Raw genomic sequence first — 114,650 nt, forward strand, 5'->3', positions numbered from 1 at the left:
TCCCAGAGGACGATCCACCGCCATCCGGATGTGACAGACCGCAATGACCCCAAGCCCACTTGACCCCCAGTCGCCCGGCGATAGCCATCGCTGCACGTCAGCCGGTAGACAACCCGCGCTGTCCGCTCGCCGGAAGATGCCTCCGGGACGGCCGTGTTGGAACGTGTGCTCCCTGGCGAGTCCCCTGGCTGGTTGCCTGTCAGACCCAGCCTCCCCGGCCCTCGGGGTAGGCGGCCTGCTCTCCCACGCCGCGAGCAGCCGGGCGACCTGCTGGACGAAGAACGGGTTGCCGCCGGTCCGGCGGTGCACCAGGGCGGCGGTCTCGGCCGCCGCCGGCGGCCCGTACCGGGCCAGCAGCGTTCCGACGTCCGTCACGTCCAGACCGCCGAGCACCACCACCTCGGCATCCGGCAGCGGGTGGCCGTCGGACAGTTCGACGTCCCGGTAGGTGCCGATGAGCAGCAGCGGCTCGTGCCGGGCACGCCCGGCCAGGCACCCGAACAGCAGCAGGGCGGCGGCGTCGACCCACTGCAGGTCGTCCGGCGCCACAAGCAGTCGGCGACCGTCCCCGTAGCAGCGCCCCCGCGCTGCGGTCGAACTGAGCGAGCCGGGAGTCCGCACTGCTCGTCCGGGCAGCCGCGACTTCCGTGAACGGTCGTCAGTCGGATGTGCGTGCGCCCCGGTTCACGAGAGGGCGCGCCAGGCGGTGTTCAGGGACTCGCGGAAGCGGTCGGCCTCCTCGGCGGTGAGTCCGGCGACCATGCGCGCCTCCAGTTCCCGGGTCGAGGCGGCGTACTCGGCGAGCAGGTGGCGGCCCGGCTCGGCGAGCAGCACGAGGCGTTCGCGGCGGTTGCCGGGGTTGGGCTCGCGACGGATCAGGCCGCGTCCCTCCAGGGTGCGGATCATGTCGGCCATCGACTGGGCGGTGACGAAGGAGTCGCGGGCCAGCTGGGCGGCCGAGATGCCGTCGTGCCGCTCCAGCACCGTGAGCGCCGTGTACTGCAGCGCGGTGATGCCGGCGGGCTTGAGCAGCTCGTCGAGCCGTGCGCGCACCGCCAGCTCCGTCCTCTTGACCAGGTACAGCAGCGAGGTGCCGGTCACTGCGGGTCGGTCCATCTCGTTCCCTTCGCGAGCGCCGTCCGGTGCGGCGGCGTGGCCAAGCCTAAGGCATTGACAGGAATCCTGATGATTGACGAGACTGCCGTTCATCAGGATTCCTGTCGATCCTGGCGCCATCCCCTCCCATCACTCCCACGAGAGGTGCACCCTCATGGATCTCCAGGGCAAGGTCGCCGTCGTCACCGGCAGCGGCCGCGGTCTCGGACTCGCGTACGCACAGGCCCTCGCCGCGGCCGGCGCGGCCGTCGTCGTCAACGATGTCGACCGGGCAACCGTGGATGCCGCCGTCGCCGCCATCACCGCCGCCGGCGGCCGCGCCACCGGCGCCGTCGCCGCGGTCGGGGACAGCGAGGCCGCCCAGCTGCTGGTCGACACCGCCGTGACGGAGTTCGGCAGCCTGGACGTGCTGGTCACCAACGCCGGTATCCTGCGCGACCGGGTGCTGTGGAAGATGACCGACGAGGACTTCGACGATGTCGTCCGCGTTCATCTGCGCGGCACCTTCACCTGCGCCCGCGCCGCCGCGATCCGCATGCGCGAGCAGGGCACCGGCGGCCGGCTCGTCCTGATCTCCTCGCCGGCCGGCCAGCGCGGCAACTTCGGCCAGACCAACTACGCCGCCGCCAAGGCCGGCATCGTCGCGATGGCCCGCACCTGGGCGATGGAACTCTCCCGCGCCGACATCACCGTCAACGCCGTCGTCCCGGTCGCCGCCACCGAGATGACCAGGACCATCCCGGCCTTCGCCCCGGTGATCGAGGAGGCCGAGCGCACCGGCAACCCGCTGCCCGACTGGCTGCGAAAGGAGGAGGGACTCGGCACCGTCGAGGACGTCGCCGCCCTGATCACCTTCCTCGCCTCCGACGACTCCAAGGACGTCACCGGCCAGGCCATCGGCATCGGCGGCGACCGCCTCGCCCTGTGGGCGCACCCCCGGGAGAAGGCTGTCGCCCTCGCCGACGGCGGCTGGAGCGCCGACGCCATCGCCGCGCAGTGGCAGGGCGGCGTCGGCGCCGAACCCGAGACCTACGGCATCCCCGCGCCCAAGGCCCCGGAGGCCTGACATGGTCGACCTCGCACACGACCTCGCACTCGACCTCGACCGGCTCACCGCCATCGACGTGCACACCCACGCCGAGATCTCCAAGGACGGCCACGGCGCACTGAGCCCCGAGCTGTTCGGGGCCTCCGAGGCGTACTTCAAGGCGCACGGCCACCGGCAGCCCACCATCGACGAGATGGCCGAGCACTACCGCGAACGCCGGATGGCCGCCGTGGTCTTCACCGTCGACGCCGAACACGCCACCGGCCATCCGCGGATCTCCAACGAGGAGATCGCGGAGAGCTGCGCCGCCCACCCCGACGCGCTGATCCCGTTCGCGAGCATCGACCCGCACAAGGGCCGTGCGGGGGTGCGGGGGGCCCGGCGCCTGGTCACGGACTACGGCGTCCGCGGCTTCAAGTTCCACCCCAGCATCCAGGCGTTCTCCCCGAACGACCGGCTGGCCTACCCGCTGTACGAGGCGATCGAGGAGCTCGGCGTGCCCGCCCTGTTCCACACCGGCCAGACCGGCATCGGCGCCGGCGTCCCGGGCGGCGGCGGCATCCGGCTGAAGTACTCGAACCCGATGCTGGTCGACGACGTCGCGGTGGACTTCCCGGAGCTGCGGATCGTCCTCGCCCACCCGTCCTTCCCCTGGCAGGACGAGGCGCTGGCGGTGGCCACCCACAAGCCGCACGTGTACATCGACCTGTCCGGCTGGTCGCCCAGGTACTTCCCGCCGCAGCTGGTGCGCTACGCCAACACGCTGCTCAAGGACAAGGTCCTGTTCGGCTCCGACTACCCCGTCATCACCCCCGACCGGTGGCTGGCGGACTTCGCCCGACTCGACATCACGCCCGAGGTCCGGCCGAAGATCCTCAAGGAGAACGCGGCCCGACTGCTCGGGCTGCGCACGGACTGAAGGAGCACCCGTGCTGAACCAAGGCATCGGCTCGTGGCCCGCCCGTCGGGCCCGCAAGACGCCCGACCGGGTCGCGGTCGTCCACGAGGGCAGCAACCGGACCTACCGTGAGCTGCACCAGCGCGTCCTGCAACTCGCCCACGGCCTGCGGGTGTCGGGCGTGGAGCGGGGCGACCGGATCGCGTACCTGGGGCCCAACCACCCGGCCTTCCTGGAGACCCTGTTCGCCGCCGGAGTCCTGGGTGCCGTCTTCGTCCCGCTCAACACCCGCCTCGCCGCCCCGGAACTGGCGTACAACCTGGCCGACTCGGGCAGCACCGTCCTCGTCCACGCGCCGGAGCAGGCCGGGGCCGCCCGGGCCGCGGCCGAGGAGGCCGGAGTCCGGCACCGGATCGCGCTCGACGGACCCGGCCAGGACGTCTCCGGCTACGAGGAGCTGATCGCCGGCGTCTCCGGTGAGCCGCTGGATCTCGCCGTCGCCCCGGACGACCCCTGCATGATCATGTACACCTCGGGGACCACCGGCCGTCCGAAGGGCGCGGTGCTCTCGCACGGGAACATCACCTGGAACAGCGTCAACGTCCTCGTCGACACCGACCTGGCCGGCGACGAGGTGACCCTGGTCGTGGCGCCGCTGTTCCACACCGGGGGCCTCAACATGTCCTGTCTGCCCACCCTGCTCAAGGGTGGCCGGGTGGTCCTGCACCGGGCCTTCGACCCCGAGCGGGTGCTGGAGACGATCGAGCTGCTGCGCGTCACCTACATGTTCGGCGTCCCGACGATGTACGACGCGATGGCCGCCCGGCCCCGCTGGGCCACCACCGACCTCTCCAGCCTGCGTACTCTCAACTGCGGCGGCGCACCGGTGCCGACCCGCACCATTGCCGCCTACCTCGACCGCGGCCTGGCCTTCAGCCAGGGCTACGGCATGACCGAGGCGTCGCCCGGCGTCCTCTTCCTGGACGAGGAGCAGGCCTCTGCCAAGGCCGGCTCCACCGGGGTGCCGCACTTCTTCACCGACACGCGTGTCGTCCGGCCCGACGGCAGCGACGCCGGGCCGGGGGAGCGCGGCGAGGTCCTGGTCCAGGGCGCCAACGTGATGACCGGCTACTGGGGCCGGCCGGAGGAGACCGCGGCCGCGTTCACCGACGGCGACTGGCTGCGGACGGGCGACGTCGCCCGCACCGACGCGGACGGCTACGCCTACATCGTCGACCGGGTGAAGGACATGTTCGTGTCGGGGGCGAGAACGTCTACCCGGCCGAGGTCGAGGACGCGATCCTCGCCCACCCCGCCGTCGAGGAGTGCGCCGTCATCGGCGTGCCCGACCCGGTCTGGGGCGAGGTCGGCCGCGCCGTCGTGGTCCTGTGGGCCGGCGCTCGCGCCAACGAGCACGACATCCTCGGCCACCTGCGGGGCCGGCTCGCCAAGTACAAGATCCCCAAGTCGGTGGTGCTCGCGCAGACCCTGCCCCGCACGACCACCGGAAAGATCGTCAAGGCCGCCGTCCGCGAGCTGCATGCGTCCGGGGACCCCTCCGCGTCCTGACAGACGCACCGTCACACCACGTGTCCACAACGGAAAAGGACTTTCCATGCCCACCACCGCCCACGGCATCGACGGGCTCAAGGCCCTCGGCGGCGCCGACCTCGGCCGCACCGAGTGGCGCGAGATCACCCAGGACCGGGTGAACACCTTCGCCGACGCCACCGACGACCACCAGTGGATCCACACCGACCCGGAGAAGGCCAAGGACGGCCCGTTCGGCGGCCCGATCGCCCACGGCTACCTCACCCTCTCGCTCATCATCCCGCTCTTCGGCGAGCTGCTGGACATCACCGGCATCTCCATGAGCGTCAACTACGGCCTGGAGAAGGTCCGTTTCCCCAGCCCCGTCCCGGTCGGCGCGGAGATCCGGCTGCACGGAGCCGTGGGCGCGGTGGAGGAGCTCAAGGGCAACGGCGTGCAGATGCCGCTGACCTTCACCGTCGAGGTCCAGGGCAGCGAGAAGCCGGCCTGCGTGGCCCAGGCCGTCTACCGCCACTACGCCTGACCGGTCCCCTGGCACGAAGGCCCTTCGGCCCGGGACGGACCACGGAGTCCGTCCCGGGCCGAAGGGCCCTTTCGTCATTCCTTCCTCACCGGCTACCACCGGATCGCCCGCTGATCCGCGATGGCCGGTCCTATCAGGTCGCGTCGGCTGCGGCAGACCACACCGGCCGCCGGAGGGTGACGCCGATGCTCGGGGCGCACCTGGTCCGCCATGACGCACGCCCGGGCCGGAAGGGAGGCTGCCGGTCGCGCCATTGCGGCCGGGAGGTGCCGCGGCGCCCCCGACCGCCCGAATCTCCCGGCGTGCGCGGTGTCCGCCCCGGCCGGAACCGAGGAGGCTTCAGCCGAAGTCCCGGACGGCCCGCATGCCCTTGGCCCGCGCGGTCGCCCACAGCTCCTCGGCCTCGAACAGGTCGAGCACCCCGGCCGCTCGGACCGGTTCGGTTGACGCGGCCAGCACGCCCCCGCTGAAGGTCGTGCTGATCGCGGTGTCGCCGGGCAGCGGCCCGACCACGACCACGCCGGGCAGATCCATCAGCTCACTGTGCTGCTGGAAGGCCAGCTCGACCCCGCCGGAGGCGAGCAGGCTGCCGGCCGGGACCCCCGGAGGCGCCTGGACGAGCCGCGGTGCGAGCTCCGCGGCGAGACCCAGCCGGGCCGTCAGCTCGACCAGCGCCGTACCGCTGGGGCCGGTGGAGTACGCGATCCGCCGTGCGGCCAGCAGGGCTGCCCGCAGGTCGGACTCCGAGGCGAGGGCGGGCAGCGGCGACCCCTCGGGCACAGCGGCGACCACCTGCGAGACCCACAACGGACGCAGCGTGCCGCCGACCAGCAGCCCCGCCCCCTCCAGCCCCGCCATCGCGTCCTCGGCGAGCACCAGCAGGTCGCCCTCGGCTCCTTCGCGCACCCGCCGTGCGACCTCGACCCCGCCGGCCGACTCGAACCGCACCTGTGCGCCGTAGGAGTGTCGGAGATGGTCGGACAGCTCGGCCAGGAGCTGCCTGGTCGCCATCGAGGACAGACCGGTGATCTCTCGGGACACGTCGTTCTCCTTGTGGGCGGCCGCTGCCACGGCGGGTGAACGGGCGGCTCAATGCCTGTCTGAGACACTGACCGCGTGAGCGCAACCCGGAGCACGGCGGCTGGAAAAGTTCTCGAAGTCCTCTCGACGTTCGGCCGCGACTGCCGGTCGCAGACCCTGTCGGAGATCGCACAGCGTACGGGCCTCGCCCTGAGCACCGCCCACCGGGTTGTCGCCGAGCTGGCTGCCTGGGGCGCCCTGGAGCGCGGCGAGGACGGCTCCTGGCACGTCGGGCTGCGGCTCTGGGAGATCGCCTCGGGCTGCCCGCGCAGCCAGATTCTGCGCGACGTGGCGCTGCCGTTCATGCAGGACCTGTACGAGGCGACGCACGAGAACATCCAGCTCGCGGTGCGCGAGGGCACCGAGCTGGTCTTCGTCGAGCGGATCGCCGGGCACCGCTCGGTGGAGCTGGTGACCATGGTCGGCTCGCGTTTCCCGACCGGCTCCACCGGGATGGGCCGGGTGCTGCTGGCGCACGCGCCGGGCGACATCCAGGAGGCCGTGCTGGGCGCGCCGCTGCGGGCCTGGACCCCGCACACCGTCACCGACCCGAAGACTCTGCGCGCCCAGCTGGACCGGATCCGTCGCGAGCAGGTCTTCGTGAGCGACCGCCAGCTCTCGGAGAGCACCGTCGCGGTGGCCGCACCCGTGCGGATCGGCCGGACCGGCCCGGTCGGCGCCGCGCTCGGGATCGTCATCGCGGCGAGCAGCGCGAGCCGCGCCCGCGGCCTGCGGGAGCCGCTGCTGCGGGCCGTGCACGGCATCTCCGACGAACTCGGCCGACGGGCCCGCGCGACGGTCTGAGTCGGCGATTCCAGAGAGGACTTCCGCCTGGCGGAAGTGGTGCTGACCGGCGGAGGTCGCGGATGCCAGCGTTCGGGGTGTTCCGAACCCGCGCAGCCGCTCAGGAGATCCCATGGCCGAGGCCACCGCCGACACCGTCACCTCGGTACCCGTCGCCGTCGTCGGAGCCGGTCCGGCCGGCCTCATGCTGGCCCACCTGCTCGGCCGCGCCGGGGTCGACACGGTCGTCGTCGACACCCGCACCCGGCAGGAGATCGCCACCACCCATCGGGCCGGCATCCTCGAGGCCGACGTCGCCCGGGACCTGGTCGAGACCGGCGTGTCCGACCGCGTCGTGCGCGAGGGCCACGAGCACGAGGGCATCGAACTGCGCTTCGGCGGACGGCCGCACCGCATCGACTTCAAGGAGCTGGTGGGCGCGTCCACCTGGCTCTACCCGCAGACCGACGTGTTCACCGACCTGGCCGACGCCCGGGAGCGCGACGGCGGCACGGTCCTGTTCGGGATCGAGGACACCGAGGTCCTCGACATCACCACCGACGCCCCCCGGGTCCGCTGCACCCTGCCCGACGGGAGCCGGCGCGAGATCCGGGCCCGGTACGTGGTCGGCGCCGACGGTTCGCGCAGCATGTGCCGCGACCTGGTGCCCGAGGACCGGCGGGTGCGCCACGGCAAGGAATACCCGTTCGCCTGGTTCGGCATCATGGCCGAGGCCCCGACGAGCGCGCCCGAGCTGGTCTACGCCCACTCCGAGCACGGCTTCGCGCTGATCAGCCAACGCACCGAGACGGTGCAGCGGATGTACTTCCAGTGCGCCCCCGACGAGTTGGTCGACGCCTGGAGCGACGACCGGATCTGGGAGACCCTCCAGGCCCGGGTGGCCGGGCAGGACGACTTCCGCCTCACCGAGGGGCCGGTGCTGGAGAAGACGGTGCTGCGGTTCCGCTCCTTCGTCCAGGAGCCGATGCGCTGGGGCTCGCTGACCCTCGCCGGCGACGCCGCGCACACCGTGCCGCCGACCGGCGCCCGCGGACTCAACCTCGCGCTGCACGACGTGAAGGTCCTCGCCGACGTCCTGCTGCGGGCCCTCGGCGGCGAGGGCGACACCGCGCTCGACGACTACCAGCCGCGCGCCCTCCAGCGGATCTGGCGGGCCCAGAACTTCTCCTCCTGGATGACCCGGCTGCTGCACACCGAGCCCGGCGACACCTCCTTCGACCTGCGCCGCCGACTCGGCGAGCTCGACAACGTGGCGGGCACCCGGGCCGGCCGCAGGTACCTCGCCGAGCAGTACACCGGCTGGCCCACCGGCACCCGGGCCTGACCCGACCCACGACCCCGCACGACCACCAGGAGGCCCCCGTGATCATCGACTGCCACGGCCACTTCACCACCGCCCCAACGCAGTTGGCCGCCTGGCGGGACCGGCAGGCGGCGGCGGCCGGCACCCCCGGCGACGCGCCCGACCCCGACGAGCTGGTCATCACCGACGACGACCTGCGCGGCGCGATCGAGGGCAACCAGTTGCGGCTGATGGACGAGCGCGGCATCGACCTGACCGTCTTCTCCCCGCGGGCCAGCTTCATGGCCCACCACATCGGCGACTTCGAGGTCTCCTCGGTGTGGGCGCGGATCTGCAACGACCTGGTCCACCGGGTCAGCCGGCTCTACCCCGACCGCTTCGCGATGGGCGCGATGCTGCCGCAGTCGCCGGGCGTCGACCCCGCCACCTGCCTGCCCGAGCTGCGCCGCGCGGTCGAGGAACTCGGCGCGGTCAGCGTCAACCTCAACCCCGACCCCTCGGGCGGGCACTGGACCGCGCCGCCGCTGACCGACCGCAGCTGGTACCCGCTCTACGAGGCGATGGTCGAGTACGACGTCCCCGCCATGATCCACGTCAGCACCTCGTGCAACCCGGCCTTCCACACCACCGGCGCCCACTACCTCAACGCCGACACCACGGCGTTCATGCAGCTGGTCCAGGGCGACCTGTTCGCCGACTTCCCGACGCTGCGGTTCGTCGTCCCGCACGGCGGCGGCGCGGTGCCGTACCACTGGGGCCGGTTCCGGGGCCTGGCGATGGCGCTCGGCCGGCCGGACCCGGAGGAGCTGCTGGACAACGTCCTCTTCGACACCTGCGTCTACCACCAGCCGGGCATCGACCTGCTCACCCGGGTGATCCCCAGCCGGGCGGTCCTCTTCGCCAGCGAGATGATCGGCGCCGTCCGCGGCGTCGACCCGGACACCGGGCACCACTTCGACGACACCCGGAGGTACGTCGACGCCACCCCGTACCTCTCCGGCGAGGAGCGGACCGCGGTCCGCTCCGGCAATGCCCTGCGCGTCCACCCCCGGCTCGCCGCCCGCCTCGCCGCGGCCGGCCGCCTCGCCGCCGCCGATCGCTGACCCCAGGAGAAGAACCATGGAACACACCGAGATCGGGGTCGTCCGCACGTCGATCACCCGCGCAGACCCCGAGGCCGTCGCCGCGCTGTCGGCGTTCGGCGTGGCGACGATCCACGAGGCGATGGGCCGGGTCGGGCTGATGCGCCCCTACCTGCGCCCGGTCTACCCGAGCGCCCGCCTGTGCGGGACGGCGGTGACCGTGCTGCTGCAGCCCGGCGACAACTGGATGCTGCACGTCGCCGCCGAACAGATCCGCGAGGGCGACGTCGTGGTCGCCGCCTGCACCACCGAGAGCGAGGACGGCTTCTTCGGCGAGCTGCTCGCCACCTCCTTCCGCGCCCGGGGAGCCCGCGGCCTGGTCATCGACGGCGGCGTGCGCGACACGGCCGACCTGGAGCGGATGGACTTCCCCGTCTTCGCCCGGGCCGTCAACGCCAAGGGCACGGTGAAGGCCACCCTCGGCTCGGTCAACGTGCCGGTGATCTGCGCCAACGCCCTGGTGCGGCCCGGCGACGTCGTGGTGGCCGACGGCGACGGCGTCGTCGTGGTGCCGCGCGAGCGGGCAGCCGAGGTCGCCGAGGCCTCGGCGACGCGGGAGGCCGCCGAGGAGGGCAAGCGCGCCCGGTTCCGGACCGGCGAACTCGGCCTGGACATCTATGGCATGCGCGGCCCGCTGGCCGAGCTCGGACTGCGATACGAGGATCGATGACCACACCCTTCGAGAAGACCCCCGGCTGGCTGGACTGGTACGCCGACCCGAGCCGCCCGCGGTTCGAACTGCCCGCGGGCGCCGTCGATACCCACTGCCACGTCTTCGGCCCCGGCGCCGAGTTCCCGTACGCCCCCGAGCGCAAGTACACTCCCTGCGACGCATCCAAAGACCAACTCTTCGCACTGCGCGACCAGTTGGGATTCACCCGGAACGTCGTGGTGCAGGCGACCTGCCACGGTGCCGACAACCGGGCCATGGTCGACGCCCTGCGCGCCTCCGGCGGCCTGGCCCGGGGAGTGGCCACCGTGCGGCCCGGAATCCCGGACGCGGAACTGCGCGAGCTGCACGAGGCCGGCGTCCGCGGTGTCCGGTTCAACTTCGTCAAGCGACTCGTCGACGCGGCGCCGCGGCAGGACCTGCTCGACGTCGTCGAACGGATCGCACCGTACGGCTGGCACGTCGTCGTCTACTTCGAGGCCGCCGACCTCGCCGAGCTGCGCGACTTCCTGCTCTCCGTCCCGGTGCCGCTGGTCGTCGACCACATGGGCCGCCCCGACGTCACCGCGGACCCGCACGGCCCCGACTTCGAGGCCTTCCTCGACCTCCTGCGCGCCCGACCCGACATCTGGTGCAAGGTCACCTGCCCGGAACGGCTGTCGGCGGACGGCCCGCCCGCCCTCGACGGCGAACAGCGGGCGTACCGCGACGTCGTCCCGTTCGCCCGCCGCGTGGTCGAGGAGTTCCCCGACCGGGTGCTGTGGGGCACCGACTGGCCACACCCCAACCTCACCGACCACATGCCCGACGACGGCCTGCTCGTCGACTTCGTCCCGCACATCGCGCCCACGCCGGCGCTGCGGCACAAGCTCCTGGTCGCCAACCCGATGCGCCTCTACTGGCCGGACGCCGACTGACCGAATGACCCGCACCGCACGATTGGAGACCGGCATGGCGCTGGACAAGACCTACAAGCTGGTCCCGGGGACGACCGTCTTCGACGCCGAGCAGTCCGCCAAGGGGTACCACCTCAACCAGTTCTGCATGTCGCTGATGACCGCGGAGAACCGCGCGAGCTACCTCGCCGACGAACGCGCCTACCTCGATGCGTGGCCGCTGCGCGAGGAGCAGAAGCAGGCCCTGCTCGACCGTGACCTCAACGCCGCGATGCGTGAGGGCGGCAACATCTACTTCCTCGCCAAGTGGGGTGCCACGCTGGGGCTTTCGTTCCAGCAGATGGCGGGCTCGATGACCGGCATGACCGAGCAGGAGTACCGCGACATGATGGTCGGCGGCGGCCGCTCCGTCGAGGGCAACCGGATCGACCACGCCGTCCTCGAAGCGGCGTACGCCGACTCGGCGCCACCGGCCGAGCACGCCGTCGTCACAGGCGCGGTCTTCACCTCGCACGTGCCGGCGATCGGCGCGGCGATGGACCACCACAAGACCGAAGAGCCCTACTGGAAGCCGGTCTTCGACGGCTACGAGTACTCCAGGCGGTGGCAGCGGGAGAACCTCCCCGACGTGATCTTCCTGGTCTACAACGACCACGCCAGCGCCTTCGACCTGTCGCTGATCCCGACCTTCGTGCTCGGCACCGGCGCGGCCTACGCCACCGCCGACGAGGGCTACGGCCCCCGGCCCGTCCCCGGCATCGAGGGCGACCCCGACCTGGCCGCGCACATCGCGCACTCGCTCATCCGGGACGACTTCGACCTCACCCTGGTCAACGAGATGACCGTCGATCACGGCCTGACCGTCCCGCTGTCGCTGATGTTCGGCGACGTCGAACAGTGGCCGTGCAAGGTGATCCCGTTCCACGTCAACGTGGTGCAGTACCCCGTGCCCTCGGGCGCCCGGTGCTTCGAGCTCGGCCGGGCACTGCGCCGGGCCGTCGAGTCCTACGACCGGCCGCTGACGGTCCAGGTGTGGGGAACCGGCGGCATGAGCCACCAACTGCAGGGCCCCCGCGCGGGCCTGATCAACCGCGACTGGGACAACGCCTTCCTCGACCGCCTGGTCGACGACCCGGCCGGCCTCGCGCAACTGCCGCACCTGGACTACGTCGAACAGGCCGGCTCGGAAGGCATCGAGCTCGTCATGTGGCTGATCGCCCGCGGGGCGATGAGCGACATCGACGGTGGCGGAACGGTCGAGACCAAGCACCGCTTCTACCACGTGCCGGCGTCCAACACCGCCGTCGGCCACCTGATCCTGGAGAACCACCCGCGGGCCGAAACGCCCGGCACGGAGGAATGACATGACCGACCAGCAGACCGTCCGGATCGCCCTCGCCGGAGGCGGCGCCTTCGGCGCCAAGCACGCCGCCGCGCTGCGGCGGATCGACGGCGTCGAAGTGACCGCCGTCGTCAGCAGCAGCCTCGACAGCGCCCGGAAGTTCGCCGCCGAGCAGGGCATCGGCCGCGCCGCCGCAAGCCTGGACGAGGTACTGGCGATGGACGACGTCGACGCCGTCATCCTGGCCACGCCCACCCCGATGCACGCCGCCCAGACCCTCGCCTGCCTGGAGGCGGGCAAGCACGTCCAGGTCGAGATCCCGCTCGCCGACGCGCTGCCCGACGCCGAGGCGTGCCTGGCCGCACAGCAGCGCACCGGACTGGTCACGATGGTGGGCCACACCCGGCGCTTCAACCCCAGCCACCAGTGGATCCGGCAGCGGATCCAGGCCGGCGAGTACCGCATCCAGCAGATGGACGTTCAGACGTACTTCTTCCGCCGCACCAACCTCAACGCCCTCGGCCAGGCCCGCTCCTGGACCGACCACCTGCTGTGGCACCACGCCGCGCACACCGTCGACCTGTTCGCGTACCAGACCGGGTCGCCGATCGTGCAGGCCAACGCCATCCAGGGACCGGTCCACCCCGGCCTCGGCATCGCGATGGACATGTCGATCCAGCTGCGCGCGGCGAACGGCGCCATCTGCACCCTGTCGCTGTCGTTCAACAACGACGGGCCGCTCGGCACCTTCTTCCGCTACATCGGCGACACCGGCACCTACCTCGCCCGCTACGACGACCTGCTCACGGGCAAGGACGAGCCGATCGACGTCAGCGGCGTCGACGTCTCCACCGACGGCATCGAACTGCAGGACCGCGAGTTCGTCGCCGCCATCCGCGAGGGCCGCGAACCGAACTCCTCCGTCGCCCAGGTGCTGAACTGCTACCGGACACTGGCCGACCTCGAGCGGCAGCTCGACGCCGCCCGGACCTCGTGACCGTGTCGACGACGGCGGGCCCGGGCCGGACACTGCGCCGGATCGGGCCCTTCGAGGTCCCGGCGATCGGCCTGGGCTGCATGAACCTCAGCCACGCCTACGGCGTCCCGCCCACACCGGAGGCGGCCGAACACCTGCTCCGTACGGCCCTGGACGAGGGCGTCACCCTCTTCGACACCGCCGCCCTCTACGGCTTCGGTGCCAACGAGGAACTCCTCGGCCGCGTCCTCGCCGACCACCGTGACCGCATCGTGCTCGCCAGCAAGTGCGGCATGACCGGCGTCGACGGCCGACGCGTCATCGACGGCCGTCCCGACACCGTCCGCCGCACCGCCGACCAGGCGCTGGCCCGGCTGCGCACCGACACCATCGACCTCTACTACCTCCACCGGGTCGACCGGCAGGTCCCCGTCGAAGAGAGCATCGGCGCGATGGCCGATTTGGTCACGGCAGGGAAGGTACGGGCCCTCGGACTCTCCGAGGTGTCCGTCGCCACGCTGCGCCGGGCCCACGCCGTCCACCCGATCGCCGCCCTGCAGAACGAATACAGCCTCTGGTCGCGCAACCCCGAACAGGGCACCCTGGCGGCGACGAGGGAGCTGGGCGTCGCCCTGGTCGCCTTCAGCCCGCTCGCCCGCGGCTTCCTCACCGCTGCGCCGCCCGACCCGGCGGGGCTCCCCGCCGGCGACATCCGCCGAGCCATGCCCCGCTTCGACGCCCGCCACTACCCGGCCAATCTGACACTCCGACGCCGGCTCGACGAGATCGCCCGGGACGCCGGACGCACCCTCTCGCAGCTGGCACTCGCCTGGGTCCTGTCGCGGGCACCGCACGTGGTTGCCATCCCCGGGACACGGTCCGTCGCCCACCTGCGGGAGAACCTGGCGGTGCTCGACCTCCGGGTGGCGGGCGAGGCACTGGACGCGGCGGGCGCGGTGCTCAACTCCGCGACCGTCCACGGCCCGCGCTACAACGAGGCCACCCTCGCCGAGATCGACACGGAACCCTGCGGCCCGGCCGGCTGACGTGTCGGGCCCGGAAAGTCATCGCCGCAGGTGGCAGCGATAGAGCGACCTCGGCTGGCACCATGTCCGCGTGATCGTTTCGCTGGTGTACAAGGTGGCCCGCAAGCTGTTGTCCGTACCCGGGGTGCTGCTGCGCCGCGACACCGCCAAAGACGCGGAGCTGCTCGTGCTCCGGCACGAGAACGCTGTGCTGCGCCGCCAGATATCCGGCCCGCTCCGCTACGAGTCCGCGGATCGGTTCTGGCTGGCAGCGCTCTCCAGCCTGATACCCCGTCACCGTTGGCGGGCAGTCTTCCCGGTCACCCCCGGCACGCTGCTGTCTTGGCACCGCCGACTCATCGCGGCGAAGTCGGACGACAGCACGCGGCGCGCCCGCACCGGGCGACCGCCGACCAGAGCCGCGCTCAAGAACCTTGTGCTACGACTGGCTCGGGAGAACGCGAGGTGGGGCCACAAGCGGATCCAGGGCGAGCTGGCCCGTCTCGGGCACCCGATCGCCTCCTCCACGGTGTGGGAGATCCTCCATGCCCCCGGCATCGACCCAGCCCCGCGTCGCACCGGCCCGACCTGGCGCGAGTTCCTCACGAACCAGGCCGAGGGCATCCTCGCGGCGGACTTCCTCCATCTGGACACCGTGCGCGGCCAGCGGCTGTACGCGCTGGCGTTCCTCGAACACGGCACCCGACGCCTGCACATCACCGGCGTCACCGCCCACCCAACCCGAGACTGGGCAGCACAGCGGGCCCGGAACCTGGCAGCCGACCTCGGCTCCCACGCGGAGTCCCTACGCTTCCTGCTGCGCGACCGGGACGGCAAGTACGGCCAGTCCTTCGACGCCGTTTTTGAGGCCGAGGAGATGGAGATCCTCAAGAGTGCGCCGCGAACTCCCCAGATGAACGCCCACTGCGAGCGAGTGATCGGGAGCATCCGGCGCGAGGCCCTCGATCATGTCCTCATCATGAACGAGGCCCACGCCCGGCAGGTCCTGACCGCCGACCAGCAGCACTACAACGCACCCCGCCCCCACCGGGCACGCAACCAGCTACCGCCCGGCGCCCACGAGCAGCCCACCGCACACGACCTCGAGGGCCGAAAACTCCTGCGTACCCGCATCCTCGGCGGCGTCATCAACGAGTACCGATACGCGGCTTGACCAGCAGCGATGACTTTCCGAGCCCCACAGGCTGCGGGTGAGCTGCAAGTCGGCATACCTCACGCTTGCCACATTCGGCCGCGCGGCCTGCGACGGGTCTGCGCCGTCGGGCGGTTGGTGCGCGTAGGCCAACGCCCCGACCAACCCGCCCTGCTTCCCCGAGTAGTACGGTGCCTCCTCCGCATGCCATCCTGCGGTGGCCAGGGCCACCTTCGAAGATGGCGAAGGCTCACTGATCCGAGCTGCTCAGCCAGCCGGTCCGGTCGCCACGAGCGACCGTACCGCCGGTTCGAGCAGCGACAAACTCCGCTGCTGCGCATCGAGGGCGACGCGGATGCCGACCGGCATCGGCAGATTCGGGCCGGCGTGTCCGAACTCGACGTTGCCCAGGACCGGGATGTCACGGTCGCCGAGGACGTCGAGCACGATCTCGGGCAGGGTCGGGGACGCGTCGGACGAGTCGAGCCCGCCGATCTCGCGCGGAATGCCCACGACCATGCCGGAGATCCGATCGAGGATGCCGCAGTGCCGCAGCACCTGTAGATAGCTCCACACATGCGATGCGTGGCCACCCATCTCCTCCCAGAACAGCACCGCGCCGTCGAACCAGTCGAGCGGCAGCGCAAAACGCGTCGCCTGCGCCAGCACGATGCGATTGATCACCCCGCCGATCAGCCGGCCTTCGGCGAGACCGGGACGCCAGCACTCCCAGGACGGGGTGGCCGGGAGCGCACCGATCGCCTCGGTACCGGTCAGCAACTTGCCGTAGAGCGTGGCGAGTTCCGCTTGGCGTAGTGCGGGCGCGGTCTGCCAGTGCCCGCCGAGTCCAGGGGTGGCCAAGTCGGCATGGAACCCGACCAGACCCGTGCGCGCATAGAGCACCAGATGCAGCAGCGAGATGTCGCTGTAGCCGAGGATCGGCTTGGGGTCGGCCGCGATCGCCTCGACGTCGATCAGGTCGAGGTAACCGAGCACCGTCTGGCCGCCGTCATGCGCAATGATCGCGCGCACCTCGGGATCACGTAGCAGAGCGTTGAACTCCCCGGCGATCTCCGCCGGCGCGGCCGCGCTCCACCAGTGGTGCCGCCCTGCTTCGAGTAACGGTGCCCGACGCACGCGGAATCCCATCCGCTCGAGCACAACCACCGCCTGCTCGAGGTCGCGCTCGTAAACGGCATGGAGCGGACCGGACAGCGATGCGATAACGACGAGATCTCCGGGCCTCAGGGCACCAGGTCGAAGCAGTTGAGGCAGTGCAGAACCGGTCACCGACGCAGTATCCCGACACCCGCATCAACACGCGACACATTTACCGATCGACCGTCCGGCAGGCCTGGCCTGCACGCCCCCGGCTGGTCCCACTACGTGAGCCAGCCCCGGGGGGAATTACGTGAGCGCCCACCGAAGTCAGCCGATGACGGATGATCAAGATCGCAGACTCTTGCCTACGACCAGCGCGACCACCCCGACCGAGCGCAACGCCAGCGCCTCCGACCAGCACATTCGAAGATGGCGAAGGCTCATCGAACACGGCACCCGGCGGGTACACATCGCCGGCGTCACCCGCAACGTCACCTCCGAATGGGCGACCCAGCAGGCCCGCAACCTCCTGATGACCCTGGACGACACGCTCACAGCCGCCATCCGGTACCTGATCCGGGACAACGCCGGCTACTTCACCGAGGCCTTCGACGCGGTCTTCAACGCCATCGGCGCCCAAGTGGTGCCAATCCTGCCCGGCGTGCCCCGGATGAACGCGATCGCCGAACGTTGGGTCGGATCCTGCAGGCGCGAGGCCACCGGCCGCGTCCTGATCACCGGCGAACGGCACCTGCGCCTCGTCGTCGACGAGTACGCGGCCCACCACAACGAACACCGGCCGCACCGATCACTCGGACAACGCTGCCCCGACGCTGTCGGCACGCCTGAACCGCCCGCCGCCGATGACCAATCGCGTGTCATCCGGCGCGACCGCCTCGGCGGTCTCATCCACGAATACGCGCAGGTCGCATAGGGCGACAGGGTTTTCGGCACGGACACCACCAGGAAGATCCGCGCGGTCTGCGCTGCCCCCTCGGCTCCCACATTCGGCGTGCCAACCCCCGCGACTCCCTGACGGCGAACTCGTCGACCCGAGCATCCACCGCGCCCTGCACCGAGCCGCCACCTACGGCCCGGAGCTCCCCGAAGGGGAGCTGGAGGACAACGGGGCCGACCGCGGCATCGTGTTCATCTTCATGGGCACCGACCTCGCACGGCAGTACGAGGTCATCACGTCCCAGTGGATCAACGACGGCAACTTCACCGGCCTCGGCACCGAAAAAGATCCACTGGTGGGAGCCAACGACGGGACCGGGGTGTTCACCATCCCGCAGCACCCCGTCCGTCGACGACTGCAGCAGCCACCCCGCTTCGTGATCACCAAAGGCGGCGAGTACCTCTTCCTGCCCGGCATCCGGGCACTGAACTGGCTGGCCGAACTCGACGACTGAGCGCGGGCGGGTCGGGCCCGACCCGCGACACCAGGTACTGCCAACGGCGCTGCCCCCCGCCGCAAACGGCGCCCCATGCCGAAGTCGAGCGGTCCTCACCATCGCAGCGACCTGCGTCCACCCCCAGATGATCGACGCGATCGCGTGGGAGTTCCAGGCCGGCTTCGGTTTCAGCCGCCGGGGGCTCTGTTCGGGCCAGTTATGCAGAATCGTGGTTCCTGGACCGCCCGCTGGGACGATTCTGTTGGTGCTGCCCCGAGTGGCAGCACGGCCATGGGAGATGACACGCCCGGCCGAGATGCCGCTTGAAGAGTTCGCACAGGCGGAAGGGGCATCAATGCGGCGCGGAGCTCATGAGCTCCTGCTGAGGCGCTGGCGGGAGCCGGCGTCGAAGCCCTTAGGGCACCTGCACCGGCTCCGACGAGCCGCGACGACTGACGAACGAACCATACCGACGGTCACCGGCGACGTACGCCTGCCCCTGAACCCGCTGCGGGGCCCGCTTGAACCTCTGCCACCGCACTGACCCAGCACCTGCCAGCGTCGAGCCTCAACTGCGCGTCTTCTGCCCGCATCGTGTGAAGCGCCGAAGTAGGGAGTCCTGACCGTGCCGTCCTTGCTGAACTACGCCATCCTCACCGATCCGACCTCGCTCTTGGCGTCGCAGCCCGGGGCACCGTCCGTGGGAACGGTGTACGTGATCGTCTCCAACACCCACCAGTCCGAGGTGCGGTGGGATTTCATCGATGTGGAGATACCGGTCGGCAGCGGCCCCCACGACCTGACGGGTACCCCCACGGCAATCAGCGCGAGCATCGAAAAGGACTACAAGGTCAACCGGGAGCCGGAGCCGACCTTCGACTGGGACGGTACGCTCGGCCGCTTCCGGGTGCATGACCCCTCCGGGGGGAGACTGACCCTGCCTGAGGAGGAGTCGCTGGTCCTGAAACTGGAGAACATACCGGTTTCCGACATGGCGGGGCTGGTCCGCCTGAAGATCCACGAGCGCTCCGGCGGCGGCGACAACAACATCCCCATTCGGCGGGCGAACTTCACCACCACTCTCGGGCTGGTGAAGCAGGCTCCGAAGATCCCACGCAACTTCCGCCCGGAGAAGAACTCCCTGGTGGACGTGGACGCGAGCCAGAACGTCGTGCTGACGTGGGAGGGGCCGGACAACCTCGACTACTGGATCCGCGATCCGCAGGGGAACGAGGTGCTCGTCCAGCCGGCGGCCCAAGCACCGCGGGTGACCCAGCAGCCCTACACCTGGTCACCCCCCTCCGCGCCGAGGCGAGGCACCACCTACACCCTCATCGCCGGGACGACCACCGCCGCACAGCAGCACCAGGGGTACTTCCTCACCACCACGGTCCACGCACTCGTCCCCGAGTTCGACAGCGGGACGCGCACTCCGTGGGTCGAGCAGGCGCCGAGCAGGAGCCGTGTCACCTTCTCCGCGGCCGGGGTGGAGATCCACAACGGGACCGGCGCCCTGGGAGCCATCCTGGCCGACAGGGTCGACGCGGAACGCGTGAACACCAGGACGGTGCACGGCAGCAACTCCAGCGACGGATGGATCGACTTCCCGCAATCAGGAGTGGCGGTCCATCAGGGCGGCTCGACGCAGCTGGGCACCCTCTCGGCCGACAAGGCCGAGGTGGACCGCGTGAACACCAGGTCAGTGCACGGCAGCAACCCCAGCGACGGATGGATCGACTTCCCACAAGCCGGAGTGGACGTGCACAAGGAGGGCAAGCAGGACCGGGGGACCGTCTCGGCCGACAGGGCTGACGTGAACGGTGTGAAGACCGCATGGGTGCAGGGGCCGAGCGACAGCGACGGGTGGATCGAGTTCCCGCAGTCCGGACTGAACGTGTTCCACGGCCAGGGAAGGGCCTGGGGAACCGTCTGGGCCGACAGGGCCGACCTGAACAGCGTGACCACACATTGGGCAGAGGGACCGGACGGGAAGAAGAGCCGCATCGCCTTCACCGAAACGGGCGTGAAGATCACCGACCCCGAGAAGAAGAGGGGCACTGTGGTCGCCGGCGAGACCAACGTTCGCAGCGTGGTCACCCCCTGGGTGTCGGGGCCCCAGGCCGGAGCGGGATGGATCTCCTTCCCGAACGAGGGGGTGGACGTGCACCGGGACGGAGAGGTTTCCTTCGGAAGGATTCGATATGCCTCGTATAAGGAATCGCAAACGGTGAACGAACGCCCCGTGCACCGCAGGCTGCCCCCTTACGAGTGGCCGCCGCGGTCCGGGAACTAGGGAGCGTATTTGGTCGCGATCAAGGGGTGATCCTGTTGAGGTCTTTGATCCAGACCATCGCGCCGCGGAGATGGAGGCCGGCGAGGTAGCTGGCGGACGTCTTGTCGTAGCGGGTGGCGATGCCTCGCCAGGCCTTCAGCTTGTCGATCAGGCGTTCGACAGTGTTGCGCTCTTTGTAGAGGTCGGCGTCGTGGCTGACGGGCCGGCCGCCACGGCTGCCCTTCCTCGCCCGGTTGACGGCCTGGTCCTTCTTCTCCGGGATGACAGCCTTGACCTTGCGCCGTCGCAGGTGGGCGCGGTTGCCGCGGGACGAGTAGGCCTTGTCCCCGACGACCGCGTCGGGCCGGGTACGGGGACGACCGACCGGCCCGCGGACCCGTAATTTCTTGAGCACGGGGATGAACTGCGGGCTGTCAACGGCCTGCCCCTCGGTCATCATCAACACCAGCGGTCGGCACTTCCGCTCACCGGCGACATGGATCTTGCTGGTCCGCCCGCCTCTGAAGCGTCCGAGCAGTGCGGCCTTCAAGCAGAGCTCGCGCCGCCGCCGGGCACGTCGTCGTTCTTCGCGTTCTGGGTCATCTGCGGTGTCCTGTCCGTCTTGTTCTTCCGGACCTCCCCTTTTTGCCGGGCCTTCTCCGCCTCGTCGGCGGCCTTCTCCAGGGCCAGGGCGTCGGAGCCCAGGTGCATCCCGGCGGCATCGTGGTGGGCCCGAACGGTGGTGGAATCCACGCTGACCAGGGACAAGTCCACCTCGCCCCGCCTCGCGGCCTCCGCGATCGCGCCCTCCAACAGGGCTTCGAAGACGCCCGCGTCACGCCATTGCCGGAACCGATTGGAGACGGTCGACCACGCGCCGAACTCCGCCGGCATCTCCCGCCACTACCCTCCGGTCTTCAACCGCCAGATCACGCCCTCGAACTGCTGCCGCAGTCACTCCGGGTACGGGCCGTACTCGCCGATCGGCAGGTACGGCTCGATGAACTCCCATTCCGCATCCGTCAGTTGCACTCGCGTCACGCGACATGATCTACCCGATCAGGCCTCACCGTGAGGGCGATTCCCACAGATTGATCGCGACCCGACACCCGCCCTAGGGTACGCCGTCTGCGCTCGGCGTTGGCACTGCCGACTCCTGTCCGAAGCGCGGCGAGGGCCCGGCGAGCGAAGTTCGTCATCAGGTCACTGGTTTCCGTGGTGAGCAGGCGTCGCACAGCACGTCGGCGGGGAACGGCAGCCGGAAGTGCTCCTCGCATGCGCACTCCGAGCACGCGAAGCAGGGACGGCATGACCGGCCGGGGTCGCCCAGGGACAACGGCTTCACGTGCACGCGCACCGATGGCTGCGAGGCGCCGTGGTGGGTGAAGCGGCTGACGATGCCGTAGTCGAGGAGCTCGTCCATCAGGGGTGCCAAGCCGTCGCCGGTGGCCAGGCCGACGAGCTCCGCCACGTCCGTCATCAGGTCGGGCTCGGGGGCATCGTGTTTGAAGGAGTTCGGTGCTTTCGCCGCCAGTACGGCGTACAGCAGGCGCGCACGCGGCGAGAGGTTGGGGTTAAGCATCGCCTCTTCGTTGGTGATGACGATCGTCGTCTCCTTCGGACGGTGGGATGGTCGCCTGGCCCCGGGGCCGTGCCGAGCGTACCGAGCACCGTGGCGGGCCGGCCGGGGTTCCGCTGAACTCCTCGCGTGGCCAACAGGTACGGCCGAACGGCCCGGGGCCGGCGTGCGCCCGCCGGCTCCGGGACGACCCGCCGCTGACGAGAACGCGTCGAGCAGCGGCCGGCCGGAGCCGGAGCCGTCCGTGGTTACCTGGGCCGGCAGACTGCAGGTGCGCGACCAGGTTCGGCTCGCCGAACGATTCCAGGTGAGGCAGGGCGTTGTCGACGGCCGCCAGGTAGGTATGGAGCGGGGTGAACCCGGGGTTCCCGGAGCTACGGGCGTTGGGCAGCAGGGCGAGCGCGTAGGAGAGGCCGGTCTCGGCCTGCTCCGGGGAGCACAGGGGCTTGAGTCGCATGCTCGGCATCCTGGCAGGCCCCAGCCCGTCGGCGACAGGCCTTGGCCGGCCCCCCTCGTGTCCAGCAGCTACCCGAAGACCGCGAAGCTCCGCACCGGGCGCTGGAAGAACCAGGGCCCGCTCGACGAGCCGCCGCGCACTTAGCCGGAGATCGGCGTGGCGATGGAGGAGTGAACGAATCCGAACCCCGCTACCGCAACGGTGACGTCCTGGAGGACACAGCTCAGCCGGGTACCCACCTGCACGTCCTCGCCGTCGGTGCGGAGAGCTACTTCGTGCGCCGCCTGAACCGGCAACCCGGCCGAGCCTGCGGAGACCGCGCGCTGCGAGACGGCCACTCGGGCTCGTTGAGCGTTGAGGGGCCGCCGCAACCGGGTCACTGCAACTACCCGTCACAGCACTGGCCAGCAGTTCAGCACCTGAAGTCACTCGACGGCAGAAGCGACCTGATCGCCGGCCCGAAGCCGAACTTGTCGCCGGGATTCAGGCGATGCTTGCTGCCCTCGTAGTCCGGCTTGGTCCACAAGCACCAGTACTCACTCGTACGATTCCACGCCGACCAGCCACCCTTGGGGAGCTTCTGCAGCGCGGTGTCGTGGGTGCCCTTCGTGTAGGAGGCCATGGCTCCCTCCTGCTCGCCGCGCTCGTACAGACAGAAGTGCTCGATGGCGCAGGGCTCGGCAGCGCCGCGATCCGAAACGGCGGCCGCGGCAGGAGCGGCGAGGAGCACGAGGGCTGCCGCCAGGACGGCACCCCGACGCATCACGGACGTGGCAGGCACAACATCTCCCAGAGTTCGACTGCGATCTTTCCAGGCATCGTTCCGGATCAGGCCAGGCGCCGCCCATCCCCCCGAGGAGTGAAGGGCGCATCTGATGTTTGACCACTTCGAACACATGTACGACCCTATGGAGAGTATCGACCTACCAGCCCCACCGCCCCGCGCCACCCGGCGCCATCGGGCACTGGCAGGACGCCCGCCGCGCAACACCGGCCGATGTCGAGACTCCGCCGCCGACCGCGAGCGCACCGTCTGGCTGCTCGCCGAAATCCGCATGGGCAACCACTGGGTACCCGCGATCGTCACAGCCTGGCGCCCCCTTCCAGCAGATGTCTTCCCTATTGGATCAGCGTGTTGAAGCCAATCCGACAGGGGTGTTGAGTGCCAGGCTGGCGTACGTTCTGGGTGCCCAGGAACCGGATGGTGGTGACCGACCGAGTTCCTGTCCTGGAGGGCTGGGAGGACCTGGCCGAGCGGGAAGAGCGGTCAGGGATTCACCCAGGAGACCCGATTCTGTTGTCGCCGGACTACCGGATCGACGAGGTTCTGAGCCTGTACCTGTGCCGTTCTTCGTTCGCGCGTCTTGAGCCCGAGACCAAGCGGAACTACGCGAACGACTACTGCGTGTTCTTCGACTTTCTATGGGCACGCGGCAAGAACTGGAGCATGGCGACGGCCGATGACCTGTGGGATTTCGAGGACTGGCGGACCCGGTCGCCCAGGAACCCCCGACGGGTGGGCGGCGCCCGCTGGAACCGGGGGCTTGCGGCTCTGACCCGGCTCTACGGCTGGGCTGCCGACCGCGGGTTCATCGTGGTGAACCCGATCGCGATGCGGCCCGCGCTGAACAGGTACGGCGAGCTCGTGTCGGTGCCGGAGGCCCGGGCCAAGCACGCGAAGACGAGCAACGTTCGACGGCTGACGCCGCGAGCGTTCCGCCTGTGGGTGAACGTCGGACTTCGCAGGCGCACGGCGGAGGGGCGGCCGCATCCGCAGTGGGTGGGACGTCTTGAGGACCGCAACGCCGCGTTTGCCGACCTGCTGTTGTCGTCGGGCATGCGGCTGACGGAGGCGGCCTCGCTGCTGACGTTCGAGGTCCCCAGCACCAGGCTGGACGGCGGACGCTACTACTGCGGCCGGCTGGCCCGGGTGGTGACCAAGTCGAAGAAGGCCCGCACGTTCTACGCCTCCGCCGTGGTGGTGGGCGACGTCGAGGGCTACGTGGAGTCCTCGCGAGCGGAGGCGGTGCGGCGAGCCCAGGCCCGGGGCCGCTACGAGTTGCTGTCCGAGTGGAGGATGATCACGCATCGGAGCGGGCGGTTGCGGCCGATGCTGCACTGGTGCGACCAGGACGGCGTCGTTGGCCAGACGCCGTTGGGCGAGGCCACCGTCGCCGAGCGGATGACCTACTTCATTCTGGCCCGGGCGGAAGCGGTCGCGCTGGCCGTGCTGCTGGTGCTCGACCACGGGCTGAACTCCGTCACCGTTGCCGAGCTGCCCGTCCCGCGGGCCACCCCCGACTCGGGAGAGGGCTCGGCCCCGGTCTATCGGATCGAGCTGGAGAAGCGCCGCCGGGGAGATGAACTTCGCCTCCTCACCTACATGTTGATCAATCATTCGGTGCCCGACAGCTACCTGGTTGGGCGGCGTCCCTCCTGGCGCACGCGCCAGAGCGCCAGGGCCATCTACGGGACCTTCCGCACCTGGGCGGACTTCTCCAACTGGGCGGAGAAGCAAGGGATCTCCTCGCTCGCTGCCTGCTCGCCGGCCTTGTTCCGCAACTACAGCGACTACCTCATCGGCGAGCGCGGCCTTGCCCGCAACACCGTCCAGCATCATCTGATCGCCCTGACCCGGCTCTGGATCTTCGACGGGATCAGCTCCCGTCCGCTTGGCATCTGCGAACCGCCCTGGAGCAGTGAAGGCATCGACGACTACCTCCCGGCTGCGGCCGCGGGCGGCGAGAACGTCACCGAGCCGATCAGCCCTGACACCATGGGACCGCTGCTGATCTGGGCTCTTCGCGTCGTCGACGACTTCGCCCCCGACATCCTCGCCGCCTGGGAACACAACCGCCGGCTCCATGCCCGCGCCCGGCAGGCTGTCGGCACGCCCGCAACCCTCGCGGCCTTGCACGACTACCTCGCAGGCCTCGTCGCCCGAGGAGAACCGCTGCCCACGAAACGGCTGGCCGGCCAGCCGGCGGTCGCGAGCTACTACATCGCCGGACTCACCGGCGCTTCGCCGATGCAGATCTCCAACCAGTGCCAACTCCCAAAGTGGAGGCGCTACCGCGACCAGAACCCGGGGCCCTGCCCGCTGCCCACGCCGATTCGCGGGCGCATCGACGGCCGCCCCTGGACCGAGGCGATCGACTACCACGAAGCGACCGGCCTGATGCGGCACCTCGGCACCGCCTGCTTCATCGTCCTGTCCTATCTCACCGGGCAGCGGCCCGGAGAGACGCTCGGCCTGCGAACGGGCTGCTGCCCGGACCCGGGCGACGGGCGTCCGCTGATCTATGGCCACACCTTCAAGACCGCCCGCGACGAGGAGGGCAACCACCTGTCCCAGGGGCAGATGCGCGGGGTTCCCTGGGTCGCGATCCCACCGGCCAGGAATGCCATCCAGGTCCTGGAGCAGGTGGTGCCAGCGGACAGCCTGCTGTTCGGCGCGACCGCCCATGACTACCCCGCGCACCGGCCACTCAAAGGCGCCCTGACCCGGTCGACGATGTTCGACCGGGTTGAGGCCTTCGCCGCCTGGGCGTCCGACCTGGCCATCCGGACTGGACGGCCAGAGGAGGTGGTCCCGGACGATCCGCACGGGGCGATCGGCACCGAACGGTTCCGCCGGGCATTGGCCTGGCACATCGCTCGCCGTCCGGGCGGGCTTGTTGCGCTCGCGGTTCAGTACGGCCACATGCGCACCGCCATCAGTGGCAACTACGCCTCCCGAAGCCGCGACGGCATCCATGACCTCCTCGACATCGAGACGGCCCGGGCCACCGCCGACACGTTCGTCACCCTGCACGACGATCTCGGCGCGGGCGTGGGCCTCTCCGGTCCGGCCGCGCGACGGGCGATTCACGCCGCTGCCCAGGCGCCCGCCTTCCCCGGTTCCATTCGCACGGCTCGCCAGGCCGAAGCCATCCTCCACAACCGATCTCTATCGGTTCATGACAATCCACATGCATACCTGATGTGTGTCTACAACCCGGACAAGGCCCTCTGCCATCGGCTCGGCCTCGGGGACACCCCCACCCTGAACCGGTGCGTTCCCACCTGCACGAACATCGCGCGCACCGATCACCATGCCGAGCAACTCACCACGCAGGCCGACGGCCTGGAGAAGAATGCCGCCTCCGAGCTCACGCCGGAACCGCTCCGCGACAGGCTCCGGGGGCGCGCGGCGACCCTGCGCGACCTCGCCGAACAGCACTACCGCACCCGCCTCACCAGCCAGGAGACCAGCTCATGAGCCCGGCACCAGACGAGCGCGAGCGCATCCGCGCCGCGACGGAGCGCATCCTTAACGGGACGCCAGAGCGCTCGAACGGCGCACTGACCATCGTCGCCCTCGCAGCCGAGGCCGAAGTTCCCCGAAACGCCCTGACGCAACGGCACCTCGACCTCAAGAACGAGTTCTATGACCGAGTCCGCGCACGCGGCGAAATGCCCGACTCCGAGAAACGCCTGCGAGCCCAGCTCGTCAAGGTCAAGGAGCTGCGGGCCGCGACCGAGCAGGAGAACAAGCAGCTGCGAGCGGACAGCGAGGCGCTGGTCAGGGCCCTGCACCTCTCTCAGAGTGAAAACCACCAGCTTCGCAGGCAACTCGCCGACGCGACCACCCCGCGGCTACGGCTGCTACCCAACCAGCCCACCCCGCCTTTACTGACTTCGGCTCGTCAGGGTGTGTGGGATCTGCGAATGGGGGCGGGCTGACCGCCACTGGACGGCTGCGCCGGGAGACGGCACGAATGCGGGCGGCCGAGCTGTTTGAGCAGGACGTCAAGCCGGCGGAAGTGGCCCCGAACGCCTGATGCCGCAACGGTAGAAGCAGCCGGAAGCGGACAACGCATCAGGTCGCGGGGCTGCCTGGCGCTGCCCGTGGCAGCGCCAGGATCGTCCTCAGGCCATCACCAGGGCCCGCTCTAGCCGTTGAGGATCGTCACGCTGTACACGGTCTCAGAGGAGTTGAAGTTGACCGCGTTAGTCCGCGTACCGGTCGGCCCGATGCTGATGGGGCCGACGCTGGTGTCGAAGGTCCCGTGATTCCAGTCGGCCGAGATCCTGTAGACGCCGGTCAGGTTGACGTTATACACCGTTCCGGGGGTGCCCGCGTAGCAGAAGTTGCCGGAAAAGGTCCAGACTTCCAGGCCGTGGCTCATGGGGCCGTTAGCGTTCTGGGTGGGGCACGCGACGCCGCCGATGGCGCTGGCTGGCGTGGCGATCGCCACGCCGCTGGCCAGGATGCCGCCGGCGAGGGCTACGGCCGAGAGTTTCCTGCGAACTGTCAAGATCATCTCCTGTGCCTTGCGGTGGCCGCGATCCCATGCCGGTGATCGCGGTGGTCCGAGTCGCGCCGTGCTGCCCTGGCCCGCCCTCCAGCCCTGGTTCCTAGGTAAGTCCGGCGCCAGTTCGAGGGGTTCTCCGATGCCGAGAGCATGTCGAGGTTAGCCATCAGCCCCAGGTCTTGTCAGGCACTTCTCGATCCCACCCTCACGCCACAACTGGTGCCGCTGGAAGCCGACGTCAGACTCACCCGCAGGCGCCGCGCGACCTGGTGAGGGTGTCACTTTCCCTGTCAAGTTCAGCGTGTTGAGCTTTTGGCCTCTTTGGTGTGCCGGCCGGAACCGGGGCCGATCACGTTCATCCTGCTCTTCACCGGTTTCAACACCACCATCAATGCGATCGGCAACGGCATTTCAGTGGGCCGGCAGCGCGGCTCGGGCCGGTCAGGTGCGGTCAGGAGCGGGTCGTAGCGACAGCGCGCGGACCTGCCCCGCGGGCCGGGCAGGGCTTCCCGCAGCTGGAGGTTCTCCAGAGTCGACTGGTTGAGGGCCTGGACAAGGCCCTGGACGTCCAGCTTGAGCTGCTTGATCTCGTTCCTGTCCCTCGCCCGGGCCTCCTTCAGCTCGACGATCTGTCGGCGAAGTCGGGTCTCCGCCTCCGGCGTCCCGCCCCGTTCCCGCACCTTCTCGTAGAACTCGTTCTTCAGATCGGGATGGCGCTGGGTGAGGGCGTTCCTCGGGACGCCCGCCTCCTGGGCCAGCGCGACGATCGTCAGGGCACCGTTGGACCGCTCCGCGGTGCCGGCCATGATGCGGTCCGTCGCGGCCCGTATGCGGTCGCGTTCGTCGGGAGCAGGGCTCATGCGGTTGACGCTTCGGCTCTGCGACGTCTGTCCGGGCCTTCTCGACCTGGCGGACCGTCCCGACCGGGAGACTTGGTGGCTGCGCCGGTACGAAGCCGCCTGCATCGATGGCTTTCACGCCCGCCTGCTGACCACTGCCAGCGATCCCGCCGTCCCCGGGCAGGCCAACGGGAAGAGCAAGGGCAAGGGCAGGGCGCTGCCGCGTCTCACCGAAGTGCACCGCCTCACGAACCGCTCCCACACGGCCTCCGCCTCACGCAGCTCGGCCTGAAGGGCCTCCACCCGCTACCGAGCAGCCCGTTCACGCTCCTCCAGCAACCCCATCACCGACGGCATCCCGGCACCTCACCGAAGAGACGACACGACACGACACCGTGTTCCTGCCGCCGAGACACCGACACTATGCCTGACCAGCGGAAATACGCCCGTCACTCTCGGAAAGACAACGGCTTCTCAGCTGCAAACTTGAATAGCCGATCATCAGGCGCTCGGTCGAAGTGTCGGTGCAGTCGACAACCCCGTCTGCACTATCGGTGGATATGTCCACTTGTGGCCATATCCACCGATCAGCGTCCTTCTGCTGCCGATCAGTGCGACGGGGCGTTCCTCTCGAACAGCCCCAGGGCGGCGCAGAGCGTGACGCAGAGCGTCATCCAGGCGAGGAAGGCTCCGCCGCCATAGAGGATCGCGCTCGGGACGTTGCGATCGTCTGCCCACGACAGCACGCCGGCAACGACCGCGACCAGCAAGGACATGGTGAGAGCCAGGGCGACCAGCAAGGCCCGCATGGAGAGTCGGGAATTCAACGGCCGGCATCCTTCTGCGAGGGTAGCCGGTCCGGGGCATGTCGCCTCAGCCCGACTACCAAAACGGTAGTTGGCTGAGACGGTGTGAGCCCGCGAATCCCTCCGGTTCCGGATAGCCGGTTCGGAAGACCTGAGGACACGCCCTCAATCAGTACTCCGAAGATAAGCGACGTCAGCCCCGATGCGCCAGAACCCACTTTGTGTTTCAGCCGTGCTGGAACACATTGACCACGATGCCCAGGCCGACCGTCAGCCCCTGGCGAAGGTCCAACACGCTGAACTTGACAGGGAAGACCGCTGGGCCGCCCGCGTCCTGTGGGGCCCGCCCCTGACTCGCAAGTGGACGTGCGCATCCTCCTCCGCACCCAGACCGCCCCCCCACCCCCACGAGCGCGAAGTCCTCTCCCACATGGCCGAGGGCCTCAACAACCAGGCCAGCGCGGCGCGGCTCTCCACCACCGAAGCCTCCGTGGTGAAGCACTGCGGCAACATCTTCACCGAACTCGACCTCGACCCCACCGAAGGCAACCGCCGCGTCCTGGCCGTCCTCACCCACCTCCGCGCCTCATAGCCGGACAGGGCGGGAGGTCAGCGCTGCTCCCACTGCTCCTTCGTGATCTCGTACTGCACGCCGCCGAGGTCGGCGCCCTCGACCATCAGCATGTCGTCCGGGGTGGGGAGGGGATGGGAGAACGTCATGCCCACCTTCTCCATGACGTTGCGCGAACTGCGGTTCAGCACCATCGTCGCGGCCCAGACCATGCGCAGGTCGAGCTCGCCGAACCCCTTGCGCAGCAGGGCCAGCGAGGCCTCGGTGGCGTAGCCCTTGCCCCAGGCCGCCTGCCGCAGCCGGTACCCGAGCTCGGCCTCGTCCTTCGGGCCGTCCTTCTCGGGTCGCAGGCAGAACCAGCCGATGAACGCCCCACCGTCCTTCTCGAACGCGGCGAACAACCCGAGCTCGCCGCCCCACCTCTCGTAGCCGGCGATGATGTTCGGCAGATGGCTCTCGCGGACGACCTCCGCAGGCGTTCCCTCCCCGCCGGAGAGGAAGCGCATCACCGCCGGATCGCTGTCCAACTCAATCAACAGGTCCGCGTCGTCAGCAGTGAATCGGCGCAGCGTCAGGCGCTCGCTCTCCAGATAGATGGTCATGCAGCGGATCATTCACGAACCACCTGAGACCCTCAACGCATTTACGGCACCACCCACCCCCGCACAGCCGGCCCGGCCGACTCCCTGTGCACGGCGCGGCCCGTCGCCTCGCGGGCCCGAGCGACGCGGTGATCGCGAGGATGTGCCGCTTCCGCCTCCAGCATGCCCACCAACCGCCGATAGTCCGGCGCGAGCACGTCCGCGGTCAGGCCCTCCCGCCAGACCGGCACCACGCACCCGGCCACCGGAACCTTCACCACTACGGGCACCGGCACCGGCCGCACCGGCTCCTCGGCCCCAGGCTCCGGCGCGGCCAGGGCCTCGGCCAACTCCGCGATGGCGATGGTCCGTCGTTCCAACACGGCTTCGGCATCCGCCAGTTCGGCCAGAACCCGCTCCGCCTCCCCGCGGAGCTCGTCGACCCGAACCCGCGCAGCCGCCTCCCGATCCTCCAGCAAGCCCATGATCGACGCCACCGACCACCTCCGCGTCATCCCGGACGAACGCGACGGCCCGACTCTTCCTCGACACCACGGAGTTCACGCCTGACCAGCAGAAACCCACCTCCCACGTCCGGAAAGACAACACGTTCTAAAGGCGGTCGCGCCAGTGAGCGACGTGCGGCCGATGAACATGCCAGTCCGTTTGGCGAACTGGGCGAAGTACTCGCGCTCGCTCATGTCGATCAGATTCGTCACCCCCGAATCCTGTCGCCTCGGCTCGCGGTTGTCGACGCGCATCTGACGCCTCGCAAGGGGTGTTCACGAGTACGGCAAATCGGGCGCCCCGGCATTACGCGGGGGTCAGTCCCACCAGAATTCCCAACAGCGGTTGCCGATTAGGCGTTCTGCGTACGCGGACAGCGTGCGCGGGTGGTGTCCCTGCCAGATGTTGGCAGGGCAGAACGCGAAGTGCTCGGCCGCGATGTGGAGAGCGACCTCTGCCGATGTCGGAGGTGCGGCGATGCTCAGGTGGAGGGTAGCGGGGCCGACGGCAACGACGTGTGCGCCGAAGCGTTGTTCCCAGCTGGCGACGACGGCGGAGAACTTGGCGGTGTCGTTGTCGTAGTTGACCGGCCCGTCCCAGCCTGCGGCGGTGAGCGCGTGGGCGCCTGAGTCAGCGGCGACGAGTCCGAGCCGGGACTGCGGTCGCCGGGCGGCGAAGTACTGCGCATAGTCCGCGGCTGTGGTGTCCGGGTCGATGGCCAGCCGGTGAGCTGGGGCGAGTCCTGGCCAGTCCAGCCCGAAGAGGGCGGTGACGGCCAGCCGGTCTTCCGGCGACAGCATGTCGTCGTCCTCGTCGATGACGGTGTAGTTCTTCCACCATCCACTGAGGAGCTCGGCTGGGTTGTGGGTGTCCGGGCAGGACATCCGTTCGGGGAACAACTCGCCGCTTGCACAGGGCCTGAACTCGCTGTCGCGGAGGTCTCTGGAATCGAGCAGCAGTGGCCGCAGGCCCGTGCGGGTTCGCTCGGCGTGAACCCGTGCCCAAAGCTCGGCGGTGGCCAGCTCGTCGCTCATCCAGAGAGCTTGGACGTCTCCGTCGCCTTCGTCTGGCGTGATCATCCGGCCGGATGGGAGTGGAGCCTCGACGGCGGACAGGAGCTCAGGGTTCATGGGCGGATGCTAGCCATGAGCTCGGACACCCGACGGCCCGGTGCGCCTCGGACAGCTTCGAAACCGTAGAGGTTCGGCGCTCAAGAACTGAACAGAACAACTTGACAGGGAAGGAGACGTCCCCCGAGGCCCGGCTGGCCCGGGTGGAGGCCGCCACCCGGCCCGCGCACGCGGCGCTCGCCCCGGTCCTGCGCGACGGTCGGCTCCCGCGCGGCGCCGTCGTCTCCGTCCAGGGCGACGCCGGGCTCCTCCTGGCCCTGGCTGGCGGCGCCGTGACCAGGCACGACTGGGTGAGCATCATCGGACTCGGAGGCCTCGGCCCGGCAGCCGCGAAGGCCTACGGCATCCCATGGGAACGCACTGCGCTGGCCGAGACGCCCGTGGCCCAGTGGGCACAGGTGGCCGCCGACCTCGCCCCCGCCACCCCGATCATGCTCCTCCAGCCCACCACCCCCGCCCCACCCCGCCAACTTCGCCGCTTGGAGGCGATCTTGCGCGAGACCGGCACCACGCTGCTCACCCCCGCGCCCTGGGAGGGCGCTGTCCTGACACTGACCACCTCAGACGTACAGACGTTCGGGCTCGGCGACGGATGGGGGGAGATCACCCACCACGCGGTCACCGTCCACTGCACCGGCCGCGGCCGCGCCCGCCCGCGTTCCCAGCGTCTGCTCCCGCCCGGCCCGGACGGCACCGTCCAGCCGCTGGCGGCCGCCGAACGCGGCGCCACCCGGCCGGTCGACGCCGCCACGGCGTAGCCCGGCGCGCCACCGGCGGCGCCGTAGAGGCAGCGGCCCTGTGCCAGGCGGGTCACAACGCCGAGAACCCGAACTTGGACACCACCGGGTCGAGCGGGGTGTAGTAACCGGTCGAGAAGCATGTCGTCGTGGACGAGGTGCCGCTGCACGGCATCTTCGTGTCGGTGTTCCCGGCGATGATGACGCCGACCGGCGCCATCGAGTCGCCCTGCGGGTTGGCCACGACCGGCCCGCCGCTGTCACCCTGGGCGACAGCGATGCCTCCGCCGCGTGACTTCACCTCGGTCGCGTTGGTGCGCCCCGACGGCGAGTGGACGCCGACGCGCGTGACCTCCAGCTCGCAGTGAAACCCGGACGTGGCGCCACTGAAGCAGGCGGACTGGCCCGGGTCCAGGCGCGCCGGGCCGTACAGCGGGCGGGAGTCGCTGCTGTTCCAGGCGCTGCTGTAGAAGCGGGCCGTGGTGCTGGTGTCGGTGGTGATGACGGCAACGTCGAGGCCGCCGTCGGACGCGGTGACCTCGCCGACGACGCGCTGCCCGTTGTAGACGTTCCCGCTGGTCTGGCAGTGGGCGGCGGTGAGCAGGACGCGCTTGCCGTTGACCCAGCCCGGCACTCCGGTGGAGCAACGGCTGTTGTCACTCAGCCTGAGGTCGGCTCCGGCGTACCAGGGCGGGGCGTCGCTGGTGCGGCTGCCCTGCGTGGGAGTTTCGGGGGAGCCGATCTGCGGGTGGACTGGGATGCCGGCGATCTGCTCGGCCCGGGCCTCGTAGTCGCGCATCGGCGCGTTGGCCGGCGCGATGCGCTTGCTGGCCTTCGGCTGGTACGAGAGCACGAGGCCGCTGCCGTCGTTGGCCGGGGAGATCGAGGACCACTCCGCCTTGTCGTTGCCGACGGTGCCGATGAACCTGCCGATGGCCCCGTCCATCTCGGAGAGCGAGTAGGCGGCCGTCCGGTAGTGGACGTCGTAGTCGGGGCTCACCGGGCCGGCGGGGTCGTGGCGCATCGCCTCGCGGGTGCGCGTGCGCCAGGCGTCGACGGCCTCGGTGATCCTGGCGGGGAGGGCTCCCTTCCAGTAGAGGTCGAGGTAGTGCTCGTCGCCGTGGAACACGACTGAGGCGAAGTCACTGCCGTCGACCTGTCCGGTGTCGATCAGCCGGTGGATCTCATCCGCGATGGGCTGCAGGTGCTTCTCGTGGTACTCGCGGCTCAGCAGGATCGCCGGAGCCATGCGGGTCTCGTCGACGGTGTCCTGGGCCCTTGCGACGGCGATGGACGCGGCGCCCAGGACCAGGACCGCTGCCGCGTACAGGAGTTTCGATCCGCGCATGGAGACACCATAGAGTGACCAATGCCCTCACGCGGAGTTATCGGATCGTATGCGTGCCGCAGCCCGGCGAGGAAAGCCGGGTGCGCCCATCGCCACGGCGTAGCCCCGCGCGCCGTCGGCTGCCGTCACCGGCATCGTGGAACAGCGACCCCCGGCCTGAACCCCCGAACGGGCCGGGGAACCGCACCAACGACGTCGCCTCGCCGGCGGGCACCGGCAGGTTGCCCGCGCTCACCGCTCCCCCTCCTCGCCGAGGATCCACGTTCCGTCCACCCCGACCAAGCCCGCTCTTGGACCGCAAGTTCGACAGGACGCCAGCGGCGCACCCACCTCACCGGTACTCCTCAGCGGGCAGCCGCCGGGTAGTCGGGGTGGGCGCGCCACTGGCGGGCCACTCCGACTAGGGAGCGTATTTGGTCGCGATCAAGGGGTGATCCTGTTGAGGTCTTTGATCCAGACCATCGCGCCGCGGAGGTGCAGGCCGGCGAGGTAGCTGGCGGACGTCTTGTCGTAGCGGGTGGCGATGCCTCGCCAGGCCTTCAGCTTGTCGATCAGGCGTTCGACAGTGTTGCGCTCTTTGTAGAGGTCGGCGTCGTGGCTGACGGGCCGGCCGCCACGGCTGCCCTTCCTCGCCCGGTTGACGGCCTGGTCCTTCTTCTCCGGGATGACAGCCTTGACCTTGCGCCGTCGCAGGTGGGCGCGGTTGCCGCGGGACGAGTAGGCCTTGTCCCCGACGACCGCGTCGGGCCGGGTACGGGGACGGCCCACCGGCCCGCGGACCCGTAATTTCTTGAGCACGGGGATGAACTGCGGGCTGTCAACGGCCTGCCCCTCGGTCATCATCAACACCAGCGGTCGGCACTTCCGCTCACCGGCGACATGGATCTTGCTGGTCCGCCCGCCTCTGAAGCGTCCGAGCAGTGCGGCCTTCAAGCAGAGCTCGCGCCGCCGCCGGGCACGTCGTCGTTCTTCGCGTTCTGGGTCATCTGCGGTGTCCTGTCCGTCTTGTTCTTCCGGACCTCCCCTTTTTGCCGGGCCTTCTCCGCCTCGTCGGCGGCCTTCTCCAGGGCCAGGGCGTCGGAGCCCAGGCGCATCCCGGCGGCATCGTGGTGGGCCCGAACGGTGGTGGAATCCACGCTGACCAGGAACAAGTCCACCTCGCCCCGCCTCGCGGCCTCCGCGATCGCGCCCTCCAGCAGGGCTTCGAAGACGCCCGCGTCACGCCATTGCCGGAACCGATTGGAGACGGTCGACCACGCGCCGAACTCCGCCGGCATCTCCCGCCACCGCCCTCCGGTCTTGAACCGCCAGATCACGCCCTCGAACTGCTGCCGCAGTCACTCCGGGTACGGGCCGTACTCGCCGATCGGCAGGTACGGCTCGATGAACTCCCATTCCGCATCCGTCAGTTGCACTCGCGTCACGCGACATGATCTACCCGATCAGGCCACGGCGTGAGGGCGATTCCCACAGATTGATCGCGACCCGATACCCGCCCTAGAAGGCAGGCCATCGCTCCCGGATGATCTACGGCTTCCACATCCATCGCGGCCGCAAAGGCGAGCGCAAGGCATTCACGTGGCAGGACTACCGCGACCTGATTTTGCGGGCACACATCCAGCTCGGCGGCCCGATCGTGCTCGTCTGGGACAACCTGTCCACCCACCTGACGCCTCCGATGAAGGAGTTCATCGCGGCGAACGAGGACTGGCTGACCGTCTTCCAACTCCCCTCCTACGCGCCCGACCTCAACCCGCAGGAGGGCATCTGGGCCCTGGTTAAACGCGGAATCGGGAACCTGGCAGCCGCCAACGTCGACCATCTGGCCAAGACCGTCCGGACCCGCCTCAAGAAGATCCAGTACCGCCCGCACCTGATCGACGGCTGCCTCGTCCAGGCTGGCCTGGACATGAACGACTGACTCCGGTCGACGCCGACATCACGCATTCAACTCCAGTAGCGGCTGGATCAACTGCCTTATGCCGCTGCGGCATTGATCGTGCATGGCTGCGTGGATGAGGAGGTTCGCATGCTGCCGGGTCGGGGTGTCGGCGTGCTATGCGTCGGGTGGTGAATCCGACTATCCGCTTCCCTACGTGAGGCGGGACGCATCGGTCCTCGGCCGAATCGAGCTCGCCGACCCGTCTACGAGAAATACGGCCGCAGAAGCGGACGATCGCGATCACGATCGAGGTCGACTGGAGCGGTTGCGACTACAAACCCGACCTGGTGGCACGGGAATCGACGGATAAAGTCACACTGCTGTTGAAGCGCCGGGACGCTTCGGGCCCAGACGTTGGGTGCGAGGACGGTGGCATCGCCCAGCTCAAGGCCGTTCTGCACCAGCCACTCGGCACCCGGACCCTGGCCGACGCCGTCACCGGCAAACCCGTCCCGTACACCCACATCCAACGACAGCCGACAACGGGCTGACTGCCTGGTCCCGCTACTCGGGTAGCCCCACCACCGTCAGCCCGTCGCCGGGGTGCAGCCCGGCGAGGGCGGTCTCGCGGCGTACCGACACCGTGGGCAGCAGTCCCGCGAACAAGCTGCGCAGGGCCTCCGCGAAGGCGCGGCACTCCTTGTTCAGGTCAGGGCTCAGCGGTTGCAGGTTCCCCACCTGTGCACCCCCCGGTGTCTCATGGGCCTCCACGGCGCCACCATCCTCGCAGTATCGGTACGGCAGCGGCCCGGGAAACGGAGCACCCGGGCCGCACCGGTGTCAGGAAGTGGACTCGGTCTCCGCCGACTCCGCAGACTCCTTCTCGGGGGTGGCGACGAGCTGGTTGACGAAAGGCACGCTCACGCCGAAGGCGCCGATGCCGTACAGGACGCACTGAGCCAGGTGCACGCCCCCCGCGGCGGACAAGATCCCCGCGCCGATACCCGTGAGCATGCCGATCAGCAGCACCAAAGTCGCCCTGGTCGACAGCATCGCACGCTGCACCTTGAACCTCGTCGATCCGTGGCGGCCCCTGCCGACCACGACCTGTCCGTCGGCCGGATCGGCCTGACGGTGCGTGACAGCATGGACGTCCCGGATGGCGTTGCGCCTCTGTTTCCGGGTCGGGAACACCAGATGGCAACAGCGAGGCCTGCCGTGCCTGGGGCTGGACCGGTGATGAGCTCAACCCGAGGAGCTTCCGAAGCTGCCTCCTCAGCCCCCCGGGGCCGGTGGTCAGCCTGCTGCTGCGTTCTGATGGCCGGCGGGTACGTCGGCAGCGGAGCGAGCGGTGGGCCGGACGGCCGCCGCAGCGCGACCGGCGTGGGCCCGGTCGCCCGCCCGCCGCGAGGCCTTCAGGCCCCAGCCTGACACTACCCACGGCCACCCCCATCATCAGCCGCCAGAGCGACCTTCGACGAGGTCCAGGGCGTCGGGCGGGCGGATCGCATGGCCGCTGATCACCCCGTCCGATCCATGGCTTCTCCAGCGGGCCGTGACCGCGTCCGATGCCCCTGGACCCGCATCGCGGCGGCAGTGACGGCTAGGGCGATGGTCGCGATCCCCGAGGCGGCCAGCACCGGCCGGGGGCCCAGCGCGGCGGTGAGGGGGCCGCCGAGTGCGGTGCCCACGGGCGCGGCGGTGAGGAGGGCGGCGCTTCGGGCGGCGAGGACGGTGGTCAGCCAGTCCTCCGGGGTGCGTTCCTGGAACAGGGCGAAGGACAGCGCGGTGAAGGGTCCGTAGATCACGCCGCCCAACGCGAAGCAGGTGACGGAGACGCAGACCGGCGCCTCCAGGCCGAACGGTACGAGGGCCAGGCCCCAGCCGGCGACGATGCCCAGGGTGACCGGCCAGAGCGGGAGCCTGCGCAGCGCGCCCACCGCCAGGGCGCCCACAACAGCGCCGACGCCGAAGAGTGTCCAGTACAGCCCGAGCAGGCCCACGCCGGAATGGAGATCACCGGTGACGTGCAGCGGGAGCGCGACCTCCACCGGTCCGTAGAGGAAATTGAGGGACCACGTCAGCGCGAGGATCCCAAGCAGCTCGGGCTGACGACATACCAGGCGGAGGCCGGCCACCGATCGACCGTCGTCGACCGGCACAGCCGTCGTCGTCGCCTCCCCGGTCGCGTCGTCCAACCGGCTGGCCTGAACGGCCAGGACGGCGAAGGAGACGGCGTCGAGGCCGACGATCCAGGCCGGGCTGACAGCCGTCGCCAGGAATCCGGCGAGCGCGGGGCCCGCGATGACCGACGCCGAACCGCTTGAGCTGACCAGCGCGTTCGCGGCCAACCTCTGTTCTTGGGGCAGCACCTGAGCGAGCAGGGAGTACTTCCCCGCGCTGCCCCAGGCGTGCAGCACCGACGATCCGGCGAGCAGGGCGACGTAGAGAACCGGGTGCAGCACTCCCGCCGCCCACGCCAGGGGCACACACCCGAGAAACAGCGCCCGGACCCAGCTGTCCGCGGCCAGCAGCCGGCGGGGAGGCAGGCGGCGCAGCCACCGGCCGAAGACCAGCGCTCCGACGGCCCCGGGCAGGGCGTAGGCGGCGACCGCGGCACCGGCAACCGGTGCGGACTGACCGGGAGGCGCGATCAGGACGGCCAGCCACGCCACGGCGACCACGCTCATTCCGTCACCGAGGTCGGAGGCGGCGAGAGCGGGCAGGAGCCGCCGGAACGCGCGGTGGGCGAACAGCGGTCGGTACGTCAGCGGCAGCGGACGAGTCGGTGGGGGAGTCACCCGGTCAGACTTGTGGCTCAAGCGCGCTTGAGGTCAAGGGAGCCCGGGTGCGGATCCGTGGCTCCAGCAGGCCACGACGACGACCGGCAGACGCTGGCGGAGGCCTTCGCGTCGGTGGCTGTGGTGGTGGGAGCGGAGTGCGACGCGTGGGAGCGGGACGTGGTCGTGAGGATCATCGGCGGCGAGTAGGGCGGTCGGGCCGGCGGACCTCGCAGGTGTCGGCCTGCTCCAGGAGGTTCAGGTTGGGAGGTGGTGGAGCTGACGTTATGCTGTCCGGCGGTCTACGGACCGTGTCCAAGGGGTTTTGGGGGAGAAAACATGGGCGACGACGGTGCCGGGACGGGGTTCAGCGCGCACCCGGAGAAACTCGGGGACGCGGGCGATCGGCTGATCACGGCGAGTACGGATGTGGCCGGGGTCAAGGAGACCCTGGGCAAGCTGAACATGTCCGTCCCGGAGACCTTCGGCGAGTACGCGGGTGACGCGGCCAAGGCCTTCTGGTCGGCCTGGCAGGACGAGCTCCAGGTGAACGTCGACGCGCTGTCCGACCTCGGCGGCCGGGTGCACACCACCGCGGCCAACTACGCCAAGACGGACCACGGCGTCCAGCAGCAGTACCAGCAGGGGGCGTGACCCGTGCCCGACCACGACGCGCACCCGCTCGGGCAGGACGCGGGCAGCCAGCGGCAGCAGGCCGAGCGGCTCAAGAAGACCATCGACGAGTCCCATGGCATGTGGGGCGCCGGCGACCTCAAGTACGCCGTCCACGACGCCCTGCAGCTGCCCGCTCCCAAGGGCGACTGCGGCAAGCTCGGCGGGCTCGCCGCCGCGTACAACACGGCGAGCAGCCAGCTGGACGAGATACAGATGAAGGTCGAGCGGGTCAGCTCCGAGCACCTGCCCGCCGCCTGGACCGGGCAGGTCGGCGAGAAGGCCGCCGAGGTCGTCAAGTCCTCCGCCGACGACCTGATGCGCTGTCGTGACGCCCTGGCCAAGGGCCGCGACCAGCTCAAGGCGCTGTCCACCGCGCTGAGCGAGGCGCAGACCCTGCACGGCCAGGGCGCCGCGCCGCTCAGCGAGGCGCTGAAGCTGCTGCACGACATCACCGTCGCCGGCGCACCGGACCCGGTCCACTGGGACGACGACAAGATGCACACCGCCCACGCGAAGGCGAAGGACGGCATCAAGTCGATCCACGACGCCGCGGTGAAGGCCGAGAACGCAGGCCGCGCGGCCGCCCGGGAACTCACCGCGCTGGCCGGCAAGGCGCTGGCCGGCAAGTTCACGAACAAGGGCCTCGGCGCGGCCGACAAGCTCGTCATCGTCGACGCCTCCGTCGCCGGAAGCCAGGCCTACGGCACCATCCTGACCGCCGCCAACGCCACCCGCGCCGCCCAGCTCATGGACCAGATGAGCGACGCCGACCGGGCCCGGTTCGACCAGCTGCTGGCCGGCACCAAGTCCCCGCAGGAGCGCGCCTACCTGATGAAGGCGCTGGCCGCCGGGCACGGCTACGACGAGATCAAGGCCTTCGACGACCAGATCCACGAGCACGGCGACAACCCCGGCTGGCTCGCCGAGCGGATCTCCCCGGTGCAGCTCGACGCGGCCTCCCCCCAGACGGCGGGCACGGGCTACCGGGGCGTCGCATGGGACCAGGGCCAGCACTCGACCTGCGTGGCGGCCTCGACCGTCACCGCCCGGGCGCTGGTCGACCCGCTGTTCGCCTTCCAGCTCACCACCGGCGGACACCCCGGCGACCCGGCGTACGACAACGGCCAGGCCGCGAAGGACCGATGGGACAAGGAGACCAACCGGGTCTACGACGAGCGCGGCTGGTGGCACGAGTGGTCGGACGGCATGTACGACTTCGAGTCCAAGGACATCGCCAACGACGAGATCGCCAAGCACACCGGCGCGGAGTACCACAACGTGGACCTCGACAGCCACGATCAGCGCCAGGACGCGCTCGCCCAGATCGAGCAGAAGGTCGACGAGGGCAAACCCGTCCCGGTCTCCGTCTACGGCGGCCCCTGGTACGACCCCCACCGCCACCAGATGGTGATCATCGGGCACCGGGGCGACCAGCTGGAGGTCTACAACCCCTGGGGCTACACCGTCTGGGTCAGCGAGAGCGACTTCGTCAACAACCACATGCAGGGCGCGTCCGACGACAAGCACCCCGAGGTCGAAAGCATCCGACTGCCCAAGTGAGGGGCCCCAGTTGAACACCACCCCACAGCCCGGCCCGCAACCGATGAGCGACGCCCGGCTGGCCGAACTCGACGTCGAGGTCCTGCTGCGCTTCGGCCTCCCGGACCCCGGCGCGCACCGCTCCACCCTGTTCGGCAACGGCGCTGTGGCCGCCGCGATCACCGTCGACCGGCTCGGCGTGCTGCCGCGCGCCGTGGTCTTCCTCGGCGAGGTGGTTCGCTCCGGCGGCACCCGCTACGCGGCCGCACTGCCCGAACCGCTGCCCGGCCCGGCTGCGGCGGCGGCGCGCGGCTGGCTGGAGGCGGCCGCGATGGTGATCCGCGATGCGACCGGGGACCTGCTGGTCGCCCGGTGGCTGGACGCGGTCGCCGCCGTGCTGGCGCTGCGGGTCGTGCACCGGAAGGCGACCTCGTGACCTGGCGCCGGATCCTGATCGCGGCGGTCGCGGTGCTTGCCGTCGTGGCCACCGTGGGCGCGCTGGCCGTCCACCGGCTGACCACGGGCAAGCTCGACCACGGCACCGTGTTCACCGCGGCCTCCGGCGAGCTGGCGGTCAAGCCCGGCCAGCTCTTCTCGATCGAGGTGTTCGCCTACCAGGAGGCGGGCGACATCTGGACCATGGCCACCCCTGCCCCCGACCCGGCCATCGTGCAGACCGCCGGGGACGAGTACGTCGACAACTTCGGCATCAAGGACCTGCTCGGCTTCGGTGAGACCGGAGCCCTCGGCACAGGCGGCCACTACTACTTCACCTTCCGCGCCGAGAAGCCCGGCCGCACCACCATCACCGTGCATGTCGGGTCCCGCGACCGCGAAGGGATGACGTTCTCCGGCGGGCCGCAGCAGACCAAGCGCCAGTTCACCGTCGACGTCCGCTGAGCCGCCGTCCCCGGGACGATGCGTGCGTCGTCCTCGTCGCCGGCGGCGGCTACACGGCGTCGATCGTCTGCCCCAGCCCAGTCGATCTTGCTGTCGGTGCGAACGGGCATAGTGCCGTTCATGCTTACCGCACTCCACACCGTCGACTGGTCCTCGCTCCACCACGCCTACGGCCCGGCGGACGACGTCCCGGCGATGCTGCTCGCCCTGCGCGCGCCGGACGCCGACGAACGGGCGAAAGCCCTCACGCTCTACTACAACCAGGTCTTCCACCAGGGGACGGTGGACGAGTGCACGACGGCCACGCTGCCGTTCCTGTTCGAGCTGGCGGACGGTCCCGGCATACCGGACCGGGCCGCGATCGTCGAACTGCTCGTCGCCATCGGCAAAGCCGCCGTCGAACACGGCGACAAGGAGTACTGCAACGCCGACTTCATCGGGGCGGCGGCGGTCGTGCGCGAGCACGCGGAGCGGTTCGTCGGCTTCGCGGCCGACCCCGATCCCCTGATCCGGCGGGCCGCGATCCCGGGGCTGGGGCTGTTCATCGACGACGCGCGGCGGGCGTCCACGCTCCTGCGCGACAGGTTGCCCGCCGAACACGGCATCGCCCAACGGCTCCTGGCCGTGGAAGCGATGGCGACCCTGGCCCTGCGCCTGCCGGAGGCGGCCGGCACCGCCGAGGCCTGGTTCACCGCGCTCGCCACCGACCCGACGCAAGGGGCCGCGATCAGGCTCGCGGCCGTCATCCAGCAGGCCAGGTGCGCTCCGGAGCGGATCGGCGAGGACACCATCGCGACGGCGATCGGCCTGCGACGGGACCTCGCGCAGGAGACACCAGACCCGGACGACGCCTGGTGGGTATCGACCGGCCCGGCGCCACCCCCGGCCCCGGCCGACGGTGATGTGCCACCGTGGATCGCCGCCGCCTTCGAGCAGTTGGGCCGAAACGGGCACCGCCACGCGCCGACCACCGAACTGCTCCGCACCTTCCACGACGTGCTCGACAGCTGGGTGGCCGAGCGCTCGACCCTCCTCGCGGAACAACTGCGCGCTCCCGACCCCGGCTCCCGCCTCGACGCCCTGCGGATGAGCAGGGACCTCATCAAGACCTGGCGCGGCGACCACACCCAGCTCGTCGCCCTGGTCGCCGAGCACCTCGGCGCAGCCCACCCCGAGGTCGCGGCCGAGGCCGCAACCGTCCTCCACGACTGCGGCCCCGCTACCGAGCCGGCCCGCGAGGCACTCGCCAACTACGTCGCCGCCCAGCGAACGACTCACGGGCCGCACGCCTGGGCGGCACCGAAGCCGCTGCTCCGCCGAGCCCACCAGGAGGCGGTGCAAGCGCTGGCACGCCTCGGAGACGCGCGAGCGGTACCCGACCTGCTGGCAGCCCTGGACAGCGGCGTCGACGACTGGCGGGCAGTGGAGGCCGCACAGTACCTGCCGCAGGCAGCCGACCAACTGGTGCCACCGCTGTGCGAACGGCTGCGCCGCGTCGACCTCACCGAGCGGCGGGGCCGGGCGAGCGCACGCCCCCTGCTGGCCTCGCTCGCCGCGCTAGCGGACCAGGCGGCGGTACCCGCCGTCACCGAGACCCTGGCGGCCGCGGTGCGGCACGAGCGATGGGGCCTGATGAGCGAGGCCCTGGAAGCCCTGGCGGCGTTCGGCCCCGCGGCAAAACCTGCCCTCGCGGACATCCGCGCCCTGGCGGCCACCACCGAGCACGACGCCGACGTTCGGCTCGCCGCCCTCGCCGCGCTGCGGGCCACCGGCGCCGACCCGGCCGAGATCCTGCCGCCGCTGCTGGACCTCCTCGCCGACGGCACCCGGCCCACGGACATCGCCGACCTATTCGCCGCGATCGGCCCCGCCGCCGCGGGCGCACTGCCACGCCTTCGGGAACTGCTCGGCCACGACTACGAGTGGGTCCGGGTCCATTGTGCCGCCGCACTCTGGTCGATCGGCGGCGAACCGGAGGCACCGGCAGTCCTGGAGACGCTGCTCCAGGCCTGGGAACAGAACCAGTCGACGGCAAACCTGGTGGTCGCCTGCCTGGACCGCATGGGCATCGCCGCCGAGCCGGCGCTGCCGCTGATCCGTGAGCAGCTGGCCCGCCGACGGCGCGGCGGCCGGTTCACCAGCATCGACAACGACAAGGAACTGCAGCGGATCGGCCACGCCATCATCCAACGCTTCGTCTGAGCAGCATGAGATCGTGCCCCCTGCTTACTCCGAGAGTCGCCGTCCGGCTGGCCCTGCCCGGAGGCGGCAACGCCATACCCGCTACCGGAGCTGCCAGCATTGGTAGGCCGCCACAACCGTCGGCCTCGGTGCGCGAGTTGAACCGAGATGCCCAGACGCTGGCAGGCGTCGGTGAAGGTCCGCGAAAGATAGACCGCCCCATGGTCGGTGACGATGGTCTCCGGAATGATCACCGGTTTGGCCGCAGCCCGCTCGAATCGTGCGCCCAGCCGCACCAACCGGGCGTGCGGGAGCCGGGAGGCGGACTCGGCGATCGACGCCGGCCACGTCGACCGCATTGACTCGGGGACCAACATCCTCGCCAGCAACAGAGCCGCGTCCACGGCCTTGGTGCTCTCCGGCCGCAGCACCGTCGCGCAGATCGTCCTCGTCGCCACGTCGACCGCGATGGTCAGTTCCGGCCTACCGATCGCACCGTCGTCGAGCACGATGAGGACGTCCAGCTTCGTGGTGTCGATCTGCACCTGCTCACCAGGGCGGTCGGCGCGGGTCGGGGTGAACTGCCCCGAAGGACAGTTGGCCGTCTGCCGGTGCGTGGTCGCGACCCGAGCCGTCCGCGCGCCGCGCGAACCAGTCCGGTGCGTGCGAACGCCGCTTCCTGCCCTCCTGCCAGAACAGCCAAAGCGGCTGCGAGGCAAAGCCGGTGATCTGGTCATCGAAGTCCAGCAGCATCGCGTGGTCGCGCTCCAGCCACGACTCGTAGCCCACATGCCGCCCCGAGGTCGCCGACCACCACAACCCCGGATAGTTTCGCTGCCCCCGCCACGACGGAAACGACCGCACCGGCCGTCCGTCCTCGAACGCCACCGCGACCGCATCGGCCAAAGTCGACTTGTGCTCACAGCCGCGCCGGTCAACGTACGCGACCTCGAACCCCCGCACTGCTGTCGGAGCACCACCTGCAACACCCTGAAGAACAGCCGTCACACCACCACGGTGCCGGGGCTCAACACTCGCTGTCCGCCGACTTCGCCTTCACCGAGATGAGTGGCGCACCGCTGGCCAAGCCACCGAGATCCCGCCACTGGCCCGCCTTAAAAGGATGAGCTCAGCGGAGCTGGCTAGGGCTGGCGGCGCGCGAAGAGGAGCGCGCCCGGCAGACTCTCGTCGGGGTCGGTCAGCAGGTGGGCCTCAACCGTGAACCCGGCATCGCGCAGCCAGGCCGCCACTTGTCCAGGCTGGCGGCGGTGGACGTGGACCTTCATCGGGTGACCGCCGTAGCCCTGCGTCTTCAGCCGCGACTCGTCGCCAACATGAAAGCCGAGCAGCAGCGGTCCGCCGGGGCGCAGCACCCGCCGGAAGTGACCGAAGACCGTGGGAATCACATCGTCGGGGACGTGAATCAGTGACCAAAAAGCGAGCAGGCCAGCGACCGACTCATCGGCAAGATCGAGGTCCGTCATCGAGCCCACCTCGAACCGCAGGCTGGGGTGATCACGCCGAGCCACGTCGATCATCACGGGTGAAAGGTCGATACCGAAGGCGTCGAGACCCAACTCATGCAGGTGCGCGGTGACGTGTCCAGGACCGCAGCCCACGTCCGCCACCAGCCCGCCGCCGGCGGTGTGCACCAGGTCGGCGAACAACACCAGAGCCGCTCGAAGGTACGGCTTCCCGGACAGAGCCTCGCGAATCTGGTCGGCATAGCTGACCGCGACCGTGTCGTAGGAGGTCCGGGTGTCTGCCAACCAGCCGTCCGCGTTCATGCCCGACACAGTAGCCGAATGATCATGATCCGTGCCCAGCCGGCTGACCACAATGAGATGTGCCAGCTCCGATGTCGTAGGGCAGCTGTCCGCCATGCTCGCCACCATCACCTGGACGACCAGCGCACGACTCGCCAGCCTCGCCGCGAATCCGCCATCTCTATCGAGACCGGACACCAACGTAGCGCCGCTGTCACCCCGCGCGCCGACCTGTTCGCAAAGCCCGCGTCAACTCTTCCGGTCCGCCGCTGCCAGGACGCCCGCACTTCTTCCTGACCGGATCCGCCCGCCGCGCGTTGACTGGATGTCAGCCGCCCGGGAGACGGACACCGCCTCCCGGGCGGCCCGATCGCGGCCCCGCTCGGCTCCCCCGTGCCGAACGCGGGGCCGCACCCCCGGCCTCGGCCACCGCCCCCTCGATCTGGTACGCGGCGGTGGCGGCACCCCAGCGGAACCCCGCCGGCAGGTCGAAGCGATCCGGCATGGCAGCCTCCTGACATAAACGTGAGGAGAACTCATGTTATCGGGTCAACGCCGAAACGGCAGAGGCTGTCGGCTCGGCGGGCGCTTTGGAGGTGTGCACGATCCGGTCGCAGACTCGGCACACGGCGGAACCTCCCTGCTGCCACCAGCGGCAGGTGGAACGGACGGCGCACGGGAGAAGTGGAGCGTCCGGGTCGTCCGCGCCCACCTCGTGCGCGGCGTGCGCCACCGCGTCGCCGAGCGAGCAGCGGGACCCTTCCCACTGACTGCAGGCCGTTTCGACGCAGGGCCCGGCGAAACGGAACCGCGCCTCGGGCGGGCGCAGGCCGGGGGCGGAGGCCCGGGCCGTGAACTCGGCGTCCACCGTCAGCGGCGGGCGCAGTGCGGCGACGGTCCCGTCCTGCCGGACGATGCCGAGCAGTAGGTTGCCCGGGGCGCACAGGCTGCTCGGGCAGGTCGCCCCGGCCCGGGTTGGGCCGGCCTCGGTCTCGGCCACTCCTACTCCTGCTCCATCTGCAGCCCGATCGGACCAGGCCGCTTCAGCACCGCGTCCACCGCGTCGCCGGGCGAACCGGTCTCGCCGAGCGGCACCTCACGCAGCGGCGGCGCGAGATCGAGCTCCGCGACCTGGTCGAGGACGAGCCTTCGCACCGCGTCCCCGATCCGCTGCAGCACGTCCCCCTCCAGGTCGCCCTGGACAGTGACGCTGAATCCTCTTCTGGTCATGGACTTTCCTTTCCTCGGAGCGGCCGCCCCGTCGGCCGGTCGCCCCGTCGGCCGGTCGCCCCGTCGGCCGGTCGGCCGGTCACCGACAGCATCGGTCACCGACAACGCTGTCACCGGGCCCCTGAGCGGGCGACCACTGCTGGCCGGTTGGAGTGAGACGGCCCGCGCCGGGCCCGTTGCCTGGTCGTTTCGGGCGTACGTCGGCGCGCAGTCGCTGGATGGTCTGTGCACGCTTGACCGGGGTCCGGAAGCCGCAAGCGGCGTCGACCGAGGCGGTCCGCCGGCCTGGACCCCCACCAGCGCACCGACGGGAGCACAGCATGATCGGGACCCCCGAGCCCTTCGACGACACCGCGGGGATGCCACCCCTGCCGGGCTGCGCCGAGGACGCGGCCGGCGCACTGAAGCAGATGTTCGTGGACCTGACCCAGGGCGTGCGGATGGCCCGCGGCCAGGACCCCGTCAAGCGGCCGGTGTTCCTCAAGCCGCACGGCGTGGCCCGTGGCACGCTCACGGTCGCCGACGACCTGCCGTCGGACCTGCGCGTCGGGTTCCTGGAGAGCGCCCGCACCCAGGCCGGCGGCCTGCCCGCCTGGGTGCGGTTCTCCAGCGACACCGTGCCCGGCGCTCCCGACCTGATGACCACGCTCGGCGTCGGCATCAAGTTGTTCGGTGTGCCCGGCCCGAAGCTGCTGGAGGGCTACGCCGAGGCCGGCACCCAGGACCTGCTGCTGCAGAACTTCGACGTCTTCTTCGTCGACACCGCCCAGGACATGTGCGAGTTCACCAAGGCCGGTGTCATCGACGGCAGTTACGACAAGTACCTGGAAGCTCATCCGGTCACCGCCGGGATCCTCGACGCGATGGCCAAGTTCGAGCAGAGCGTGCTGACCGCCACCTACTGGGGTGTCCTGCCCTACGCCTTCGGCCCGGATCGCTTCGTCAAGTACAAGCTGGTGCCCTCCGGTTGTGAGCCGGCCGACCCGGCGGCGACACCTCCCGACGAGGACCCCACCTATCTCGGCGCCGACCTGGTCCACCGACTCAAGGCCGGTCCGGCGGCCTTCGACCTGATGCTCCAGTTCCGCACCGACGACGAGAGGATGCCGCTGGACCAGGCGACGGTGCGGTGGGAGGAGTCCGAGAGCGCCCCCGTGAAAGTGGCCCGGCTGACCCTCCAGCAGCAGGACGTCACGGCTCGCGGCCAGGCCGCGTACGGCGAGAACCTCTCCCTCAACCCGTGGCACAGCCTCGCCGAGCACACCCCGGTGGGCAGCATCGCCGAGGTGCGCAGGACGGTGTACCTGGCCTCGGCCGAACAGCGCCGCGACGTGAACGGCGTTCCGACGGCCGAGCCCGGCCCGGCCCGCCCGCAGATCACCCCGCCGGCGGCCCGCGACACCCGGATCGTCCGGGCCGCCGTGCACCCGGCCATCGGCGTGGCCCGGGTCGGCGACAGCACGATGGACGACTTCGTCCTCGGCCCCGAGGTCGACGATCCGGCCCCGCTGCCGGTCGGGAGCTACAAGGACGTCACCGGCGCCCTGAAGCGCCAGGGCGTCCGGTTCCGGGTGTACGGCTACAACGCCGCCGGCGAGCCGGTCGCCGAACTGACCGCCGACAACGCCGACCTGCGCTGGACCGTGCACGTCGCCAACGCAAAGGCAGCCTGGTACCAGTTCCAGATCGCCCTCGACATCCCGGAGGCGAACCAGGCCGACGACAGCAACCTGCGCAACCCCAAGGTCCAGGCCGATCAGCGCAAGGACCTCCTGGTCATCGACCCCGGCCCCCGTTCGGTGCGCGGCCGCAACCGCTCCGACAAGCCCGAGTACCGCTTCGACACCGGCACCTTCATGGGCAAACCCGTCTACCTCGGGGAGCTGCGCACCGACGACAGCGGCCGGCTGGTCTTCCTCGGCGGCCACGGCGTCTCGGCCTCGTCGACCGGCACCCCCGCCGACACCTTCGCCAACAACGACGGCTGGTACGACGACACCTCCGACGGCCCGGTCACCGCCGAGGTGAGCATCGACGGACGGCCGATCCCGGTCGAGCCGGGCTGGGTGGTGACCGCGCCCCCCAACTACGCTCCCGAACTCGCCTCGGTGCGCACGATGTACGACCTGGTGCGCGACTCCTTCTTCAGCGCCGGGCAACTCCCCGCGCCGCAGCAGGTCTCGTTCACCCGTGACGTGTTGCCCGTGCTGCGCCGGCTGTCCGGCCTGCAGTGGGTCAACAAGGGCCTGTCCACCCAGTTCGGCTTCGGCGGGCGCGAGCACCTCCTCGACCCCGCCCGGGTCGCCGCGCTGGCCGACCCCTCGCCCGTCCAGCGGGAGCTGCGCCGGCAGATCTGGCTTGCCGTCCGCAACTACGACCGCGACGGCATGTCGCCGGTGCCCTGGCCGGCGGTCTACGGCGACGCGATGAACCTGCCGCCCCAGTCCGTGCGCCAGCACATGACGCTCTCCGCGCTGCAGTACCGCCTCCTGCAGCGGTGGGCCCGCGGGGACTTCGTCGACGACTACGACCCGACGGCCGCGCCGCCCGCCACCCTCGACGACGTCCCGTTCGCCGAACAGCCCGGGACCCTCGACCGGGCGGCCCTGTCGTTCTGCCTCGCCGACGCCTTCCACCCCGGCTGCGAGCTGACCTGGCCGATGCGCCACATCACCCTGTACAGCAGCCCGTTCCGGGTGCGGCACCGCGACCCGCTGGCGCCTCCCCCGCCCGACTACGGCCAGACGCTCACGCCGGAGCTCGCGCTCTCCCTCGACGGCCCGCTGCACGCCCAGGACCCGGGCGGCCTGACCCGGTGGATGGCGGTGCCGTGGCAGACCGACACGGCGAGCTGCCGGTCGGGCTACGAGTACAGCGTCTCGCTCGGCTTCGGCCCGTACGACCCGTACCTGCCGACCTTCTGGCCGGCCCGGGTGCCCAATCACGTGCTCGCCGAGGAGGACTACGAGGTGGTGATGGACACCACCCGCCCGATCGCCGACCGCCTGGCCGCGTTCCAGAACCGGCGGACCTGGCTCCGCTGGCTGCCCCGTGACTACACGGCCGCCATCAACGCGATGGTGCAGGACTTCGGAAAGCTCGGGGTGGTCGAGCGCCGGGTCGGCCCCACCGACGATCCCCGGCTGCCGACGGAGGTCCTGGTGGAGTCCGAGGTGAGCTTCCCGGCCGAGCCCGCCCCGCCGGCCGGGCGCAACCTGATGACCGTGCACGTCGACCGCGGCGCCGACCCCGCCCTGGGCGCGGCCGCGCTGGCCACCGCGGCCACCATGGCGGACGCTCCCGACGAGGAGGTCTCGGTCGGGTTCATCGACAAGGTCAAGCGCCTGCGGCCCAACCGGTGACCCCTCACCCGCCGGTTCGCGTGCGCCCGTCCGGGCCCGTCGACGCCGTGGTGGCGGGCGGCGGTCCGGCGGTCCGGCGGGCGGCGTGGCGGCGTGGCGGCAGGCGCCGTGGCGGCAGGGCCCGGCTGGGTGGCGGCCGGGGACGCCGCCCTCGCCTTCGACCCGCTCTCCTCGCAGGGCATCGTCACCGCACTGCACACCGGTGCCCGCGCCGGACGGGCCGTGGCCGACTGCCCCGCCGACGGGGGACGGACGACGGCAGCGCTCGCCGACCGCACGGCGTTCCTGGACGGGATCGCGGCGGCCTACCGAAGAAATCATGCGAACACCTATGACCAGGAGCAACGTTGGCCCCTGAGCCCCTTCTGGCGCCGCCGCCGTCTGGGCGAACAGCCTCTGAGCGGCATAGCCTGAGAGGGCCGGAACGCCCGTCCAAGGAGTCAGTCATGACTACTCAGACGCTCGCCGTGCTGGACGCCACAGAGGTCACCCAGGCCATTCAGGACCTCCAGCACAGCGTGACCCTGATCGCCGGCAAGGTCACCGTGATCCGCGCCTACGTGAGCGGCGCGAGCGGCCCCGCCACCGGCGTGAACGGCACCGTGACCCTGCTCCGGTCGCCCGCCGATCCCCCGATCACCGTTTCATCGGCCAACACCGTTTCCCTCGATCCGGCCACACCCAAGGACGTACCCACCCGTCGGGCCGACGCCAGCCTGAGCCTCAACTTCGTCGTGCCGAGCGCGCTGACCGCCGAAGGGGCACTCAGCGTGAGCTCGATCGCCCTGACCGACACCATGACGGGTGCCGCCGTCCCGTTCAGCGGGTCGGCCAACGGCCCGACCGTCTGGTTCAAACAGTCCCCGCCGCTCCGGGTACGAGTCCTGGGGCTGCGCTACACCATGGGCAACCCTCCGGTCACCTACACCCCGCAGGACATCGACTACACCTTCCTGATCAGCTGGCTCAAACGCGCCTACCCGGTGGCCGACGTCATCGAAGCGCCCCACACCGTCATCGACGTCACCGCCACCCCGCCGTTCCAGTGCACCGACACCAACGCCCAGCTCGCCGCCATCCGCGCGCTCGACATCAGCGCCGGCGGTGACCGGCGCACCCACTACCTCGGCCAGGCGGCCGACGGCGGGTTCTTCATGCGCGGATGCGCCTCCGGGGTACCCGCCACACCCGACCCCACCACCGTCGCCTCGTCGCCGTGCGGCGCCGCGACCTGGGGCTGGGACTTCGACGGCACGTACGCCGACTGGTACGGCGGGCACGAACTCGGCCACACCTACGGCCGCAAGCACCCGGGATTCTGCGGCGAGTCGAAGGACGACCTGCAGAACTACCCGTTCCAGAACGGACAGCTGGCCAACGACGCGAACAGCTTCGCCGGATTCGACGTGGGCGACCCACAGCTGAACCTGCCGATGACCGCCAGGCCGGGCGTGTCGTGGCACGACGTCATGACCTACTGCGACTCCCAGTGGCCCTGCAGCTACACCTACGAGGGCATCCGCCAACGCCTGTTGGCCGAGGACTCCCTCGCAACCGGCGCCCCGGCGCCCACCCCGGTGGCTCCGCTCCGCGAAGCCGCCCACGAACTGAGGGTCACCACCCGGAGCGCCGGCGGCCGCCCTGACGACCGGTTCCCGCAACTCTCGGTGACGACCGCGCCGACCCCGATGTCGGCGGCCGACGAAGCGACGCGGGGAGCGGGGCCCGATGCCGGGCAGCTCGTCAGCGTGATCGGGACCGTCAACCTCACCCAACGCGCCGGTGACATCCGCTTCGTCAATCCGGTGTCGGCGGCGGCCCAACAGCCGGCCCAGCCAGCCCCGGCCGGACAGCCGGACGGCGCCGGCCCGGACGGAGGGGTCCCGGTGGTCCTCCGGATCCGACAGGCAGGCGGCGCACCGCCACAGGACTTCCCGGTCACGGTCAAGCTGTCGTCGGACCCGGAACCGGGGCAGGACCGGACCGGCCTGGTCGACGCGGTCCTCCAGGTCGGGGCCGACCCGGCGTCCGTCGAGCTGCTCGTCGGGGGGCAGGTCGTGGACACCTTCCGCCCCGGAGCCCCGGCCCCGGCCCTGCGCGGCGCCCGTCCGACGACGGCGCAGGACGGGAACATCGGGCTGGCACTGGACTTCGGCCCGGCCCCGCAGGACGGCCAGACCTTCGCGACCCAGGTGAGTACGGACGGCGGACGGACCTGGCAGACCGTCGGGGTCGGCCTGAAGAACCCGATGATCACGATCGACCGCAGCCAGTTCCCCCGGGGGACAGCGGTTCAGGTCAGGGTCATCTCGACCAACGGCTTCACGAGCACGACATCGGACATCCAGAGCTTCCAGGTGTGAGGCGAAGGAATCGAAGGAAGCGCCGAAAAGCGATGGGCCGCCGGGCAGCGGCGTGCGCGGGGGCCGCCTCTGCCCGCCGTCGCCCGGGGTGTCTCCCAGGGTGGTGAGGAACTCGGCGTCCTCGGCGTCGGTGCCCTCCATCGCCTTGCGGGCCTCGATCGCGACCAGGTCGGTAGAGACCGAGCCGATCCACTGACGAGGGGAAGCAGATCTCATGAGTACACCTCGAGACCGGATCGCCCAACCGGACATCCGCAGACACGACCGACTCAGCGGAACCCTCCACGAATACCGACATGCCGCCTGAGCAGCCTGGATGAACTATCCGACACCCCCAACATCAGTGCAGGTGCGACTGCCAGTCGGCAGGGACCTTGCCGCGCGGGCCGGGCGTCGGCTGCGAGGCCGGGTGTGCGGCGGGCGGGGCCAGTTCCGGCCCCTCGTAGTACTGCTCGGTCTCGACGCTCCACAACCACGCCTCACCGGGCTCGAAGCTGGCCAGGAACGGATGCCCTGCCTCTCGGGCATGTCTCGTGCCGTGTTGCGAGGGGGAGGAGTCGCAGCAGCCGATGTGCCCGCACTCGGCGCATCGCCGCAGGTGGAACCACCACCCCGGCCCGTCCCCCGTCAGGCACTCCACGCACCCGTCCCCGCTCGGCCGTGCGGAGGGATCGATCCCCCGGATCGGGCTGTCAGCCATCGGACACGCCTCCCGGTGAGGGCTCGGCCCGGGCCGCCGGTTCGGCACGTCGAGGCCGAAGCCGTCGGACTGTCTCTCCGGATCCCAACCAGCCGGCTCGCACGGAGATTCCTTGGCGAGCGGCAGCGGGCCCCGTCGTACGGGCAGTAGCGGAGGGCCCGGCGGTGGCCTTGAAGGTGGCGACCGGCTGTGCGTGACTAGAAGGGAGCAACAGTGTCCCGGCTGATATCGAGGTGCCCCGGATGGGATTCATCGGCACGGTGGGGCTGGTGCTCCACCCCGAGCGCACCTGCGCGCCCACCGTGGAGGCCGTGGTCCTTTGGAGCCGGGCCCGGGGGACGAAGGTTCTGGGGCTGGCGGCGGAGGTGGCCCGGATCGGCTGCGAGGCCATTCCGGTCGAGGCCGAGGAGATGACCACGAGTGCCGATCTGCTGATCAGCCTCGGCGGGGACGGCACGATGCTGCGCGCGATGCGGCTCGCGACCGGGGGCCACGCGCCGGTCCTGGGCGTCAACGTCGGACGTCTGGGCTTCCTCGCCGAGGTCGACATACCGGAACTTCCTGCCGCACTGGACGCCATCGACACCCACCGTTTCACCGTGGAAGTCCGCTCCGGCGTCCACGCCCGCTTCGGGGCCGCAGAGACGACGGCGCTCAATGACGTCGTGTTCCTGCGCAGCCCGGGACACAAGTCCGCGGCGGTCGCCGTACGGGTCCAGGGCGAGCCCTTCGTGGCCTACACCGCCGACGCGGTCGTCGTCGCCACGCCGACCGGCTCCACCGCGTACAGCTTCTCCGCCGGCGGCCCGATCGTCTCCCCCAACGCGGAGGGGCTGCTGATCACCCCCGTGGCTCCGCATGCCGCGTTCAACCGCTCCGTGTTCCTCTCCAGCGGTGAACGGCTCGACCTGGAGGTCCTGCCGCACAGCGGCGACCTCGCCGTCGAGGCCGACGGCCTCCTGGTCGGCCACGTCTCACCGGGCGGCGTCATAGAGGTGACCATGCTGCCCGCCGCCGCACGCGTCGTGCGACTGGGCCACACCACGTTCTACCAGCGGGCCCAGCGCAAACTCCGACTCACCGGCTCGGCGGAACACGGCTGAGCACGGCTGACTCACCGGCTCGCGCCCCGCCCCCGGGCCGAGGGGTACCGCGACGCACGGGGAGGTGGCAGCCTTGAGGGCGCCGTCAGGATTCCTGCGGGGCGCGGAGCGAGGGAGGGCCGCATGAGCAAACGGCTTCGCTCCCGTGATCGGCGGATCGGTCGCGGCGGCCCTCGCCCTGGACGCGATACGCCACGCCGCGCGGTGACACGCCACTCGGTGAGTCGGGCGGAGGAGGAACGGCTCCCCCGCTGGGGGGAGCTGGTCCCTCCTCGCGGCGGAGGCCGTGACCGGGGGTGAGCCGGGAGGTTGGAGGTAGTCGGAAACAGCCCGACTCCCGTCTCCCCACTGAGGATTGACCATGCGAAAGCTCACCACCGCCATCGCGCTCACCACTGCGGCCGTGGCCCTCGCGGCCGGGACGGCCGGCACCGCCGCGGCCGCGCCCGCGCCGGCCACCCCCCTACCGGCCCAGCACCTCGCGCTGCACGGCTGGACCCTGCTCAACGAGCACGGCCCGGGCCCCAACCCAGGCGAGCGGCTCACCGCGCGGGTCAGCGCCCGTACGGTCGACGGCCACACCCGGGGCCACGTCGTGGTGCAGCACGTGTTCGAGAAGACCGGCACCATCCGGGCCGAGTTCGACGTCGACTGCCTGACCCTCGACGGGAACGGTGCCATCACCGTGACCGGGCCCATCTCGCGGACCGTGGTTACCCCGCTCGGGGGCGAGCCGTACCTCTTCGAGGAGGGCCAGCACCCCGAGGCCGGCCTCACCTTCTACCCGACCGACGAGCAGCACCAGCGCCGGGTCGGCTGGAACCGGACCAACCCCGGGATGCACTCCGAAGTCGTCAAGTGCGGCACGGTTCCGGCCGGCTTCTGGGTCATCGACGGCGGGACATTCCTGCGCCGCTAGGAGCGTGTCTCGGTGACCGGCAACCCACCTGTGTCCCGTGATCTTTCGTACGGGACCGACCCACGCTCCTAGCTTTCCCGCTCCGCCGTGGCGGACGAGGGCGAGGGAGAGGGCCCGGATGCGGGTGCGTGGCAGGTGTAGGCGGCGGGGTCGAAGCGGCTCAGCCGTCGGACGAGCCGCCCGGTGGACCACGGCCAGGCGAAGGTGTTCCGCCCGCCCGGGCTGAAGTAGTAGCTGGTGCAGCCACCGGAGTTGTACACGGTGGTCCGTAACGCCTCCTGCACCGCCGCGTTGTGTGCGTCCTGCGCGGCGGCCCGGACCTCCAGAACCCGCCGGCCGTCGCGATCGAGGTGGGCCAGCGCGTCGGTGAGGTAGGTCAGTTGGGCCTCCAGGACGGTGATCGCGGAGGTGGAGCCCCCGAGCAGGTTGGGCCCCAGCAGCAGGAAGAGGTTGGGGAAGCCGCTGACGGTGGTCCCCAGGTACGCCTGCGGCCCGCCGTCCCAGGCCTCGTGCAGGGTCCGGCCGCCGCGGCCGGACAGGCTCCGGGCGAGCGGCGGCTCGCCCATGCGGAAGCCGGTGGCCGTGACGAGGACGTCCACCCGGGCGGTGGTGCCGTCGGCGCCGACGACCTCGTTGCCGCGTACGGCTGCCACGGCGGTGGGGTGCAGGTGCACGTGCGGCTGGGTGAGGGCCTGGTAGAAGGTGCTGGAGGTGAGCAGACGCTTGCAGCCCAGTCGGTAGGTGGGCGTGAGCGCCTGGCGCAGCGACCGGTCACGGACCGCGAGCCGCAGGTGCGCACGCGCGCCCGCCTCCAGCAGGCGGGCGAGGCGCGGGTGGCGGAAGGCGTAGCCGAAGCCCTCCTGCAGCGCGTACTGCCCGGCGCGCAGCGCGTTGCGGGAGCCGGGCAGGTGGTCCAGCAGCCGGTTGGCCGCCGCGGGCACCGGTAGGTCGGGTTTGGGAAGCACCCACTGGGCGGTCCGCTGGAAGAGGTGTACGGCGGCCGCTCGGGAGGCGATGGCCGGGACGAGTTGCACGGCGGAGGCGCCGGTGCCCACCACGCCCACCCGGTGCCCCGTCAGGTCGATGCTCCGGTCCCACCGGGCGGTGTGGAGCACCGGCCCGGTGAACTCCTCGACGCCGGGGACGTCGAGGTGGCGCGGGACGTGCCACGGTCCGGTGGCCAGGACCAGCACCTCGGCGCTGTACGGTCCGTCGCCGGTCTCCAGCAGCCAGCGCCCGGCCGCCGGATCCCACCGGGCTCCGAGCACCTGTACGCCGAAGCGCAGGACCTCTCCGAGCCCGTGCCGCTCGGCCGTCGACCGCAGGTAGGAGTGGATCTCCGGTTGCCCGGCGAACACCCGGCTCCAGGCGGTGTCCGGGGTGAACGAGTAGCTGTAGAGCGTCGAGGGCACGTCGCAGGCGCAGCCCGGGTAGGTGTTCTCCCGCCATGTGCCGCCGAGCTGCGGCGCCTTCTCCAGCACGAGGAGATCACGCACCCCCGCCTGGCGCAGCCGGATGGCAGCGCCGATGCCCGAGAACCCCGCGCCCACCACCAGGACGCGCACATCTCTCCTGGGCCGGGTGGCCTGGGTCGGGATCACGGCGCCGGTTCGCAGGTCTGTCGGGTTCACGGGTGCCTTCTGACTTCCGTAGCAGCAGGGCGAGTCCGGCGTGGGACCGCCGGAGTCGTGCCTGGAGAACGGTGGAGGAGGCCGGGAGGTCACCCCATCTGATGGCCTCGATCCGGCCGTTCGGTGAGGACGGCGAAGGCCTGGCGGGCGAGTGCGGAGAGGTCCAGGCCGGCGCCCGGCAACCGCGTCGGGCCTGGTGCGGGGCGGCCGACGGGCCCGCGGACCCGGATCTTCTTCAGTACGGGAATGAACTGCGGGCCGTCGGCCTCCTGTCCCTCGGTCAGGACGAACGCCGGCGGGCGGCACCTGCGTTCGCCGGCGGCGTGGACCTTGCTGGTCTGCCCGCCCCGCGAGCGTCCGAACAGAGCGGCCTTCAGGCGGAGCCTGCGGCGGCGCCGGACACGTCGCCGATCCTCCCTGTCCGGGGTGTCCTGTCCGTCTCGTTCCCCCTGGCCGCCCCCGTTTGCCGGGCCTTCTCCGCCTCGTCGGCGGCCTTCTTCAGAACGGCCACGGCATCGGGATCCAGATACATCCCGGCTGCGTCGTGGTGGGCCCGGACGGTGGTGGAGTCCACCCTGACCAGGGACGGCTCCGCCCGGGATACGGGCCGTACTCGCCGACCGGCGGATACGGCTCGATGAACTCCCGCTCTACGCCGCTCAATTGAATCGACGTCACCCACGACCGCGCGAACCCAGGAGCTGCGCGACCGGGTCGGCGCTGCCCGAGGCGCTCAGCTCCTGCACCAGCTCACAGTTCCTGGCGATCCTGCTGGAGACCCACTCGCGCAGCCACTCGGACAGGTGCGGGAGCGGCAGGTCGGACGGGGCCAGCCCGGCGAGCACGCACCCGGTTGCCGCCGCTCCGCCGACGTTGACGACCACGTCCGGCAGGACGGTGTGGCCGGCCTCGCGCAGCAACCGGCGGGCCGGTGCGGTGCAGCTCAGGTTTCCGCCCTCGACCACCAGGCGAGCCCGGACCGCCGGCACCGCCTCCTCGTCGACCGCGGAGGCGGATGCCGCCAGCACCAGCACGTCGGCGTCGACGTGCAGCCACGCCTGCCCGGGCCCGTGGACCGTGACCCGGGCGGGCAACCGGCTTCGGTCGATCGTCCCGTCGCTGCTGGTGAGCGCGGCGAGTTCGGCGACGGGCAGTCCGCGGTGGTCCTCGATGGTGCCCCGGACGTCGGCCACCGCCACCACCCGGTGGCCGTGGGCGGCCAGGTGGCCGGCCACCGCGCGCCCGACGGTGCCGAAGCCCTGGATCGCGATGCGCTGCGGGGTCCGCGCACCGGAGGCCCGTAGGGCGCCGAGCACCGCGACGGCCACGCCGAACCCGGTGATGTCGGCCATCTGGTCCCACAGTTCGGCCCAGCCGACGGTGAGGCGGGTGGTGCCGGGGCGGCGGGTGACGTCGTACCCGGCGGCCTCGAAGGCCAGTTGCCGGTCGGCGTAGGTGGTGCCCTGGTCGCACCCCAGGTACACCCCGCCGTGCAGCAGCGGGGCCGCGGCACGGCCGAACCCCCGCATCACCGCCTGCCGCTCGACGGTGGCGCCCGGATCGGGTGCGATGCCGGCCTTCGCGCCACCGATGGGCAGCCCGACCAGCGCCAGCTTGTGGGACATCGCCCTGGCGAGCCCGGTCAGCTCCTGCTCGGTCACCGTCCGGGTCATTCTGGTGCCGCCCATGGCCAGGCCGTCGACCATGGAGTCGACGACGACCCAGCCTCGGGCCTGGCACCCCGGGAGGTTCAGGGTGGTGGAGAGCATGGGCTCGGTCGTACGGTGCGCACCGTACGATGCGAGCGTCCGGTTCACTGCGCACCGTCCTCCGGGACGGACCGCAGGCGCAGGCTGCGGGGGCGCATGTCGGTCCACACGCGTTCGATGTGCGCGAGGCATTCGTCCTTCGCACCCCGTACACCGACCTCGCGCCAGCCCGCCGGCGACTCGCGGTCGGCGGACCAGATCGAGTACTGCTCCTCGTCGTTGACGACGACCTTCCACTGCTCGGGTGCTTCGCTGGTCATGCCGTTACCTCCAGATGTCGGTGGTTGGGGGGTCCGCCGGGCGGCGGACGGGTGGAGCCGGTTCGCGGCCGGCGTCGAGTCGAGTGCCAGGACGGATGCCAGGACGGGCGTCGAGTCGGGTGCCAAGGCCCGCGTCGAGCCCGTCCAGCCATTCCGGCAGGCTGGCGGCGCGCAGGAGGCCCGTCCCGATGAGCACACCGGCGAAGCCCTCCCCGAGCAGGCGGGCGGCGTCATCGGGGCAGCGGATGGCCCCGGCACTCACCGGGCACCGGGTGCCGCTGCTCAGCACGGCGGGCAGGAGTGACGAGCTTCGCCCGAGGTCGCCCGCGCCGCGTTCGCGGTCGGCGATGTCCTTGTTGTTCACCGCGACCACGCACTCCTCGGCGCGTGGCACGCGGCTGATCTCCTCCTCGGTGGCGACCTCGACGAACGGCGTCAGGCCCAGGCTCAGGCCGAGGTCGACCAGACGGCCCAGGGTGGCGCGCGGCAGCAGCGCGGCGGTGAGCAGGATCGCGGACGCGCCGCTCTCGCGGGCCTGGTGCAGTTGGCTCCGGCGGGTGATGAAGTCCTTCTGCAGCACGGGCAGGTCCGTCGCTTCCACGACCTCGCGCAGCAGGTCCCGGGTGCCGCCGAACCACCGCCCGGTCACCACGGACAGGCAGGGCGCGCCGACGTCCTGGTAGTCGGCGACCAGACGGGCGGCCGACCTGTCGCCGAACAGGTCGTGCCCTGCGGCGTCCTGCCGCTTGAGCTCCATGATCACCGGTCGGCGGGCGTCCAGCAGCGCCTCGATGAACTCGGCCGTCATCCGATCACCCCGGTGCCGTCCGTCGCTCGCCAGCCGCGCCGCACGGCCGTGACCCGGTCGGTGCTCAGCCGTCCGTCGAGGTCCCTGGCCGCCGTGTCCACGTCGATGCCCAGGAACAGGGGGTGGTCCACCACCGCCCGGTAGTCCTCCCGGTTGTCGGCCGAGATTCCGCCGGCCAGCAGGAAGGGTCGCGAGAGGCGGTCCGCGATCTCGATGACGGCCCCGCAGTCCGCCGGTTGCCCGGTACTGCCGATCCGGCCGTCCCCGGCCACCGCGTCCAGCAGGAAGAGGTCCGTTCCCGCCCGCTCGTACGCCGCGATCAGGGACCGCTCCGCGCGGGTGTCCGGACCGAGGTGCAGCACCTTGACCACGGTGAGGTCCGTGGTGCGCTTCAGGGCGCGGACCAGGCCCGGCGGCTGGTAGCCGTGCAGTTGGACCCACCGCACGCGGGCCGCGGCCGTCGCCACGCGCAGCGCCTCGGCGTCGTTGAGGAAGGTCACCAGGACCGGATGCAGTCGAGCCGTTCGGTGCACGGCTGCCGCGATCAGGGCTAGTTGATGGAGCGTCAGTTCCGCGCGACCCCCTGGAACACCGTGCCACAGGCCGACGAGGTCGACTCCGGCACTGTCGACCGACGCCACGTCCTCGGCCGAGGCGGCTCCGCAGATCTTGACCAGCATCAGGCGTCACAACCCCAACATGGCGGCGATGCGGTTGCGTTGGATCTCCGACGTGCCCGAGTAGATCGGGCCGGCGACCGCGTCGCGCACGTCCTTCTCCAGTCCGTACTCGGCCAGGTACCCGCTGCCGCCGAAGATCTGCACGGCGGCCAGTGCGGAGGAGAGGTTGCTCTCGCTGGCGAGGAGCTTGCTGACGGCGATGTCCCTCGTGACGTTCTCGCCCTCCGTCAGTCGAACCGCCGTGTCGTAGAGCCATTTCCGCGCGGTGTCCAAGCCGATGCTCATGTCCACGAGCTTGTGGGAGATCGACTGGTACGAGCCGATCGGATTGCCGAACTGGACGCGCTCCTTGGCGTACTCGACGCAGCGGTCGAGCCGGTACCGCATCTGCCCGGTGTTGATGACGAAGGAGCAGAGGATCTCCCACTTCATCACGTGGTCCAGGACCAGGAACCCGGATCCGACCCGGCCGATCACGGCGGATGCGGGGATCCTGCAGTCGTCGAAGTGCAGTTCGCTCAGCGGCGCGGTCCGCAGCCCCATGGTGGCGACGGGTGGCCCGACCACGAGCCCCGGGGTGTCGCGCTCCACGACGAAGGCGGAGATGCTCAGCGGGCCGGCCTTCGGGTGGGTGCGCGCGTAGACCACGAACACGTCGGCCACCGGGCCGTTGGTGATGAAGGACTTGCCGCCCCGCAGCACGAAGCCGTCGCCCTCACGGGTGGCCGTGGTCCTCATCGCCAGCGCGTCGGAGCCGCTCTCGGTCTCACTGATCGCATGCGCCCCGATCGTCTCCCCCGAGCAGATCCCCGGCAGGTGCCGCGCCTTGAGCTCCGGCGAACCGAACCGTTGCAGCGGGACTCCGACGCTGACCAGGTGGGTGGCGACCGAGAAGTTCAGTCCGCCGTCACGGCACCCGGTACCGAGTTGTTCGAGCACGTGCATGGTGGTGAGCAGATCCTGGCCCAGCCCGCCCCACTGCTCGTCGAACGGCAGGCCGAGGATTCCGGACCGCTGGATCAGCTTCCACTTGTCCCACGGGAAGGCGCCTTCCGCGTCCCCTTCTAGGTGGCCCGAGCTGAGCTCCTCGCACCACTGGGCGATCCCCTCGCCCAGAGCGATCTGGTCGGCATTCCACCTGATCATTCGTCAGTCCTGTTAGTACTCGGAGAAATCTGCTGAATCCAGGCTGTGGCGTTCGTCACCGCGCAACGCGGGCGAGAACACGCACACCAGGCGGAGGTCCTCGTCCTGGTCCGCGATCAGGAAGTGGGCGTCGTGCAGGTCGAGCGCGTACAGCGTGCCCGGCTCGATCGGGTGGGACGTGCCACTGGCGTCCATGACCGCGCCCCTTCCCTCGATGCAGTAGCAGGCCTCCAGGTGGCGGCGGTACTCCAGCCTCGACTTGGTGCCGGCGCGGACGGTGGTGTCCGTCATCGTGTAGCCCAGGCCGTCGGATTCGAGAAGGAACCTGCGGCTGAGCCCGTTGCCCCAGTCCACGGTCGTCACCTCGTCAAGGCGTCGGACGATCATCGGGTGTGCCTCCTAGCGGCTTGCTGAATACGGCGAAATGGTGTGCACGAAGGTGTGGAACTCCTCGACCACGTCGGCCCCTTCGGCGAGGGCGTGCTCGATCCGGGCGACCCCGGCGCTGCCCACGACCGCGGCGTCGGCGCCGAGGCCGTGCAGCAGGGCGATGTCCGCCCTGGAGCGGACGCCGAATCCGACGGCGATCGGTACCGCGGTCGTCTTCCGCAGTGCGGCCAGCGCGTCGGCCAGCTGCTGGCGGTCGGCCGTGAGCCCGCCGCCGCTGCGGCCGTAGTGGGCCACCAGGTACAGGTACGCGGTGGCGCACTCGGCGGCCGCGGCCTTCACCCCGGCCGCCGACGCGGCGTAGCAGGTGGCGACCATGGGCAGCCCCGCCTCCTGCACCGCTTCGAGGCAGTCCGCCCGTAGCCGCGGTGGCAGGCCGTGGACCAGCAGCCCGTCGACGCCCGAGTCGGCGACCCGCCGGACGAAGCCGGGCACGGTCAGGTCTCTGACCGTATGGCTCCAGTCGGCCAGCAGTGCCACCCGCAGGTGGCGCAGCCGGGGCAGGATCCCGCTGAGGAAGTCGAGCACCTCGTCGAGTCCGCCGCCGGCGGCCAGGGCCCGCTGCGCCGATCGGCGGATGACCGGCCCGTCGGTGACCGAGTGGGGAAAGGGCACCGCCAGCTCCAGGCAGTCCACCCGGCAGTCGTCGAGCATCCGCATGACGTCGGCCAGGACGGGCAGCGGTGGGTCTCCGGCGTTGAGGAACATCGCCAGGCCGGGCTGGTCCGGTGGCCGGCGGGCGAAGAACCCGCTCACCGCGCACGCACCGTGGCCACCACGCGGCGCGCCGGTTGCGCACGCAAGCGGTCGACGAGGTCGCGTGCGGCGCCGCTGCGGAGGGCGTCGTCGGCCGCCCTGATCGCCTCCGGCCACCCGTCGATCAGCCCGCTCGCGACGGCCAGTGCGGCGGCGTTCAGGCAGACGGTCCTCGTGACGAGACCCGTCCCGGCTCCGGAGAGCACGCCGAGGAAGTGGTCGACCACGTCCTCTCCCCCGCCGGCCGGCCGTAGTTCGGCGATCGCGCCGGTCCCGGTCCCGCTCCCGGTACCAGTCCCAATCCCGGTCACGGTCCCAGTCCCAGGCCCGGGAGCCTCGGCCCGCAGCCGGATCCCGTCGGTGCCGTCATTGGTGAGGACGACGTTGTCGACGGAGCTGACGAGCTCGTCGATCCCCAGCTCGTTGGAGCACAGCCAGATCCTCCGGTCGGCGACGGTGGCGGCGACATGGCCCAGGGTCGGCAGCAGCGAACGGTCCGAGACACCGACGAGCTGCGCGGAGACCGGCACCGCGGCCAGGAAGGGGCCGACGGAGTTGATGAATCCGCCGATCATCCGCAGGTCCATCGGCACGATGCTCCGGGCCAGCAGCGCCACCTCCCGCGGGTAGACGAAGTTCCCCGGGAAGGCGATGCCGAAGCGTTCCAGCAGGGCTTCGGTCTGCTCGTACGAGGTGGTCGTTCCGATGCCGAGCCGGTCGAGCAGATCGTGGGAGCCGCAGGTGCTCGTATAGGCGCGGGATCCCGTCTTGACGACGCGGACGCCCAGGGCGGCGGCGACGAACGCCGCCGCGGTGGAGATGTTGAACGTGGCCGGCCCGCCTCCGGTGCCGACGATGTTGGCCGTGCCGTCCAGCCGGGCGGCGACGGCCGGCCGGCGCTCGTCCAGCGAGCGGAGCATCCCGACCAGCGTGTCCCGATCGGGCATCCGGGTGGACAGCGAGGACAGCAGCGCCACCGTCTCGCCGGACCGGAGAGCGCCGTCCCGCAGCTGGTCCCAGAAGGACCCCCACATCTCCTGATCGACGGTGCGGTCCCGGTCGATCAGCGCTCGCAGCACCTCGTGCATGACTAGTGGGAGTCCGTCCGGTGCTGCTGGGCCCGCTCGATGAACCTGCTGATCGAGCCGACGGAGCGGAAGCTGTCCGGGTCGAGGTCGAGGTCGATCTCCTCAACGCGCAGGTCGAAGCAATCCTCAAGCCAGGCGATCGTCTTGAGCAGGCCGAGGCTGTCGATGACCCCGCCGTCCACGAGGTCGTAGTCGGAGTCCAGCTCGCTCGCGTCGACGTCCGGCAGGAACTCCTCGATGATGAACTGCGTGACTACCGCGGCGTGGTTCACGTGGCCGTTCCTTCGTTTGGCTGGGACGGGGAGCAGGCGCGCTCGATGGGCGTGCGGTCGATCTTTCCGGTGGACGTCCTGGGCAGCGGGTCGTCCACGATCAGCAGGGTCGAGGGGACCGCGGTGAGCGAAAGCCGTTGTGCGCAGTGCCGGCGCAGCGTCAGCGAGTTCAGCCGGCTGTCCGGGGCGCGACGGACCACGCTCTGCAGCAGGCGGCCGGCCACCGGGTCGGGCACGGCCACCACGGCCGCCTCGACGACGTCGGGATGGTCGAGCAGCACCTGCTCGACCTCATGGGTGTTGACCCGCACGCCGCGGACCTTGACCTGGTGGTCGTTTCGGCCTTCCAGGGTGATGCGGCCGTCCCGGTCCCGCCGCACGAGGTCGCCACTGCGGAAGTAGCGCCGCGCCTCCCCGTCGTGGTGGTGGGTCGCGAACGTGTCCGCGTCCTGTTCCCGGTCCAGGTAGCCGTCGGTCTGGAAGGGCGTCGCGACATGGAGCTCGCCGGTTCCCGGCCCGGTCAGGATCCCGCCGTCGGCACCGACGATCACCGCGTGGACTCCGGGCAGCGGGCGCCCGATCGGCACCGGTCCGTCCGCCGGCTCGGTGCCGTCGACCTCGTGCAGGAAGCTGTCGTTGGTCTCGGTACAGCCGTAGACGTTGTAGAGCCGCGCGCCGGTGAACAGCTGCGGAAGTTCGGCCAGGCAGCGGGCGGGCATGCTGTCACCGGTGAAGACGACGTGCTCGACCGTGTCGAGCCGCCGGCCGCTCGCCGCGGCCGCGTCGACCAGCAGCCGGTAGAACATCGGTACCGCCTGGACGAGTTGGACCGCGTGGCGGGACACGAGGTCCAGCAGGTGGCCCGGGTGGGTGGCCCGGGCCGGATCGACCAGGACGACGCGGCCGCCGTACTTGAGCGTGGTCCAGATGTCCAGCAGGCACAGATCGAAGGTGAGCGGGGCGTAGTTGAGGACCGTCGTTCCCCGACGGATGCCGAACCGCTCGCCGGCCCAGGTGGTGAAGCGGTCCACCGCCCCCGAACTCAGTGGCACGATCTTCGGCCGCCCGGTGGAACCGGAGGTGGTGAACATGAAGGAGACGTCGGCGGGCTCCGTACGGCGCGGCGCCTTCGGTTCCGCCGGCCGGTCCGAGGCGCCCGGCCCGAGTCCGGGCGCCTGGGAGCCCTCCGGCGACAGGACGTACCGGATTCCGGCCTGCTCGACCAACGCGTGGGGCGTTCGCCCCTCCGACGTTCGTCCCTCCGACGCGGGTGCCGGCAGCAGCAGAAAGCGCCGCCCTTCCAACAGGCAGGCGAGCACCAGGGCGATCGTCGAGGGCGACTTGGCGGCCAGGATGCCGATCGGCTCGTCCTCGCCCGGGGCGATCCGGGCGATCCGGACGCGCTCCCGCTCCGCCAGCCGGTGGAGTTCACGGTAGGTCGTCTCTTCTCCGCGCCATACCAGCGCCGCATCACCGGGGTGGCTGGTGGCGTGCGAGACGAATGAACCCACCAGGCTCTGCTGCTGCGTCATGACTTCTCCGAGTTCGTGCAACGAAGTGAGTCCATATTCAACGGATGAGTTCATGCAACGGGTTCACCGATCTCAATCGGAACAATGAAGGGATCGACATGAAAGGGGCCGACCCGGCCGCCCACCTGGCGACAGAAGAATTATCACGTGGCGCCCGTCCACGGAAGTGGGTTGCTCGATCAGAACCATGACGCCACGTCAGAGCAGGTTCCGTGGCCGGCCGCGCCGATGCTAGCCGTCGAGCGTGTTCGATCTACATAAGGATTCCGGTGAACTGGCGTAAAGATTGTCTTGATGCCTGCAACCCTCTTCTCTGTCTTGCGGAGTGAGACGGGAGCCACCTAGTATCCGCCGTACTGTTCGCGAAGTAGCGAATCGGCGAGGGGATTTCCGGAGCGCTGAGGCGTTCCCGATCGCCGTGAAAGGTGGATCCGTCATGCCTGGCTCCGATCGGCGCGCGTACGCTCCGACCCTGTTGTCCTTCGCCCAGCAACGGCTGTGGTTCCTCGATCGGCTGCGGCCGGGCCGGCCGGACCACAACGTCCCGACCGCGGTCCGTCTGCGCGGCCGACTGGACCAGGAGGCGCTCGCCCGGGCACTGACCGAAGTCGTGCGGCGCCACGAGGTGTTGCGCGGCCGGATCGTCGAATCCGAGGACGGCCCGTGCCACGTCACGGAGCCGGTCGAGACCTTCGTGCCGACGATCACCGATCTGACGCACACCTCGGCGGAGCAGGCCTGGCAGCGGGCCCGGGAGCTGATGGCCGCCGATCTGGCGACCCCGTTCGACCTCGGGACCGCTCCGATGCTGCGGGCCCGACTGATCCGCACCGCCCCCGACGACCATCTGCTGCTCCTGGTGATCCACCACATCGCCTGTGACGGCTGGTCGCTGTCGGTGCTGTGGCAGGAGTTCTCCGCCGGATACGGTGCCGCCGTCGACGGCCGGCCGATCGCCTTGGCGGACCTGCCCGTCCAGTACGCCGATTTCGCCGACTGGCAACGGAGCCACCAGGCCGGAACGGCACTGCTGGACCAACTCGCCTACTGGCACGAGCGCTTGGCCGAGCTGAGCCCGTCGGTGCTCCCGACGGACCGAACCCGCCCCGCGGTGTGGTCAGGCCGGGGCGACCAGGTCGAGATCGAGATCTCCGCAGAACTCGCCGACCGAATACGCACACTGGGGCGCGCCCACGAGGTGACGCCGTTCATGACGCTGCTGGCCGCCTTCCAGGTCCTGCTCGCGCGCTGCACGGGACAGGCCGACGTGACGGTGGGCACGCCGATCTCCGGGCGGACCCGGATCGAGGTGGAACCGCTGGTCGGCTTCTTCGTCAACACGCTCGTCCTGCGCACCGACCTGTCGGGCGACCCCGGGTTCACCGACGTGCTCGCCCGGGTGCGGCGGTGCGCGGTGGAGGCCTACGCCCACCAGGACGCCCCCTTCGAACGGCTGGTGCAGGAGCTGCGGCCCGAACGCGATCTCGGCCAACACCCGCTGTTCACCGTCATGTTCCAGCTGGAGGATCCGCCCGCGCTCCCGTCCGGCCTTGCAGGCCTTGAGGTGAGTGACCATCACGTGCCGAACGACGTGGCGAAGTTCGACATCGAGGTCTCCCTGACGGACCACGGCGATCGCTTCACCGGCGTCCTCCGCTACGCCACCGACCTCTTCGACCGCGACACGGTGCGGCAACTCTCCGAAGGTTTCGGGGCGTTGCTCGACCATCTCGTCGACAGTCCGGAGCGGCCGATATCGGCGTGGCAGACCCCTCCCGGCCTCCGGGTGAGCCGCTCCGCCCCCATCGCTCCCGCCACTCCCACCGTGCGGCCCGCGGCCCCGCAGCCCGATGCCGGCCAGGCCGACGCTCCCGCCACCAGGGCCGAGACCGAGACCGAGCTCCTCGTGCTGGAGACCTGGGCCGAGGTGCTCGGTGTCACCCCGGACGGCGTGCACAGCGACTTCTTCGAACTGGGCGGCCATTCGCTCCTCGCATCGAAGGTCATGTCCCGACTCGGCCGGGCACTCGACCTCGAACTGCCGGTCGCCCTGCTGTTCTACCACCCGACCGTCGCCGAACTCGCCGACGGCATCGACGCGGCGTTGCTGGCGGACCTCGGCGCCGCCGCCGAAGCGGAATCGCTTCCCGTCGGAAAGGCCGGCCACCCGTGAAGGCCCAGCACAGTCGACCCGAGCCCGGCCAACCCACCGGTGCCGCGCCCGGAGCCACCCCAGCGACCGGTGCCACGCCGGCCACCACCCGGGCCCTGCTCGATCAACGCGTCCGCGCGGCCCGGAGCAGGGCCGCCGAGGGCGAGCCGGAGGCCGCGGTCCCACCCCGCCCTGAGGGTGCGCAGGTGACGTCGTTCACCCAGGAACGCATGTGGCTGATCGAGCGGCTGTCCAACGGCCCCGCGATGTACAACGTCCACGAGGTCTTCCGGCTGCACGGCCCGCTGGACGTGGCCGCCCTCGGCCACAGCCTCACCGAGCTGGTGCGGCGCCACGAAGTCCTGCGCACCGCCTTCCCCGAGCAGGACGGGCGCCCCAGCCCCTCGGTCGAGCCGGCCCGGCCGCTCGACCTGCCCGTCAGGGACCTCCGGACCGAGCCCGCGGAACGCCGGGCGCAGCTGGCCCTCGATCTGGTTCACTCCGAGATCCTGCGCCCCTTCGACCTGGCCACCGCCCCGCTGCTGCGCGCATCACTGCTGCGGGTCGACGAGGACGAACACGTCCTGGTGGTGGTCGTCCACCACATCGCGGTCGACGGCTGGTCGATGCCGCTGCTGTGGGACGACCTGTCGGCGATGTACCGGAGCCGGCTGGAAGGTCGCGAGCACGAGCTGCCCCCCTTGCGGATCCAGTACGCGGACTTCGCCCACTGGCAGCGGGCCCGGCTCTCCGGCGAACGTCTGCAGCGCCAACTGGACTACTGGAGCGCACAGCTGTCCGGGCTGTCACCGCTGGACCTGCCCACCGACCGGCCGCGCGGACCGGTCCGCGCGGGCCGGGGCGAGCGGATCACCTTCACGGTGCCCGAGGAACTGGCCGGGCGGTTGCGGCTGCTGGGCCGGCGGCACGGCGCGACGATGTTCATGACGCTGCTCGCCGCGTTCCAGGCCCTGCTCGCCCGCTACAGCGGGCAGTCCGACGTGGCGGTCGGCACGCCGGTCGCGGGCCGGACGCGTCCGGAACTCGACCCGCTGGTGGGCTCGTTCATCAACACCGTGGTCATCCGCACCGACCTCTCGGGCGACCCGAGCTTCGCCGAGCTGCTCGATCGGGTCCGCCGGACCGCCGTGGACGCCTACGCGCACCAGGACGTGCCGTTCGAACGGCTGGTGCAGGAACTGCGGCCGGCCCGCGGTCTCGACCGCAACCCGCTGTTCCAGGTGATGTTCGCCGGTCTGTCCGACCCGACCGCCTCCCTCCGGCTGGTGGGGACGGAGGTCGAACAGATCGACGTCGACAACGGCACGGCCAAGGTCGACCTCAGCCTGGTGATAGCCGACCGGCCGACCGGGACGACCGGCACGACCGGCACGACCGGGACCGTGGCCTTCGACACCGATCTGTTCGACCGCGCGAGCGTGGAGCGTCTGGTCGGCCACTACCTCCGGCTGCTGGACGCCGCGTCCAGCGATCCCGACCGTCCCGTCTCGCGCCTGGACCTGCTCACCGAGGCCGAGCGCGAAGCGCTGCTGGTGGCCGCCAACGCCACCGACGAACCCTTTCCCACGGATCTCTGCGTTCACGAGCTGGTCGAGGAGCAGGCCCGACGGACCCCCGACGCGGTGGCGGTCCGCTGCGGCGCCCAACGCCTGACCTACCGGGAACTCGACGGCCGGGCCAACCAGTTGGCCCGGCACCTACGAGCCCGGGGAGCACGGCCGGAACGCCTGGTCGGCGTGTGCCTGCCGCGCTCGGCGGACCTGGTCGTGGCCCTGCTGGCCGTCCTCAAGTCGGGCGCCGCCTACCTGCCGCTGGACCCGGACCTCCCGGCACAGCGCATGTCGTTCATGCTCGCCGACGCCGAAGTGCCGCTGCTGCTCACCCAGCGCTCCCTGGCCGACCGGCTGCCGCAGCACGGCGCCGCGACGGTGTGGACGGACGACGAGGCCCGGCTCATCGCGGCCCTGCCCGAGGACCGGCTGCCACCGCTCGCGACGCCCGCCAACCTGGCGTACTCGATCTACACCTCCGGTTCGACCGGCCGCCCCAAGGCCGTGCTGGTCCCGCACGAGGGCGTGGTCAACTACCTGGTGGTCCGCGGCCGACAGCTGGACCTCGGCGAGGCCGATGTCGTCGCCTCGGTGGCCTCGATCTCCTTCGACGTCATCGTCCCCCAGGTGCTCATGCCCCTGGCCTGGGGTGCGAGCGTGGTGATCGCCCCGTCGGAGGTCGCGGTCGACGGCCCGCGTCTGACGGAGATGATGCGCGAGTTCGGCGTCACCACGCTCATGGCCACACCGGCCACCTGGCTCCTGCTGCTGGACGGCGGATGGCAGGGCGGCCGGTTCCAGGCGATCTGCGTGGGCGAACCGCTCCAGCCCGCCCTGGCCCGACGGCTCCTCGACAGGGTCTCCACGCTGTGGAACGGCTACGGTCCCACCGAGGCGTCCGTCGGCTGTGTCACCCGGCGCGTGGACGCCGACCGGGATCTGGCCCGGCCAGGGGGGTCCGTGCCGATCGGCCGGCCGCTCGGCAACCTCCGGATCTACCTACTGGACCCGGCCGGCGCCCCGGTGCCCGTCGGCGTACCGGGTGAGATCCACATCGGCGGGGTCGGCGTCACCCGCGGGTACGCCAACCGGCCGGGGCTGACCGCCGAGCGCTTCGTACCCGATCCGTTCGGTGCCGACGGCGGCCGGCTGTACCGGACCGGCGACCTGGCGCGGTACCTGCCGGACGGCAGCCTCGTCTTCCTCGGCCGCACCGACGAGCAGGTGAAGATCCGGGGATACCGCATCGAGCTGGGCGAGGTCGAGGCCGCGTTGTGCGCGCAGCCCGGTGTCGCCAGGGCCGCGGTGACGGTGCGGGGCGGCGGGACGGACGCCGAACTGGCCGGCTACCTGGTGTGGCAGGACCGGCCCGGTGACCTGATGGTCCTGCGGCGCTCCCTGCGCGAGACCCTGCCCGAGTTCATGGTGCCCACGACGCTGACCGCACTCGACCGGGTCCCGTTGACCACGAACGGCAAGGTGGATCGCGGGGCCCTGCCCGCGCCCGCCCGCCACGGCCACGAGGCGGGCGCGCTACCGCCGCGGGACCTGCCGGAACTCCTGATGACCAGGATCTGGGAGCGCGTGCTGGGTACCCCGCGGGTCGGCGTCCGGGACGACTTCTTCGCGCTGGGCGGGCATTCCCTCAGGGCGGTCGAGCTCGTGGAGGCGATCCGGCGGGAGTGGGGGGTCACCGTGCCGCTGAACACGGTGTTCCGCCATCCCACCGTCGAGGGTCTGTGCGCGGAACTGCCCAACGCGTCGCGGGCCCTGCGCCGGCTCGTGGTTCCACTGGCCGAAGGAGACCGCCGCAGGGCGCCGCTGATCCTGGTGCACCCGCAGAGCGGCGACGTCTGCTCCTTCCTCCACCTGACCGGACACCTCACCGAACCAGCCACCGAACCGGCCACCGGACGGCACGCCGAACCGCTCGCCGGCGGCCGGCCCGTCTACGGCCTGGAGGCCGTCGGCTACAACACCGACGAGCCGCCACTGACCACCGTCGAGGAGCAGGCGCAGCGCTACCTGCGGGAGCTGCGGTCCGTACTGCCCGACGGCCCGTACCTGCTGGCCGGCTGGTCCTTCGGCGGGCTGGTCGCCTTCGAGATGGCCCGCCTGCTGGAGGAGCAGGGGAACCCCCCGGGGTTCCTCGGAATCATCGACGTCGGAGCACCCGCGTTCACCGGTGGATCCTCCGACGGGTCCGACGACCACGACCCGCACGGGACGGCCCGGTTCGCGCTCGCCTCCGGACTGCCCACCGGAGCCGTCGGAGACCTCCACGAGCTCGACGAGCAGGACGCCCTCTCCCTGCTGCTCCACGACGCGCACGCCCGTGAACGCCTTCCCCTGCGGGTGCGCACCGAACAACTGCGGCGCATGGTACGGGTCTTCACCACCAACGGCGACGCCGCCCGACGCTACCGGTCAACGGCTCGGCTGCGGACACCGATCCACCTGTTCACGAGCGCCGAGGCCCACCCCGCGCTCGCCGGCCCGGTCGTGGTCCCCGCCCGGTGGCGGGAACGCACCCGGGGGGCGCTGAGCGTGGTCGAGGTACCCGGCAACCACCACGACATGCTGTCGCCGCCCCACGTCGGACCCTTCGCCGACGCGCTGTCGGCCGTCCTGGAGGAGCTCGGATGAGCGACGGACACGAGCTGCCGTTGTCGTCGGCGCAGTCCGGCATCTGGTACGCCCACCACCTGCGCCCCGGCAGCCCCGCCTACAACACCGGCGAGTACGTGGACATCCCCGGGCCGATCGACGCGGAGCTGTTCGAAACGGCCGTGCGGCGCGTGGTGGACGAGACCGAGTCACTGCGCGTTCGCCTCACCGACGGTGCCGAGGGCCCCCGGCAGGTCGTCACCCCGTCGCCCGACTGGTCGATGCACCACGTCGACCTCACGTCGACACCGGATCCGCTGCGGGCCGCCGAGCGCTGGATGCGCACCGACCTGTCCACACCGGTCGGGCTCACCCGGGACCCGCTGTTCCGCCAGGCCCTGTTCACCCTCGCGCCGGACCGCTTCCTCTGGTACCAGCGCGTCCACCACATCGTGGTCGACGGCTTCAGCATGTCGCTCATCGCGCGCCGCGTCGCCAAGACCTACACCAGGCTGGTCGAGGGCCGGGGCGGGGCAGGTCCGGCCTTCGGGCCGCTGAGCCTTCTGCTGGCACACGACGCCGCCTACCACGCGTCGGAACAGCCCGAACAGGACCGGGCGTTCTGGGCGGCCCGGCTGGCCAACCGGCCGGATCCCGTCAGCCTCGCCAGCCGCTCGGCGGCCGCCTCGGACGGCTTCCTGCGCCGCACCAGCACCCTCGACGCGCCCACCGTGGCCGCGCTGCGGCGGGCCGCACGACCCGCCGGGGCGAGCTGGCCCACCGCCTTCACCGCAACGGTCGCCGCGTACCTCCACCGCCTCAGCGGCGAACGGGACATCGTGCTCAGCATGCCGGTGACCGGGCGCACCGGCTCCGCCGTGCCGGCCGTCCCCGGCATGGTGGCGAACGTGGTGCCGCTGCGGCTGCGCGTGCACCCGGAACAGGGTCTGTCCGCACTCGCGCGACAGGTGGCCGAAGAGGTCGCCGCCCTGCGCCGGCACCAGCGCCACCGCAGCGAGGACCTGCGCAGGGAGCTGGATCCGGCACGGTCGGAGCGGGTCCTGTTCGGACCCGTCGTCAACTTCATGTCCTTCTACTACCACCTGGACTTCGCGGGCGTCCGGGCCACCGCGCACAACCTGTCCAACGGGCCGGTCGAGGATCTCTCGTTCTCCGTCTACGACCGCTCCGACGGCACCGAGCCCCGGCTCGACGTGGACGCGAACCCCGCGCTCTACTCCGAGGCCGAACTCACCGCCCACCAGCAGCGGTTCCTGCGGTTCCTGAACGCGGTGGCCGCCGACCCGGACCGGCCGATCTGCCGGCCCGACCTCCTCACCCCCGAGGAACGGCACCGGACCATCGTGGCCGGCAACCGCACCACGCGTCCGCTGCCGCACCCCACGGTGCCGCTGGCCTTCGCGGCCGAGGTCGGGCGCACGCCCGATGCGCCCGCCGTGGTGTGCGGGGAAACCACCCTGTCCTACGCGGAGTTGAACGCCCGGGCCAACCGGCTGGCCCACCGGCTCATCGCCCTGGGCGTCCGCTGCGACAGCACGGTGGCCGTGCTCATGGAACGCTCCGCCGACGTGGTGGTGGCGGTCCTGGCGATCAGCAAGGCCGGCGGCGCCTACGTGCCGCTGGACACCCGGGCCCCGACGGCCCGCCTGCGTCGCGTCCTGGACGACACCGGGGCGGCGGTGCTGCTCACCCACCGGGCCACCCGGGACCACGCACCGTCCCACGGCGCACCGGGTGTCGTCGTCGACGCCGACCCCGGCCTCGACGACGAGCCGGCCACCGACCCCGTCGTACCGCTGCGCCCGGATCACCTGGCGTGCGTCCTGTACACCTCGGGATCCACGGGCACGCCCAAGGGGGTGGCCCTGAGCCACCGCAACGTCGTCAGCCTGACCGCGCAACGCTGTTGGCGCGACGAGGACGGCCCGCGGGTACTCGCACACTCCCCGCACGCCTTCGACGCCTCGACCTACGAGTGGTGGGTGCCGCTGCTCAACGGGGGCCGGGTGGTCGTGGCCCCGCCCGGCGAGCTGGCGCTCTCGGACCTCCACCGGCTCATCGTCGATCACCGGATCGGTGCGCTGTGGTTGACGGCCGGGCTGTTCCGGGTGTTCGCCGAGGAGTCCCCCGGCACGCTGACCCGGGTCGGCCAGGTGTGGACCGGCGGTGACATCGTGCCGGCCGATGCGGTACGGCGCGTCCTGGCACGGTGTCCGGACTCCGTGGTGGTCGCCGGGTACGGCCCGACCGAAGCCACCACGTTCACCACGCGCAGGGTGCTCCGCCCCGGCCAGGCCGTGCCCGACGTCGTCCCCCTCGGCCGGCCGATGGACAACAGGCGGGTGTACGTCCTGGACGAGGCGCTGTCGCCGGTGCCGCCGGGGGTGGCCGGCGTGCTGTACGTCGCCGGTGCGGGCGTGGCGCGCGGGTACCTGAACGACCCCCGCCGGACGGCCGACCAGTTCGTGCCGTGCCCGTTCGGCGAACCGGGCGAGCGGATGTACCGCACGGGCGACGTGGTCCGCTGGAACGCCGAGGGGGAACTCGAGTTCCTCGGCCGCGCGGACGAGCAGGTCAAGCTCCACGGCTTCCGCATCGAACTGGGCGAGATCGAGGCGGTGCTGGCCGGGCATCCCGCCGTCGCCCAGGCGACCGTGGCCGCCGGCCCGGGCACCTCGCCCGGCAGGCGTCTGATCGGCTACGTCGTCCCGGCCGGGGACCCGGGGCTCGACCCGGCGTCGGTGCGGGAGCACGCCGCCGCGCTGCTGCCGGACTACATGGTGCCCTCGGTGATCGTCACGCTCGACGCCTTTCCCCTGACGCCCAGAGGGAAGATCGACCGGGCCGCGCTGCCCGTCCCGGACCTCGCACCGGCACCGTCCGGGCCCGGGCCGCGAACCCCGGCGGAGCAGACGGTGTGCGCGCTGTTCGCCGAGGTGCTCGGCCTGCCCACGGTGGGCGTCGACGACGGTTTCTTCGCGCTGGGCGGCACTTCCCTGCTCGCGACCCGGCTGGTCAACCGGGTGCGGGTGAGGTTCGGCCGTGAACTCACCCTCGGCGCCCTGTTCCAGGCGCCCACGCCGGCACGCCTGGTCGAAGCGCTCGAGGAAGCCCCGGACGCCGCGGCCGTACCGGACCTCTCACCACGTACCCGACTCTGACAGCGATCACAGGAAGCACCTCGGCATGATCCACACCCTCCCCCATCCCGACGAAACGCCGGCACCACCGGCACCACCGGAATCCCCGACGGCGCCGGCGCTGGGGGTGTCCCAGGTCCGCCGGTACTACCAGCTCGTCGACGCCGGGGACGTGCCCGCGCTGGTCGCCCTGTTCACCCCGGACGCCCGCTACCACCGCCCCGGGTACCAACCCATGGTCGGGCACGCCGAACTGGAACGCTTCTACCGCGACCAACGGGTGATCCGCACCGGCGTACACACCCTGGCCACCGTGGTCACGACCGACGACGAGGTGGCGGTGCACGGCCTGTTCCGCGGCGTGCTGCACGACGGCGGTGAGGTCGAGCTGCGGTTCGCGGACTTCTTCCGGATGACGCCGCAGGGCCGCATCGCCTCGCGGGACACCTTCTTCCACGTGCCGGCGGTCTGAGCCGGCGGACGCACCCGGTGACACCGCGCACCACGAGGTCGCGCGTTCAGCCCCGACGGGGACACTTCAGCACAGGAAAGCGGGAAGCAGTTGACCAAGACGGTCTTCACCTCCGACACCACGGCGTTCGTCGGCAGCGGACGGCCACCGTTCGACGCACGGGCCATCCACGAGCTGGTCGCCGAACAGGCGGAGCGGGCCCCGCACGCGCCCGCCGTCACCTGCGACGGACGGACCCTCACCTATCGGCAGCTCAACGACCGCGCCCACCGGCTCGCCGGGCGACTGCGAGCGGCCGGACTGGCGCAGGAGGACGTCGTGGGCGTGCTGGTGCCACGGTCGCCGGAGCTGATCGTGGCCCTGCTCGCCGTCCTCATCGCGGGCGGGGCGTACCTCGGACTCGAACCGGACGACCCGGCCAGCCGCCACGCGCTGCTGCTCGAGGACGCCGGTGCGGGCATGGTGATCGCCGACGAGGCCCTGCGGGAGCAGCTGCCCGGCACCGTCGTCACGGTGACGGAAGGCTGCCCGACGCAGGAGCCGGCCGCCGGGCCGGCGGTTCCGGCCCGCCCCGGCGACCCGGACCGGCTCGCCTACGTCAGCTACACCTCGGGCTCCACCGGCGAGCCCAAGGGCGTCGGCGTGCCCCACCGGGCGATCGATCGGCTCGTCCGGGGTGCGGACTGGATGGACGTCCGCGCCGAGGACGTCTTCTTCCACCTCGCGCCGGTCGCGTTCGACGCGTCCACGTTCGAGATCTGGGCCCCCCTCGTCAACGGCTGCCGGCTGGTCCTCTTCCCCCCGGCCGCCATCACGCTGGAGCACGTGGCGCGCATCGTCCGTGCCGAGCGCGTGACGGTCCTGCTGCTGACCACCGGGCTCTTCCACCAGATGGTGAGCTCCCACCCGGAGGCGTTCGCCGACGTGCGGCACGTCCTCACCGGGGGCGACGTGGCCTCGCCGGGCCATGTCCAGCACCTGCTGGCCCGCTACCCGGAGCTGCTCTTCACCAACGGCTACGGGCCGACCGAGAACACCACGTACACGACCTGCTGGACCAGCAGCACCCTCCCGGAGCTGCGGAGCGTGCCGATCGGCCGCCCGATCAGCGGCACCAGGGTCGCCGTGCTCGACGACGACCTCAGGCCGGTGCCCGTCGGCGAGTGCGGGGAGCTGTACGTGGCCGGGGCGGGCCTGGCCCGCGGCTACCTGGGCCGCCCGGCCGCAACGGCCGAACGGTTCCTGCCCGATCCGTCCGGGACCGAGCCGGGGGCCCGGATGTACCGGACCGGCGACCTCGTGCGATGGCTGCCGGACGGCACGCTGGAGTTCGTCGGACGCGCGGACGACCAGGTCAAGGTCCAGGGCTACCGCGCCGAACCGCGCGCCGTCGAGGTCGAGCTGGAACGGCTCCCCGGGGTGCGGCACGCGGTCGTGCTGCCGCAGGCCGATCCGGCGGGCGGCACCCGGCTACTGGCCTACGTCGTGCCCACGGAGCCTGATCCGGCGGGCACCGCCGACCTCGGTCGGCGGCTGCGCCACGAGCTGCGGGACAGGCTGCCGGGCTACCTGATTCCCTGGGCGATCCTCGTCCGTCCGGAGCTGCCGGTGAACCGCAACGGCAAGATCGACCGCCGGGCCCTGCCCACCGCCACCCGGGTACCGCGCAACGTGGCCAACGAGTTCGTTCCGCCCCGCACCGAGGTGCAGACGCGGCTGGCCGAGTTGTGGGGCGACGTCCTCGGCGTCGAACCGGTCGGCGCCGACGACGACTTCTTCGACCTCGGCGGACACTCCCTGCTGGCCACCGACCTCCTGGTCGCCACCCAGCGCGAGTTCGACGTGGACCTCCCCGCGCAGACGCTGTACCTGTCGCCGACCGTCGCCGAGCTGGCGACGGCCCTCACCGCCCGGATCCGGACGGCGGGCCCGGACGGCCCGACGGGGGGCCCGGCCGGCGGGGCACGGGAGGAGCAGCCCCGATGACGACGGTTCCCCCGACCACGCGCTGCCCGGTCCTCGCCCCGCAGCCGGTCGATCTGATCGACCCCGACCTCTACCACTCGGGCGGGGCACACGAGGTGTGGCGACGGCTGCGCCGCCACGCCCCGGTGAGCTGGCAGCCGGTCGGCGACATCGGCTACTGGTCGATCGTCGGTTACGCCGAGGCCAACCGGGTCCTCCGCGACCACGACACGTTCACCTCCGAACAGGGCACCCTGCTCAACCTCCTCGGCAAGGGCGACCCCGCCGGCGGCCGGCAGATGGCCGCGACCGACCCGCCCCGGCACTCGCACCTGCGGGGCCCGCTGCAGCAGGCGCTGTCGATCAAGACGGTGGAGAACGACCGGGAGGCCATCCGCCGGGTCGTCGTCGAGCTGCTCCGGCCGTTGGCCGACGGCGGCCCGTTCGACTTCGCCGCCGCCATGGCCACCCTGCCGATGGCGGTGGTCGGCACCATGATGGCGCTACCGGAACAGGACTGGTCGCGGCTGGTCCGGCTCGCCCACGCCTGCATCGCCGCGGACGACCCCGAGTTCCAGCTCGCCGCCGGACCACGGGCCACCCTCGTGACCGCCCACCGTGAACTGTTCGCCTACTTCCAGGACATCGTCACCGCGCGTCGGCGTGCACCGGGTGACGACCTGATCAGCGTGCTGCTCACCATGGAACTGGACGGACGCCGACTGTCGCCGGGCGAGATCGTGTCCAACTGCTACAGCCTGCTGCTCGGTGCGACCGTCACCACCGCCCAGCCACCGATCGCGGCGATGGTCGAACTGGCCGGGACCGCGGTCCTGGACGACTGGGCGGCACACCCGGAGCTGCTCGGCAGCGGCGTCGAGGAGGCACTGCGATGGGCTTCGCCCACCCAGCACTTCATGCGCCACGCCACCCGCGACGTCGAGATCCGGGGTGTGCCGATCCCCGCGGGGGCCGCGGTCGTCGTGTGGTTGGGGTCGGCCAACCGCGACGAGACCGTGTTCGCCGACCCGGACACCTTCGACATCCGACGCCGGCCCAACAAGCACATCGCGTTCGGCGTCGGCGCGCACTACTGCATCGGGCACACCGTCGCACGGGTGGCCCTGCGGATCCTGTTCGCCGAACTACTCGGCCGGTTCACCGGGTTCGAACTCGCCGGAACGCCGCGGCGCATGCGCTCGAACATCATCGCGGGCTTCACGCACCTGCCGATCACCGCGCGGACCCGATAGGAGCCGGCGCCACCGCAGCCGGACCCGAGAAGAAGCCCCCACCCGGAAGGTCATCAGTGGACGCTCCAACGGCCCGTACCCGCAACAAGTGGTTCCTGCGCGAGCCGTCGCCGGTGGCACCGGCCCGGCTGTTCTGCCTGCCCTACTCCGGGTGCGGAGCGAGCATGTACCGCCATTGGCCGTCATCGGTCGACGGCGTCGAGGTCTGCCCCGTGCAGCTGCCCGGCCGGGAGAACCGGATGCGCGAGCCCGCCCACACCACCTACGAGGCGATGGCCGACGACCTCTGCGAAGCGCTGCGCCCCTATCTGGACCGTCCCTACGCGCTGTTCGGGCACTGCGGCTCCGCGTTGGCGGCGTACGAGACCGCCGTACGGCTGGTCCAAAGGGGCTGCCCCGCGCCGACCCGACTGTTCGTCTCCGCCGAGGTCGCGCCGCAGGACGGCCCCTACGGCCGCTTCCTCGGCATGAGCGACGACGAGCTGGCCACCGAACTGCGCCAGCTCGTCGCGGAACTGGGCGGCACCCTGGAACCGAGCCTGCTCGCGCTCTACCTCGGCGTCCTGCGGAACGACGTCGACATGAACAAGCGGTATCACGTGGCCGAGCCGGTCCGGCTGCCGTGCCCGATCACCGCCATCGGCTGGACCCAGGACACGGGCATCGCACCGTCGCTGATGACCGGCTGGTCAGCCTGCGGCGAAGCGACTTTCGAACTCCTGGAGGGAGGCCACTACCGCTTCATCGAGGCACCGGCCGAGCTACTGGCACTCCTGGCCGCAGACCTGACGCCCACCCGGCCCCACACCCCCTAATGGGACTCGTCGGGCCGTGAGGGAGACTACGGTCCCGCCGGCCGCCCTCCCCACCCAGCTTTAAGATCACCAGGAAGTCCCGGTTATTCCACACCTTGACTTGCTACAATAAGCCCACTCGAGGCCGCGCCGAACCCGACAAGGAAATTCCAGCAATAATGTTCCACTCTTTCGCCCGCCTGTCCGGATTCGGCGTATCCATCACACCGAAACCCCCGTACACCGTCGAACGGACCGGAAGTTCGGAAACCGCGCTTTCCGTGACCCGCCACACGCCGGATTCCGTGCGCCGCGGGGTCGACCTTCAGGGATTTCCGGACAACGTCGAGGCGCGCCTGGTCGGAGTCGGATCCCTCAACGACGTCATCGAGGTCGGAAAGGGCGGTTCGCAGGAGATCTGGCTGATCGAGACGACGAACTACTCGAGCCCATGGCCTGAGGGATTCGCCATTGATTCGCCACCGCCAGGCGACAACAGCGCACCCTTCTATCTCTTCGGGGAGAACTCCTCGGTCATCTACGTCCAGGGACCTGCCCCCACACATCGCGCCGAATCTCTTCCCGGAATGGTCGCCCCCGGCCAGCGAGTCATTCGAGAGGCATCCACGGAAGACCTCGACCTGGTCGAGTTCAGCTACGATTTCGAGGGCACGGAGTGGCGGCAGATGCTGATCCGCGTCATGCTGTCCGCCGACGCCTGCGTTGTCGTCACCACGCAGGCAGCCGCAGCAGAGGCCGGCACTGTCGCCGCCGCTGCCGAGGCGATGGCGCGCGGAGTGCGGGCGACCGTTCTGCCGTAGCCACCTCTTCTGGAAAGGGATTCACATTGGCCTCGATCGTCGACATAGCCCGGGCACTGCCGGACGTGGAAGCGCTCCGTCGGCATTGCATCGCACTCGCCGCCTTCGACATCATCCGTGAGCCGAAGAACGCCTGGGCACGTGAGCACTCGTTCGATGCGCGGTGGCGCCCCGGACTGGCAGCCGCGGTGATGGAGGGCAGCGGTGACGGCTACTTCATCGGCTTCTGCGATCAGGGCGCGTTGCTGATCGGGTTCGACCACGAGTCCCCGATGAGCCCCTACTCCAGTGACCCGATGCAAACCTGGCCCGGGATCCTTGACGACGTTCCGAACGGCCTCTCATGGATCCTGTCGGAGATTCCCGAGTTCCTGGATGACGATGCCGTCCTCGCCACCAGCTGCACCTGGAGAACCAGCTCAGGACTGTCGTGGAACACGGGCTCCCGTCTCCGGTTCCCGTCGGACCATGACAACCCCGATGGAGCGGCGGTGATCCTTGACGAACTCACACAGTTCGAACCCGGTTTCCACGTCCTACGGCTCGGTCTCGATTCGACGAGTGAGGTCGCCGCGGCTGTGCGCGGTGTGCTCGACCTTGCCGGCCCGGTAGAGCGGTTCGCAGCGGTGCTGAACCCGGGCTGCGATGTCGCATCAGTTACATCGGAGCTGCACTCCATCGGATATCCGCGGCCACGTGACTGACTCACGCCCGCTCCCCCACCACCCGGGCACGGGGATCCGGAAGGCGCAGGGCCGGCCATCACGTTCGTGATGGCCGGCCCTGCGCCTTCGTCACCCCGTCATGGGGTCGCCGTCAGGCTAGAAGAACCACTTCTTGATCGACTTGACGGTGTTGCGCGCGATGCCACTGCCAATGACACCCCCGACGACGGCTCCGACGGCTCCCCCTACCACCGTTCCGACGCCTGGCATGATCATCGTTCCGATGGCAGCGCCGGTTTCGGCACCGTAGATGCTCCCTGCGACGCCGCCGATGAGGGTCACGGTGTCGGTCACCGCCGTGCTCACCTTTTCGCCCGGCGGGGCGGCCTTGACGTCCTCGACGATGGCAACCGCACTGACCGCCAGCCCGGCCGCGCCGAGAGCTCCGCCGACGGACACGCTCCCCCGGTCCCCACGGGCTGCTGCGACACGCGCGAGCCAGTTCTGGTTCCGGTTGAGCCGGTACGGCTTGGCCGGCTTGGCGCTGTTGCACGCATAGCGTTCCCTGCAGGACATACCGGCGCTCGGACGTCCCCGGTCTTGCGCGCTGCTGTTGCAGGCCCAACCCTCGACGCACAGGTTCGATTCCGACAGGTTGCCGCCCTTGCTCCGGGGAATGACGCGGTGTCCGGCGTTCAGATCCCTGGAGTCGGAGAAGTTGTAGCCGCAGCGCCAGCAGTCCCAGGTTCCATCGGCCTTCTGATCCCGGGCCAGGATCTGGGCGAACCGCCCACTGACCGAGCTCACGGGCTTGAACTTGGTGCCGTCATCGCGACCGGCCGCGATGATCTGTTCATCAGTGGCGTAGTCACCGTCGCTCAGGATCTGATCGCCCCACGAGGGGTCCCGAACGATGCTCCAGCCCGGGTCCGAAGTCGGCAGCTTCCCGGTCGGATCCGACAGGTTCACCGGATCGTTGTTGCTGTAGGCGTAGGAGTTCCACTGCTGCGGATTGGCCGCGTCAATGATGGGGTCCGGGCTGATGAACCGGCCCGTGGTGGGATCGTACTGTCGTGCTCCGAGATTGGTGAGGCCCGTGGTGTCGTCCTTGGTGCCGCCGACGAATCCCTTGGTCCCGGCCCAGGCATCGGCCGCGGGCTGGGTGCCGCGGGCGTTGCCGAAGGGGTCGGTGGCACGCCGGGTGACGGGCTGACCAGCCGTGGTGTTGATCTCGACGCCGTTGGTGCCGTGGGGATCGGCGGCCTGAACGAGTACCCGTCCGCCGCCGATGGGGGCGGTGACGCGGGTGTAGGTGAGGCCACCGGGGGCGGCGATGGAACGGGTGTTGGTCATCGACCCGGAGGCGGTGTCGAGGACCAGTTCGTCCGTGGGCAGGTTCAGGGTGATCCTGCCGGGGTTGCGACGGATCAGCTGGTTGCCGTCCGCGTCGTAGAGGTAGGTGGTGGCATCGGCCCTGCCGGCCTTGGTGAGGGAGTCAAGCCTGTCCTCACCGTTCCAGCTCAGCGTGGTGGTGCCCGCCGCGTCGGCGATGGAGGTGGTACGCCCCTTGGCGTCGTACTGGTAGCTGACGCTCTTGCTGCCGGCGGGCCCGGCGGTGGTGGAGGTCAGCAGGGCGTGGGGACCACCGGTCCCACCGCCGGTACCGGGGGCGCTGGTGGCCGTGTTGGCGGTCTTCGCGGCTCCGAAGGTCTGGTTGGTGACGGTGTCGTTGACGCTGTTTCCGGTGACGTCGTGCTGGACGAGTCCGATGCGGTTGCCGGTGGCGTCGTAGGAGTAGGTGTTCCAGTAGGGGGCCGGGCCTCCGACGGTGCTGGCACCCGGTCCCGTGACGACAGGACCTGACGCGTTCTTGCAGCCGCCGACGCCCGGGACGGTGGTGGAGCTTCCGCTGCCGTGCACCACACCGGAACTGTCGGTCCAGTCGGCGGTGGTGGACGTGCCCCCGGTGTCGGTCCAGGCGTTGGTCAGCCGTCCCAGGTAGTCATAGGCGAAGCACTGGGTGTCGGTCGCGGTGGCGTCCTGGACGTCGGTGACCGAGGTGAGCCGGCCCGAGGGGAGGTAGGTGTAGCTGGTCTGGTCGACGGAGGTCGTGCCGAGCTGGCGGTCGAGGAAGGAGTTGATCACCCTTCCGGTGGCCCAGTCGTACTGCTGGGTCGACACGACCTGGGTGCCGTACTGGCCGACCGTGGTGCGGGTCGGACGTGAGAGCGCGTCGTACGCCATTGCGGCGACCACGGCCTTGCCCTGGCTCATGGAGGAGGTGAGCAGGCCGGTGACGGTTCGCCCGTAACTGACGGTCTCGGCGGGCAACCCGCCTGCCGCCGGAATGGTCAGGGTCTTCTGCGCACCCAGCACCGGGGTGTAGCTGCTGCTGGTCGTGTAGGTCCCGGCGAGCGCCCCTTCCGCGGTGGGAATGGTGACGGAGTTGCCGATCGGCCGGTACGCGGTGTCGTACCCGGTGACGGCCTTGGTGTAGGCCGCCCCGGAGGCTCCGCCGACGTAGCGGGTCGAAGAGGTCAACTCTCCCTTGAGCAGGGTGTCGTACGTCCACCCGGCGAGCTGGTGTGCCGGTGCGACACTGCCGTCGAACAGGCCGGTCTTCCGTCCGAGCAGGTCATAGCTGTAGGCCAGGGTCGTGCCCTTGGCGTCGACGGTGTGGTCGACACGCGAGTTGGCGTCGTAGAACGTCTGGCTCGTGCCGGTGTCCGGGTCGGACGCGGAGACCTGCCGCCCGCGGAGGTCGAACGTGTAGCTCCAGCTGTTGCCGCTGCTGTCGGTGCGCCGGGAGGCCAGGCCGGCGCTCGTGTAGGCGTACGCGGTGACGTCCGCGTCCGCGGCGTTCCCGGTCGCGGTGGGTGTGCGGTACTGCCAGGTGGCGACGGTCCGCCCGCGGGCGTCGGTCACGGTCGAGGCCGGGTACGCGCCGGCGGGCGGGGTGACGTCGGTGCGGTCCGCGCCCGGGTAGGCGGTCGTGGTGCTCCACTGGAGGTTGCCGTAGGAACGGGCCTCGGTGCGTACCACGCGTCCCTGGCCGTCGTAGGTGTTCCAGGTCTGACCGGGCACCTGCCCGTCACCGGACGGCACGAAGACCGACTCGCCGGGGAACGAGGACTCCTCGTAGTACGGCGCCGACGTCTTGATCACCCAGCCGTGCGAGTCGTACACGGTATCGGTGATCAGGCGCCCGGTCGGCTTGGCGTCGCTGGTGCGCTGGCTCTGCCTCGGCCGTGCCAGACCGTCGAGGATGTCGATGACCGCCGAGTACCCGTTGTCCTCCCGGATGGACTCGGTGGTGACCGTGGACGGGGCACCGGTCCCGTTCACCTTGTAGGTGAACTTCTGGCTGGGGTTCTGGTCAGTGGGTCGATCAGGTGCCCACACCTTGGTGACCCGACCCAGCGCGTCGAACTGCGCGGTGGTCACACGATCGTTGACGTCCCTGGTGGCCAGCGCCGAGCCCCGGGCAGGATCCTGGGTGACCGTGGTGGTCCAGCCCGCCCCCATCGGTCCGGTCGTGCTCACCTGGGTCGGCAGGGCGCCGGAAGCCGGGGTGAAGGCCATCGTGGTGACCGCCCGGGCCGTCTGCGGGCCGCTGACCTGGTTTCCCGAACGGTCGTAGGCGGACCCATCGGTCGTCGAGGTCGTCAGGACGCGCCCGTAGGCGTCATAGGTCGAGCCGCCGCTGTCGACGTAGACGGGGTTCCCGTTCGCGTCATAGCGGTCGAGCGACTGGGTGCCCGTCACGTCCCCCGCAGTACCGGCCTGTCCGAACGGCTTCCCGTCGTAGAGGAACCGCCCGCCGGTCACCGTGTTGGCCCCGGTCGGCGCGGAGTCGCACGAGCCCTGGACGGTGACCGTGTCGGAGACGAGCGTGGAGCGCTGCTGGTTGGGGTCGGTGGCGTAGTTGGTCACGGTGCAGGTCTCGGGGGTGGCGGCGGTACCGTCGCCCTTGTCGTCGACCTGGATGATGCGATTGCCGTGAGCGGGATCGGTGCTGGTCACACTGGAGACGGTGCGCCAACTGCTGTCCGCCAACTTGGCCTTGGACACCGCCGTGGTCTGCGAGGACCCGTACCGGGCGTAGATCTTCGGCGCACCCGCGCTCTGGACGTGGGTCGCGGTCGTCTGCTGGCCGTTGTAAGTGCTGCCGGCGACGGTCTGGACGGTGCCACCGGCCTTGTCGAAGCCTTCGGTGGCAACGGTCCGTCCGCTGAGCCAGTCGCTGTCGGTCACACTGCCGCCCAGCGGGCTGATGACCTGGACGCTGCGCTGGGTTCCGTCGGCGAGGTAGTCGCCGTCCATGCCGCGCAGGTAGGTGACGGTTCGCTGGGTCTTCGGGGCTTCACCGGGATCGGCGTTGCCGTTGGCCGTGGTGACCGACTGGTAGCCCCGGAACTGGCTCCAGGTACGGGACTTGGGGTCGAGGAACTCCGCGTCGTTGCGGTGCCAGGCGGCCCCTCCGTTGTAGGTGTACTCGGTGACCATGCCGATCGACGGGCTGGACACCAGGTCCTGGACGGTGACGGTCTTGACGAGGGGCTTGTTGAACCAGTCGTTGACCGGGTCCGGGGAGGACTGGCCGGGCAGGTACCACTTGACCGGCATGCAGGCCATCGTGTTGGAGTCCTCGGACGCCGGCATGCGGTTGTTGACCCGCGAGCACTCGGGGCTCGTGTAGACGACGTTGATGCGGCCACCCGTCTCGGTGGTGATGCCCTGCAGGCGCGGTCGCATGAACATCGGGGACGCGGGCACCAGGCCGTCGACCCGGTTGGCCATCATCACGTAGGTGAACTGGACGGCCGGCACGCTGGCCGGCGTCTGGCCGTTCGAGCCCGTGCGCTGGACGGAGTCCAACCGCAGGGTCCGCTTGGTGCCGTCGCCGGGATCGGCGAGCGACTGGGACAGCGCCCAGGTGTCGACGTCACGGTACGCCGAGTCGACGAGCACTCGGGTGGTGATGGACGTCAGGCGCTTGGTGGTGAAGTAGGTCGGCGCGTAGTTGGTGCAGGTGCCGGCCCCGGAACAGATCTGGTCGATCGGTACGTCGGGCCAGGCGTCCGCGTTGGCGGTGGTGCGCTGGTCCTCCGAGCAGGTGATCGTTCCGGACGGCTGGCAACGCTCGGTGGTACCGAAGACGACCTTGGCGGCCGGGTTCGCAGCCCCCTCGGCGGCCTTCTGGTCGTCCAGGCGCTGCCCGTAGCCGATCTCCTTGAGGTAGACGGCACGCTGGTAGTCGGTGAGGGTGCCGCTGCCGAAGTTCTGGGCTCCGCCGCGGTTGTACTTGTTGCCTTCGGTCGCGTACTTGTACGTCGTCAGGTTGCCGTGGGCGTCCACCACGTAGTCCAGCTGCCAGCGCCAGGCCATCTGGCACCACGAAGCCTTGCCTGAGGCCGAGTTGTAGCAGGGGTCGCTGCCGTTGGGCGAGTACACCGGCACGCTCAGCACCGAGTTGGCGGCCGGGTCGCTCCCGTCACCGCCCGGCAGATGGTTGCGGCCGAAGTAGTACTCGGTACCGTCCGGCGTTGTGATCCGCCAGTACTCCATGTCGCGGTAGTCGACGTCACCGGCCGCCTTGGGCGCCCCGGTGAGCTGCTCGATCTTCGAGCCGTCGTCGTCCTGGAGGTGCCACACGCCGCTCGCGTCGTCGCGCACGATGGTTCCGGAGTGGTTCCCCAGGAACAGGGTGGCGTTCTGGCCTCCCCAGCACTGGTCTCCCGAGCCGGCGATGCCGGCCTTGTCGCAGCTCTTGTAGGAGCGCTCGATGAAGCCCGGCTCGTAGTCCCACCCGTCACCGATCCACGAGGACTGGGAGTTCGTCGCGGACGTCTTGCCGTCGACCGCCGCCGAGTTGTACCCCAGCGACACCGCGGGCGCGCTACCCCCGAGGGTCGGCGGCAGCTGGATCGGGTAGCTGTAGGTGAAGTTCCCCGCGTTCGACCCGGCCGCCCACTCGGCGGACGGGGAGAGCGGGGTTGCGGTGTAGGTACCCCCGGCACCGGACGGCGAGGGCGCGGCCGCCAGCACCACGGGAGCGCCCGGACCCGACGTCCCGGTGGAGGCGGGTACGGCGCTGGTGGTGAACGACGCCTTCACGGCGCCGGTTCGGCTGGGCGTTCCCGCTTCGGCGACGGGGAGGGTGAGATCCGCCGTGACCTTCCCCGCTGCGGCGTCGACCGTGGAGGCGACCGGCGTCTGGGTGCGGCACTCGGCCCGCTCGGGGGTGTTCAGCGCGCAGGCGGGCAGCGTGACCAGCGTGGCCCGGTCCGACCATCCGGTCCCCTGGAGGGCCTTGAGGTCGAGGGTCACCTTCGCGGTGCGACCTTCGCCCCCCGCCGGAGCCTCGGCATCGGCCAGTGCGACGAGCGGGCCGGGAGTCCCGGCCTTGGTGCCCTTGTCGGGGTCGGTGACCTGGACGGTGACGGTGTGCGCGCTCTCGCCGTGTCCGGTTCCGGGTGCGACCGTCACCGCGAGGTCGCCGGCCTTCGAGCCGGTGGCCCCGCCGGAGGCGGTCGACGCGCCGCCGGTCGCCTTTCGTGCTGCCGCCGCCTCGGCGCTGTCGGCTCCGATCGTGACCGTCGCGGTACCGGTGACCACGGGCGTGGCCGGCTGCGGCTTCCAGTCCACGGGCCGGCTTACCGGGGTGGCGGTCTGCGGCCGCACGTCGTGCCCCGTGACGGTGGGGGTCTTGTCGCCGAGCGGTGTGTCCGGAGGGGTCCAGACCTCACCCTCCGGAGTGGGGAACGTCCACGCGGCGGCGGACGGGACCGCCGCTCCCGTCATCGCCAGGACGAGGAGCGCCGCCACCGCGGGGGCGTGCCACCGGCCCCCCGCGTGATCTCTTGCGGCCCGTATTCGGGCAGGCCAAACCCCCATCGGAGGTCCTCTCAGTTCGTCGACATAACGTCATACAGGCATGGCTGTGCCATGGTTCGAGCGCGACATTAGAGGGCGATCAGGGGGGCCTCTTACCAGATCACCCGTCACTTGGTGTCATCTTTATAGAATCCTTATATTAAGATGGGATCAAATCGGGCACATGGGGCTCACAGCGCGGATGGTTTGACGTTTTTGCAGGTCACGGCGCATCGTTCCGTCCCGAACACCGCTCTCGTACCCGCGGGCGGGTATCCCGAAGGAACAGCACCACCCACATGAACAACACCTCGTCACGGCGAATGAGCGGCACACGTGCCCAGCGGCGCTGGCACGTGCCCACGCGACTCGCGACCTTCGCCCTCACCACCGCCCTCGGCCTGGCGTCACTCGGCGCTCCCGCCGCCAGTGCGGCCGACCCGACGCCGCACGGCCCGTCGGGCGGAATCGGGCCCCTCGCCCCCCTGACGCCGGACCCTGCTCGCACGCCCGAACAACGGGCCGTCCTGAACGCTCGAGCCCAGGCGAAGAGCACGGGCAAACCGGTCGTCATCGATGCCCTCACCACTGGGACGTCCAGGACGACAGCCAACCCTGACGGCACTCTGACCAGCACCGACAACGCCCAGGCGGTGCGGACCAAACAAGGCGGCGCATGGGCCGACCTGGACCCCACCCTGCGGCCGAACAGCGATGGGACGCTCAGCCCCGCGGTCGCCAGCACCAAGCTGACGTTCTCGGGGGGAGGCACCGGACCGATGGCCACCGTGGCTACCGACGACGGCAAGAGCCTGGCCGTCAGCGCCCCGTTCCCGCTGCCCAAGCCCGTCCTGGACGGGGCGAACGCCACCTATCGCGACGTCCTTCCGGATGTCGACCTCCAGCTGACCTCACTGCCTCAGGGCGGTTGGCGCGACGTACTCGTCGTCCGCACCCGCGCGGCTGCGGAGAGCGCAGCCCTGAAATCCCTGACCTTCCCGCTCACCGCGCACGGACTCACCGTGGCCTCCGACGCGAACGGTGCCATCACCGTCGCCGACGAGAGCGGCACCGCACGGTTCCGCGCGCCGGCGCCACTCCAGTGGGACTCCAGCAAGCCGGCCACCGAGACGGGTGCTTCCGCCCAGCGGTCCTCACGGGCGGCAGCCCGCACCGTCCTCGCCGCCGCCCCCGCGGTGGCCCCGTCCGCCCCGCCCACGGAAGGCACGCCCGGCATCCCGTCGAGCACCGAAGAGCCCGGCGACGGTGCGAACGTCGCGGCCATGACCACCAAGGTCACCGCTTCCGCCATCGAACTGACTCCGGACCAGAATGCGCTCGGCGAAGGCAGCGGACCGTGGTACCTGGATCCGTCGCTGATCGCCGCCACCAGCTCGGTGCAGGGATCGGTAGAAGTCCAGGAGAACCACAAGACGGCCGAGAACTTCAACAAGAAGTCCAACCTGGCCACCGGATACTGCGGTTACCACAGCAGTGACCCGAACCTGGACTGCGGCTCCGAGGGCCGCCAGCGCGCCTACTTCCAGTTCGACATCAACCCCGCCCTCTACACCGTGCCGAACGGCGCCGAGAGCCCCCCGACGATCTCCAGCTCGACGCTCAACGCCCAGGTCACCAGCGCCTCCAGCCCCGGGACCAACACACCCTTCATCGTGTACTCCGCGCCCAAGCCCATCCACGAACACACCAGCTGGAACGACCAACCCTGTGGCACCGACGGCAACGTCGCCATGGAGAACTGCCCGACGGTCAACGGCCAATGGCTCACCGGCACCGGTCCGCTCGCCATCGACGTCACCAGCACGATGAAGCAGGCGGCGGCCGAACACTGGCCCTGGTGGACCGTCGGCATCGCCCCACAGAGCAACGAGTGGGATAAGAGCTACCGCCACAACATCGCCAACAACCCCAGCATCACCACCACCTACGACATCACTCCCACCGTCTGGTACCCGCGCACCAGCCCCGCGCCGGGCTTCGCGGCCAGCGGCAGCACCGCCGAGTGCACCAGCGGAGGCGCCCACCCGTGGGACAACCCCGGCTGGGTCGGCAACAACCAGAACATCTACCTCACCGTCAACAGCTGGTCCCCCGCCGGTCAGAACCTCTACACCGGCTACCACATGTGGGACGACAACGATCCGAACTTCAGCGCGGTACCGGGCTCTTGGGGAGGCACCTACAACGACCCCGGCCCGACGGTGAGCGTCGGGTCACTGTCCGACGGACACCAGTACGGGTGGCTCGCCCGGGCGACCGACGAGATCCTGACCTCGCCCAACAGCGCATGGTGCTACTTCCGCGTCGACAAGACCAACCCGCGCGTCAGTATCAGCTCGACCGACTTCCCGTCCTCGGGCACCCCCAACCCCAGCCCGGCCAAGTACATGAACGACCCGGGCACCTTCTCCATCAACGCCGAGGACCCCGCACCGGGCCCCGGCCTCCAGGCCTCCGGCGTGGCCTGCGTGCGGGTGAGCACCGACCCGACACCGGTCGTCGGCTGGCGATGCGGCCAGAGCGGAACGTCCTCCCCCGGCCAGCCGTACACCTTCCAGCCCCGCCAGTGGGGCACCAACACGCTCTACGCCTGGGCCATGGACAACGCCGGCAACTACAGCCAGCCGGCCGTCTACAACTTCTACGTCCCGTGGAAGCCCGGCACCCAGCCTCTCTTCGGCGACGTGGACAACGACCAGAAGCCCGACATCGTCACCTCCGACAAGAACGGTGACCTGCGGATCATCGGCGGCACCACCGACCCGTCCACGTCCCTCGCCGCACCGGCCACCGCCGCACCCCGCAACCGCGAGTACGGCGTCACCTGGTCCGACTACCAGATCAGCCACCACGGCACCCTGCGCGACGGCCAGGCCGTCGACCAGCTCATCGCCCACAACACCACGAACCAGGAGCTCAAGAAGTACCTCTACGTCGTCACCAACGACGGCACCGGACGCTACGACACCATCACCCCCGGCGTCGTCACCCGGCCGACCACGTGCGAGACCATCGACACCCATGCCGCGTGCCCGGGCTGGCAGGCCAACGGAAACTGGTCCAACGCCACCCAGACTGTGGCCATCGGCACCCCCGAGGGCCAGGCGGTGGGGAAGGACCCGGTTGACGCCTCGAAGACCGTCATGATGACCCGCACGTCCATCCTGTCGGTCGAGACCACCGCGTCCGGAACCAGCCTCTACCTCTTCACCCCGGGCCTCGCCGACGATGTCGACGACACCGCCAAACTGATCCCCACCGTCGACGGCAACTCCTGGGCCGACTACGAGATCCTGAACCCCGGAGCAGCCAACGGCGCCACCATGGTTCCCGGCACGACCGACACCACCTACCAGGCCACCATCTGGGCCCGACACCGCACCAACGGCAACATCTACGCCTACCCGATCACCTGGAAGAAGGACGAGTACGGCGTCCCGACCGTCGACTACACGGCCCTCACCAAGCCGGGCGGCGGGAGCCCCATCCTGACCGGAGCCGACTGGACCGTCGCGGCCCAGCCGCGCGTCGGCGCAGCGGACCTCAACAACGACGGCTACCCGGACCTCTGGGCCATCAACAACAGCAACGCCATCACCGCCTTCCCGGGCAGGAGCAGCACGGGCACGAAGAACAAGGTCGACGGGTTCGACGCCTGGCAGTCCCTCGGCTACGCCGACGCCAGCGTCTCCGTTCACCCCAACAGCGTGAGCTGGCAGTGCATGGACGCCGTCAACGGCCCCCGCAACGGCGCCGAAGTTGCCATCTACGGCTGCTGGAGCTCGGTCAACCAGCGCTTCAACTTCGCCACCGACGGCACGATCCGCGCCGGCAGCTACTGCCTCGCCGCCAAGGACAACGTCCTCGACAACGGAACCCGCGTCGTCCTCTCGACATGCACGGGCGCCACCGGCCAGAAGTGGAGCGTGCGACCCGACGGCCGCATCTACCTGACCGCAACCGTCGACACCGGGAACCCGGGAGGCCGGTGCCTGGAGCTGCCCGCCTGGGCGACGGACCAGGGCACCCGCCTGGGCATCTGGAACTGCCCCGGCGTGCAGGACAACCAGCAGTGGACCCTCAACCCGGAACGCACCCCCTGATGCGGCACCGAACCCGCGGAGGTTCATAACGGTCGGGCCCGGGCACGACGCCCGGGCCCGACCCCCGCCACCCCAGCGTCCTACGAGCCCTCGTACACGACCATGGGACCGCACCAGTGAGGCGATGGCCTCTGGTCCTCATGTGGCCCCCAGGCAAACCATCCCAGCGACTGCACCACCGACACCCCAGTGCTGGCAATGGAACCCGAAAAGACCGCTCGCCTGGGATCTCTCCCGGCCAACGGCCTTTCCGACTAATGTCGGGACGACGGGATTTGAACCTGCGACCCCTTGATCCCCAGCACCGCCAGGCCGCGATTCAGATGGCTGCCCACCCGGCCGGCCGGCGGACCGTCCTGGCCGACGTCGACCGTGACGCAGCGGTCGCCTACGTCGACACCAACTGGACGGACCGGCGGCCCGGCAGGGCTGACCGGGCCCCGACCCCACCCGGCGGACCAGATCGCTCCGGTCCGCCGGTATGACAGAATTCCTGGCCGTGACCATTCGATTACTGATCGCGGACGACCAGGAGATGGTCCGCCGCGGAATGCGGCGGATTCTCGAGAACCAGCCGGACATGGAGGTGGTCGGCGAAGCAGCGGACGGCGTCGCCGCGGTCGAAGCGGCGCGCCGACTCCGGCCTGACGTGGCGCTGGTGGACATCCGCATGCCGCGCATGGACGGTCTGGAGGTGGTCCGCCTGATCGCCGGCCCCTCGGCGACGCCTCCGATCAAGGTGGTCGTCGTCACCACCTTCGATCTCGACGAATACGTGTACCCGGCGCTGCACCACGGTGCCTCCGGATTCCTGCTCAAACGCTCGGGCCCGACCCTGCTGGTCGAGGCGGTCCGGGCCGCGATGGTGGGCGACAGCCTGATCAGTCCCTCCATCACGGTCCGGCTGCTCAAGCACGTCACCGGCGGGCGGCCGGGCGGCCCGGCCGTGGTCGAGCCGCTCACCGGGCGGGAGGTGGAGATCGCGGGGAAGGTGGCCGAGGGGAAGACCAATTCCGACATCGCCGGGGAGCTGTTCATCTCGGCGGGCACGGTGAAGACCCACGTGGCGAACATCCAGCGCAAGCTGGGCGTCAGGAACAGGGTCGGGATTGCCGTGCGCACCTTCGAGATGGGATATGCGACCGGTCGATTGGCCGAGTGAGGTGTTCCTCGGCTCGGCGGGTGCCGAAAACATCGTGGATCAGGGTGGCCGGTCCGGTGCACACACAGCACCGAAACGGCGAAAGGCACCCCCCCCTGCACAGCGGATTCCGGCTCCGTCGGCTGTTCAGAATCCTCCCCAGCCACGCCCCATGCCGCTCTTCGGGGTGTCGATCGACCAGTACTGGGTGGTGTACTTCTTCCCGCCCAGCCGCCTGGTGGAGTGCCCGCCCGGCATCCTGCTGGCGCGGATCGTGCTGACCGGCCGCTGGATCGGCTGGCTGCGACCGTTCGTGGCGGCGCCGGCGCCCACCCCGCTCGGTGGGGCTGTGTGATGGCCCGCTCGTCCAGTATGCCGTCGGGGCGAGCGGAAAAGATCTGCCGAACGACAGATGTCTGATGGTCGGTCATCTGTTCGGTGGCGCACGGTCGCCCCGCTCTGCGTAGGCTCTGCCAGTGCAGACCGAACTGATGCCTGATGCGTATCGCCGCCGCACGGTGTGTGCGGCGGCGACCGCGCTGGTCGCGGCTCCGGCGGCGATCGCCCCACCGAGTGCATGGGTCGTGGCCGTCGCCGCGGTCGTGGCGATGGCGGCCGCGATCCTGCGCCGGCCGCTGGGCCCGGTCTCCCCGGTCCTGGCGGCCGGCCTGGTCGCGGGGCTCTCGCTCGTCACGGACGCCGTCTATCCCGGCGAGCAGGGGCTGGTACTGCCGTGGCTCCCGTTCGAGTTCGCGTCCCTGCTGGTGTTGGCCGGGCGGGTGATCCGGCGCGCCGGGGTCCGCCAGGCGGCCCTGGTCGGGTCCGCGCTGACGCTCGCGCTGATGGCGCTCCCGCTGCGCTTCACCCTCCGGCTGCCACAGGCGGTCCTCGCCCCGTCGATGGTCGCCGTCGCCATGGCGATGTTCCCGGCGGCCTGCGCCGTCGGCGTCGGGCTCTACCTGCGGGCCCAGGACGACCACCGGGCCCATGCCGTCCGGCAGGCCCGCCAGGAGCAGCGGCTCGAAGTGGGCCGGGATCTCCACGACTTCGTCGCCCACGAGCTGACCGGCATCCTGCTGGAGGTCCAGGCCGCCCAGGTCAGCGCCTACGACGAACAGCAGACCACGGAGCTCCTGACCCGCCTGGAGGCGGCCGGCCTGCGGGCGCTGGACTCGATGGACCACACCCTGCAGACCCTGCGCGACCCGGAGGCGGCCACGCCCGCCGAACCGCCGCCGACCCAGGTCCACGGCCTCGCCGACCTTCCGGAGCTGGTCGACCGCTTCCTGGCGTCCGGCACGACGAGCGGCGCCCTCGAACTGGAGCCGGACCTGGCGGGAACCGCCCCACGCGAGATCGAGGACGCGGTCTACCGCGTCGTCCTGGAGGCGCTGACCAACGTCCGCCGGCACGCCCCGAGCGCGGGCCGGCTGGAGGTGGAGGTGGTCCGCGTCCCCGGCCCCGCCCTGCGGGTCACCGTCACCGACAGCGGACGGCAGGGAGGGCCCGGCGGCCTGACGGCACGCCGCCCCGGCGGTGGCGGCACCGGTCTGGCCGGCCTGGCCGAGCGGATCGGCGCCCTCGGCGGCGACCTGTCCGCCAGCCCGCACGACCGCGGCTGGCGCGTCCGCGGGGTGCTGCCGTTGCGACCCGACCGGACGGGCCGGGTCTGACGGTTCCCGATGGCCCGGAGGCTGCCCACGTACGCCGCCAATATCTGCCGAACGGCAGATGGCAGGCGGCCGCGGATCGGCGAGGCTCTCTACCGTGCCCGATCCCAGACTCCCGGAGGAACCGGTGATTTCTCGCCTGAAGGCGACACCCGCCCTGCTCGCTCTCGCCATGGCCGCCCTCATCCCGTTGACCGGCTGCGCCAAGGCCTCGGACGCCACGCCCGAGGACAAGACCTTCGAGTTCAGCGGCAAGTCCCTGAACGTCAAGGCGCACGGCATCCCCACCGACCTCGTCCCGGCCGACCGCGAGGACGTCAAGGTCACCCGCTGGTTCGACAACGCCAAGGTCGGTGACGCCAAGGAGATCTGGACGCTGGAGAACGAAACCCTCGAACTCCAGGCACAGTGCACCGGACTGGCCAACTGTGACGCCAAGTTCCGGGTGGAGGTGCCCCGAGGCGTCGCCGTGACGCGCGACGGCAAGGAGACGGACCTCAAGGGCCGAGGCTGACCCTAAGAGAGAGACGATGCTTCAACTAATCGATATCACCAAGGTCTACAAGGGCGGCAAGCGTGCCGTCGACAGCATGACGATGAACCTGGGCCCGGGCATGCTGGGCCTGCTGGGGCCCAACGGCGCCGGGAAGTCGTCGCTGATGCGGATCGTGTCCACGGTCACCAAGCCCACCAGCGGCCAGGTGCGCTACCAGGGGTCCGACGTGGTGGCCAAGCCGGATCTGCTGCGCCGCGAACTCGGCTACCTGCCCCAGGACTTCGGTGTCTACCCCAACCTGACCTCGCGGGAGTTCCTGTCCTATCTGGCGGCGGCCAAGGGGCTCTCCGCACGCTCGGCCCGGGCCCGGATCGACGAGCTGATCCAGCTGGTGAACCTGACCGAGGCCGTCAAGCGCCCGCTCGGCACGTACTCGGGCGGCATGCTGCGCCGGGTCGGCATCGCGCAGGCCCTGCTGGCCGATCCCAAGGTCATCGTCGTCGACGAGCCGACGGCCGGCCTGGACCCGGAGGAGCGGGTGCGCTTCCGCAACCTGCTCGGCGACCTCGCGGCCGACCGGGTGGTGATGCTGTCGACCCACATCGTTTCCGACGTCGAGTCGGTCGCCTCGGACATCGCCGTGGTCGCGCAGGGCCGCCTGCTGCGCCGGGGCGCGCCCGACGAACTGCTCCGGGAGATCGACGGGCAGGTCTGGGAGGTCATGGTCGCCCCGGCCGACGTCCCGACCGTGCAGGCCCGCCACGTGGTCAGCCGCATGGTCCGGACCGCGAACGGAGTGCGCCTGCGGTTGCTCGCCGCCGCCCCGCCGTCCCCGGACGCGACCAGGGTGTCGCCCGACCTCGAGGACGCCTACCTGGGCGTCATCCACCGGTCCGCCGAGCGGATCCCGACCGGGCAGGCGGTGCGGCGGTGAACGCACGCGTCCTCGCCGGCCTGGCGGTCGGCGATTTCCGCGACCGGGTGCGCCGCCCTGCGTACGCGGTGACGCTGCTAGCCGCGGTCGGTCTCGGCTACCTGGCGGTACCGAATGCGGACAGTACGTGGGTGATCATGGATGTGGGAGGAAACCGAGGGGTGTACAACAGCGCCTACGTCGGCGCGGTCACCGCCCTCGCCAGCGCGCTCTGGCTCACCTTCGGCGGCTTCTACGTCGTGCGCAGCGGCATCGCGCGGGACGAGACGACCCGCGTCGGCCAGATCCTGGCCGCCGCCCCGCTTCCCACCCGCAGCTACCTGCTCGCCAAGTTCCTGAGCAACCTGCTGGTGCTCACCTCCATGCTCGGCGTGCTGGCGGTCACCGCGCTGCTGATGCAGCTGGCCCGCGGAGAGAACCGCTCGGTCAACCCGGTCGCCCTGATCGAACCGTTCCTGCTGCTCTCGCTGCCGCTGATGGCGCTGACCGCCGCGGCCGCGATCGTCTTCGAGACGGTGCCGCCGCTGCGGGCCGGCTTCGGGAACATCGTCTGGTTCGTCCTGGCCCTGATGATCTCGATCGGCGGCCAGTCGGGGTCCGCGCCGCTCGGCGGCCTCGGTGTGCACCAGGTCGCCCGGTCGATGAACGCGTCGGTGGAGGCCCAGCGCCTGCAGACCGGAGACGGAGGATTCAGCCTCGGCCTGACCAAGGTCACCAAGCCGCTGGGCACCTTCGTGTGGGACGGCTTCGACCCGTCCGGCGGGTTCGTCCTCGGTCGGCTGGTACTGATCCTGCTGGCGCTCGCCGTGGCCCTGGTGCCAACGCTGTGGTTCGGCCGATTCGACCCGGCGCGCTCGGCCGGCTCCCCGTTCCGGGCCCGGGCGGAGGCCACTGAGACGGCCGCGCCCTCGGCCACCGAGCCGCTCGGCACTGGCCCGGTCGAAGCTCCAGCGTTCCGCTGGTCCACGGCCCCGGGCGAGCTGCCGCGGACCGAGCCCACCCGGGCCGGAGCCCTCGGCCGCCTGTTCGTCGGCGAGGTGCGCATCCTCGTGCAGGGCATCTCCTCGTGGTGGTGGCTGGTCGCGGGCGCGCTCACCGTCGCCGGCTTCGCGCTGCCGATGGACACCGTGACCGGCATGCTGCTCCCCGCCGTCTGGCTGTGGCCGGTGCTGATCTGGTCGAGGCTGGGCAGCCAGCAGGTCGAGAACGGCCTCGAGGTGTTGCTCGGCGCCTACCCCGCGGCCCGGCGCAGGCTGCTGGCGGAGTGGGTGTCCGGACTAGTGCTCACTGCGGTGACGGGCGTCGCCCCGCTGGTGCGAATGCTGGCGGAGGGCGACGGCGCCGGGACGGCGCACTGGTTCGGGGGCTTGCTCTTCATCCCCTCGCTGGCCATGGCGCTTGGCGTGGTGAGCCGCACCCACCGGGTCTTCCAGGCCATCTACCTGCCGCTCTGGTACGTCCTCGTCAACAACGTGGCGGCCCTCGACTTCATGGGTGCTGTACGGGTGGACGGCCGGCCGACCGGTCCCAGCCCGCTGCTGATTGTGGTGCTGTCCGCAGCGATGCTCGCGGTGGTGTTCTTGGTGGGCGCGGCCCGACGGAACGTCAAGGGATAGCCGGGGCAGCGATGCCCGGGCCGGAGGAGGTTGGTATGGGTGAGGCCCACGCCCGACGCATCGCTCGGCTGGAGTCGGAGAGTCGGGCGGCAGGTAGTCGACGCTGATAGGTCGGCGATCGGACAGCCCTCTCTCAGCTGGCGGAAGCCGGGCGCAGGGGCTCTCGGGGCGTGCCACGGAAGACCTGTTCGGCATGCCACTCCCGGTGTCGGCCGGCGACCGATGGAATCCCTGCCTGCGGGCCGATGACCGGCCGCCCGGCCAACGCGAGCACATGCCGCCTGCTGGCCTCGCTGCGTCCGACGAAGCGCTGTGAGACGAGTATGCGGTGCCCCTCCCCCAGGCCCAGGACGCCCTTGTCGAAGAGCTTGTGGTGCAAGGAGCACAGACACAGGCCGTTGTCGACCTCATCCGGCCCGTCGTATGACCACCAGCGCACGTGTGCCGCCTCCAGGCCGACCGTGCTCGCACCCAACATCCCGTCGTAGCCGCAGAAGGCGCACTGGAACTCATAGGCGGTCAGGACCAGTTCACGCATCCGCCGGTCCCGCTGGCGTCGCGCCGCCCGCTCTGTTCCGCCCGGGGCTCCGGCCACCCCCTCGGTCTCGACCAGGTCCAGGTCGAGTCCAACGGCCTCGCACAGGTCGGTGTGCAGCGACGGCGGGAAGTGGAAATCCAGGAGCACCCGCGCCAGACGCCCCAGGAGCGCCGGCTCCTTTCTCAGAGCCGTGCGCAACTCGGGAGCGAGCCTGCCGGTCGCGCCACTGGAACGGAGGACCCGCACCCCACTTCCAGGGCTCCCGAGCCCCTGGTCGGTCCTGACCTCCCACACGCCGTCACTGACCAGATGATGGAATGGATACGCAGGGGTCGTCGGATGGGACGGCCCGTACTCTTCGAGCAGCCGCTTCAGCTCCTCCTCGACCATGCTGTACCTCAGTTCGCCGTCGGCATCGCGCTGGAAGCTGCCCAGCGCGTACAGCAGCAACAACGGTTTGTGCGGCGCCCGAACGTCGTTGCTCGTCCACCGTCTCAGCTTCGCCACCCGCTCCGGCCAGTCCATGGCCGCCTAGCGTATTCGGGGACACCGACACGACCGCAGCCTCAACCTCCACGCAGGACATCGTCCTGGCGTCGGCGTCGTACACGGGGTGTGGTCCCGAACTGGTCGCGAAGATCCACGGACCAATCCCCGGCCTCACCACGTAGCACTCCCTGCTCCGTGCACCCTGAGATCCCCCAATGCGCCCTTGATCCACCGTGCCGATCAGCGGACTGTCAGACCCTGAAGTTGGTCACAGGACGATCAATCGGGGGATTCTCATGTCGGAATGCGGATCTCGCACGCCTCTCGCCGGACACCAAGCTTGTTCTCGTCGCCTACGCCTGCTCGCCGGCTGACGGCGTGGTCCGCCTGGAACGGGGATCCGCGGAGCTTCGCCGCGAAGATCGATCACTGATCTGGCACCGCCATGAGCCCTTGCCCATCCCGGTGCAGCACTGACGTGAGACCTTCTCGCAGGTGACTGCCGGGAGGTCGACCTCGCCGCAAGTCGATCTGGCGCCGCTCACTCGCCGCACCGCCAAGGGGCGCGCCCTGTTCACGGCAGCGCGCGGTGGCGGGTGATGGCGGGTGATGGCAACTCAAACGCCATGCTCCGCCAGCTGCCTTCTCCGAACGCTGCCAGCCATCGGGGGGGTCAGGCTCTCCTGACGGGAGGTCACCACATGGCCGCCCATCCTGACCGTGGTCGGATCTACCGGCACTGCGGCTGCCGCGACGACAGCGGAAAGCAGTCAGGTGCGCGGTGCCCGGGTCTCAACCGCTCAACACGCCATGGCTCCTGGGCCTACGCCTTCGACGTTCCTCGGCCAGCGGGCGCCGTCGGCAGCGGTGTCGCAACGGCTTCCGTACCCGCAGGGCCGCGCACGAGGCATTGGAGCACGCTCTCGAGTACGAGCGCACCGGATCGGATCTCGAGGACGACCTGACGGTGGCCAGGTATCTGACCGGCTGGCTACGGACCAAGTAGGACGTGCTCAAGCCCACCACCTACGCCCGCTACCGCGACCACGTACACAACGACCTCATCCCGGCTTTCGGCCGACTCAAACTGTCCGACCTGCGCGAGCGGCACATCACCGCCTGGAACGACGCCGAACTGGCCCGCGGCCGGGGACGCACCAGCGTCTAGCAGGCCGGCGCCACCCTCTCCAGCGCCCTGAACACCGCGGCCCGCACCCGACGGCTGGCCGACAACCCGGCGCGTCAGCCCGTGGGCGTGCCGATCTGGTCGCGTTCCAGGACGGAACGCAGCTCCGAGAGGGCCTGCGCGGCGGCTGTCATGGGGGACGCCTTGAGTGCATCTGCGATCAGCTCGGCCAGCCGCTCGGTAAAGGTCCCTTCTGCCACGTCGACCAACTGCAGGCCGTCGTCGGTCAGTTCCAGCAGCGACGACCGGCGATCCGACGGGTTCGGCATACGGGCGACCCATCCCTGCCGCTCCAGGCGGTCGACGCCCTTGCTGGTGGCCCCGATGCCGACGGCGAACTCGGCCGCCAGATCCGCCACCCGGGCCCCGGGGTGGTCGCGGAGGTGGCGCAGGAACTCGAATTGCGACGTGACGATCCCGTGCCGCTCGCGAAGACGGTCGTTGAGGGCGTTGTACAGACGCGTCTCGCATCGGACGAGGTCGGCGAAGAAACTCGGGAGGTCGACCGTCTCACCGCTCACTTTAGATGCCATGGCATATAGTCTACGTTAGATGCCACGGCATATAGTGCGGAAGAAGCTACTTACGGCAGGAGCACGCGTCATGAGCAAGGAACAGCGCACGCAGGTCAGCACGATGCTGCGGCAGCCCCGGCCCGACGGCCCCCAGCCGGTCGAGGCGCTCCGAGCCGGATTCAAGGCGATGATGGCCCAGATGGTCGTCCCGGACGGACTCCGCATCACCAAGACGGCGCTCGGCGACCGACCGGCGCTGTACGTCGAGCCGGGTACCGGGACGCGCACCGGGACGATCCTGTACTTCCACGGCGGCGGCTGGGTGTTCGGCTCCCCCGAGACCGCGCTGTCGCTCACGGGGAACCTCGTGACCAGGACCGGGTTCACGGCGTACTCGCTGGACTACCGGCTCGCCCCCGAGCACCCGTTCCCGGCCGCGATCGAGGACGCGCTGAGCGCCTACCGCGCCCTCCTCGACAGCGGCGAAGACCCTTCGACCATCGCGTTCGCCGGGGACTCCGCCGGCGGCGGCCTCAGCGTCACCACCTGCCTCGCCGCCCGCGACGCCGGTCTCCCGATGCCCGCCGCGATCGTGGCCTTCTCCCCCGGCCTCGACGCCACCCGGACGGGCGAGAGCATGGACACCAAGGCAGGCATCGACCCGTTCTTCACCCGCGAGAGCCTGGGACACACCGGGGCCATGTACCTGGCGGGAGCCGACCCGCACCAGCCCATGCTCAGCCCCGCCGTCCTCGCCGACCTGACGGGCTTCCCTCCGATGCTCCTCCAGGCCGGCACTGACGAAGTGCTCCTGGACGACTCCACCCGCATGGCCGCCCGCGCCCGCGCAGCCGGAGTGGACGTGATCCTCGACATCACCGCCGACGTACCCCACGTGTTCCAGTCCTTCGCCGGCGTGCTCGACGAGGCCGACCAGGCACTGGACCGCGCAGCCCTCTTCCTCACGCAGCACGTCCACAATTCCGACACCGCGGCCACGTCAGTCCGGTAGAACTCGGAGCCCTCTGGCCATACAGCAGGCCGGACGGCTCCGACCTTCGCAGTGAAGAGGCGACAACACGAGTCACCCGCGCAGAAGCAGGGCCGTGGTATCGGACGAGAGCCTCCGTGTCAGGCCAGTACTTGCGGGCGTGGACGACGGTGCGCGGTGACGGCGCCCCGGGCGGGCTGGTCCGGACGCGCTGCGGCGGATCGGGTCAAACGCGGCATCCGTCCTTGCCGGAGGTCAAGGACGCGCCGCGCGTGGTGCGTGGCAGTACAAGGGAGGTCCAGGTGCCGGTGGCTGTGCCGTCATCCCTGCCGATCGTGCCGGAAAACCTGCGGCCGCGCTTCACCGCCCCCTCGTTCACAACGATGGCGGCGCGGCCACCGGGGTGCCGTCGGGAAACGGCCCGCAGACCGTCACCGGGATGCGGCAGGCCACCGGACTGGCCGGGCAGGCCCACTGGTCGCGAGCGCACCGGTTCTTCTCACGGGCGGTGTGGAACCCGGGCCAGGTCGGACCCGCCCTGCCGGGCGGTGTCGCCGGCCAGTGCAGGGTGCCGTCGTGGATCTCGGTGATGAACCCGTCTGGGACCCGGCCCCCGGTGAAGGCCAGGTAGGACCGCAGGAACGCGGGGAGGATGTCGCCGGGGACGTGGCTGCGATTGTCGGGCACCGTCATCAGGGCCGGGAAGGGATCGGGCGACAATGTGGTCTCGCGCCAGGGCGGGTCGCGGTCTCCGCCGGCGAGGCCAGCAGCCCCGCGAGGACCGTGGCGGCTGCGGCGCCCGCCGAGAGCATCTTGCCGCACCTCATGCCTGACCCAACTCCCCTGTGGATGCCGGACCTTGTGGATGCGGGAGATCCCCCCGTGGCGTGGACGGGTGACGGCCGAGCGGGATGGGCGCGCGCCGCGCCGGCCGTTACGCGGGGCGGGCGGCCGCCGAGATCTGGCCGACCAGGACAGCGAAGGGCATGTCGAGGGCGGCGTAGAGGTCGCCGGCCTCGGGGGCGGCGTTGTCGGCCAGGGCCTCGACCATGAGGGTGGCGTAGTCGGAGACGGTGACGCCCGCCTGCTGCATGCGTAGCAGTCCCGCCTCGCGCTTGGCCTGGCTGAAGGTGCCGGAGGCGTCGACGGCGACGTACGCGTGGTGCCCGGCGGCCGTCGCGGCGATCGCGGGCAGTGCCGCGCACACCTCCAGCGACACTCCGGCGAAGATCAGTTTCTGCCGGCCGGTGGCCTCGATGGCCTCGCGGACCCGACTGTCGTGCCAGGCGTTGACCGTGCTGCGGTCGATGATCCGCTGTCCGGCCGGCAGGGCCTGGACCAGTTCCGGTGTGGTCGGTCCCCACATGCTGTCGGCCGCGGTGGTGGTGACGACCAGGGGGATGCCCAGCACGGTCGCCGCGCGCGCCAGTGCCACCACGTTGTGCTTCAGCTCGCCGAGTGGGATGTCCCGGACGCCGGACAGCAGGCCCACCTGGTGGTCGACCAGGATCACGACGGCGTTCTCCCGGGTGACCGGCTCCAGGAACTTGCCGTGCTCGCTCATCTCGCACTCCTCGGGGTTGGGTCACGATTCCATTAGTCACTAATCTTGATAGTCAAATTCAGTGACTACTTTGACGCTACACCCCGGCCCTCCGGGGCGCAAGCACTGGTCAGAGCGGGGCACCGAGGGTGGTCCCCGGACCCACCGGGCAGGCGACTAAAGTTGCTGGTCACAGGGCAGAGCGGCGGACGGGCCCAGAGGCGGCGGAAGCGGGAGAGGCGTTGACCGGACACCAGGCGGCGGAACCGGACCTCGGCGTGCTCGCCGCCCGGGTGCTCTTCTCCGTCCAGCGCGAGCTGTTCACCGCGCTCGCCGAACAGGGCTTCGACGACATCCAGCCCCGCGCCGGCGCCGTGCTCGCCTACCTGCGTGCCGACGGCATCCGCGCCAGCGAACTCGCCCGCGCCTCCGGCCAGCACAAGCAGGTCATCGGCACCCTCGTCGACGACCTCGAACGCCTGGGTTACGTCGAACGCCGACCCGACCCCGCGGACCGCCGCGCCAAACTGATCCACCCCACCGAACGCGGCCTGCTCCAGATGGAGGCGGCCACCGCCATCATGCGCTCGATCGAGCAGCGCCACGCGAAGGCGCTGGGCGAGCGGGAGTACGCCGCCTTCAAGGACGCCCTCCACCGCGTGGCCGATCTCCAGCGCGAGGCCCGGCGCGAGAACTAGGCAGTTTCGTTTGGATCACCGGGCGGACCAGAGGAAGATGCCTGCGATGTGGAGCCCGGCGAGGTCGCTGGTCGCGGTCTTCTCGTAGCGGATGGCGACGCCTCGCCACTCCTGCCCGGCGGGCGAGAGGTTGTCGTAGTCGCTCCCGTCGTGCCGTCCGGGAGAGTCGCCGCCCCCGGTGCCGGTGCCGGACTCCGTCCTGGTTTCGGCGCGTCTGCTCGGCGCGCACGCCCTCCTGGGCGCCCCGCTACCGAGGAATCCGGCCGGCTGTGCGCCGGGAGGCAAGTACGGATGCGCGCGCAGTCCATCGTCCGGCGCCGAGACGGACTAGTTTCGGCCTCCCGCGCAGGCCGGGCGGCCCCACGCGATCGTCGCGGGGCACGGAGGCCGCTGCGACCCCACACCAGACGAAGGCCGGCAGAGCGATGACCGATCTCCACGGCGGACAACCACACAGCACTCCGGACGAATTGTGGTGCCCGTTCCCCTCCCTGACGAACCCCCACGCCGAGCAGGCCGACCGGCAGAGCCTGGACTGGCTGGCGCGCCACCGACTGCTGGACGGGCGCCTCCGGCAGTCGGACCGGATCGGGCGCCAGCGCAGCGGCCACCTGGCCGCACGGACCAACCCCGAGGTCTCCGCCGAGATGCTGCGCCTGCTGTCCGACTGGTACGTGTGGCTCTTCGCCTTCGACGACGGGTACTGCGAGGACCGTGAACACGGTCACCGCCCGGGACCGTTGGCCCGTACGACCGCCCTGCTCGCCCGGGTGATCGACCCCGAGCCGCCCGGCGGCGAGGTGTCCGGGCCGGTCGGCGCCTACGCGGTGGCCCTGCGGGAGGTCCGCGACCGGGTCGCCGCGCAGGCCTCGCCGTCGCAGCTGTTCCGGTGGGAGTGCGCCGTCCGCGAGTACCTCTCCGCCCAGGTGTGGGAGGCCGCCAACCGCGAGGCGGGCACGGTACCGGGCCTGTCCGAGTACGTGGCCATGCGCAGGCACGCCGGGGCGACGTACTCCTGCCTCGCCCTGGTCGACATCGCGGCAGGCTACGAAGTCCCGGCCACGGCGGCGGACGGCCCGGCGATGCGCAGGCTCAGGGACCTCACCGCGAATCTGGTGAGCTGGGACAACGACCTGTACTCCCACGCCAAGGAGGCCGCGGGCGGCCAGGGCCGCCACAATCTGGTCGAGGTCCTGGCCCGCCACCACTGCTGCTCTCCGGCTGAGGCCCGACGGTCGGCCGTAGCCATGCGTGACGCCGAGATGCGCGCGTTCGTCGAGCTGAGCCGAACCATCCGTGCGAACGGCAGCGACGCGGCCTCCGCGTACGCCCGGAGCTTCGGGCTGTGGCTGCGCGGGCACATCGACTGGTCCCGCAGCAGTTCCCGGTTCGACGTGCCGACCCCCACGGCGGGGCACTGATGCGCGAGGACGACGCCCCTCCCGCCACGGTGCCGTGCGCGCCCGGCCGCCTGCCCCTGCTCGGGCACCTGCTCCCACTGCTGACCCGCCCGTTGCCCTTCCTCCAGTCGCTGGCCGACCACGGTCCGGTGGTGCGGATCAACCTGTGGCGCAGGCCGGTTCACGTGCTCACCGATCCCGAGCTGGTCCACCGGCTGCTCGTCAAGGACGCCGCGAAGACCGAGAAGGGCTTCGTGTTCGACAAGGCCCGCGGCCTGCTGGGCAACGGCCTGTTCACCTCCGAGGGTGCGTTCCACCTCCGCCAACGGCGCCTGGTCCAGCCGGCCTTCCACCGCGACGGCATCCGCCGGTACGCCGCGCTGACCGCGCGACTGGCAGCAGCGGCGGTGTCCCGCTGGGAGCCCGGACGGCCGACGCCGATCGAGCCACGGATGCATGAACTCGCCCGGGACATCGTGGTCGAGGCACTGTTCGCCACCCGCCTGAGCGACGCCCAGAAGGCCCGGATCGACCGGGCCGTGCCCGTGGTCCTCACCGGATTCGTCCAGCGGGCGCTCTACCCGTCGACGCTGCTGGAGAAGCTGCCCGTACCGGCCAACCGGCGCTTCGACACGGCGGTCCGGGACCTGCGCACCACTGTGGACGAGATCGTCACCCGGGCCGCCGTCCGGCATCAGGGCCCGGACGGCACGCTGCTGTCCCTGCTGCTGACCACCCGCGACGAGGAGACCGGACTCGCCATGGCGCCGGCCCAGATCCGGGACGAGGCGGTGTCGCTGCTCCTGGCCGGCACCGAGACGACCGCCACCACGCTCGCCTGGCTCTTCCACGAACTCGCCCGGCACCAGGGCCTCCAGGACGAGCTGAGCACGGAGGTGCGCGCCGTCGCCGACGACGGCGCCGTATCCCTGGAGGACCTGCCGCGCCTGGAGCGAACGGGGCAAGCGATCAGCGAGACCCTCCGGCTCCACACCCCCAACTGGATCCTGATGCGCCGGACGGTGGCGCCGCTCCACTACGGCGGCGCCCTCCTGCCCCCGGGGACGGAGGTCCTCTTCAGCCCGACCGCACTGCACCGCTCCCCGCAGCTCTACCCCGACCCCTTGCGGTTCGATCCCGAGCGCTGGCGCCGCCCCCGGAATCCTGCCCGCCCCGAGCTGTTCATCCCCTTCGGCGCCGGCCGCCACAAGTGCGTCGGCGAGTCCTTCGCCTGGACCGAGATGCTCGTCGTCGCCGCAGCCGTCCTCGCCCGCCTGCGGCTCAGGCCGGCCACGGCCACCCCGGTCCGGGAGAGCGCCACGGCCGCCACCGTCCGCCCGCGCGGCCCGCTGCTCATCGCCGAACCGCGGTGAGCGGCCGGGCGCGCCGAAGCCGTCGCCCCATCGCGCACCGACCGCAGACAAATGTTGATTCTTCAACTATAGTCAAGGGCGCCGACCAGGCGATCCGACCGCACGAGGAGGAACCATGGAGCAGTCCGTCACCGACCACGCCGAGAAGTCCCGGTTCGAGATCCACGACGACGGCGAACTCGCCGGCTTCGCCGAGTACCACCGCTCCGGCAACGAGATCGCCTTCATCCACACCGAGATCGACCCCCGCTTCGAGGGCCGCGGCCTCGGCGGCCGGCTGGCCCGCGCCGCCCTGGACACGGCACGCGACCAGCGGCTCGCCGTCCTCCCCTACTGCCCCTTCATCCGCGGCTGGATCACCAAGCACCCCGAGTACGCCGACCTCGTCCCCGCCACCCACCGCGCCCGCTTCGGGCTTTGACCCACCGCACCGGCCCGGGACGGGACGGATGATTCTCCCGGGTCAGGCGAAGCGCCGGATGGTGACCGGGCCGGCAGGCCCGTACGGGTTCCCGGGGGCGGGGCCGGCAACTCGCGCGGGAGCCAGTGCGCGTGGACGTCGACCACTCCGCCGCGGATCCCTCCGTCCGCGGCCGTGTGCACTCCTTGACGGTTCTTCCGATGAGCTGCGGGCGGGGGATCACTCGCTGCCCCGGCACTCGCGTGCTGCGCGGGTGACCGCGCGCCGGATCGCCTCGTAGCCGGTGCAGCGACAGATGTTGGAGCCGACGACCGCCTCGACGGCCTCCGGCTTGTCGGCGATCGCCGGATCGCGTTCAAGGGCTTCGGCGGCCACCATCAGGAATCCCGGGGTGCAGAACCCGCACTGGAGCGCGTGCTCGGCCGAGAAGGCCCGCTGCAGCGGGTGAGGTTCGCCCCCCGGGTCCGCCAGGCCCTCCACGGTGCGCAGCGAGCTCCCGTCGCACTGGACCGCCAGGACGAGGCACGAGCGGACCGCCTGGCCGTCCATCAGGACCGTGCAGGCGCCGCAGATGCCGTGCTCGCAGCCCAGATGGGTGCCGGTCAGGCCGCAGTCGTCGCGCAGGACGTCGGCAAGCAGCCGCCGGGGCTCGACGTCGAGCTCGTAGCCTCGGCCGTTGACGGTGAGCGTGATCTTCATCGGTCCTCCCCCGTGCGGGCGGCGCGCGACCGTCGGTCCGCGTCCGCGTCAGCGAGCGTCCGGGCCACCAGAACGGCCAGGACCTGCCGTTTGTAAGCGACGTCCGCGTAGGGTTCGGCCACGGGCGCGGCGTCCTCGTGCGCGGCGATCTGTCCGGCGCGGGCGAACGGGTGGTCCCCGCGCGGGTGTCCGCTGCCGGGAGGCGGCAGCTCGGCGCCGATCAGCGACCGCTCGGCCGCCCGCGCACGCAGCGGCCGGTCGGCGCTGTTGACCAGTCCGATGCGCGCGTAGGTCACCACCCCGTCGTGCACCGTCAGCGCCGCCGCGACGGCCACCTGCGCGAAGCAGAAGTGGGTGCGCCGGTGCTCGATGAAGCCGACCCCGTACTCCTCGCCGAGCAGCGGGAGTCGCACCGCGGTGATCAGCTCGTCCGCCCTGCGCTCAGTGCGGTACGGGCCGAGGAAGTAGTCCCGTACGGCGAGTTCGCGCATCCCCTCGCGCGAGGTCACCTCCACGGTGGCGTCCAGGGCGAGGCCGATCGCGCACCACTCCGAGGCCGGGTGGGCCCAGGCGAAGCTCCCGGCCATGGTTCCACGGGACCGGATGGGCGGATGCGCGATGTTGACCACCGCCAGGGACAGCAGCCTTCCGAGCGGCCCCGGCACCGCGTCCGCCGACTCGAAGGTGCGGTGGCGGACCAGTGCGCCGACGCGCGCCTCGTTCCCGTTGACGTCGATCCGGTCCAGGCCGGCCAGGCGGTTGATGTCGACGACGAGGTCCGGGCGGATCCGTGCCAGATGCATCTCCAGCAGCAGGCTCTGGCCTCCCGCGAGCACCTGGGTCCGTCGGCTCCCCTCCCCGAGTGCCTCGACGGCCTCGGCGATCGTGCTCGGCAGCACGTAGTCGAACGCGGCAGGTTTCACCGGCTGTCCTCCTCCGATTTCGGGGCCTCCTCGAACTTCGGGGCGCGCGCTGCCCGCCACACGACGTCCGGGGTGAGCGGCATCTGCAGCAGGTCGGGATCGGCGAGTGGCAGCGCGTCGGCCACGGCGTTGACGACGGCGGCCGGGGTGCCGATACACCCTGACTCCCCCGCGCCCTTGGCACCCAGCGGGGTGCCGGGGCTGGGGGTGCACGTGTCCTTGATCTCGATGGGTGGGATCTCGCTGTAGGTCGGCAGCAGGTAGTCCAGGAAGCCGTTGGCCAGGTGGGGCACGCCGTCCTCGCCGAAGGTCATGCCCTCGTAGAGGGCCTGGCCGAGGCCCTGCACGACCGACCCGAACGCCTGGCCGTGCACCACGGTGGGGTTGAGCACCACGCCGCAGTCGTCCACCGCGACCAGCCGCAGCACGCGGACGGTGCCGAGCTCCGGATCCACCTCGACGACCGCGACGTGCGCGCCGAAGGGGAACGCCATGCCGGCCTCGAAGCGTTCCTCGACGCGCAGCGGACCGGTGCTCTTCACCAGTTCGGCGAGATCGGCGACGGCGGGGTCGTCCCGCGCCGCGCGGACGACCCCGTCGGCCCACTCGACCTCGTCGACCGGCAGGCCCCACCGCTTGGCGGCACGCGTGCGCGCCTGCTCGATCAGCATGGCGGCGGCGTGCTGCAGCATCGCCCCGGTCACCTGCGCGGAACGGCTCGCGAACGATCCCAGCCCGTCGGGCTGTTCATCGGTGTCCCCCTCGACGAGACGGACCCGCTCCGCCGCGATGCCGAGGGCCTTCGCGACCAGGGCGGGGAAGACCGTCTCGTGCCCCTGCCCGCTCGGCGCGGCACCGCATCGTACGGCGACGGTGCCGTCGACGTGCGCCTCGACGCTGCCGAACTCGTGCAGACCGCCGGGCTCGCCGCCGGAGCGTTCGACGTAGCAGGAGACGCCGATGCCCAGGGGGAGGGCCTGCGGATCCTCGCGGCGGCGGGCCTGTTCGGCACGCCAGGCGGCGTAGTCCAACGTCTCCAGGGCGAGGTCCAGAGCGCCGGAGTAGTCGCCGCTGTCGTAGCGTCGGCCGGTGGGCGTCTCGTACGGGAACGCCTCGGGCGGGATGAAGTTGCGCCGCCGCAGCTCCACGGGATCGATGTTCAGTCGGCGTGCCATCAGGTCCATGGCCCGCTCCAGGGCGATCGCCGCCTCGGGGCGTCCCGCACCGCGGTAGGGGTAGGTCACCATCGTGTTGGTGAGTACGGAGCGCAGGGTCGCGTGCACCCGTGGGGTGGTGTACGGGCCCGTGGCCATCCACACGGTCTGCATGGGCAGGCCCACCCCGAGGTGCGGATAGGCACCGACATCGGCCTCGACCTTCAGTTCGTAGGCGAGCAGCCTGCCCTCGGCGTCGGCCGCCAGACGGACGGTCTGGTCCTGGCCCCGGCCTCGGGTGGCGACGAGCATCGACTCCAGCCGGTCCTCGATCCAGCGGACCGGCCTGCCGAGCTTGACCGCCAGGTGGGCGACGACCACGAACTCGGGGAAGGCGGCGCTCTTCGAGCCGAAGGCGCCCCCGGTGTCGGGGACGACGACCCGGATCCGGTCGGCGGACCATCCGAGCACCGCCGCGAGCTCGCGCTTGAGCCGGTGGGGCATCTGGTGCCCGGACCAGACCGTCAGGCGGTCCCCCTCCGGCACGGCGAGGATGGTGCGGCACTCCATCGGACTGGGCATCAGCAACTGCTGGCGGTAACGGCCCTGCACGACGGCGGCGGCCTCACGCCAGACGGAGTCGTCGACGGGCTGCCCGGCCTCCCCGCGCAGAGCGGTGTTGCTCAGGCCGTCGAACAGACGGGGCTCGTCCATGGCCGCCGCAGCCGGCGTGATCACCGCAGGCAGCGGATCGATGGCGAAGGTCACCTCGGCCACACCGTCCTCCGCGCGGTAGCGGTCCTCCCCGAGGACGACGGCGAGCGCCTCTCCCGGGTAGCGCACCCGCTCCTTGACCAGCGCCGGCCACTCCCGGCCTGCGACGGCCTCCTCCGTGGACAGCCGCGCCAGCAGGGCGTGCGGAACCGCGGGAAGGTCCGGGAGCTCGGCGGCCGACCAGGCCCCGACCACTCCGGGGACCTCGCGGGCCGCAGCGCAGTCCACGTCACGAAGCAGCCCGTGCGCGACACGGCTTCTCACGAACGCGGCGTCGAGGCATCCCGGAACCGCGATGTCCGCGACGAACCGGCCGCTTCCGGTGAGGAGCCTCTCGTCCTCACGCCTGGTCCACTGCTCCACGCACACACCTCCTGGGCCCGTGTCCGAACAAGGCAATCGGGAAATCGACGGTCGGCGCCTGCACGGCTCGGGAGATATCCACATCCCGGAAGCCGAAGCCCGATGCCCGATGCCCGGAGGCTACCGTCGCGGGAATCCTCGCATGCGGCGGCCACAATGAGCGTGCACTGACGGAGAAGTTCTGTACCCTCTGCGCGTATTCCGAGGGTCACGCGCCGCACCAGCGGAAGCGGTTCACTCCATCGGGAGGCGGCGCCGACCGGTCACCCGGTGTCCTGGCGCACGGCGCCCCGCAGCGCGGGCCGGGGTGGTACCGGATCTCCTTCTCGATCTCCTTCTCGACCAGCGAGTGGTCGGGAAACCGGGTGCTGCGGGCGCCGTTCCACATGAGGGTGAGGGTGAACTGGTCGGACGGCACGACGCCATGGCATAATAGTTGAAAATAAAACATTCATGGAGAGTCGACGAGGGGACCCACGATGACCACTACCGAGACCGATCCCGTCGAGCCGTGCGGCGAATCCCCGGACCGCAAGGCCGGCCCCCGGGTGGAGGTACTGCCCGCACGGGACGTCCCACTCGGCGGGCCGAGGGCGATGACGGTACGCCGCACACTGCCGCAGCGAACCCGGACGCTGATCGGCGCCTGGTGCTTCGTCGACCACTACGGACCCGACGACGTCGCCGAGAGCGGCGGGATGGACGTCGCCCCGCACCCCCACACCGGACTGCAGACGGCGAGCTGGCTGTTCAGCGGCGAGATCGAGCACCGCGACAGCCTCGGCATCCACGCCCTCGTCCGGCCGGGCGAGCTGAACCTCATGACCGGCGGCCACGGCATCAGCCACTCGGAGGTCTCGACCCCCGCCACCACGATCCTGCACGGCGTCCAGCTGTGGGTGGCGCTGCCCGAACAGCATCGAAACACCGAGCGCGACTTCCAGCACCACGTACCGCACCCCGTCCCGCTGAACAGCGGCGAGGCGCGGGTCTTCCTCGGCACCCTCGCCGGCGACACCTCCCCCGTCCCCACCTTCACACCCCTGCTCGGCGCCGAACTCACGCTCCGGCCGCACGCGACCACCACCCTCGCCGTCGACCCCGCCTTCGAGCACGGCCTGCTCGTCGACCGCGGGGACGTCCGGATGGCGGGCACGCTGCTGCGCCCGGCCGAACTCGGCTACCTCGCCCCCGGGGCCACCACGCTGACCCTCACCAACACCGGCGACGCCCCGGCCCGGATGGTCCTGATCGGCGGCCCGCCCTTCGAGGAGCGGATCGTGATGTGGTGGAACTTCATCGGCCGATCCGGTGAGGAGATCATACAGGCACGAAACGACTGGGAGAAGGGCTCCCGGTTCGGCAAGGTGCACGGCTACGACGGCGCCCGACTGCCCGCCCCGGAGCTGCCCAACATCCCGCTGAAGCCCCGAGGGCGAGTGCGCTGACCTGTGGTGATGCGTCCGTCGCGGTGCATGGAGGCCATCCCGCAACGGACGCATCAGCAGTGCCTTCGGAGGCCGGAGCTCCGTGCGATCGGCCGCCCACCGAGGAGCCCCGACAGGTCGGGATCGGGGCTCACCGAATCCCATGTGTGACCATCTGAAGCAGGGTCTGGTCGGATCAATGCTGACCTTTTGCCGACTTCTCTGATGTTCCGTCAGCTGCGGCTCCGATGCCAAGGGCGGCTGACCGGTCCGGCTTGCACCTCGCCGATTGTTGCGCCCCGCAGAGCTTTCACCCCAGCCAGAGCCGACAATGGTCCCGGGCGGGGACTCCGAGCGCGGGATGTCCTGGCCGTTGACGAGGCCTTGGTATTCGCCGCCGGTTCGGACGTGGCCGAAGTCGATCGCCACCCGGAACCAGTCAAGCCGCCGGGGCGGTCTGGAGCCCCCGCAGGCAATTCAGGCGGAGGCGGTCCGACGCCGGTGGGGCGGGGTCTCCCTGGCTGATGTGCAAGCCCGCGATGACCAGTGGCGGGGATTCCCAGGGCGCGCCACGGTGCACGGGCCTCTGGACTTAGAGGGTGTCTCACGTGGCAAGTTTCGCGAGCTTCTTGTAGCGGGTCAGGGCGGCGGCCGTGGCCAGGCCTCGGCTCTGCCAGTCGTTGCGGACCACGTACGGGATCTTGAGACCACGAGCAGCCCATGGCAGGCTCATGGCGCATGATCGATGATTTCGCGAAAGACAACCTGCACGGGAGACTGCGACGGGACCGCATGGCGCTGCTCTGGAAACTCGACGGCTTGTCCGAATACGACGCCCGCCGACCTTTGACAGCGACCGGGACCAACCTCCTCGGCCTGGTCAAACACGTGGCCACCGTCGAGGCCAGGTACTTCGGCGAGGTCTTCGACCGCCCTGCCCCGGAACCGCTGCCCCGGTGGCAGGACTCCAACGGCAGCGATCTGTGGGCGACCGAGGACGAGACCCGCGATCAGATCATCGGGTTCTACCGGCGCACGTGGGAACACTCGGACGCGACGATCAACGAGCTTCCCCTCGACGCCCCCGGCCACGTGCCGTGGTGGCCGGAGCCTCATGCCGACACGAACCTGTTCGCCATCATGGTCCATGTCCTCGGCGAGTCCATCCGGCATGCCGGGCACGCCGATATCCTGCGCGAGGGCCTCGACGGCCGGACCGGGTTGCGCGCCGAACACGAGAAGCAGATCGACGAGCAAGCCCGTGCAGCGTACTGCGCGAAGATCGAGCAGGCCGCCAGGTCGGCGGCACCAATCAAGGCTTAGAGGTCGTCTCACGTGACTTGATGTTCGTGCGGCATGATGCCGGTCGTGGGTGCTGATCTATCGAAGCGTCTGGTTCCTGATGAACTCTGGGAGCTGGCCGCCCCGTTGCTGCCGTCGTTCGCCGCCCGCCCGCAAGGTGGTGGGACCGCTCCGTGTGACGAGCGGGCCGTGTTCACAGCAGTGGTGTACGTGCTGACCAGCGGCTGTGCCTGGCGGCATCTGCCGCCGACGTTCGGCACGTCGCCTGCCACCGCGCATCGCCGCTTCACGGTATGGACCGAGGCCGGCCTGTGGCGTCGGCTGCACCGGGCGGTGCTGGACGAACTCGGGGCCCGGGGCGGGGTGGACTGGACCTCGGCGATCGTCGACGCGGCCTCCGTCCGCGCCAAAAGGGGGGATCACTGACCGGGCCGAACCCGGTCGATCGCGGCAAGACGGGCAGCAAGCCACACGTGCTGTCCGATGCCCAGGGCATCCCGCTCGCCGTCGCCGTATCCGGCGCGAACATGCACGACAGCCTCGCCCTCAAGCCGCTCATCCGCGGCATACCCGCCGTCCGGTCCCGCCGGGGACCACGGCG

The 114,650-nt window shown here is 70.6% G+C and carries 100 protein-coding genes and 5 pseudogenes (2 of these 105 cut by a window edge); 58 read left to right on the forward strand and 47 right to left on the reverse strand.

The genetic code is table 11. The features are described from left to right. Both ACIO5E_RS23995 and ACIO5E_RS24000 read right to left on the reverse strand, forming a co-directional pair. On the reverse strand, positions 1-549 hold the 5' portion of the coding sequence (locus ACIO5E_RS23995; protein ID WP_400671231.1) for a hypothetical protein. 42 nt of this gene lie to the left of the window's left edge; 549 of the gene's 591 nt are visible here — the first part of the coding sequence; its start codon is at positions 547-549; its stop codon lies beyond the left edge, outside the window. 135 nt (positions 550-684) lie between these two features. After that, positions 685-1,116 (reverse strand): MarR family transcriptional regulator, encoded by a 432-nt coding sequence (locus ACIO5E_RS24000; protein ID WP_280679051.1) that lies wholly within the window; start codon positions 1,114-1,116, stop codon positions 685-687. Between the two features lie 154 nt (positions 1,117-1,270). On the opposite strand from ACIO5E_RS24000, the gene ACIO5E_RS24005 reads away from it, so the two are divergent. The 4 genes and pseudogenes from ACIO5E_RS24005 (at position 1,271) to ACIO5E_RS24020 (ending at position 5,136) form a co-directional block, all read left to right on the forward strand. Further along, positions 1,271-2,182, forward strand: a complete 912-nt coding sequence (locus ACIO5E_RS24005) for an SDR family oxidoreductase (protein WP_400671234.1) — start codon at positions 1,271-1,273, stop codon at positions 2,180-2,182. A gap of 1 nt (position 2,183) precedes the next feature. Further along, positions 2,184-3,083 carry an amidohydrolase family protein gene (locus ACIO5E_RS24010; protein WP_400671237.1) on the forward strand — a complete coding sequence of 300 codons (900 nt, stop codon included), beginning with the start codon at positions 2,184-2,186 and terminating at the stop codon, positions 3,081-3,083. 10 nt (positions 3,084-3,093) lie between these two features. Continuing rightward, positions 3,094-4,631 (forward strand): annotated as a pseudogene (locus ACIO5E_RS24015) (long-chain fatty acid--CoA ligase). Positions 4,632-4,677: 46 nt separating this feature from the next. Further along, on the forward strand, positions 4,678-5,136 hold the full coding sequence (locus ACIO5E_RS24020) for a MaoC family dehydratase (protein ID WP_400671240.1): 459 nt from the start codon (positions 4,678-4,680) through the stop codon (positions 5,134-5,136). Positions 5,137-5,475: 339 nt separating this feature from the next. Here ACIO5E_RS24020 and ACIO5E_RS24025 read toward each other — a convergent pair whose 3' ends face one another. Further along, positions 5,476-6,177 carry a substrate-binding domain-containing protein gene (locus tag ACIO5E_RS24025; RefSeq protein ID WP_280679061.1) on the reverse strand — a complete coding sequence of 234 codons (702 nt, stop codon included), beginning with the start codon at positions 6,175-6,177 and terminating at the stop codon, positions 5,476-5,478. 75 nt (positions 6,178-6,252) lie between these two features. Here ACIO5E_RS24025 and ACIO5E_RS24030 point away from each other — a divergent pair, with 75 nt between their 5' ends. The 9 genes from ACIO5E_RS24030 (at position 6,253) to ACIO5E_RS24070 (ending at position 15,548) form a co-directional block, all read left to right on the forward strand. Beyond that, positions 6,253-7,020 (forward strand): IclR family transcriptional regulator, encoded by a 768-nt coding sequence (locus tag ACIO5E_RS24030; RefSeq protein WP_400671244.1) that lies wholly within the window; start codon positions 6,253-6,255, stop codon positions 7,018-7,020. A 112-nt stretch (positions 7,021-7,132) separates the two neighbouring features. Further along, positions 7,133-8,344 (forward strand): 4-hydroxybenzoate 3-monooxygenase, encoded by a 1,212-nt coding sequence (locus ACIO5E_RS24035; RefSeq protein ID WP_400671247.1) that lies wholly within the window; start codon positions 7,133-7,135, stop codon positions 8,342-8,344. A 38-nt stretch (positions 8,345-8,382) separates the two neighbouring features. Further along, positions 8,383-9,426: an amidohydrolase family protein gene (locus ACIO5E_RS24040; RefSeq protein ID WP_400671249.1), complete on the forward strand. Its 1,044-nt coding sequence runs from the start codon at positions 8,383-8,385 to the stop codon at positions 9,424-9,426. Positions 9,427-9,442: 16 nt separating this feature from the next. Then, positions 9,443-10,135, forward strand: a complete 693-nt coding sequence (gene ligK / locus ACIO5E_RS24045) for a 4-carboxy-4-hydroxy-2-oxoadipate aldolase/oxaloacetate decarboxylase (RefSeq protein WP_280679069.1) — start codon at positions 9,443-9,445, stop codon at positions 10,133-10,135. After that, complete coding sequence (locus ACIO5E_RS24050) at positions 10,132-11,052, forward strand: amidohydrolase family protein (protein WP_400671252.1); 921 nt, start codon at positions 10,132-10,134, stop codon at positions 11,050-11,052. The genes ligK and ACIO5E_RS24050 overlap by 4 nt, the downstream gene beginning before the upstream one ends. Positions 11,053-11,056: 4 nt before the next feature. Then, positions 11,057-12,394 (forward strand): protocatechuate 4,5-dioxygenase subunit alpha, encoded by a 1,338-nt coding sequence (gene ligA, locus ACIO5E_RS24055; protein ID WP_400671255.1) that lies wholly within the window; start codon positions 11,057-11,059, stop codon positions 12,392-12,394. Between the two features lies 1 nt (position 12,395). Next, positions 12,396-13,370 carry a Gfo/Idh/MocA family oxidoreductase gene (locus tag ACIO5E_RS24060; RefSeq protein WP_400671258.1) on the forward strand — a complete coding sequence of 325 codons (975 nt, stop codon included), beginning with the start codon at positions 12,396-12,398 and terminating at the stop codon, positions 13,368-13,370. A 2-nt stretch (positions 13,371-13,372) separates the two neighbouring features. Beyond that, the gene (locus ACIO5E_RS24065; RefSeq protein ID WP_400671262.1) at positions 13,373-14,395 is read left to right on the forward strand and encodes an aldo/keto reductase; all 1,023 of its coding nucleotides are present in this window, start codon (positions 13,373-13,375) and stop codon (positions 14,393-14,395) included. Positions 14,396-14,465: 70 nt separating this feature from the next. Then, positions 14,466-15,548, forward strand: coding sequence for an integrase core domain-containing protein (locus ACIO5E_RS24070; protein ID WP_400671265.1), 1,083 nt, complete (start codon positions 14,466-14,468; stop codon positions 15,546-15,548). A gap of 246 nt (positions 15,549-15,794) precedes the next feature. Here the strand turns inward: ACIO5E_RS24070 and ACIO5E_RS24075 are convergent, their stop codons facing one another. Then, positions 15,795-16,817, reverse strand: a complete 1,023-nt coding sequence (locus ACIO5E_RS24075; protein ID WP_400671267.1) for an LD-carboxypeptidase — start codon at positions 16,815-16,817, stop codon at positions 15,795-15,797. 121 nt (positions 16,818-16,938) lie between these two features. On the opposite strand from ACIO5E_RS24075, the gene ACIO5E_RS24080 reads away from it, so the two are divergent. From ACIO5E_RS24080 to ACIO5E_RS24090, 3 genes are all read left to right on the forward strand, one after another. Continuing rightward, positions 16,939-17,562 carry an integrase core domain-containing protein gene (locus ACIO5E_RS24080; RefSeq protein WP_400671269.1) on the forward strand — a complete coding sequence of 208 codons (624 nt, stop codon included), beginning with the start codon at positions 16,939-16,941 and terminating at the stop codon, positions 17,560-17,562. 223 nt (positions 17,563-17,785) lie between these two features. After that, positions 17,786-18,040, forward strand: coding sequence for a hypothetical protein (locus ACIO5E_RS24085; RefSeq protein WP_400671272.1), 255 nt, complete (start codon positions 17,786-17,788; stop codon positions 18,038-18,040). A 616-nt stretch (positions 18,041-18,656) separates the two neighbouring features. Continuing rightward, positions 18,657-20,315 (forward strand): hypothetical protein, encoded by a 1,659-nt coding sequence (locus tag ACIO5E_RS24090; protein ID WP_400671274.1) that lies wholly within the window; start codon positions 18,657-18,659, stop codon positions 20,313-20,315. Positions 20,316-20,334: 19 nt separating this feature from the next. On the opposite strand, the pseudogene ACIO5E_RS24095 reads toward ACIO5E_RS24090, so the two are convergent. From ACIO5E_RS24095 to ACIO5E_RS24105, 3 genes and pseudogenes are all read right to left on the reverse strand, one after another. Then, positions 20,335-21,335, reverse strand: a pseudogene (locus ACIO5E_RS24095) (IS5 family transposase). Between the two features lie 157 nt (positions 21,336-21,492). Further along, positions 21,493-21,876: a hypothetical protein gene (locus tag ACIO5E_RS24100; RefSeq protein ID WP_400671276.1), complete on the reverse strand. Its 384-nt coding sequence runs from the start codon at positions 21,874-21,876 to the stop codon at positions 21,493-21,495. Positions 21,877-22,742: 866 nt separating this feature from the next. Continuing rightward, positions 22,743-23,111 carry a peptidase inhibitor family I36 protein gene (locus ACIO5E_RS24105; protein WP_400671279.1) on the reverse strand — a complete coding sequence of 123 codons (369 nt, stop codon included), beginning with the start codon at positions 23,109-23,111 and terminating at the stop codon, positions 22,743-22,745. Between the two features lie 420 nt (positions 23,112-23,531). Here ACIO5E_RS24105 and ACIO5E_RS24110 point away from each other — a divergent pair, with 420 nt between their 5' ends. Further along, positions 23,532-26,591, forward strand: a complete 3,060-nt coding sequence (locus ACIO5E_RS24110) for a hypothetical protein (protein ID WP_400671282.1) — start codon at positions 23,532-23,534, stop codon at positions 26,589-26,591. Continuing rightward, positions 26,588-27,055, forward strand: a complete 468-nt coding sequence (locus tag ACIO5E_RS24115; RefSeq protein WP_400671284.1) for a hypothetical protein — start codon at positions 26,588-26,590, stop codon at positions 27,053-27,055. Before ACIO5E_RS24110 ends, ACIO5E_RS24115 begins: the two co-directional genes overlap by 4 nt. A gap of 209 nt (positions 27,056-27,264) precedes the next feature. On the opposite strand, the gene ACIO5E_RS24120 is transcribed toward ACIO5E_RS24115, so the two are convergent. Both ACIO5E_RS24120 and ACIO5E_RS24125 read right to left on the reverse strand, forming a co-directional pair. Next, the gene (locus tag ACIO5E_RS24120; protein WP_400671286.1) at positions 27,265-27,630 is read right to left on the reverse strand and encodes a hypothetical protein; all 366 of its coding nucleotides are present in this window, start codon (positions 27,628-27,630) and stop codon (positions 27,265-27,267) included. Positions 27,631-27,923: 293 nt separating this feature from the next. Further along, on the reverse strand, positions 27,924-28,487 hold the full coding sequence (locus tag ACIO5E_RS24125; protein ID WP_400671289.1) for a hypothetical protein: 564 nt from the start codon (positions 28,485-28,487) through the stop codon (positions 27,924-27,926). Here ACIO5E_RS24125 and ACIO5E_RS24130 point away from each other — a divergent pair. Next, positions 28,486-28,758 carry a hypothetical protein gene (locus ACIO5E_RS24130; RefSeq protein ID WP_280685217.1) on the forward strand — a complete coding sequence of 91 codons (273 nt, stop codon included), beginning with the start codon at positions 28,486-28,488 and terminating at the stop codon, positions 28,756-28,758. The genes ACIO5E_RS24125 and ACIO5E_RS24130 overlap by 2 nt on opposite strands. 316 nt (positions 28,759-29,074) lie before the next feature. On the opposite strand, the gene ACIO5E_RS24135 is transcribed toward ACIO5E_RS24130, so the two are convergent. Further along, positions 29,075-29,266, reverse strand: a complete 192-nt coding sequence (locus ACIO5E_RS24135; protein WP_400671291.1) for a hypothetical protein — start codon at positions 29,264-29,266, stop codon at positions 29,075-29,077. A 409-nt stretch (positions 29,267-29,675) separates the two neighbouring features. Between ACIO5E_RS24135 and ACIO5E_RS24140 the strand changes: the two are divergent. Then, positions 29,676-29,864 (forward strand): annotated as a pseudogene (locus ACIO5E_RS24140) (LuxR C-terminal-related transcriptional regulator); the annotation flags it as partial. Between the two features lie 17 nt (positions 29,865-29,881). Here the strand turns inward: ACIO5E_RS24140 and ACIO5E_RS24145 are convergent. The 3 genes from ACIO5E_RS24145 to ACIO5E_RS24155 all read right to left on the reverse strand — a co-directional run bounded on the left by ACIO5E_RS24145 (position 29,882) and on the right by ACIO5E_RS24155 (position 32,061). Continuing rightward, entirely contained in the window at positions 29,882-30,445 is a 564-nt protein-coding gene (locus ACIO5E_RS24145) for a GNAT family N-acetyltransferase (protein WP_400671294.1), read from the reverse strand. A 41-nt stretch (positions 30,446-30,486) separates the two neighbouring features. Next, a complete protein-coding gene (locus ACIO5E_RS24150) occupies positions 30,487-30,921 on the reverse strand; it encodes a hypothetical protein (RefSeq protein WP_400671296.1) in 435 nt (144 codons plus the stop codon). A gap of 327 nt (positions 30,922-31,248) precedes the next feature. Further along, the gene (locus tag ACIO5E_RS24155) at positions 31,249-32,061 is read right to left on the reverse strand and encodes a DUF4253 domain-containing protein (RefSeq protein ID WP_400671299.1); all 813 of its coding nucleotides are present in this window, start codon (positions 32,059-32,061) and stop codon (positions 31,249-31,251) included. Between the two features lie 101 nt (positions 32,062-32,162). On the opposite strand from ACIO5E_RS24155, the gene ACIO5E_RS24160 reads away from it, so the two are divergent. After that, a complete protein-coding gene (locus tag ACIO5E_RS24160; protein ID WP_400671301.1) occupies positions 32,163-32,819 on the forward strand; it encodes a hypothetical protein in 657 nt (218 codons plus the stop codon). Positions 32,820-32,871: 52 nt separating this feature from the next. Here the strand turns inward: ACIO5E_RS24160 and ACIO5E_RS24165 are convergent, their stop codons facing one another. Next, the gene (locus tag ACIO5E_RS24165; RefSeq protein ID WP_400671304.1) at positions 32,872-34,146 is read right to left on the reverse strand and encodes a trypsin-like serine protease; all 1,275 of its coding nucleotides are present in this window, start codon (positions 34,144-34,146) and stop codon (positions 32,872-32,874) included. Positions 34,147-34,569: 423 nt separating this feature from the next. Further along, positions 34,570-35,570, reverse strand: a pseudogene (locus ACIO5E_RS24170) (IS5 family transposase). Positions 35,571-35,668: 98 nt separating this feature from the next. Between ACIO5E_RS24170 and ACIO5E_RS24175 the strand changes: the two are divergent. Then, a complete protein-coding gene (locus ACIO5E_RS24175; protein ID WP_400671307.1) occupies positions 35,669-36,067 on the forward strand; it encodes a transposase in 399 nt (132 codons plus the stop codon). 525 nt (positions 36,068-36,592) lie between these two features. On the opposite strand, the gene ACIO5E_RS24180 is transcribed toward ACIO5E_RS24175, so the two are convergent. The 3 genes from ACIO5E_RS24180 to ACIO5E_RS24190 form a co-directional block, all read right to left on the reverse strand. Next, positions 36,593-36,766 (reverse strand): hypothetical protein, encoded by a 174-nt coding sequence (locus tag ACIO5E_RS24180; RefSeq protein WP_400671309.1) that lies wholly within the window; start codon positions 36,764-36,766, stop codon positions 36,593-36,595. A gap of 102 nt (positions 36,767-36,868) precedes the next feature. Continuing rightward, a complete protein-coding gene (locus ACIO5E_RS24185) occupies positions 36,869-37,081 on the reverse strand; it encodes a hypothetical protein (RefSeq protein ID WP_400671312.1) in 213 nt (70 codons plus the stop codon). Positions 37,082-37,548: 467 nt separating this feature from the next. Continuing rightward, the gene (locus ACIO5E_RS24190) at positions 37,549-38,829 is read right to left on the reverse strand and encodes an MFS transporter (protein ID WP_400671314.1); all 1,281 of its coding nucleotides are present in this window, start codon (positions 38,827-38,829) and stop codon (positions 37,549-37,551) included. 57 nt (positions 38,830-38,886) lie between these two features. Here ACIO5E_RS24190 and ACIO5E_RS24195 point away from each other — a divergent pair, with 57 nt between their 5' ends. From ACIO5E_RS24195 to ACIO5E_RS24220, 6 genes are all read left to right on the forward strand, one after another. Further along, entirely contained in the window at positions 38,887-39,018 is a 132-nt protein-coding gene (locus ACIO5E_RS24195) for a hypothetical protein (RefSeq protein WP_400671317.1), read from the forward strand. Positions 39,019-39,147: 129 nt separating this feature from the next. After that, positions 39,148-39,462 carry a WXG100 family type VII secretion target gene (locus tag ACIO5E_RS24200; protein ID WP_400671320.1) on the forward strand — a complete coding sequence of 105 codons (315 nt, stop codon included), beginning with the start codon at positions 39,148-39,150 and terminating at the stop codon, positions 39,460-39,462. Between the two features lie 3 nt (positions 39,463-39,465). Beyond that, positions 39,466-41,043, forward strand: a complete 1,578-nt coding sequence (locus tag ACIO5E_RS24205; protein WP_400671323.1) for a hypothetical protein — start codon at positions 39,466-39,468, stop codon at positions 41,041-41,043. 10 nt (positions 41,044-41,053) lie between these two features. Then, the gene (locus ACIO5E_RS24210; RefSeq protein WP_400671326.1) at positions 41,054-41,458 is read left to right on the forward strand and encodes a hypothetical protein; all 405 of its coding nucleotides are present in this window, start codon (positions 41,054-41,056) and stop codon (positions 41,456-41,458) included. After that, the gene (locus ACIO5E_RS24215; protein WP_400671328.1) at positions 41,455-41,922 is read left to right on the forward strand and encodes a protease inhibitor I42 family protein; all 468 of its coding nucleotides are present in this window, start codon (positions 41,455-41,457) and stop codon (positions 41,920-41,922) included. The genes ACIO5E_RS24210 and ACIO5E_RS24215 overlap by 4 nt, the downstream gene beginning before the upstream one ends. Before the next feature lie 120 nt (positions 41,923-42,042). Beyond that, positions 42,043-44,124: a HEAT repeat domain-containing protein gene (locus ACIO5E_RS24220; protein WP_400671331.1), complete on the forward strand. Its 2,082-nt coding sequence runs from the start codon at positions 42,043-42,045 to the stop codon at positions 44,122-44,124. A 528-nt stretch (positions 44,125-44,652) separates the two neighbouring features. On the opposite strand, the gene ACIO5E_RS24225 is transcribed toward ACIO5E_RS24220, so the two are convergent. From ACIO5E_RS24225 to ACIO5E_RS24245, 5 genes and pseudogenes are all read right to left on the reverse strand, one after another. Next, positions 44,653-45,111, reverse strand: coding sequence for a TnsA-like heteromeric transposase endonuclease subunit (locus ACIO5E_RS24225; RefSeq protein WP_400671334.1), 459 nt, complete (start codon positions 45,109-45,111; stop codon positions 44,653-44,655). 134 nt (positions 45,112-45,245) lie between these two features. Then, positions 45,246-45,890, reverse strand: coding sequence for a class I SAM-dependent DNA methyltransferase (locus ACIO5E_RS24230; RefSeq protein ID WP_400671337.1), 645 nt, complete (start codon positions 45,888-45,890; stop codon positions 45,246-45,248). A 394-nt stretch (positions 45,891-46,284) separates the two neighbouring features. Further along, a pseudogene (locus tag ACIO5E_RS24235) lies at positions 46,285-46,374 on the reverse strand (family 1 glycosylhydrolase); the annotation flags it as partial. Between the two features lie 36 nt (positions 46,375-46,410). Then, the gene (locus ACIO5E_RS24240) at positions 46,411-46,869 is read right to left on the reverse strand and encodes a hypothetical protein (protein WP_400671339.1); all 459 of its coding nucleotides are present in this window, start codon (positions 46,867-46,869) and stop codon (positions 46,411-46,413) included. A gap of 2 nt (positions 46,870-46,871) precedes the next feature. After that, complete coding sequence (locus ACIO5E_RS24245; RefSeq protein WP_400671342.1) at positions 46,872-47,099, reverse strand: hypothetical protein; 228 nt, start codon at positions 47,097-47,099, stop codon at positions 46,872-46,874. A 320-nt stretch (positions 47,100-47,419) separates the two neighbouring features. Between ACIO5E_RS24245 and ACIO5E_RS24250 the strand changes: the two genes are divergently transcribed. From ACIO5E_RS24250 to ACIO5E_RS24260, 3 genes are all read left to right on the forward strand, one after another. Continuing rightward, on the forward strand, positions 47,420-50,461 hold the full coding sequence (locus tag ACIO5E_RS24250; protein WP_400671344.1) for a LodA/GoxA family CTQ-dependent oxidase: 3,042 nt from the start codon (positions 47,420-47,422) through the stop codon (positions 50,459-50,461). A gap of 93 nt (positions 50,462-50,554) precedes the next feature. Beyond that, positions 50,555-50,875 (forward strand): hypothetical protein, encoded by a 321-nt coding sequence (locus ACIO5E_RS24255; RefSeq protein ID WP_400671347.1) that lies wholly within the window; start codon positions 50,555-50,557, stop codon positions 50,873-50,875. A gap of 32 nt (positions 50,876-50,907) precedes the next feature. Next, positions 50,908-52,824 carry a hypothetical protein gene (locus tag ACIO5E_RS24260; RefSeq protein WP_400671350.1) on the forward strand — a complete coding sequence of 639 codons (1,917 nt, stop codon included), beginning with the start codon at positions 50,908-50,910 and terminating at the stop codon, positions 52,822-52,824. Positions 52,825-53,164: 340 nt separating this feature from the next. Here ACIO5E_RS24260 and ACIO5E_RS24265 read toward each other — a convergent pair whose 3' ends face one another. Then, a complete protein-coding gene (locus tag ACIO5E_RS24265; protein WP_400671352.1) occupies positions 53,165-53,524 on the reverse strand; it encodes a UBP-type zinc finger domain-containing protein in 360 nt (119 codons plus the stop codon). Between the two features lie 242 nt (positions 53,525-53,766). Between ACIO5E_RS24265 and ACIO5E_RS24270 the strand changes: the two genes are divergently transcribed. Beyond that, positions 53,767-54,627, forward strand: coding sequence for an NAD(+)/NADH kinase (locus ACIO5E_RS24270; RefSeq protein WP_400671355.1), 861 nt, complete (start codon positions 53,767-53,769; stop codon positions 54,625-54,627). A 361-nt stretch (positions 54,628-54,988) separates the two neighbouring features. Then, entirely contained in the window at positions 54,989-55,546 is a 558-nt protein-coding gene (locus ACIO5E_RS24275; RefSeq protein ID WP_400671358.1) for a hypothetical protein, read from the forward strand. A 68-nt stretch (positions 55,547-55,614) separates the two neighbouring features. Here ACIO5E_RS24275 and ACIO5E_RS24280 read toward each other — a convergent pair whose 3' ends face one another. From ACIO5E_RS24280 to ACIO5E_RS24335, 12 genes are all read right to left on the reverse strand, one after another. Then, entirely contained in the window at positions 55,615-57,177 is a 1,563-nt protein-coding gene (locus tag ACIO5E_RS24280; protein ID WP_400671360.1) for a flavin-containing monooxygenase, read from the reverse strand. A gap of 373 nt (positions 57,178-57,550) precedes the next feature. Beyond that, positions 57,551-57,751, reverse strand: coding sequence for a hypothetical protein (locus ACIO5E_RS24285; RefSeq protein WP_400671362.1), 201 nt, complete (start codon positions 57,749-57,751; stop codon positions 57,551-57,553). Between the two features lie 100 nt (positions 57,752-57,851). Beyond that, complete coding sequence (locus tag ACIO5E_RS24290; RefSeq protein WP_400671365.1) at positions 57,852-58,946, reverse strand: Glu/Leu/Phe/Val dehydrogenase dimerization domain-containing protein; 1,095 nt, start codon at positions 58,944-58,946, stop codon at positions 57,852-57,854. 44 nt (positions 58,947-58,990) lie between these two features. Then, a complete protein-coding gene (locus ACIO5E_RS24295) occupies positions 58,991-59,206 on the reverse strand; it encodes an MbtH family protein (protein ID WP_400671368.1) in 216 nt (71 codons plus the stop codon). A 4-nt stretch (positions 59,207-59,210) separates the two neighbouring features. Beyond that, positions 59,211-60,014, reverse strand: a complete 804-nt coding sequence (locus ACIO5E_RS24300; RefSeq protein ID WP_400671371.1) for an indole-3-glycerol-phosphate synthase — start codon at positions 60,012-60,014, stop codon at positions 59,211-59,213. After that, positions 60,011-60,694 carry an N-(5'-phosphoribosyl)anthranilate isomerase gene (locus tag ACIO5E_RS24305; protein WP_400671374.1) on the reverse strand — a complete coding sequence of 228 codons (684 nt, stop codon included), beginning with the start codon at positions 60,692-60,694 and terminating at the stop codon, positions 60,011-60,013. The genes ACIO5E_RS24300 and ACIO5E_RS24305 overlap by 4 nt, the downstream gene beginning before the upstream one ends. Positions 60,695-60,700: 6 nt before the next feature. Then, a complete protein-coding gene (locus ACIO5E_RS24310) occupies positions 60,701-61,840 on the reverse strand; it encodes an acyl-CoA dehydrogenase family protein (RefSeq protein ID WP_400671377.1) in 1,140 nt (379 codons plus the stop codon). Positions 61,841-61,852: 12 nt separating this feature from the next. Beyond that, complete coding sequence (locus ACIO5E_RS24315; protein ID WP_400671380.1) at positions 61,853-62,227, reverse strand: ectoine synthase; 375 nt, start codon at positions 62,225-62,227, stop codon at positions 61,853-61,855. A 12-nt stretch (positions 62,228-62,239) separates the two neighbouring features. Beyond that, positions 62,240-63,043, reverse strand: a complete 804-nt coding sequence (trpA, locus tag ACIO5E_RS24320) for a tryptophan synthase subunit alpha (protein WP_400671383.1) — start codon at positions 63,041-63,043, stop codon at positions 62,240-62,242. Beyond that, positions 63,040-64,131, reverse strand: a complete 1,092-nt coding sequence (locus ACIO5E_RS24325) for an anthranilate phosphoribosyltransferase (RefSeq protein WP_400671386.1) — start codon at positions 64,129-64,131, stop codon at positions 63,040-63,042. Before ACIO5E_RS24325 ends, trpA begins: the two co-directional genes overlap by 4 nt. 2 nt (positions 64,132-64,133) lie before the next feature. Beyond that, on the reverse strand, positions 64,134-64,403 hold the full coding sequence (locus ACIO5E_RS24330) for an acyl carrier protein (RefSeq protein WP_400671389.1): 270 nt from the start codon (positions 64,401-64,403) through the stop codon (positions 64,134-64,136). Continuing rightward, complete coding sequence (locus ACIO5E_RS24335) at positions 64,400-65,935, reverse strand: AMP-binding protein (protein WP_400671392.1); 1,536 nt, start codon at positions 65,933-65,935, stop codon at positions 64,400-64,402. Before ACIO5E_RS24335 ends, ACIO5E_RS24330 begins: the two co-directional genes overlap by 4 nt. 436 nt (positions 65,936-66,371) lie before the next feature. On the opposite strand from ACIO5E_RS24335, the gene ACIO5E_RS24340 reads away from it, so the two are divergent. From ACIO5E_RS24340 to ACIO5E_RS24380, 9 genes are all read left to right on the forward strand, one after another. After that, entirely contained in the window at positions 66,372-68,108 is a 1,737-nt protein-coding gene (locus ACIO5E_RS24340; protein WP_400671395.1) for a condensation domain-containing protein, read from the forward strand. Between the two features lie 185 nt (positions 68,109-68,293). Further along, positions 68,294-72,304, forward strand: coding sequence for an amino acid adenylation domain-containing protein (locus ACIO5E_RS24345; RefSeq protein WP_400671397.1), 4,011 nt, complete (start codon positions 68,294-68,296; stop codon positions 72,302-72,304). Further along, on the forward strand, positions 72,301-75,447 hold the full coding sequence (locus ACIO5E_RS24350) for an amino acid adenylation domain-containing protein (RefSeq protein WP_400671400.1): 3,147 nt from the start codon (positions 72,301-72,303) through the stop codon (positions 75,445-75,447). Before ACIO5E_RS24345 ends, ACIO5E_RS24350 begins: the two co-directional genes overlap by 4 nt. Positions 75,448-75,472: 25 nt before the next feature. Beyond that, positions 75,473-75,898, forward strand: a complete 426-nt coding sequence (locus ACIO5E_RS24355; protein ID WP_400671403.1) for a nuclear transport factor 2 family protein — start codon at positions 75,473-75,475, stop codon at positions 75,896-75,898. 90 nt (positions 75,899-75,988) lie between these two features. Next, complete coding sequence (locus ACIO5E_RS24360) at positions 75,989-77,884, forward strand: amino acid adenylation domain-containing protein (RefSeq protein ID WP_400671405.1); 1,896 nt, start codon at positions 75,989-75,991, stop codon at positions 77,882-77,884. After that, positions 77,881-79,116 carry a cytochrome P450 gene (locus tag ACIO5E_RS24365; RefSeq protein ID WP_400671407.1) on the forward strand — a complete coding sequence of 412 codons (1,236 nt, stop codon included), beginning with the start codon at positions 77,881-77,883 and terminating at the stop codon, positions 79,114-79,116. Before ACIO5E_RS24360 ends, ACIO5E_RS24365 begins: the two co-directional genes overlap by 4 nt. Before the next feature lie 56 nt (positions 79,117-79,172). Further along, a complete protein-coding gene (locus tag ACIO5E_RS24370) occupies positions 79,173-79,931 on the forward strand; it encodes a thioesterase II family protein (protein ID WP_400671410.1) in 759 nt (252 codons plus the stop codon). Positions 79,932-80,089: 158 nt separating this feature from the next. Next, positions 80,090-80,731, forward strand: coding sequence for a hypothetical protein (locus tag ACIO5E_RS24375; protein ID WP_400671412.1), 642 nt, complete (start codon positions 80,090-80,092; stop codon positions 80,729-80,731). 26 nt (positions 80,732-80,757) lie between these two features. Next, positions 80,758-81,435, forward strand: a complete 678-nt coding sequence (locus ACIO5E_RS24380) for a hypothetical protein (protein ID WP_400671414.1) — start codon at positions 80,758-80,760, stop codon at positions 81,433-81,435. A gap of 117 nt (positions 81,436-81,552) precedes the next feature. Here ACIO5E_RS24380 and ACIO5E_RS24385 read toward each other — a convergent pair whose 3' ends face one another. Further along, a complete protein-coding gene (locus ACIO5E_RS24385) occupies positions 81,553-88,224 on the reverse strand; it encodes an RHS repeat-associated core domain-containing protein (RefSeq protein WP_400671417.1) in 6,672 nt (2,223 codons plus the stop codon). Positions 88,225-88,595: 371 nt separating this feature from the next. Between ACIO5E_RS24385 and ACIO5E_RS24390 the strand changes: the two genes are divergently transcribed. The 7 genes from ACIO5E_RS24390 to ACIO5E_RS24420 all read left to right on the forward strand — a co-directional run bounded on the left by ACIO5E_RS24390 (position 88,596) and on the right by ACIO5E_RS24420 (position 98,253). Continuing rightward, positions 88,596-92,396, forward strand: a complete 3,801-nt coding sequence (locus tag ACIO5E_RS24390) for a ricin-type beta-trefoil lectin domain protein (RefSeq protein WP_400671419.1) — start codon at positions 88,596-88,598, stop codon at positions 92,394-92,396. A gap of 481 nt (positions 92,397-92,877) precedes the next feature. After that, on the forward strand, positions 92,878-93,558 hold the full coding sequence (locus tag ACIO5E_RS24395) for a response regulator (RefSeq protein ID WP_400671422.1): 681 nt from the start codon (positions 92,878-92,880) through the stop codon (positions 93,556-93,558). Between the two features lie 151 nt (positions 93,559-93,709). After that, positions 93,710-93,892: a hypothetical protein gene (locus tag ACIO5E_RS24400; RefSeq protein ID WP_400671425.1), complete on the forward strand. Its 183-nt coding sequence runs from the start codon at positions 93,710-93,712 to the stop codon at positions 93,890-93,892. A gap of 136 nt (positions 93,893-94,028) precedes the next feature. Next, positions 94,029-95,210 (forward strand): sensor histidine kinase, encoded by a 1,182-nt coding sequence (locus tag ACIO5E_RS24405; protein WP_400671428.1) that lies wholly within the window; start codon positions 94,029-94,031, stop codon positions 95,208-95,210. Between the two features lie 124 nt (positions 95,211-95,334). Beyond that, positions 95,335-95,721, forward strand: coding sequence for a hypothetical protein (locus ACIO5E_RS24410; RefSeq protein WP_400671430.1), 387 nt, complete (start codon positions 95,335-95,337; stop codon positions 95,719-95,721). A gap of 16 nt (positions 95,722-95,737) precedes the next feature. After that, positions 95,738-96,637: an ABC transporter ATP-binding protein gene (locus tag ACIO5E_RS24415; protein WP_400671433.1), complete on the forward strand. Its 900-nt coding sequence runs from the start codon at positions 95,738-95,740 to the stop codon at positions 96,635-96,637. A gap of 161 nt (positions 96,638-96,798) precedes the next feature. Beyond that, positions 96,799-98,253: a hypothetical protein gene (locus tag ACIO5E_RS24420; protein ID WP_400671435.1), complete on the forward strand. Its 1,455-nt coding sequence runs from the start codon at positions 96,799-96,801 to the stop codon at positions 98,251-98,253. A gap of 133 nt (positions 98,254-98,386) precedes the next feature. Here the strand turns inward: ACIO5E_RS24420 and ACIO5E_RS24425 are convergent, their stop codons facing one another. Continuing rightward, positions 98,387-99,316, reverse strand: coding sequence for a phosphorothioated DNA-binding restriction endonuclease (locus ACIO5E_RS24425; RefSeq protein ID WP_400671438.1), 930 nt, complete (start codon positions 99,314-99,316; stop codon positions 98,387-98,389). A 973-nt stretch (positions 99,317-100,289) separates the two neighbouring features. On the opposite strand from ACIO5E_RS24425, the gene ACIO5E_RS24430 reads away from it, so the two are divergent. Further along, positions 100,290-100,448 carry a hypothetical protein gene (locus ACIO5E_RS24430; RefSeq protein ID WP_400671440.1) on the forward strand — a complete coding sequence of 53 codons (159 nt, stop codon included), beginning with the start codon at positions 100,290-100,292 and terminating at the stop codon, positions 100,446-100,448. 74 nt (positions 100,449-100,522) lie between these two features. On the opposite strand, the gene ACIO5E_RS24435 is transcribed toward ACIO5E_RS24430, so the two are convergent. Further along, a complete protein-coding gene (locus ACIO5E_RS24435) occupies positions 100,523-100,999 on the reverse strand; it encodes a MarR family winged helix-turn-helix transcriptional regulator (RefSeq protein WP_400671443.1) in 477 nt (158 codons plus the stop codon). 70 nt (positions 101,000-101,069) lie between these two features. Here ACIO5E_RS24435 and ACIO5E_RS24440 point away from each other — a divergent pair, with 70 nt between their 5' ends. Continuing rightward, positions 101,070-101,993: an alpha/beta hydrolase gene (locus tag ACIO5E_RS24440; protein ID WP_400671445.1), complete on the forward strand. Its 924-nt coding sequence runs from the start codon at positions 101,070-101,072 to the stop codon at positions 101,991-101,993. A 354-nt stretch (positions 101,994-102,347) separates the two neighbouring features. Here the strand turns inward: ACIO5E_RS24440 and ACIO5E_RS24445 are convergent, their stop codons facing one another. Together ACIO5E_RS24445 and ACIO5E_RS24450 are read right to left on the reverse strand one after the other, a co-directional pair. After that, entirely contained in the window at positions 102,348-102,665 is a 318-nt protein-coding gene (locus ACIO5E_RS24445) for a hypothetical protein (protein WP_400671448.1), read from the reverse strand. Positions 102,666-102,906: 241 nt separating this feature from the next. Beyond that, positions 102,907-103,536, reverse strand: a complete 630-nt coding sequence (locus tag ACIO5E_RS24450; RefSeq protein ID WP_400671451.1) for an isochorismatase family protein — start codon at positions 103,534-103,536, stop codon at positions 102,907-102,909. A gap of 221 nt (positions 103,537-103,757) precedes the next feature. On the opposite strand from ACIO5E_RS24450, the gene ACIO5E_RS24455 reads away from it, so the two are divergent. Beyond that, positions 103,758-104,213: a MarR family winged helix-turn-helix transcriptional regulator gene (locus ACIO5E_RS24455; RefSeq protein WP_400671453.1), complete on the forward strand. Its 456-nt coding sequence runs from the start codon at positions 103,758-103,760 to the stop codon at positions 104,211-104,213. Positions 104,214-104,228: 15 nt separating this feature from the next. Here the strand turns inward: ACIO5E_RS24455 and ACIO5E_RS24460 are convergent, their stop codons facing one another. Further along, a complete protein-coding gene (locus tag ACIO5E_RS24460; RefSeq protein WP_400671455.1) occupies positions 104,229-104,498 on the reverse strand; it encodes a hypothetical protein in 270 nt (89 codons plus the stop codon). A gap of 140 nt (positions 104,499-104,638) precedes the next feature. Between ACIO5E_RS24460 and ACIO5E_RS24465 the strand changes: the two genes are divergently transcribed. From ACIO5E_RS24465 to ACIO5E_RS24475, 3 genes are all read left to right on the forward strand, one after another. Beyond that, on the forward strand, positions 104,639-105,634 hold the full coding sequence (locus tag ACIO5E_RS24465) for a hypothetical protein (RefSeq protein WP_400671457.1): 996 nt from the start codon (positions 104,639-104,641) through the stop codon (positions 105,632-105,634). After that, positions 105,634-106,986, forward strand: coding sequence for a cytochrome P450 (locus ACIO5E_RS24470; RefSeq protein ID WP_400671459.1), 1,353 nt, complete (start codon positions 105,634-105,636; stop codon positions 106,984-106,986). Before ACIO5E_RS24465 ends, ACIO5E_RS24470 begins: the two co-directional genes overlap by 1 nt. Before the next feature lie 115 nt (positions 106,987-107,101). Further along, a complete protein-coding gene (locus tag ACIO5E_RS24475) occupies positions 107,102-107,407 on the forward strand; it encodes a GNAT family N-acetyltransferase (protein ID WP_400671461.1) in 306 nt (101 codons plus the stop codon). 219 nt (positions 107,408-107,626) lie between these two features. Here the strand turns inward: ACIO5E_RS24475 and ACIO5E_RS24480 are convergent, their stop codons facing one another. From ACIO5E_RS24480 to ACIO5E_RS24495, 4 genes are all read right to left on the reverse strand, one after another. Then, positions 107,627-108,106, reverse strand: coding sequence for a (2Fe-2S)-binding protein (locus ACIO5E_RS24480; RefSeq protein WP_400671462.1), 480 nt, complete (start codon positions 108,104-108,106; stop codon positions 107,627-107,629). Continuing rightward, entirely contained in the window at positions 108,103-109,029 is a 927-nt protein-coding gene (locus ACIO5E_RS24485; RefSeq protein WP_400671464.1) for an FAD binding domain-containing protein, read from the reverse strand. Before ACIO5E_RS24485 ends, ACIO5E_RS24480 begins: the two co-directional genes overlap by 4 nt. Beyond that, a complete protein-coding gene (locus ACIO5E_RS24490; RefSeq protein WP_400671466.1) occupies positions 109,026-111,326 on the reverse strand; it encodes a xanthine dehydrogenase family protein molybdopterin-binding subunit in 2,301 nt (766 codons plus the stop codon). The genes ACIO5E_RS24485 and ACIO5E_RS24490 overlap by 4 nt, the downstream gene beginning before the upstream one ends. 202 nt (positions 111,327-111,528) lie before the next feature. Then, a complete protein-coding gene (locus ACIO5E_RS24495) occupies positions 111,529-111,738 on the reverse strand; it encodes a hypothetical protein (protein ID WP_400671468.1) in 210 nt (69 codons plus the stop codon). Between the two features lie 61 nt (positions 111,739-111,799). Between ACIO5E_RS24495 and ACIO5E_RS24500 the strand changes: the two genes are divergently transcribed. Then, positions 111,800-112,768, forward strand: coding sequence for a pirin family protein (locus tag ACIO5E_RS24500; RefSeq protein WP_400671470.1), 969 nt, complete (start codon positions 111,800-111,802; stop codon positions 112,766-112,768). A gap of 583 nt (positions 112,769-113,351) precedes the next feature. On the opposite strand, the gene ACIO5E_RS24505 is transcribed toward ACIO5E_RS24500, so the two are convergent. Beyond that, a complete protein-coding gene (locus tag ACIO5E_RS24505) occupies positions 113,352-113,480 on the reverse strand; it encodes a hypothetical protein (RefSeq protein ID WP_400671472.1) in 129 nt (42 codons plus the stop codon). 5 nt (positions 113,481-113,485) lie between these two features. On the opposite strand from ACIO5E_RS24505, the gene ACIO5E_RS24510 reads away from it, so the two are divergent. Together ACIO5E_RS24510 and ACIO5E_RS24515 are read left to right on the forward strand one after the other, a co-directional pair. Next, positions 113,486-114,070 carry a DinB family protein gene (locus tag ACIO5E_RS24510; RefSeq protein WP_400671474.1) on the forward strand — a complete coding sequence of 195 codons (585 nt, stop codon included), beginning with the start codon at positions 113,486-113,488 and terminating at the stop codon, positions 114,068-114,070. 45 nt (positions 114,071-114,115) lie between these two features. After that, positions 114,116-114,650 (forward strand): IS5 family transposase gene (locus ACIO5E_RS24515; RefSeq protein WP_400671476.1). Its coding sequence is split into 2 segments (ribosomal slippage): positions 114,116-114,458 and positions 114,458-114,650, totalling 819 coding nucleotides (it continues 283 nt past the right edge of the window); the frame shifts between segments, so codons are not numbered across the junction.

The organism is Kitasatospora sp. NPDC087314, from assembly GCF_044744365.1.
GTDB lineage: Bacteria > Actinomycetota > Actinomycetes > Streptomycetales > Streptomycetaceae > Kitasatospora.

Bases quoted from the DNA above. Each gene is read 5' to 3' on its own strand.
- ACIO5E_RS24250 (WP_400671344.1), top strand. From the start codon at position 47,420: ATGATCGGGACCCCCGAGCCCTTCGACGACACCGCGGGGATGCCACCC.
- ACIO5E_RS24220 (WP_400671331.1), top strand. From the start codon at position 42,043: ATGCTTACCGCACTCCACACCGTCGACTGGTCCTCGCTCCACCACGCC.
- ACIO5E_RS24295 (WP_400671368.1), bottom strand. From the start codon at position 59,206: ATGACCAGCGAAGCACCCGAGCAGTGGAAGGTCGTCGTCAACGACGAG.
- ACIO5E_RS24510 (WP_400671474.1), top strand. From the start codon at position 113,486: ATGATCGATGATTTCGCGAAAGACAACCTGCACGGGAGACTGCGACGG.
- ACIO5E_RS24125 (WP_400671289.1), bottom strand. From the start codon at position 28,487: ATGAGCCCTGCTCCCGACGAACGCGACCGCATACGGGCCGCGACGGAC.
- ACIO5E_RS24050 (WP_400671252.1), top strand. From the start codon at position 10,132: ATGACCACACCCTTCGAGAAGACCCCCGGCTGGCTGGACTGGTACGCC.
- ACIO5E_RS24310 (WP_400671377.1), bottom strand. From the start codon at position 61,840: ATGATCAGGTGGAATGCCGACCAGATCGCTCTGGGCGAGGGGATCGCC.
- ACIO5E_RS24445 (WP_400671448.1), bottom strand. From the start codon at position 102,665: ATGACGGTGCCCGACAATCGCAGCCACGTCCCCGGCGACATCCTCCCC.
- ACIO5E_RS24165 (WP_400671304.1), bottom strand. From the start codon at position 34,146: ATGCGCGGATCGAAACTCCTGTACGCGGCAGCGGTCCTGGTCCTGGGC.
- ACIO5E_RS24440 (WP_400671445.1), top strand. From the start codon at position 101,070: ATGAGCAAGGAACAGCGCACGCAGGTCAGCACGATGCTGCGGCAGCCC.
- ACIO5E_RS24415 (WP_400671433.1), top strand. From the start codon at position 95,738: ATGCTTCAACTAATCGATATCACCAAGGTCTACAAGGGCGGCAAGCGT.
- ACIO5E_RS24155 (WP_400671299.1), bottom strand. From the start codon at position 32,061: ATGAACCCTGAGCTCCTGTCCGCCGTCGAGGCTCCACTCCCATCCGGC.
- ACIO5E_RS24145 (WP_400671294.1), bottom strand. From the start codon at position 30,445: ATGACCATCTATCTGGAGAGCGAGCGCCTGACGCTGCGCCGATTCACT.
- ACIO5E_RS24390 (WP_400671419.1), top strand. From the start codon at position 88,596: ATGAGCGGCACACGTGCCCAGCGGCGCTGGCACGTGCCCACGCGACTC.
- ACIO5E_RS24465 (WP_400671457.1), top strand. From the start codon at position 104,639: ATGACCGATCTCCACGGCGGACAACCACACAGCACTCCGGACGAATTG.
- ACIO5E_RS24035 (WP_400671247.1), top strand. From the start codon at position 7,133: ATGGCCGAGGCCACCGCCGACACCGTCACCTCGGTACCCGTCGCCGTC.
- ligA (WP_400671255.1), top strand. From the start codon at position 11,057: ATGACCCGCACCGCACGATTGGAGACCGGCATGGCGCTGGACAAGACC.
- ACIO5E_RS24130 (WP_280685217.1), top strand. From the start codon at position 28,486: ATGCGGTTGACGCTTCGGCTCTGCGACGTCTGTCCGGGCCTTCTCGAC.
- ACIO5E_RS24185 (WP_400671312.1), bottom strand. From the start codon at position 37,081: ATGCTGTCGACCAGGGCGACTTTGGTGCTGCTGATCGGCATGCTCACG.
- ACIO5E_RS24115 (WP_400671284.1), top strand. From the start codon at position 26,588: ATGAGCCCGGCACCAGACGAGCGCGAGCGCATCCGCGCCGCGACGGAG.
- ACIO5E_RS24100 (WP_400671276.1), bottom strand. From the start codon at position 21,876: ATGCTTAACCCCAACCTCTCGCCGCGTGCGCGCCTGCTGTACGCCGTA.
- ACIO5E_RS24260 (WP_400671350.1), top strand. From the start codon at position 50,908: ATGACTACTCAGACGCTCGCCGTGCTGGACGCCACAGAGGTCACCCAG.
- ACIO5E_RS24500 (WP_400671470.1), top strand. From the start codon at position 111,800: ATGACCACTACCGAGACCGATCCCGTCGAGCCGTGCGGCGAATCCCCG.
- ACIO5E_RS24085 (WP_400671272.1), top strand. From the start codon at position 17,786: ATGGGCACCGACCTCGCACGGCAGTACGAGGTCATCACGTCCCAGTGG.
- ACIO5E_RS24270 (WP_400671355.1), top strand. From the start codon at position 53,767: ATGGGATTCATCGGCACGGTGGGGCTGGTGCTCCACCCCGAGCGCACC.
- ACIO5E_RS24200 (WP_400671320.1), top strand. From the start codon at position 39,148: ATGGGCGACGACGGTGCCGGGACGGGGTTCAGCGCGCACCCGGAGAAA.
- ACIO5E_RS24265 (WP_400671352.1), bottom strand. From the start codon at position 53,524: ATGGCTGACAGCCCGATCCGGGGGATCGATCCCTCCGCACGGCCGAGC.
- ACIO5E_RS24315 (WP_400671380.1), bottom strand. From the start codon at position 62,227: ATGATCGTCCGACGCCTTGACGAGGTGACGACCGTGGACTGGGGCAAC.
- ACIO5E_RS24340 (WP_400671395.1), top strand. From the start codon at position 66,372: ATGCCTGGCTCCGATCGGCGCGCGTACGCTCCGACCCTGTTGTCCTTC.
- ACIO5E_RS24355 (WP_400671403.1), top strand. From the start codon at position 75,473: ATGATCCACACCCTCCCCCATCCCGACGAAACGCCGGCACCACCGGCA.
- ACIO5E_RS24475 (WP_400671461.1), top strand. From the start codon at position 107,102: ATGGAGCAGTCCGTCACCGACCACGCCGAGAAGTCCCGGTTCGAGATC.
- ACIO5E_RS24175 (WP_400671307.1), top strand. From the start codon at position 35,669: ATGATCTACGGCTTCCACATCCATCGCGGCCGCAAAGGCGAGCGCAAG.
- ACIO5E_RS24005 (WP_400671234.1), top strand. From the start codon at position 1,271: ATGGATCTCCAGGGCAAGGTCGCCGTCGTCACCGGCAGCGGCCGCGGT.
- ACIO5E_RS24365 (WP_400671407.1), top strand. From the start codon at position 77,881: ATGACGACGGTTCCCCCGACCACGCGCTGCCCGGTCCTCGCCCCGCAG.
- ACIO5E_RS24010 (WP_400671237.1), top strand. From the start codon at position 2,184: ATGGTCGACCTCGCACACGACCTCGCACTCGACCTCGACCGGCTCACC.
- ACIO5E_RS24300 (WP_400671371.1), bottom strand. From the start codon at position 60,014: ATGACGGCCGAGTTCATCGAGGCGCTGCTGGACGCCCGCCGACCGGTG.
- ACIO5E_RS24245 (WP_400671342.1), bottom strand. From the start codon at position 47,099: ATGACCAGAAGAGGATTCAGCGTCACTGTCCAGGGCGACCTGGAGGGG.
- ACIO5E_RS24480 (WP_400671462.1), bottom strand. From the start codon at position 108,106: ATGAAGATCACGCTCACCGTCAACGGCCGAGGCTACGAGCTCGACGTC.
- ACIO5E_RS24325 (WP_400671386.1), bottom strand. From the start codon at position 64,131: ATGCACGAGGTGCTGCGAGCGCTGATCGACCGGGACCGCACCGTCGAT.
- ACIO5E_RS24375 (WP_400671412.1), top strand. From the start codon at position 80,090: ATGTTCCACTCTTTCGCCCGCCTGTCCGGATTCGGCGTATCCATCACA.
- ACIO5E_RS24110 (WP_400671282.1), top strand. From the start codon at position 23,532: ATGGTGGTGACCGACCGAGTTCCTGTCCTGGAGGGCTGGGAGGACCTG.
- ACIO5E_RS24400 (WP_400671425.1), top strand. From the start codon at position 93,710: ATGCCGCTCTTCGGGGTGTCGATCGACCAGTACTGGGTGGTGTACTTC.
- ACIO5E_RS24450 (WP_400671451.1), bottom strand. From the start codon at position 103,536: ATGAGCGAGCACGGCAAGTTCCTGGAGCCGGTCACCCGGGAGAACGCC.
- ACIO5E_RS24395 (WP_400671422.1), top strand. From the start codon at position 92,878: ATGACAGAATTCCTGGCCGTGACCATTCGATTACTGATCGCGGACGAC.
- ACIO5E_RS24230 (WP_400671337.1), bottom strand. From the start codon at position 45,890: ATGAACGCGGACGGCTGGTTGGCAGACACCCGGACCTCCTACGACACG.
- ACIO5E_RS24435 (WP_400671443.1), bottom strand. From the start codon at position 100,999: ATGGCATCTAAAGTGAGCGGTGAGACGGTCGACCTCCCGAGTTTCTTC.
- ACIO5E_RS24470 (WP_400671459.1), top strand. From the start codon at position 105,634: ATGCGCGAGGACGACGCCCCTCCCGCCACGGTGCCGTGCGCGCCCGGC.
- ACIO5E_RS24350 (WP_400671400.1), top strand. From the start codon at position 72,301: ATGAGCGACGGACACGAGCTGCCGTTGTCGTCGGCGCAGTCCGGCATC.
- ACIO5E_RS24060 (WP_400671258.1), top strand. From the start codon at position 12,396: ATGACCGACCAGCAGACCGTCCGGATCGCCCTCGCCGGAGGCGGCGCC.
- ACIO5E_RS24305 (WP_400671374.1), bottom strand. From the start codon at position 60,694: ATGCTGGTCAAGATCTGCGGAGCCGCCTCGGCCGAGGACGTGGCGTCG.
- ACIO5E_RS24020 (WP_400671240.1), top strand. From the start codon at position 4,678: ATGCCCACCACCGCCCACGGCATCGACGGGCTCAAGGCCCTCGGCGGC.
- ACIO5E_RS24335 (WP_400671392.1), bottom strand. From the start codon at position 65,935: ATGACGCAGCAGCAGAGCCTGGTGGGTTCATTCGTCTCGCACGCCACC.
- ACIO5E_RS24405 (WP_400671428.1), top strand. From the start codon at position 94,029: ATGCCTGATGCGTATCGCCGCCGCACGGTGTGTGCGGCGGCGACCGCG.
- ACIO5E_RS24000 (WP_280679051.1), bottom strand. From the start codon at position 1,116: ATGGACCGACCCGCAGTGACCGGCACCTCGCTGCTGTACCTGGTCAAG.
- ACIO5E_RS24425 (WP_400671438.1), bottom strand. From the start codon at position 99,316: ATGGACTGGCCGGAGCGGGTGGCGAAGCTGAGACGGTGGACGAGCAAC.
- ACIO5E_RS24275 (WP_400671358.1), top strand. From the start codon at position 54,989: ATGCGAAAGCTCACCACCGCCATCGCGCTCACCACTGCGGCCGTGGCC.
- ligK (WP_280679069.1), top strand. From the start codon at position 9,443: ATGGAACACACCGAGATCGGGGTCGTCCGCACGTCGATCACCCGCGCA.
- ACIO5E_RS24505 (WP_400671472.1), bottom strand. From the start codon at position 113,480: ATGAGCCTGCCATGGGCTGCTCGTGGTCTCAAGATCCCGTACGTGGTC.
- ACIO5E_RS24290 (WP_400671365.1), bottom strand. From the start codon at position 58,946: ATGCTCTCCACCACCCTGAACCTCCCGGGGTGCCAGGCCCGAGGCTGG.